The organism is Pseudohalocynthiibacter sp. F2068 (genome assembly GCF_023015645.1).
Classification (GTDB): domain Bacteria; phylum Pseudomonadota; class Alphaproteobacteria; order Rhodobacterales; family Rhodobacteraceae; genus Pseudohalocynthiibacter; species Pseudohalocynthiibacter aestuariivivens.
In genome coordinates, this window is record NZ_JALKAK010000001.1 from 282,611 (window position 1) to 397,953 (window position 115,343).

110 protein-coding genes and 3 tRNA genes (2 of these 113 running past the window's edge) are annotated in these 115,343 nt (G+C 52.2%); 51 read left to right on the forward strand and 62 right to left on the reverse strand.

Annotated features, from left to right (window positions below; all coding sequences use genetic code 11):
• The 9 genes from MWU63_RS01385 to MWU63_RS01425 all read right to left on the reverse strand — a co-directional run.
• Positions 1-345, reverse strand: partial view of a glutamate-5-semialdehyde dehydrogenase gene (locus MWU63_RS01385; protein WP_213887948.1) — the 5' portion only. The gene continues 921 nt to the left of window position 1, outside the view; only the first 345 of its 1,266 coding nucleotides appear in the window; it begins with the start codon at positions 343-345; its stop codon lies beyond the left edge, outside the window.
• The gene (gene proB / locus MWU63_RS01390; protein ID WP_247076748.1) at positions 342-1,448 is read right to left on the reverse strand and encodes a glutamate 5-kinase; all 1,107 of its coding nucleotides are present in this window, start codon (positions 1,446-1,448) and stop codon (positions 342-344) included. The genes MWU63_RS01385 and proB overlap by 4 nt, the downstream gene beginning before the upstream one ends.
• Positions 1,436-2,473, reverse strand: a complete 1,038-nt coding sequence (gene obgE / locus MWU63_RS01395) for a GTPase ObgE (RefSeq protein ID WP_213887946.1) — start codon at positions 2,471-2,473, stop codon at positions 1,436-1,438. The genes proB and obgE overlap by 13 nt, the downstream gene beginning before the upstream one ends.
• Before the next feature lies 1 nt (position 2,474).
• On the reverse strand, positions 2,475-3,008 hold the full coding sequence (locus tag MWU63_RS01400) for a GNAT family N-acetyltransferase (protein WP_247076750.1): 534 nt from the start codon (positions 3,006-3,008) through the stop codon (positions 2,475-2,477).
• 3 nt (positions 3,009-3,011) lie between these two features.
• Positions 3,012-3,551, reverse strand: a complete 540-nt coding sequence (locus MWU63_RS01405) for a GNAT family N-acetyltransferase (protein WP_213887944.1) — start codon at positions 3,549-3,551, stop codon at positions 3,012-3,014.
• Positions 3,548-4,153 (reverse strand): LysE family translocator, encoded by a 606-nt coding sequence (locus MWU63_RS01410; RefSeq protein ID WP_213887943.1) that lies wholly within the window; start codon positions 4,151-4,153, stop codon positions 3,548-3,550. The genes MWU63_RS01405 and MWU63_RS01410 overlap by 4 nt, the downstream gene beginning before the upstream one ends.
• 76 nt (positions 4,154-4,229) lie before the next feature.
• Positions 4,230-4,499: a 50S ribosomal protein L27 gene (gene rpmA, locus MWU63_RS01415; protein ID WP_213887942.1), complete on the reverse strand. Its 270-nt coding sequence runs from the start codon at positions 4,497-4,499 to the stop codon at positions 4,230-4,232.
• 11 nt (positions 4,500-4,510) lie between these two features.
• Complete coding sequence (locus tag MWU63_RS01420; protein ID WP_247076752.1) at positions 4,511-5,179, reverse strand: 50S ribosomal protein L21; 669 nt, start codon at positions 5,177-5,179, stop codon at positions 4,511-4,513.
• 182 nt (positions 5,180-5,361) lie between these two features.
• On the reverse strand, positions 5,362-6,234 hold the full coding sequence (locus tag MWU63_RS01425) for a DUF2059 domain-containing protein (protein WP_213887940.1): 873 nt from the start codon (positions 6,232-6,234) through the stop codon (positions 5,362-5,364).
• Positions 6,235-6,374: 140 nt separating this feature from the next.
• On the opposite strand from MWU63_RS01425, the gene MWU63_RS01430 reads away from it, so the two are divergent.
• The 3 genes from MWU63_RS01430 (at position 6,375) to MWU63_RS01440 (ending at position 8,027) form a co-directional block, all read left to right on the forward strand.
• Positions 6,375-6,464: transfer RNA gene (locus MWU63_RS01430), tRNA-Ser, on the forward strand.
• A gap of 380 nt (positions 6,465-6,844) precedes the next feature.
• Positions 6,845-7,351, forward strand: a complete 507-nt coding sequence (locus tag MWU63_RS01435) for a porin family protein (RefSeq protein ID WP_213887939.1) — start codon at positions 6,845-6,847, stop codon at positions 7,349-7,351.
• Positions 7,352-7,610: 259 nt separating this feature from the next.
• Positions 7,611-8,027 carry an Arc family DNA-binding protein gene (locus tag MWU63_RS01440; RefSeq protein ID WP_213887938.1) on the forward strand — a complete coding sequence of 139 codons (417 nt, stop codon included), beginning with the start codon at positions 7,611-7,613 and terminating at the stop codon, positions 8,025-8,027.
• A 10-nt stretch (positions 8,028-8,037) separates the two neighbouring features.
• Here the strand turns inward: MWU63_RS01440 and MWU63_RS01445 are convergent, their stop codons facing one another.
• Both MWU63_RS01445 and MWU63_RS01450 read right to left on the reverse strand, forming a co-directional pair.
• Positions 8,038-8,739: an RlmE family RNA methyltransferase gene (locus MWU63_RS01445; RefSeq protein WP_213887937.1), complete on the reverse strand. Its 702-nt coding sequence runs from the start codon at positions 8,737-8,739 to the stop codon at positions 8,038-8,040.
• 2 nt (positions 8,740-8,741) lie between these two features.
• The gene (locus tag MWU63_RS01450; RefSeq protein WP_213887936.1) at positions 8,742-9,854 is read right to left on the reverse strand and encodes a Ppx/GppA phosphatase family protein; all 1,113 of its coding nucleotides are present in this window, start codon (positions 9,852-9,854) and stop codon (positions 8,742-8,744) included.
• 253 nt (positions 9,855-10,107) lie between these two features.
• Between MWU63_RS01450 and MWU63_RS01455 the strand changes: the two genes are divergently transcribed.
• From MWU63_RS01455 to MWU63_RS01465, 3 genes are read left to right on the forward strand one after another with little or no spacing between them, the layout of a single operon-like run.
• Entirely contained in the window at positions 10,108-10,404 is a 297-nt protein-coding gene (locus MWU63_RS01455; RefSeq protein WP_213887935.1) for a virulence factor, read from the forward strand.
• 26 nt (positions 10,405-10,430) lie between these two features.
• Positions 10,431-11,363 (forward strand): methylenetetrahydrofolate reductase, encoded by a 933-nt coding sequence (locus MWU63_RS01460; protein WP_213887934.1) that lies wholly within the window; start codon positions 10,431-10,433, stop codon positions 11,361-11,363.
• Positions 11,364-11,400: 37 nt separating this feature from the next.
• Positions 11,401-12,465, forward strand: a complete 1,065-nt coding sequence (locus MWU63_RS01465) for a methyltetrahydrofolate cobalamin methyltransferase (protein ID WP_213887933.1) — start codon at positions 11,401-11,403, stop codon at positions 12,463-12,465.
• Between the two features lie 107 nt (positions 12,466-12,572).
• On the opposite strand, the gene MWU63_RS01470 is transcribed toward MWU63_RS01465, so the two are convergent.
• The gene (locus tag MWU63_RS01470; protein WP_213887932.1) at positions 12,573-13,130 is read right to left on the reverse strand and encodes a cytochrome P460 family protein; all 558 of its coding nucleotides are present in this window, start codon (positions 13,128-13,130) and stop codon (positions 12,573-12,575) included.
• A gap of 178 nt (positions 13,131-13,308) precedes the next feature.
• Here MWU63_RS01470 and MWU63_RS01475 point away from each other — a divergent pair, with 178 nt between their 5' ends.
• The 6 genes from MWU63_RS01475 (at position 13,309) to MWU63_RS01500 (ending at position 17,826) form a co-directional block, all read left to right on the forward strand.
• On the forward strand, positions 13,309-13,998 hold the full coding sequence (locus MWU63_RS01475; protein ID WP_247076754.1) for a cytochrome c family protein: 690 nt from the start codon (positions 13,309-13,311) through the stop codon (positions 13,996-13,998).
• Between the two features lie 149 nt (positions 13,999-14,147).
• On the forward strand, positions 14,148-16,199 hold the full coding sequence (locus tag MWU63_RS01480; RefSeq protein ID WP_213887930.1) for an ASKHA domain-containing protein: 2,052 nt from the start codon (positions 14,148-14,150) through the stop codon (positions 16,197-16,199).
• A 58-nt stretch (positions 16,200-16,257) separates the two neighbouring features.
• Positions 16,258-16,331: transfer RNA gene (locus tag MWU63_RS01485), tRNA-Gly, on the forward strand.
• A 171-nt stretch (positions 16,332-16,502) separates the two neighbouring features.
• Complete coding sequence (locus MWU63_RS01490) at positions 16,503-16,811, forward strand: DUF4389 domain-containing protein (protein WP_213887929.1); 309 nt, start codon at positions 16,503-16,505, stop codon at positions 16,809-16,811.
• A 10-nt stretch (positions 16,812-16,821) separates the two neighbouring features.
• Positions 16,822-17,223 carry an ACT domain-containing protein gene (locus MWU63_RS01495; protein ID WP_213887928.1) on the forward strand — a complete coding sequence of 134 codons (402 nt, stop codon included), beginning with the start codon at positions 16,822-16,824 and terminating at the stop codon, positions 17,221-17,223.
• 126 nt (positions 17,224-17,349) lie between these two features.
• Positions 17,350-17,826 (forward strand): acyl-CoA thioesterase, encoded by a 477-nt coding sequence (locus tag MWU63_RS01500; RefSeq protein ID WP_213887927.1) that lies wholly within the window; start codon positions 17,350-17,352, stop codon positions 17,824-17,826.
• Here the strand turns inward: MWU63_RS01500 and pgi are convergent.
• Genes pgi through zwf form a run of 3 tightly spaced genes read right to left on the reverse strand, consistent with a single transcriptional unit; the run spans position 17,823 to position 21,558 of the window.
• Complete coding sequence (gene pgi / locus MWU63_RS01505; RefSeq protein WP_213887926.1) at positions 17,823-19,436, reverse strand: glucose-6-phosphate isomerase; 1,614 nt, start codon at positions 19,434-19,436, stop codon at positions 17,823-17,825. The genes MWU63_RS01500 and pgi overlap by 4 nt on opposite strands.
• Positions 19,433-20,107 (reverse strand): 6-phosphogluconolactonase, encoded by a 675-nt coding sequence (gene pgl, locus MWU63_RS01510; protein WP_213887925.1) that lies wholly within the window; start codon positions 20,105-20,107, stop codon positions 19,433-19,435. The genes pgi and pgl overlap by 4 nt, the downstream gene beginning before the upstream one ends.
• On the reverse strand, positions 20,107-21,558 hold the full coding sequence (gene zwf, locus MWU63_RS01515; protein ID WP_247076756.1) for a glucose-6-phosphate dehydrogenase: 1,452 nt from the start codon (positions 21,556-21,558) through the stop codon (positions 20,107-20,109). Before zwf ends, pgl begins: the two co-directional genes overlap by 1 nt.
• 172 nt (positions 21,559-21,730) lie before the next feature.
• Here zwf and MWU63_RS01520 point away from each other — a divergent pair, with 172 nt between their 5' ends.
• Complete coding sequence (locus MWU63_RS01520; RefSeq protein WP_213887923.1) at positions 21,731-22,684, forward strand: radical SAM protein; 954 nt, start codon at positions 21,731-21,733, stop codon at positions 22,682-22,684.
• Positions 22,685-22,687: 3 nt separating this feature from the next.
• On the opposite strand, the gene MWU63_RS01525 is transcribed toward MWU63_RS01520, so the two are convergent.
• The 5 genes from MWU63_RS01525 to MWU63_RS01545 form a co-directional block, all read right to left on the reverse strand.
• Entirely contained in the window at positions 22,688-23,272 is a 585-nt protein-coding gene (locus MWU63_RS01525; RefSeq protein ID WP_213887922.1) for an HNH endonuclease, read from the reverse strand.
• A 192-nt stretch (positions 23,273-23,464) separates the two neighbouring features.
• A complete protein-coding gene (locus MWU63_RS01530) occupies positions 23,465-24,127 on the reverse strand; it encodes a dienelactone hydrolase family protein (RefSeq protein ID WP_213887921.1) in 663 nt (220 codons plus the stop codon).
• Positions 24,124-24,753, reverse strand: coding sequence for a DNA-3-methyladenine glycosylase 2 family protein (locus MWU63_RS01535; protein WP_213887920.1), 630 nt, complete (start codon positions 24,751-24,753; stop codon positions 24,124-24,126). The genes MWU63_RS01530 and MWU63_RS01535 overlap by 4 nt, the downstream gene beginning before the upstream one ends.
• Complete coding sequence (locus MWU63_RS01540) at positions 24,750-25,484, reverse strand: cobalt-precorrin-6A reductase (protein ID WP_213887919.1); 735 nt, start codon at positions 25,482-25,484, stop codon at positions 24,750-24,752. Before MWU63_RS01540 ends, MWU63_RS01535 begins: the two co-directional genes overlap by 4 nt.
• On the reverse strand, positions 25,481-26,557 hold the full coding sequence (locus MWU63_RS01545) for a cobalt-precorrin-5B (C(1))-methyltransferase (RefSeq protein ID WP_213887918.1): 1,077 nt from the start codon (positions 26,555-26,557) through the stop codon (positions 25,481-25,483). Before MWU63_RS01545 ends, MWU63_RS01540 begins: the two co-directional genes overlap by 4 nt.
• 97 nt (positions 26,558-26,654) lie before the next feature.
• Between MWU63_RS01545 and cobA the strand changes: the two genes are divergently transcribed.
• The 3 genes from cobA (at position 26,655) to MWU63_RS01560 (ending at position 30,099) form a co-directional block, all read left to right on the forward strand.
• Complete coding sequence (cobA, locus tag MWU63_RS01550; protein ID WP_213887917.1) at positions 26,655-27,521, forward strand: uroporphyrinogen-III C-methyltransferase; 867 nt, start codon at positions 26,655-26,657, stop codon at positions 27,519-27,521.
• The gene (locus tag MWU63_RS01555) at positions 27,518-28,795 is read left to right on the forward strand and encodes a cobyrinate a,c-diamide synthase (protein WP_213887916.1); all 1,278 of its coding nucleotides are present in this window, start codon (positions 27,518-27,520) and stop codon (positions 28,793-28,795) included. Before cobA ends, MWU63_RS01555 begins: the two co-directional genes overlap by 4 nt.
• A 71-nt stretch (positions 28,796-28,866) precedes the next feature.
• Positions 28,867-30,099, forward strand: coding sequence for an MFS transporter (locus MWU63_RS01560; RefSeq protein ID WP_213887915.1), 1,233 nt, complete (start codon positions 28,867-28,869; stop codon positions 30,097-30,099).
• 2 nt (positions 30,100-30,101) lie between these two features.
• Here MWU63_RS01560 and MWU63_RS01565 read toward each other — a convergent pair whose 3' ends face one another.
• The 4 genes from MWU63_RS01565 to cysS are packed head-to-tail and all read right to left on the reverse strand — an operon-like array spanning position 30,102 to position 34,148.
• Entirely contained in the window at positions 30,102-30,869 is a 768-nt protein-coding gene (locus tag MWU63_RS01565) for a squalene/phytoene synthase family protein (protein ID WP_247076758.1), read from the reverse strand.
• Positions 30,866-32,485 carry a citramalate synthase gene (gene cimA / locus MWU63_RS01570; RefSeq protein WP_213887913.1) on the reverse strand — a complete coding sequence of 540 codons (1,620 nt, stop codon included), beginning with the start codon at positions 32,483-32,485 and terminating at the stop codon, positions 30,866-30,868. The genes MWU63_RS01565 and cimA overlap by 4 nt, the downstream gene beginning before the upstream one ends.
• Positions 32,482-32,625, reverse strand: coding sequence for a hypothetical protein (locus MWU63_RS01575; protein ID WP_213887912.1), 144 nt, complete (start codon positions 32,623-32,625; stop codon positions 32,482-32,484). Before MWU63_RS01575 ends, cimA begins: the two co-directional genes overlap by 4 nt.
• Entirely contained in the window at positions 32,622-34,148 is a 1,527-nt protein-coding gene (gene cysS / locus MWU63_RS01580) for a cysteine--tRNA ligase (RefSeq protein WP_247076760.1), read from the reverse strand. Before cysS ends, MWU63_RS01575 begins: the two co-directional genes overlap by 4 nt.
• A 306-nt stretch (positions 34,149-34,454) precedes the next feature.
• Here cysS and MWU63_RS01585 point away from each other — a divergent pair, with 306 nt between their 5' ends.
• The 7 genes from MWU63_RS01585 (at position 34,455) to MWU63_RS01615 (ending at position 43,771) form a co-directional block, all read left to right on the forward strand.
• Positions 34,455-35,627, forward strand: a complete 1,173-nt coding sequence (locus MWU63_RS01585) for an aminotransferase class I/II-fold pyridoxal phosphate-dependent enzyme (RefSeq protein WP_247076762.1) — start codon at positions 34,455-34,457, stop codon at positions 35,625-35,627.
• Positions 35,624-36,436, forward strand: a complete 813-nt coding sequence (locus MWU63_RS01590; RefSeq protein ID WP_213887909.1) for an isocitrate lyase/phosphoenolpyruvate mutase family protein — start codon at positions 35,624-35,626, stop codon at positions 36,434-36,436. Before MWU63_RS01585 ends, MWU63_RS01590 begins: the two co-directional genes overlap by 4 nt.
• 42 nt (positions 36,437-36,478) lie before the next feature.
• Positions 36,479-37,882: a pyridoxal-dependent decarboxylase gene (locus MWU63_RS01595; RefSeq protein WP_247076764.1), complete on the forward strand. Its 1,404-nt coding sequence runs from the start codon at positions 36,479-36,481 to the stop codon at positions 37,880-37,882.
• Positions 37,879-38,718: a TPM domain-containing protein gene (locus MWU63_RS01600; protein WP_247076766.1), complete on the forward strand. Its 840-nt coding sequence runs from the start codon at positions 37,879-37,881 to the stop codon at positions 38,716-38,718. Before MWU63_RS01595 ends, MWU63_RS01600 begins: the two co-directional genes overlap by 4 nt.
• Positions 38,719-38,930: 212 nt before the next feature.
• On the forward strand, positions 38,931-40,469 hold the full coding sequence (locus MWU63_RS01605) for a trimethylamine methyltransferase family protein (protein WP_213887906.1): 1,539 nt from the start codon (positions 38,931-38,933) through the stop codon (positions 40,467-40,469).
• 222 nt (positions 40,470-40,691) lie between these two features.
• Positions 40,692-43,106 (forward strand): FAD-dependent oxidoreductase, encoded by a 2,415-nt coding sequence (locus MWU63_RS01610; protein ID WP_247076768.1) that lies wholly within the window; start codon positions 40,692-40,694, stop codon positions 43,104-43,106.
• A gap of 56 nt (positions 43,107-43,162) precedes the next feature.
• The gene (locus MWU63_RS01615; protein ID WP_213887904.1) at positions 43,163-43,771 is read left to right on the forward strand and encodes a nucleotidyltransferase family protein; all 609 of its coding nucleotides are present in this window, start codon (positions 43,163-43,165) and stop codon (positions 43,769-43,771) included.
• A 77-nt stretch (positions 43,772-43,848) separates the two neighbouring features.
• Here MWU63_RS01615 and MWU63_RS01620 read toward each other — a convergent pair whose 3' ends face one another.
• The 4 genes from MWU63_RS01620 to modA all read right to left on the reverse strand — a co-directional run bounded on the left by MWU63_RS01620 (position 43,849) and on the right by modA (position 48,828).
• Positions 43,849-45,699, reverse strand: coding sequence for a Hint domain-containing protein (locus MWU63_RS01620; RefSeq protein WP_246531612.1), 1,851 nt, complete (start codon positions 45,697-45,699; stop codon positions 43,849-43,851).
• Between the two features lie 710 nt (positions 45,700-46,409).
• A complete protein-coding gene (locus MWU63_RS01625; RefSeq protein ID WP_213887903.1) occupies positions 46,410-47,429 on the reverse strand; it encodes an ATP-binding cassette domain-containing protein in 1,020 nt (339 codons plus the stop codon).
• Positions 47,426-48,022: a molybdate ABC transporter permease subunit gene (gene modB, locus MWU63_RS01630; RefSeq protein ID WP_343229446.1), complete on the reverse strand. Its 597-nt coding sequence runs from the start codon at positions 48,020-48,022 to the stop codon at positions 47,426-47,428. The genes MWU63_RS01625 and modB overlap by 4 nt, the downstream gene beginning before the upstream one ends.
• Positions 48,023-48,084: 62 nt before the next feature.
• Positions 48,085-48,828, reverse strand: coding sequence for a molybdate ABC transporter substrate-binding protein (modA, locus tag MWU63_RS01635; RefSeq protein WP_213887901.1), 744 nt, complete (start codon positions 48,826-48,828; stop codon positions 48,085-48,087).
• A 283-nt stretch (positions 48,829-49,111) separates the two neighbouring features.
• Between modA and MWU63_RS01640 the strand changes: the two genes are divergently transcribed.
• The gene (locus MWU63_RS01640) at positions 49,112-49,525 is read left to right on the forward strand and encodes a hypothetical protein (protein ID WP_247076770.1); all 414 of its coding nucleotides are present in this window, start codon (positions 49,112-49,114) and stop codon (positions 49,523-49,525) included.
• Positions 49,526-49,642: 117 nt separating this feature from the next.
• Here MWU63_RS01640 and MWU63_RS01645 read toward each other — a convergent pair.
• The 5 genes from MWU63_RS01645 to MWU63_RS01665 all read right to left on the reverse strand — a co-directional run bounded on the left by MWU63_RS01645 (position 49,643) and on the right by MWU63_RS01665 (position 53,949).
• Positions 49,643-49,728, reverse strand: a tRNA-Leu gene (locus tag MWU63_RS01645).
• A 60-nt stretch (positions 49,729-49,788) separates the two neighbouring features.
• The gene (locus tag MWU63_RS01650; RefSeq protein WP_247076772.1) at positions 49,789-51,141 is read right to left on the reverse strand and encodes a TRAP transporter large permease; all 1,353 of its coding nucleotides are present in this window, start codon (positions 51,139-51,141) and stop codon (positions 49,789-49,791) included.
• On the reverse strand, positions 51,138-51,722 hold the full coding sequence (locus MWU63_RS01655; protein WP_213887898.1) for a TRAP transporter small permease: 585 nt from the start codon (positions 51,720-51,722) through the stop codon (positions 51,138-51,140). Before MWU63_RS01655 ends, MWU63_RS01650 begins: the two co-directional genes overlap by 4 nt.
• A 198-nt stretch (positions 51,723-51,920) precedes the next feature.
• On the reverse strand, positions 51,921-52,952 hold the full coding sequence (locus tag MWU63_RS01660; RefSeq protein ID WP_213887897.1) for a TRAP transporter substrate-binding protein: 1,032 nt from the start codon (positions 52,950-52,952) through the stop codon (positions 51,921-51,923).
• 142 nt (positions 52,953-53,094) lie between these two features.
• Complete coding sequence (locus MWU63_RS01665; protein WP_213887896.1) at positions 53,095-53,949, reverse strand: neutral zinc metallopeptidase; 855 nt, start codon at positions 53,947-53,949, stop codon at positions 53,095-53,097.
• Between the two features lie 128 nt (positions 53,950-54,077).
• Here MWU63_RS01665 and MWU63_RS01670 point away from each other — a divergent pair, with 128 nt between their 5' ends.
• Positions 54,078-54,656: a YqaA family protein gene (locus MWU63_RS01670; RefSeq protein WP_247076843.1), complete on the forward strand. Its 579-nt coding sequence runs from the start codon at positions 54,078-54,080 to the stop codon at positions 54,654-54,656.
• The gene (locus tag MWU63_RS01675; RefSeq protein WP_213887895.1) at positions 54,653-55,111 is read left to right on the forward strand and encodes a disulfide bond formation protein B; all 459 of its coding nucleotides are present in this window, start codon (positions 54,653-54,655) and stop codon (positions 55,109-55,111) included. The genes MWU63_RS01670 and MWU63_RS01675 overlap by 4 nt, the downstream gene beginning before the upstream one ends.
• Here MWU63_RS01675 and MWU63_RS01680 read toward each other — a convergent pair.
• The gene (locus MWU63_RS01680) at positions 55,108-55,542 is read right to left on the reverse strand and encodes an Lrp/AsnC family transcriptional regulator (RefSeq protein ID WP_213887894.1); all 435 of its coding nucleotides are present in this window, start codon (positions 55,540-55,542) and stop codon (positions 55,108-55,110) included. The two genes, MWU63_RS01675 and MWU63_RS01680, sit on opposite strands and share 4 nt — an antisense overlap.
• A 125-nt stretch (positions 55,543-55,667) precedes the next feature.
• Here MWU63_RS01680 and rocF point away from each other — a divergent pair, with 125 nt between their 5' ends.
• The 4 genes from rocF to MWU63_RS01700 all read left to right on the forward strand — a co-directional run bounded on the left by rocF (position 55,668) and on the right by MWU63_RS01700 (position 59,551).
• The gene (gene rocF, locus MWU63_RS01685) at positions 55,668-56,594 is read left to right on the forward strand and encodes an arginase (protein WP_213887893.1); all 927 of its coding nucleotides are present in this window, start codon (positions 55,668-55,670) and stop codon (positions 56,592-56,594) included.
• Positions 56,591-57,532, forward strand: coding sequence for an arginine deiminase-related protein (locus MWU63_RS01690; protein ID WP_213887892.1), 942 nt, complete (start codon positions 56,591-56,593; stop codon positions 57,530-57,532). The genes rocF and MWU63_RS01690 overlap by 4 nt, the downstream gene beginning before the upstream one ends.
• A gap of 15 nt (positions 57,533-57,547) precedes the next feature.
• Complete coding sequence (locus MWU63_RS01695) at positions 57,548-58,600, forward strand: ornithine cyclodeaminase (RefSeq protein ID WP_213887891.1); 1,053 nt, start codon at positions 57,548-57,550, stop codon at positions 58,598-58,600.
• Between the two features lie 93 nt (positions 58,601-58,693).
• A complete protein-coding gene (locus MWU63_RS01700) occupies positions 58,694-59,551 on the forward strand; it encodes a DMT family transporter (RefSeq protein WP_213887890.1) in 858 nt (285 codons plus the stop codon).
• Between the two features lie 26 nt (positions 59,552-59,577).
• Here the strand turns inward: MWU63_RS01700 and MWU63_RS01705 are convergent, their stop codons facing one another.
• The gene (locus MWU63_RS01705) at positions 59,578-59,847 is read right to left on the reverse strand and encodes an usg protein (protein WP_213887889.1); all 270 of its coding nucleotides are present in this window, start codon (positions 59,845-59,847) and stop codon (positions 59,578-59,580) included.
• A gap of 191 nt (positions 59,848-60,038) precedes the next feature.
• Between MWU63_RS01705 and gyrA the strand changes: the two genes are divergently transcribed.
• The 4 genes from gyrA to gluQRS all read left to right on the forward strand — a co-directional run bounded on the left by gyrA (position 60,039) and on the right by gluQRS (position 65,783).
• A complete protein-coding gene (gene gyrA / locus MWU63_RS01710) occupies positions 60,039-62,807 on the forward strand; it encodes a DNA gyrase subunit A (RefSeq protein WP_247076774.1) in 2,769 nt (922 codons plus the stop codon).
• Between the two features lie 120 nt (positions 62,808-62,927).
• Positions 62,928-64,265: a methylenetetrahydrofolate--tRNA-(uracil(54)-C(5))-methyltransferase (FADH(2)-oxidizing) TrmFO gene (trmFO, locus tag MWU63_RS01715; RefSeq protein WP_247076775.1), complete on the forward strand. Its 1,338-nt coding sequence runs from the start codon at positions 62,928-62,930 to the stop codon at positions 64,263-64,265.
• 22 nt (positions 64,266-64,287) lie between these two features.
• On the forward strand, positions 64,288-64,899 hold the full coding sequence (locus MWU63_RS01720; RefSeq protein WP_247076777.1) for a methyltransferase domain-containing protein: 612 nt from the start codon (positions 64,288-64,290) through the stop codon (positions 64,897-64,899).
• On the forward strand, positions 64,896-65,783 hold the full coding sequence (gluQRS, locus tag MWU63_RS01725; protein WP_213887885.1) for a tRNA glutamyl-Q(34) synthetase GluQRS: 888 nt from the start codon (positions 64,896-64,898) through the stop codon (positions 65,781-65,783). Before MWU63_RS01720 ends, gluQRS begins: the two co-directional genes overlap by 4 nt.
• A 46-nt stretch (positions 65,784-65,829) precedes the next feature.
• On the opposite strand, the gene hisI is transcribed toward gluQRS, so the two are convergent.
• On the reverse strand, positions 65,830-66,216 hold the full coding sequence (gene hisI / locus MWU63_RS01730; protein WP_213887884.1) for a phosphoribosyl-AMP cyclohydrolase: 387 nt from the start codon (positions 66,214-66,216) through the stop codon (positions 65,830-65,832).
• 48 nt (positions 66,217-66,264) lie between these two features.
• On the opposite strand from hisI, the gene MWU63_RS01735 reads away from it, so the two are divergent.
• Positions 66,265-66,717 (forward strand): iron-sulfur cluster assembly scaffold protein, encoded by a 453-nt coding sequence (locus MWU63_RS01735; RefSeq protein WP_213887883.1) that lies wholly within the window; start codon positions 66,265-66,267, stop codon positions 66,715-66,717.
• Positions 66,718-66,769: 52 nt separating this feature from the next.
• On the forward strand, positions 66,770-68,176 hold the full coding sequence (locus MWU63_RS01740) for a methyl-accepting chemotaxis protein (protein WP_247076779.1): 1,407 nt from the start codon (positions 66,770-66,772) through the stop codon (positions 68,174-68,176).
• Positions 68,177-68,346: 170 nt separating this feature from the next.
• On the opposite strand, the gene MWU63_RS20350 is transcribed toward MWU63_RS01740, so the two are convergent.
• The 5 genes from MWU63_RS20350 to MWU63_RS01760 form a co-directional block, all read right to left on the reverse strand.
• Positions 68,347-68,469 (reverse strand): hypothetical protein, encoded by a 123-nt coding sequence (locus MWU63_RS20350; protein ID WP_281414279.1) that lies wholly within the window; start codon positions 68,467-68,469, stop codon positions 68,347-68,349.
• 107 nt (positions 68,470-68,576) lie between these two features.
• Entirely contained in the window at positions 68,577-70,667 is a 2,091-nt protein-coding gene (gene recG, locus MWU63_RS01745) for an ATP-dependent DNA helicase RecG (RefSeq protein WP_247076781.1), read from the reverse strand.
• Positions 70,664-72,781 carry an NAD-dependent DNA ligase LigA gene (gene ligA / locus MWU63_RS01750; RefSeq protein ID WP_213887880.1) on the reverse strand — a complete coding sequence of 706 codons (2,118 nt, stop codon included), beginning with the start codon at positions 72,779-72,781 and terminating at the stop codon, positions 70,664-70,666. The genes recG and ligA overlap by 4 nt, the downstream gene beginning before the upstream one ends.
• Positions 72,782-72,897: 116 nt before the next feature.
• The gene (locus MWU63_RS01755) at positions 72,898-73,611 is read right to left on the reverse strand and encodes a response regulator transcription factor CtrA (protein ID WP_213887879.1); all 714 of its coding nucleotides are present in this window, start codon (positions 73,609-73,611) and stop codon (positions 72,898-72,900) included.
• Positions 73,612-73,704: 93 nt separating this feature from the next.
• Positions 73,705-73,983: a DUF1153 domain-containing protein gene (locus tag MWU63_RS01760; RefSeq protein WP_213887878.1), complete on the reverse strand. Its 279-nt coding sequence runs from the start codon at positions 73,981-73,983 to the stop codon at positions 73,705-73,707.
• A gap of 120 nt (positions 73,984-74,103) precedes the next feature.
• On the opposite strand from MWU63_RS01760, the gene mnmA reads away from it, so the two are divergent.
• Entirely contained in the window at positions 74,104-75,252 is a 1,149-nt protein-coding gene (mnmA, locus tag MWU63_RS01765; protein WP_247076783.1) for a tRNA 2-thiouridine(34) synthase MnmA, read from the forward strand.
• Here mnmA and lpxB read toward each other — a convergent pair.
• The 12 genes from lpxB to pyrH form a co-directional block, all read right to left on the reverse strand.
• Positions 75,249-76,421, reverse strand: coding sequence for a lipid-A-disaccharide synthase (lpxB, locus tag MWU63_RS01770; RefSeq protein ID WP_247076785.1), 1,173 nt, complete (start codon positions 76,419-76,421; stop codon positions 75,249-75,251). The two genes, mnmA and lpxB, sit on opposite strands and share 4 nt — an antisense overlap.
• On the reverse strand, positions 76,421-77,260 hold the full coding sequence (gene lpxI, locus MWU63_RS01775; RefSeq protein ID WP_213887875.1) for a UDP-2,3-diacylglucosamine diphosphatase LpxI: 840 nt from the start codon (positions 77,258-77,260) through the stop codon (positions 76,421-76,423). Before lpxI ends, lpxB begins: the two co-directional genes overlap by 1 nt.
• A 9-nt stretch (positions 77,261-77,269) precedes the next feature.
• Positions 77,270-78,067: an acyl-ACP--UDP-N-acetylglucosamine O-acyltransferase gene (lpxA, locus tag MWU63_RS01780; protein WP_213887874.1), complete on the reverse strand. Its 798-nt coding sequence runs from the start codon at positions 78,065-78,067 to the stop codon at positions 77,270-77,272.
• 2 nt (positions 78,068-78,069) lie between these two features.
• Complete coding sequence (gene fabZ, locus MWU63_RS01785; protein ID WP_213887873.1) at positions 78,070-78,528, reverse strand: 3-hydroxyacyl-ACP dehydratase FabZ; 459 nt, start codon at positions 78,526-78,528, stop codon at positions 78,070-78,072.
• A gap of 79 nt (positions 78,529-78,607) precedes the next feature.
• Positions 78,608-79,171, reverse strand: a complete 564-nt coding sequence (locus tag MWU63_RS01790) for an OmpH family outer membrane protein (RefSeq protein ID WP_213887872.1) — start codon at positions 79,169-79,171, stop codon at positions 78,608-78,610.
• A 1-nt stretch (position 79,172) separates the two neighbouring features.
• Positions 79,173-81,407, reverse strand: a complete 2,235-nt coding sequence (gene bamA / locus MWU63_RS01795) for an outer membrane protein assembly factor BamA (RefSeq protein WP_246531628.1) — start codon at positions 81,405-81,407, stop codon at positions 79,173-79,175.
• Between the two features lie 456 nt (positions 81,408-81,863).
• The gene (rseP, locus tag MWU63_RS01800) at positions 81,864-83,201 is read right to left on the reverse strand and encodes an RIP metalloprotease RseP (RefSeq protein ID WP_213887870.1); all 1,338 of its coding nucleotides are present in this window, start codon (positions 83,199-83,201) and stop codon (positions 81,864-81,866) included.
• Positions 83,202-83,212: 11 nt separating this feature from the next.
• Positions 83,213-84,385: a 1-deoxy-D-xylulose-5-phosphate reductoisomerase gene (gene dxr, locus MWU63_RS01805; RefSeq protein ID WP_213887869.1), complete on the reverse strand. Its 1,173-nt coding sequence runs from the start codon at positions 84,383-84,385 to the stop codon at positions 83,213-83,215.
• A 3-nt stretch (positions 84,386-84,388) separates the two neighbouring features.
• Positions 84,389-85,174 (reverse strand): phosphatidate cytidylyltransferase, encoded by a 786-nt coding sequence (locus MWU63_RS01810; protein WP_247076787.1) that lies wholly within the window; start codon positions 85,172-85,174, stop codon positions 84,389-84,391.
• Positions 85,171-85,896, reverse strand: coding sequence for an isoprenyl transferase (locus MWU63_RS01815; protein WP_213887867.1), 726 nt, complete (start codon positions 85,894-85,896; stop codon positions 85,171-85,173). The genes MWU63_RS01810 and MWU63_RS01815 overlap by 4 nt, the downstream gene beginning before the upstream one ends.
• Before the next feature lie 31 nt (positions 85,897-85,927).
• Positions 85,928-86,494 carry a ribosome recycling factor gene (gene frr, locus MWU63_RS01820; RefSeq protein ID WP_213887866.1) on the reverse strand — a complete coding sequence of 189 codons (567 nt, stop codon included), beginning with the start codon at positions 86,492-86,494 and terminating at the stop codon, positions 85,928-85,930.
• Positions 86,495-86,548: 54 nt separating this feature from the next.
• A complete protein-coding gene (gene pyrH / locus MWU63_RS01825; protein WP_213887865.1) occupies positions 86,549-87,286 on the reverse strand; it encodes a UMP kinase in 738 nt (245 codons plus the stop codon).
• Positions 87,287-87,436: 150 nt separating this feature from the next.
• On the opposite strand from pyrH, the gene miaA reads away from it, so the two are divergent.
• The 6 genes from miaA (at position 87,437) to MWU63_RS01855 (ending at position 95,665) form a co-directional block, all read left to right on the forward strand.
• Positions 87,437-88,315 carry a tRNA (adenosine(37)-N6)-dimethylallyltransferase MiaA gene (gene miaA / locus MWU63_RS01830; RefSeq protein ID WP_213887864.1) on the forward strand — a complete coding sequence of 293 codons (879 nt, stop codon included), beginning with the start codon at positions 87,437-87,439 and terminating at the stop codon, positions 88,313-88,315.
• Positions 88,316-88,443: 128 nt separating this feature from the next.
• Positions 88,444-89,250 (forward strand): AraC family transcriptional regulator, encoded by an 807-nt coding sequence (locus MWU63_RS01835; RefSeq protein ID WP_246531610.1) that lies wholly within the window; start codon positions 88,444-88,446, stop codon positions 89,248-89,250.
• 255 nt (positions 89,251-89,505) lie between these two features.
• A complete protein-coding gene (locus MWU63_RS01840) occupies positions 89,506-91,170 on the forward strand; it encodes an ABC transporter substrate-binding protein (RefSeq protein ID WP_213887863.1) in 1,665 nt (554 codons plus the stop codon).
• A gap of 179 nt (positions 91,171-91,349) precedes the next feature.
• On the forward strand, positions 91,350-92,396 hold the full coding sequence (locus MWU63_RS01845) for an ABC transporter permease (protein ID WP_213887862.1): 1,047 nt from the start codon (positions 91,350-91,352) through the stop codon (positions 92,394-92,396).
• Between the two features lie 12 nt (positions 92,397-92,408).
• A complete protein-coding gene (locus MWU63_RS01850) occupies positions 92,409-93,569 on the forward strand; it encodes an ABC transporter permease (protein WP_213887861.1) in 1,161 nt (386 codons plus the stop codon).
• A gap of 11 nt (positions 93,570-93,580) precedes the next feature.
• A complete protein-coding gene (locus MWU63_RS01855) occupies positions 93,581-95,665 on the forward strand; it encodes an ABC transporter ATP-binding protein (RefSeq protein ID WP_213887860.1) in 2,085 nt (694 codons plus the stop codon).
• Positions 95,666-95,740: 75 nt separating this feature from the next.
• Here MWU63_RS01855 and MWU63_RS01860 read toward each other — a convergent pair whose 3' ends face one another.
• Positions 95,741-96,274 carry a lytic transglycosylase domain-containing protein gene (locus MWU63_RS01860; RefSeq protein ID WP_246531625.1) on the reverse strand — a complete coding sequence of 178 codons (534 nt, stop codon included), beginning with the start codon at positions 96,272-96,274 and terminating at the stop codon, positions 95,741-95,743.
• A gap of 194 nt (positions 96,275-96,468) precedes the next feature.
• On the opposite strand from MWU63_RS01860, the gene ssb reads away from it, so the two are divergent.
• Positions 96,469-96,963 carry a single-stranded DNA-binding protein gene (gene ssb / locus MWU63_RS01865; protein ID WP_213887858.1) on the forward strand — a complete coding sequence of 165 codons (495 nt, stop codon included), beginning with the start codon at positions 96,469-96,471 and terminating at the stop codon, positions 96,961-96,963.
• An 84-nt stretch (positions 96,964-97,047) separates the two neighbouring features.
• On the opposite strand, the gene aroB is transcribed toward ssb, so the two are convergent.
• Positions 97,048-98,160: a 3-dehydroquinate synthase gene (aroB, locus tag MWU63_RS01870; protein ID WP_213887857.1), complete on the reverse strand. Its 1,113-nt coding sequence runs from the start codon at positions 98,158-98,160 to the stop codon at positions 97,048-97,050.
• Positions 98,153-98,707, reverse strand: coding sequence for a shikimate kinase (locus tag MWU63_RS01875; RefSeq protein ID WP_213887856.1), 555 nt, complete (start codon positions 98,705-98,707; stop codon positions 98,153-98,155). Before MWU63_RS01875 ends, aroB begins: the two co-directional genes overlap by 8 nt.
• A 132-nt stretch (positions 98,708-98,839) precedes the next feature.
• Here MWU63_RS01875 and MWU63_RS20355 point away from each other — a divergent pair, with 132 nt between their 5' ends.
• The 4 genes from MWU63_RS20355 (at position 98,840) to MWU63_RS01890 (ending at position 102,849) form a co-directional block, all read left to right on the forward strand.
• Positions 98,840-98,974 carry a hypothetical protein gene (locus tag MWU63_RS20355; RefSeq protein WP_281414278.1) on the forward strand — a complete coding sequence of 45 codons (135 nt, stop codon included), beginning with the start codon at positions 98,840-98,842 and terminating at the stop codon, positions 98,972-98,974.
• On the forward strand, positions 98,964-100,508 hold the full coding sequence (locus MWU63_RS01880) for a hypothetical protein (protein WP_213887855.1): 1,545 nt from the start codon (positions 98,964-98,966) through the stop codon (positions 100,506-100,508). Before MWU63_RS20355 ends, MWU63_RS01880 begins: the two co-directional genes overlap by 11 nt.
• Positions 100,509-101,435: a tyrosine recombinase gene (locus tag MWU63_RS01885; RefSeq protein WP_213887854.1), complete on the forward strand. Its 927-nt coding sequence runs from the start codon at positions 100,509-100,511 to the stop codon at positions 101,433-101,435.
• A 106-nt stretch (positions 101,436-101,541) separates the two neighbouring features.
• A complete protein-coding gene (locus MWU63_RS01890; protein WP_213887853.1) occupies positions 101,542-102,849 on the forward strand; it encodes an HlyC/CorC family transporter in 1,308 nt (435 codons plus the stop codon).
• A 72-nt stretch (positions 102,850-102,921) separates the two neighbouring features.
• Here MWU63_RS01890 and MWU63_RS01895 read toward each other — a convergent pair whose 3' ends face one another.
• On the reverse strand, positions 102,922-104,463 hold the full coding sequence (locus tag MWU63_RS01895; protein ID WP_213887852.1) for a helicase HerA-like domain-containing protein: 1,542 nt from the start codon (positions 104,461-104,463) through the stop codon (positions 102,922-102,924).
• Between the two features lie 411 nt (positions 104,464-104,874).
• Here MWU63_RS01895 and MWU63_RS01900 point away from each other — a divergent pair, with 411 nt between their 5' ends.
• Complete coding sequence (locus MWU63_RS01900) at positions 104,875-105,501, forward strand: invasion associated locus B family protein (RefSeq protein WP_213887851.1); 627 nt, start codon at positions 104,875-104,877, stop codon at positions 105,499-105,501.
• 477 nt (positions 105,502-105,978) lie between these two features.
• Here MWU63_RS01900 and MWU63_RS01905 read toward each other — a convergent pair whose 3' ends face one another.
• Genes MWU63_RS01905 through MWU63_RS01920 form a run of 4 tightly spaced genes read right to left on the reverse strand, consistent with a single transcriptional unit; the run spans position 105,979 to position 110,232 of the window.
• Positions 105,979-107,187 (reverse strand): beta-ketoacyl-[acyl-carrier-protein] synthase family protein, encoded by a 1,209-nt coding sequence (locus tag MWU63_RS01905; protein ID WP_213887850.1) that lies wholly within the window; start codon positions 107,185-107,187, stop codon positions 105,979-105,981.
• A complete protein-coding gene (locus MWU63_RS01910; RefSeq protein WP_213887849.1) occupies positions 107,187-107,450 on the reverse strand; it encodes an acyl carrier protein in 264 nt (87 codons plus the stop codon). The genes MWU63_RS01905 and MWU63_RS01910 overlap by 1 nt, the downstream gene beginning before the upstream one ends.
• Positions 107,451-107,476: 26 nt before the next feature.
• The gene (gene lpxD, locus MWU63_RS01915) at positions 107,477-108,568 is read right to left on the reverse strand and encodes a UDP-3-O-(3-hydroxymyristoyl)glucosamine N-acyltransferase (RefSeq protein ID WP_213887848.1); all 1,092 of its coding nucleotides are present in this window, start codon (positions 108,566-108,568) and stop codon (positions 107,477-107,479) included.
• Positions 108,569-108,615: 47 nt separating this feature from the next.
• The gene (locus MWU63_RS01920; RefSeq protein ID WP_247076789.1) at positions 108,616-110,232 is read right to left on the reverse strand and encodes a L,D-transpeptidase family protein; all 1,617 of its coding nucleotides are present in this window, start codon (positions 110,230-110,232) and stop codon (positions 108,616-108,618) included.
• Between the two features lie 317 nt (positions 110,233-110,549).
• On the opposite strand from MWU63_RS01920, the gene MWU63_RS01925 reads away from it, so the two are divergent.
• Positions 110,550-111,119, forward strand: coding sequence for a DUF882 domain-containing protein (locus tag MWU63_RS01925; protein ID WP_213887846.1), 570 nt, complete (start codon positions 110,550-110,552; stop codon positions 111,117-111,119).
• 113 nt (positions 111,120-111,232) lie between these two features.
• Here the strand turns inward: MWU63_RS01925 and MWU63_RS01930 are convergent, their stop codons facing one another.
• Positions 111,233-114,253: an aminotransferase class III-fold pyridoxal phosphate-dependent enzyme gene (locus tag MWU63_RS01930; RefSeq protein ID WP_247076791.1), complete on the reverse strand. Its 3,021-nt coding sequence runs from the start codon at positions 114,251-114,253 to the stop codon at positions 111,233-111,235.
• A 191-nt stretch (positions 114,254-114,444) separates the two neighbouring features.
• On the opposite strand from MWU63_RS01930, the gene MWU63_RS01935 reads away from it, so the two are divergent.
• Positions 114,445-115,343: the 5' portion of an FAD-dependent oxidoreductase gene (locus MWU63_RS01935; protein ID WP_247076793.1), read on the forward strand. The gene runs 274 nt beyond the window's last position; only the first 899 of its 1,173 coding nucleotides appear in the window; its start codon is at positions 114,445-114,447; the stop codon falls past the right edge of the window.

Consider the following 115,343-nt stretch of genomic DNA (forward strand, 5'->3'; position numbering starts at 1 on the left):
CTTGATGTGCAATCCGCTGGGTTGGTCCCACTCGGCAATTACTTCTCCCAACGGGTCAGCCTGCGCTGCAACCGCGCGAAGCCCTTCGACCATTCCCTTGATGCGACTTTCATCCAGCATCAACCGATCAAGCATTGCTGCGGACAAACCCTTTTCGCGGCCATAGGCCATATCTTCGTGGTTGGCTTCAATAATCTCGGCGCGCCGGTCCCAAACAGCGTCAGCTGCTTTTTCCAGCGCCAACTGGCGTTGGTTGGCTGGGCAAAAACCAAGCTCAGTTGCAGCAGCTTTGGCACGCGCGCCGATCTCGGTCATCATCTCGGGTATGTTTTCAAGATCTTTCATAACACCATATCGTCCCTATGGATCAGCGCCGCCCGTCCTGAATAGCCCAAAATCGCTTCAATGTCAGCAGATTGCCTGCCGCTGATCGCCTGCGCCTCGGCACCAGTGTAACGGCTTAATCCTTTGCCAAGTGTCTCGCCGCCCTGACCAAGAATAGCAACCGGATCGCCCCGGCCGAAATCGCCTCGAACACCGGTCACACCGGCTGGCAGAAGGGATTTGCCGCGTGACAACGCCGAAGCGGCACCTGCATCAACCGTCACTTCCCCTTTTGGCTTCATCGCCGCGATCCAGCGTTTGCGCGCCGCTTGTGGGTCCGTTTCCGCAAGGAACCACGTGCAGGGTGCACCATCAATCAATGCTTGAATGGGGCGCAACCCAAACCCTTCGGCAATCACCAAAGCGCAGCCTGCACCAACGGCTGTCTTGGCCGCCAAAAGTTTTGTCTTCATGCCGCCTTTGGAGGTTTCAGACACCGCATCACCCGCCATTACCTCAATCTCGGGTGTAATGCGTTCAACAACGTCAAACCGTGTTGCATCAGGGTCCGTCGCTGGATTGGCGGTGTAAAGCCCATCAACATCTGACAAAAGCACCAGCTGATCCGCACCCACCGTTACGGCAACCTGCGCGGCGAGCCGGTCATTGTCGCCATAGCGGATTTCATCGGTTGCAACAGTGTCGTTTTCATTCACGATTGGGACGACACCCAGCGACAAAAGCTGCTCAAACGTCGCGCGTGAATTCAGATACCGACGCCGATTTGTGCTGTCTTCAAGCGTAACCAAAACCTGTGCCGTTGTTATCCCATGTGGTTGAAGCGCCTCTTCATAGGCCCGTGCCAGACGAATTTGCCCAACGGCGGCCGCAGCTTGCGATTGCTCTAACGCTAGCGCACCTTTTTTGAGCTTCAGAACCCCGCGCCCAAGTGCGATTGAACCCGAGGATACCAGAATGACATCGGTGCCACGCGCTTTTGCAGCGGCAACATCCTTGGCTAGGGCAACAAGCCAGTCCGTCTTCAGCATGCCCGTTTCGCGATCCACAAGCAGTGCTGAGCCGATTTTGATAACCAGCCTCTTTGCGGTGCTTACGGTTGCCACGTTTCGGGCTCCTCCGTAGCTTGTTTTTCGGCAACTTTGTCCTGGACAATCTCTGCGCGAACTGCGCGCAACACTTCTTTCAAACCTTCCTGGCTGACGCCTGACATCAGCATGACGGAACCACCACTTGCAGCTTCAAGTGCCGCTTTCTTTTTAGCCCGTTCTTCATCGTCCAAGGTATCAATCTTGTTCAAGGCAGTCACGCGAGGTTTGTCAGCCAGATGGCCACCATAAGCTTCAAGTTCGTTGATGATCGTTTGGTAGTCCTCAACAACATTTTCGGAGGTGCCGTCGATCAGGTGCAACAGAACCGAGCATCGCTCGACGTGGCCAAGAAAGCGGTCCCCAATCCCCTTGCCTTCATGGGCCCCCGCGATCAGACCGGGAATATCGGCAATCACGATTTCCGCATTGTCGATTCCGACTACACCCAAATTCGGGTGCAATGTGGTGAACGGGTAATCAGCAATTTTCGGACGCGCGTTGGAACAAGCCGCAAGAAAGGTGGATTTTCCGGCGTTCGGAAGACCAAGCAATCCGGCATCAGCAATAAGTTTCAGGCGCAGCCACAGCGTGCGATCCACACACTCCTGCCCGGGGTTTGCGCGGCGCGGTGCCTGATTTGTCGCGCTTTTGAAATGCAGGTTCCCGAATCCACCGTTGCCACCTTTGGCCAGCAAGACCCGCTGGCCGTACTCGGTCAGATCAGCGATGACTGTTTCCTGATCTTCATCTAGGATTTCAGTGCCAATCGGTACACGCAGGATGATGTCATCACCGTCGGCGCCCGTACGTTGGCTTCCCATTCCGGCCTGCCCGTTTTTCGCGAAGAAATGCTGCTGATAGCGAAAATCGATCAAGGTGTTCAACCCTTCGACAACTTCGGCAATCACATCACCACCGCGTCCGCCATCGCCACCGTTCGGGCCGCCGTATTCGATATATTTTTCACGTCGAAAGCTGACACAGCCGCCGCCGCCGCTGCCAGAGCGGATATAGACCTTAGCGAGATCAAGAAATTTCATGTTATGCGGCCTTAATTTGCTGTTGGGTCAGGCGATAGAGCACATTTGGTGCGGGCTCAAGTCTTGCGGTGGACTTCGCGGCTCCCTCACCAATCTTTTCAAAGCCCTGCTTGTGCAAAACCCTACCCGATACGAGATTGTCCGCAAAATGATCTGCTTCGATAACTTTGGCTTCAAGCGTGTCAAAGGCGTGCGCAAGCAGTCCATGTACGGCCTCGGTTGCGTAGCCAAGACCCTGATAATCCGGGTCAACGGCAAAACCACATGTTATCGGGGTACCTCCTATTCGAACAAAGCCAATCAGGGTTTCGTCCGGCAGATAAATACCAGCAAGATATCCAAGCGTGCCTTGGTAAGTGTTCTGTGCCATCCAGATTTTAACATCTGCTTCAGGCCATGGTGCGTTGAGCGATAACATCATCCGTGCGACTTTGGGATTACCACCGATTTCAGAAAGCCGAGTCCAATCTTCCGGCGCAAAGGCACGCACCTCAAGACGAGGTGTTCCAAATATCAATGTACGCTTGTTTTCCATCGGTTATGCAAGTTTTTTAAGATACGTCCAGGTTGCAATATTTGCGTCGCGCGCGACAGAATGCGCCTCGGCGTCACCAAGGTATTCAAAGCCAGCGTTCGTTAGAACCCGTGCGGAAGCAGGGTTATCCTGAAAAACCTGCGCAAAAATCCCGTTGCAATCTTGCGGGTTCGCCTCAAGCAGTGCACGCACGGCTTCCGACGCGAGCCCCGTATTCCAGAAAGCAGGCACCACCCAATACCCGATTGCTGATTGGCCGCGATCCATTCGGTCGAGCGAAATGACGCCAAGGACTTCAGCATGGTTGGCTCTAGAACCATCCATGATCCAGACATCTTCGGTCCGGTCTGCTGACATAGAGCGTGTAATAAAGGCCTCTGTCGCACCGGGCGGTAACGGATGCGGAATAGAGGTCGTCGCCTCTGCCACACGTTTGTCAGCCGCATGCAAACTCAGCAATCCAAGGTCCGAGCGCCGGACAGGGCGCAACGTAAACCGCTCTGTCACGATAACCGGTTGGTTCAAAATTGTTTCTAGTCTCACGCCGTCCCTCCTCCGAAAAGCACAAAAAGGACACTTGCGACCGTTAATGCCGCTAAAGTCCTTAATAAGTATCTTTCTGCTGCGTGGCCCTTAACCGCGCTGGCGATCTTTTCCCCTCCATACGTCCAGATCGGGTGCAAAATGACCTGACATACAAACAAACAGATGGCGATCGTTGCCGTCGCCTGCAAGGTCGAAGTCCCCGGGCTCACAAAACTTGTGAAGCCACCGGTGATCATGGCCCAGGCTTTTGGGTTAAGTGGATGAACCGCCAGACCAGCAAAGAAACCCGGAGCGGCACCGATATTGTGATCTGCATGCAGGCTCATATTCGCCACACGCCAGGCGAGCCAGAAAATATAGGCCGCTGATATCCACTTAAGCGCTTCAAAAATCCACGGCGCGCTTTCAGCGAGTTGCATTAACCCAAAACCGATCGGCCAGATGATAAGCTGTTTGCCAAGCGCAACCCCGGCCACAAACGGAAGGGCCTGACGCAAACCATAGCGCGCACCTGTTGCCAGCAGGGCCATATTGGCTGGCCCCGGTGTTCCCACCTGACTTGCGGCGAACAGTAAAAAACTGCCTGTTGCGACGGCCATAAAAAGGCCTTTCCAAATCAAAATGGGGACCGGCGGTATGCCGATCCCCATAAAATTTACCTTAGAGAGGTTCGACTTACTCTGCAGCCTCCGCCATCGGAAGAACAGAAATAAAGGTGCGGCCTTTCAGGCCTTTGTGGAAAGTCACGTTACCTTCTGCAGTTGCAAAAAGCGTGTGGTCCTTGCCCTGGCCTACGTTTTCACCAGGCCACCATTTGTTGCCGCGCTGACGCACGATGATGTTTCCGGAAATAACGAACTCACCGCCGAATTTTTTGACGCCAAGGCGGCGACCAGCAGAGTCGCGACCGTTTCTGGATGAACCGCCTGCTTTTTTATGTGCCATCTTGTCTCTCCTTAGCCTTTAGTCAGTTCTTTGGCCTGTTCGATCCAGCCCTCACGCTCGATACGGCCTTTGAATGACAATTTTTCGTCCATTTCTGCGACATCTGCATCTGACCAGGAAGCGATCTGTGCGAATGTTGTAACACCAGCTTCAAGAAGTTTCTTCTCAAGTGCCGGGCCAACGCCAGAAAGTTTTTTCAGATCATCAGCTGTTGCTGGTGCTTCTGCTTTCGCGGCTTTTTTAGGCGCTTCAGCCTTTGCAGCAGCTTTCTTTGGGGCTGCTTTCTTGGCAGCAGCTTTAGGAGCAGCGGCTGCTACAGCAACGGAAGAAACAGAACCTGCTCCAATCGCGGCTCTTACACCGGACTTGTCGCCACCTTTTTCAAGAATGTCAGTGATCCGCAGCAATGTAAGTTGCTGACGGTGACCCTTGGTGCGCTTGGAACCATGCTTCCGGCGACGTTTTACAAAGTGAATAACTTTTTCGCCTTTGATCTGATCGATCACATCGGCCTGCACAGCAGCACCTTCTACGAATGGCGCGCCAACTGTGGCACCAACCATAAGAATCTCGTTAAACTGGATTTTCTCTCCAGCGTCAGCAGCAAGTTTCTCAACACGAAGCACGTCGCCTGATTGAACTTTATACTGCTTGCCGCCGGTCTTTAGGACCGCAAACATTTGCTTTTCCTTCGTTTTACCGCGTTCTGTGGCCCCCGTATCGGGTGTTTGTGCCGTTGCCGGCGCCTCGAACAGCGCGCCCCTTCGGGCGTGATTTCCTGATCTGGCAAGCGTCCTGCTTGTCCAGATGCGGGCTTATCTGTGGATATGCACTTGAAGTCAAGAGCGAAGTCCCATTGGTTTTAGATGTCTTCTCCCGACAAATAGCGTGCTGACGCGAGCCCAAGAGCGTGCGAGATTTCAGCGTACATGGTATCAAAAGCCGCAAACAATGCGTTGTTAAGGATTCGTCCTTCCGATGTTTCGGATAATTCGATGTATGCTTCAATATCTTCGTCACTGAGCGGTTGGTAGGCGAGCAGCAAAAAGGAATAGACCCATTGTTCTGTCTCAGACCGGATTTGGGGTTCCTGTCCCCAAACGTCGGCAAGCATTTGTTGTTCGCTCATTCTGCGCTCAAAGGCTCCGCCATCCTGTAAGCCCTGGTAAAACGAATAATTTGAATTCAGAGAACCTTCCACATTCGTATCAACAAGGGCGTTGATCTGGGAAAATCGTTTGATCTGGGCCAAACGTGGGTCGTTTTCTTCTTCAGCCGTGCGTAAATAGTCATGGCTTGCCTCTTCAACAGCATCGTCCAACAACGCGCGCCGCCCGGAAATTTCCAGTGCGATAATGCGCTTTCCGCGCTCTGACGTGAAAAATTCGATCAGTGGCGAAAGGTTTGTCTCGGACATTTCAACTGCAAATCGTGCATCAAACGAATCTGACATCTGAACGACATCAAAAATGTCGCTCAGGGTCGCATTCCATTCCTGTCCGCCCTTCCCCGGAAACATGTCATCGCGCAGGCTTTGCCCGTTCTCAAGGCCCTCCTCGCGCATCACCTCGAGGATTTCTGAGATCCCGAGCGCGTCGCGTAGCGCTCTCAGCTCATTCGCGCTCTGGGCGGTTAAAGCCGCGGGCAGAAAAATCAGAAAAAGCGTCGTGGCCAGTGATTTCAACATAAAAACCTCGGAGACATAAGGAATTGGCAGAACCAGTGGTAGGGGCATCCTGCTCCGATGCCAAGTGGTTAGCCGTAACTTGCCAGATTTCCGCCGATCACAATTGCTTTGAATGTCCCCACAACCAAAAACCTGAAAAAAGGTTGCACCCGCCTGCCCATCTGATTAAACCGCCGCAAGACCCCCGCGGAGAGGTGCCAGAGTGGTCGAATGGGGCGGTCTCGAAAACCGTTGTTCCTTAACGGGAACCCAGGGTTCGAATCCCTGTCTCTCCGCCATTATCATGACCTCCAATTTCAGCATTTCAGGTGTTTCACATTTAGGTTGCTTTTGCCCGGTGAAACCCGACGACTGAATGCGCAGCTCTGCCAGCCAATGTTGTTAGATGCCATAAACGTTAGATTATTTAACTTGAGGTTCCCATCTCAACTTTTTACTTATCTATGCAAAACTAAACTTCTGTAACTGATCATATCCATAAGATCGGCCTAAGGTTGTTTTAAAAATAAAAAGTAATTCACTAAAAATTTATAACACGTTTATTTGATTAACTTAAAGTTTAAAAATTTCCCTTTTAGATTGTGGTTCTAGAAAAAAGTTTTATTTCGAACTGGCACGGCAAAAAAACCTACTAATGCCAAAATCACGGGAAATCGGTATGACTAATTTATCTAAGGCGGCAATTATTGCCGCAGTAATTTCGGCCCCTACTCTTGCGCAAGCAGAAGACTGGACGGGCTTTTACATTGGTGCGCAAGTTGGGTGGTCTGACTTGTCCGTACTCAGCGCAAGTGACGATGACGTCTCTTACGGTATTCACGCAGGATACAATCATGACCTGGGTAACTTTGTTCTTGGTGGGGAAATAGACTATAGCACGTCTGAATATTCATTCGGTGGCGGTACTCTTGACGTTGATACATTGCGCGTAAAGGCAAGGGCTGGGTATGACATAGGTCCGGCGCTATTTTATGGTGTGTTGGGTTACGTTGACCTAGACACTGACTTAGTCAGTGAAGACGGGTATTCATACGGAATTGGTGCAAGTTATAAAGTGACTGACAATGTCGTTGTTGGCGCCGAATACCTGCGTGATGAAGTTGATATTCTGGGTGTCGATTTCGAGGTTGATTCATTCAACATTAGAGCGTCCTATCAGTTTTAAGAACGATCTGTTCTGCAAAAATTTCGAGCGCTCCTTTTACGAGGTGCGCTCATCTACTTCGCTTAAACAAAAAATGATCCTCCCGAAAATTTAGATTTGCTGTTCTTAGTCCCCATTGAGTGTACTTTGGAAACAGTCGTCGCGGATCGTCTTTTTTGTGCACGCAAGATGTGCACATTGTGTTACAAGTACCTGCAATATATCGTATTTTTGTGGTCTAGGCTTGCGAGATTCTTAAAAATGGCTTCCAATGGTTGTCATGAAAAACGATTCCAATGTTCCACCACGTACACCGCCTTACGGCCTGCGTATTCCGCCGGACCTCAAGGCTCGCATTAAATCTGCAGCCCAGGATAGTGGCCGTTCAATGAATGCTGAAATCGTTCACACACTTGAAACAGCGTACCCCGCACCCGTCAATTTTGAATTGCAGGAGCGTTTTTTTCAGCAGGTTCTGGATAATGCACGCGCGTTGTACAAAGAATCCAATATCGCAGGTCTTGATGCATTCAAGCACAGGCTTGTTCAGATAATTTCCGAAGTTTCCGAGGCTGAAGAAGACATGGGCGTTCCCCTGGAAACAGAGAGCCCCCCGGTTCGCGAACGCGCTGGCGGGCTTGCCAGAGCGATGCTGCAGAGAGAAACCGTAAGCCGCGAATTGAAAAACGGCAGGTAACTCTGGCGGATTACCCGCGAAATCCGGTTGCGACGACAAATTTTTCCGAACTGTCCGATCTGCTTGCAGGCGGCTTTACGTTCACCACTTTGGTGAACTTTTCCTTCAAAAGCTTTTGCAGACTCCCTTCGGCCCCGCCAGCCAATACTTTAGCGACAAAAGTGCCACCTTCGTTCAGCACGTCAAAGGCAAAATAGGCGGCAGCCTCGCAAAGCGCCATGATACGCATGTGGTCTGTTTGCTTATGCCCGGAAGACGCAGCAGCCATATCCGACATAACGACATCTGCTGGTCCGCCAAGCCAGTCTTTCACTTTTTGGTCAGCATCGTCTTCCAGAAAATCCAAAACATGTAATTCAGCCCCTGCAATTGGCTCAACTTCCTGCAGATCAACACCCAAAACATTACCAACCGCTTTGTCTTTTCGCTCGCCTAGCGCATTCACGCGTTTCACTGCTATCTGGCACCACCCTCCGGGCGCGCATCCCAGGTCCACAACACGTGCACCTGGCACAAGAAATCTGAATTTATCGTCCAGTTCCATAATCTTATAGGCGGCCCGACCACGGTAGCCATCGGTCTGCGCTCGCTTGATGTACGGATCGTTAAGCTGCCGCTCCAACCACCGCGTAGATGATAGCTTTCGGCCCCGGGCGGTTTTCACTTTCACGCGCAGCTCTCGTTGCCCGCGCCCACTGATGTTCTTAGCCATCTTCAGTATAATCCATCTTCTAGCACGCCATCGGCGCTCATCTGAGCATAAAGTAGCCCTTCTCTGAGACCGCGGTCAGCAACGGACAACCTGTCGGTTGGCCATAACCTCATCAGAGCCTGCAAAATAGCCGCACCCGACATGATAAGTGTTGCGCGGTCTTTGCCGATACGGGGGTCGCTGATGCGGCCATCTGGCCCAAGGTTCAGATATCCGCGGATCACCTTATCTATTTGATCCGACGTCATACGCAACCCGTCAACTTTGTTTCTGTCATATCTGCGAAGGCCCAAATGCGATGCAGCGACAGTTGTAACGGTGCCGCTTGTACCGATAATCTGGAAACCTTCGCGCACATGGCTTGCGTCGTATGGCGAAAACTTCTGAAGGTTTTCCTCAAAAAACCAACTCATAAGTGCAAAACGTGCAGCGTCGTCCTGTACATCGTCAAATTGCTCGCGCAACGTAGCTACGCCCAAAGGGACAGATATCCAGTCAATCACATTTGCCTTTGGAAAGGGCGAACTGTCAGATTGGAACCCTGTATGCAGCCGCATGATCGCACGGGGGCGTTCGATTTTCGGAACTTTTGATATATCGATCCAGACCAGTTCGGTTGAGCCGCCGCCGATATCAACCACCAAAAGCTGATCTGTCTTAGTACTGACAAGTGGTGCGCAACTGATGACCGCCAGACGTGCCTCTTCCTCAGGTTCGATGACTTCGATCTGCAGGCCGGTTTCGCGCTTCACAAGGCGGATAAATTCATCTGAGTTTTCCGCCCGTCGGCAGGCCTCCGTTGTGACCAGCCGCATCCGCCGAACGTTGTGTTGCGTGAGTTTGCGTTTACATATCCGAAGTGCCTGAACTGTCCGATTGATTGACGAGCGGGACAATCGACCTGTCGCCTCGAGCCCTGCTCCAAGTTGCACAGATTTTGAAAAGCTGTCCACAACATGAAACTGGTTTCCCTTTGGTTGGGCAACCAGCATTCTGCAACTATTCGTTCCCAAATCCAGCGCGGCATAAAGCTCTGCCGGATCAGGTCGTTTCGGCGCGGGACTATCGACCGCTAACGGGAATGCGCCCGCACCATCGGGACGCTTGGGCGGCATATCGCCCTCCATTTCGAGTTAACCCAAGCCTAGACCCGCGGCATCGTCCGCGCAAGCAGCACAAAGGCCTGATTGCGAATTTCATGAAAATAATGAGAATTTTTCCAGTTTCACATACTGGTCAGCCGTTGGTCGCTGGCCTATGTCTTTTGTAAGACCTCAGCGTCGCTCTATCGTCGTGGTATGTCGAAAATCGACACGGAAACCTGCAGTGATCCGCGTAAAAGCGAAACGTGATAACAAGGAATCAGAAATGCCTGACGTAACCATTGTATATTGGCGTGACATCCCTGCGCAGGTCATCGTTGGCAAAGGCCGGCGTGGTGCAAAGGCTCAACTCCCTGAGCGCTTTGAGCAGGCGATTGACCGGGCAGCGATGAAAGTGAACGCCAAGGACGCGGACGCATATCTTGCTGAATGGCGCAAAGCTGATCCTTATAGTGTGGAAGGCGAGCAAGAAGCAGTCGCCGCCGCCGAAGCCGCCCGGCTCGACAACGAATACGACCAGGACCGTATCAAGCAACTGATTGCTAACGACGGATGGGCCTGACCCCGAAACCCTTGATGGAGGCTGTTATGGCTCTCTTGCAGTTTAGAAAAAAAGTGGATGATAGCGCGCCTAAGCAGGTTACGCCTGAGGTTGAGGCCTTCCTTGAAGGGTATTCAATCGAAGTGATGCCGCGTACGGCCGAGAAGGTAGAGGATTTTCGCGATCTGCTGCCTAAAGGAACCCGTGTATATATCGCCCATATTGAAGGCACACCGGTCGACGAAATGGTCGCGACGGCAAAACGCCTGAACAACGAGGGATACCCGGTGATGCCGCATTTCCCTGCGCGCATTATCAAGGACAAGGCAACACTGGCAGACTGGATTGCCCGGTATCAGGGCGAAGCTGGCATTGATCAGGCCCTTCTGTTGGCCGGTGGCGTTGAAAAACCGCATGGTGATTTCCACAGTTCCATGCAGCTTTTGGAAACAGGCCTCTTTGACAAGGCTGGTTTCAAGCGCCTGCATGTTGCAGGCCATCCTGAAGGCAATAAAGACATTGACCCGGATGGGTCGGACAAGAATGTAATGGATGCGCTGCGCTGGAAGCAGACATTCAACAATACAACTGACGCTGAAATGGCGCTTGCAACGCAGTTCTGCTTTGAGGCGGCACCTGTCATCAAATGGGCTGACGCGCTCAAGGCTGAAGGAATTGATATTCCGATTCACATCGGTGTTGCCGGCCCTGCAAAGCTTCAGACCCTGATTAAATTCTCGATTGCCTGCGGCGTTGGCGCTTCGCTTAAAGTTCTGCAAAGGCGCGCGAAAGATGTCACAAAGCTTCTGCTGCCGTTCACGCCTGACCAGTTCATTTCCGATCTGGCCACTCACAAAGCGGCAAACCCGGATTTTAACATCACGAAAGTTCATTTTTTCCCATTAGGCGGGATCAAGACCAACGCAACCTGGGCAATTGAGAACGGCGGTTCATCCGCAGTTCCGGCAAGCCAATCTTAAGCGGTTTAAAACCGAACAAATCCTAAGGGGAGATACGATGACCCGTACTGTCGTCGAGAGCAAAACAAAAACCGCCATCATTGGCTTTGATCAACCGTTCTGCGTGATCGGAGAGCGGATCAACCCGACAGGGCGTAAAAAACTGGCTGCTGAGTTGGAAGCGGGTGATTTTTCAACCGTCGAGAAAGACGCGTTGGCACAGGTGGCGGCAGGCGCCACGATGCTCGATATCAATGCAGGTGTGGTCTACAACTCAAACCCTAATCCGAACGAGACAGAACCACCTCTGATGACAAAGATTGTCGAGCTTGTTCAAGGTCTTGTCGACGTACCTTTATGTATTGACAGCTCGGTGCCAGGTGCACTTGAAGCAGGTCTTGCCATTGCCGAGGGGCGCCCGTTGCTAAACTCGGTCACCGGCGAAGAAGACCGGCTTGAAGCGATCCTGCCGCTGGTGAAGAAATACAACGTTCCTGTTGTTGCAATCTCTAACGACGATACAGGTATTTCCGAAGATCCCGACGTTCGATTTGCTGTTGCAAAGCGGATCGTTGAACGCGCTGCTGATCACGGGATTCCGGCACATGACATTGTTGTTGATCCGTTGGTAATGCCGATTGGTGCGATGGGAACTGCGGGTCTTCAGGTTTTCGCGCTAGTACGGCGCCTGCGTGAGGAACTGGGTGTGAACACCACTTGCGGCGCATCAAATATCTCTTTTGGTTTGCCCAACCGTCACGGTATCAACAATGCATTTCTGCCAATGGCAATCACAGCAGGCATGACATCAGCAATCATGAACCCGGTCGCCTTGCCGATCGGCCCGATAAAACTCGCAGAAAAGCGTGCGGAACTCGAAGCTGCAGGTTTCATTCTTCCAGAAGATCTCGATCCCGAGGTTCTTGCGCAACTGACTGGGCTTGGATCAACACTGCCGCGCGCAAGCAAGGAAATGGAAGCCATTCGTGCCGCGAACTTCCTGACAAACAATGACCCGCACGGTGCTGAGTGGATCAGATTCAACAAACCTGTTCTTGCAGCTGGTGAAGTTGAAGCAGGCGCACGCGGTCGTCGCACAGGTGGCCGCCGCCGCAAAGGCTGATTTTTGCGCTTAATCAAACAGCTAAAACGCCCGGCAATCATACCGGGCGTTTTGTTTTTGAGACTCTTAACAGGTTGCCTGTCGAGCACACCTTCGAGGGGATTGTTCTAGTTCATGCCCATGCTGGCATTTGTGGTAAAGATGTAGTCATCTCCGTCTGCACCAGAGTGACACGCGATACAGCCTTTGTCGGCTCCTTTTGCAACGCGACCCGCCAGTTGCATTCCGGCAGGGTTTTTATCAAGCGATCCATCAGGCAGATATTTCACCCAGAACCAATCCTGATTGTCAGCATCATATCCTTCTTCGCGACGGAACATGACCGTAACGGCGCCAAGGTGTTTTTCAGGCTCTGCAAGAACCTGGTCAGCTTCAACCCCTTCAGGGCCAAAATTGCGTTTTACAATCAATGTCCCTGTGTGACCGTCAACTGTCGTTTCGGTATAGAAGGTTTCCAGCATCATTCCGTGCGGCGCGATGCCGTCATAGGGAAATGATCTGATCATTCCTTCGCCAGCTAGGTTTTGTGCAACCATCGCGTCCCAGAGTTGGGCGGCGTAGTTTATGTCTGCGTCTGTGCCAAACGGCGCATCCTGCGCGATTGCAGCGGTACCACCGAAGGCAAGTGTGAGTGACGTTGCCCCGATTGCTAAGAATTTTTTCATGTTCGTCCCTTTCAGTGTTCAGCCGAGCAAAGTTGGCTTACACAAAAGAGACTAGGCGAGATGATCTACACATGAACTCAACTTTTGATCACCATCTGGTGAACACTTGGGACTGAAGATGATTGGACAAGCCTCTTATTCCCATCAAGACTGTCCGAAATAATCACAGGAGAATTCAATGCGTGTCCTCGTAACCTGCATCGCACTCAGCGCCACACTCTTTACCACCCCTACCCTTGCTCAGGATGCCGAGGCAGGTGAAGACCTATTTCGCAGATGTGCGTCATGTCACAAAATTGGTGAAGATGCTCAGAATGCCGTTGGTCCTGTTCTAACGGGCGTTATAGGGCGTGCTGCCGGTTCTTACGAAGGTTACGGGTACTCGCGCAGCATGACTGCTGCGAACGAAGCTGGGCTTGTCTGGAGCGAAGAGACTGTTTTTGACTATCTCGAAAACCCCACCAAATATCTGCGCGCTGTTCTGGATGACCCACGCGCGCGCGCTAAAATGTCCTTCAAATTGCGGGACGAGGAAGACCGGAGAAACGTGGTTGCTTATCTTGCGACGTTTTCAACCCCGATGGACGAAGCAAGCGCTGCGGAAGGCGAAACCAGCGTTTGTGTCGTCAACGGTTCTGATGAAACCCGTCTTTTTGCGGCCGAGTCAAACGGGGAGAACCGCGTAACTGGAACATTGGCACCTGGAGAAACGTTGTGTTCTGAAGGCGCTGGTGACGGGATGGTGACCGTGTTTGAAGCGCCGGACCATCTCGAGGGGTGCACACGTCTTGTTTCTGCGGGCGGTCAGGATACGCTTCTCAAGTATGCTGATTTTGATCGGTGTGCATGGACGTCAAACACCAACTAACAAACCCAATAACCGGAATGACACAGGAAAGTGGTTTAAACTGCCGCTTATTGCCGTTGATTTACCAGAAACTGCCGCGCGTGGCCTTTCGCTTTTGCGTCAACAGTTTATCGTCAGGTCAATCGAAACGCGCGTAAAAGTATAAATTGATGACAACTGACCCCCTTGTGATCTTTACCCCCTCTGGACAGCGGGGAAATTTTCCTGTTGGAACACCTATTCTGACAGCTGCCCGCCAGCTTGGCGTTGATCTTGACAGCGTCTGTGGCGGACGTGGCATTTGCAGCAAATGCCAGATTACCCCGTCTTATGGCGAGTTTTCGAAACACGGGGTCACGGTTGCCAACAATGCATTATCCGAATGGAACTCTGTTGAGCAACGCTACAAAGACAAGCGTGGTTTGATCGAAGGCCGCCGACTTGGCTGTCAGGCGACAGTTCAGGGTGATGTCGTCATCGACGTGCCGCCCGAAAGTCAGGTTCACAAGCAAGTCGTGCGCAAACGGGTTGAAGCACGTGATATTACGATGAACCCGTCCACCAAACTGTTTTATGTCGAGGTGCAGGAACCCGACATGCACGAACCCTCGGGTGATCTGGAACGGTTGATCACAGCACTTGCTGAACAATGGGACCTGCACGGCGTTCGTGTTGATCTTCACATTTTGCAGACGATGCAACCGATCCTGCGCAAGGGCGAATGGAAAGTCACGGTCGCCGTTCATCTTGGCGATGCGGAAAATCCGCCACGCATAATGCATATCTGGCCGGGCTACTACGATGGCACGGTTTACGGGTTGGCCGTAGACCTTGGGTCCACCACCATCGCCGCGCATCTTTGCGATCTGCAAAGTGGTGAGGTCGTGGCCTCATCCGGTATTATGAACCCGCAAATCCGGTTCGGTGAAGATTTGATGAGCCGCGTCAGCTATTCGATGATGAACGAAGGTGGCGACAAGGAAATGACCCGCGCAGTGCGCGAAGGCATGAACGCCCTGTTTGTGCAAATCGCGTCTGAGGCCGAAATTGATAAAGACCTGATTGTTGATGCGGTGTTTGTCTGCAATCCGGTCATGCATCACCTGTTCCTGGGCATTAACCCCTTTGAGCTTGGACAGGCGCCATTCGCGCTTGCCACTTCAAATGCAATGCGCTTGCGTGCAGATGATCTGGGCCTGAACATCCATCCTGCGGCACGGGTTTATCTGCTGCCTTGTATCGCGGGACATGTCGGCGCGGATGCGGCGGCGGTTGCGCTATCGGAATCCCCGAATACATCCGAAGACCTTGTTTTGGTTGTTGATGTCGGTACCAATGCCGAAATCCTGCTCGGCAACAAAGAAAAAGTGTTGGCCTGTTCCTCACCAACCGGCCCTGCCTTTGAAGGCGCACAGATTTCGAGCGGCCAGCGCGCAGCACCCGGCGCGATAGAACGTGTCGAGATTGACCCAATCACGAAAGAGCCGCGTTTTCGCGTCATTGGCTCTGACATCTGGTCGAACGAAGACGGGTTCCCTGATGCAATTGCAACAACCGGTATCACCGGCATTTGCGGCTCTGGTATCATCGAAATGGTCGCTGAAATGCGCCTTGCCGGAATTGTTGACGGACCAGGGCTTATCGGCTCTCCGGCACAGACAGGTACGGACCGCTGTTTTCTGGACGGTCGGACTTATTCTTATCTCGTCTGGGACGGGTCCGCCGATGGTGGTCCGAAAATCACCGTCACAAACCGTGATATCCGTGAAATCCAGATGGCCAAAGCAGCGCTTTACTCTGGTGCCCGTCTGTTGATGGACAAATTTGGCGTCGACAAGGTTGACCGTGTTGTTCTGGCAGGGGCATTTGGTGCCCACATCAGCCCAAAGCACGCGATGGTGCTGGGTATGATCCCGGATTGTCCGCTTGATAAAGTCACCTCTGCCGGAAATGCCGCCGGAACGGGCGCGCGTATTGCGCTGCTCAACACCGATGCAAGAAACGAGATTGAGTCAATCGTCAAGGAAATCCACAAGATCGAAACGGCGATTGAGCCGCGTTTTCAGGAACATTTTGTCAACGCTTCAAACATCCCGAATTCGGTTGAACCTTTCCCTATCCTGAACAGCATCGTTTCGCTGCCTGATCTTAATTTCAATCAGGGAAGTGGTGGTGATGATGCCGAAGATGGCAGTCGCCGAAGACGCAGACGCCGCGGCTGAACGCCATACTATATCCGCTTGACGATTGGCAGACGGGATATTACCCCTCTGCCCGACTGCGGGTGTAGCTCAATGGTAGAGCAGCAGCTTCCCAAGCTGACGACGAGGGTTCGATTCCCTTCACCCGCTCCAGCGCTCTCTTTGGTAAAGTGTGAAACACCAGTTTTTGCATAAAGCTCTTCCGGTTTGAATTCGAACTAAGCTGTTTCCTAGATGCGAAAGTGACGGTCAAACCAAGTCCTTCCGTGCGATCCCGCAGCGGTATATGCTAAGCTAAACGTGACCACAGAAACGGGGACCAAGATGTCAGAGCCAGACGATTCAAAACTAATGGGCCGCCTGCATGGCGAGCAGTTCGAACCCAAGCATGAGGACAATATGCTTCAACGCCTGATCTACATGTTGCTGATCGCAATCATGATTTCCCTTGCCCAGACAGTTCTGGGTGCGGCGACATTGGTGCAGTTTGTGATTATGTTGGCCAACAAGAAACAGCCAAATGAACGGCTGGCCGATTTCGGCACCGATCTGGGTATATGGATCGCCAAAGCGGCGCGTTTCCAGACTGCGGCAAGCAACGTCAAGCCCTGGCCCTGGACCGAACTGGACTAGGATCAATCAGGTGAGCGGTGAACAGAACTTTGATGCGCTGCTAAGGACCCTTTCGGCAAAGCTGGAGGATGGGCTATTTGTTTTCGTGACCGTTTCTGATGACGCGGTGCCTGGAGACATCTCCCCTCGCATGATCTTTCGGGAGGATGAGGGAACAACCCTTATCATTCTTAAGAGTGAGGCTGAAGCCTGTGGTCTAGCTTACGAGTTTCCCTGTCGAATGATTACGCTTAATGTCCATTCCTCGCTGGAAGCGGTTGGTTTTATAGCGCGAATTGCCACCGAGCTTGCAAAACACGATATGGGCGTGAACCCGGTATCAGGTTTTTTCCACGACCATCTGTTTGTGCCTGACGGGCGGGAGCAGGACGCGTTACAGGTTCTCAAACTGATGGGCGGGCGTGGCGTTTAAACCCTACATCCGCCGTGTTCTTTTCTCTGACGGCATTGGCCAGCGATTCCGCGAAGTTTTCAAAATACACACACTTAGGCATTCTGCTGCTTGAACCCTGGTAGCATTTTCAGATAACCGCATCTTATGACTTTACCCTACCACACCCCGCTGTCACCAGAAACGCTCGCTGCGCATGGGATTCCGCCAGAATGGCGCTATGCGCTGGCAAACAAAGTTCAGTTTTTCGAGCTTGATGCGCTTAACCACGTTAACAACACCGTCTATCTGCGTTGGTTCGAAAGTTTTCGCCTGAGTTACGTGATGGATTATGGCATTTCAGACTTCGGGCCAATGTCCCCTCGTCTGGTCGTACACTCCCTCTCCGCCCGGTTTCACAAAGAGATGCACTTGGGCGATGACTATATCGTTGCCGGGAGGACAACCAGCTTTCGCAATACGAGTTTCATCATGGAATACGCGTTGTTTTCAAACGGGCTCGCGGCAACGGGCGATGCAGTGATGGTTCTGCTGAACCGCGAGGGCGACGGACGTCACCCGTTAACGGAGGCGCAAAAGAAGGCCCTTATCGAGCGGGATGGTGCTAAAGCAGACGCAGGCTAACCATTCGCCCGAATGTATGAGACAAGCATCTGTGTTGACCCGTCTTTCTTGTCAGCGGATTCTGCTCCGCTCACGATCGGTTCAAGCGCGACTGCAAGCTCTTTGCCAAGTTCAACGCCCCATTGGTCGTAAGAGTTGATGCCTAAAATCGCGCCTTCAACAAAAACGCGGTGTTCATAAAGCGCAATGATCTGCCCCAGAACAAAAGGCGTCAGGCTTGGGTAGATCAATGTTGTCGACGGGCGATTGCCGGGAAAAACCCTGTGGCGGGCCTGCCGCTCTAGCTCTGCTCCGCTCAGGCCTTTTTCAGCCATCAGGACACGCGCTTCTTCAATGCTGCGGCCACGCATCAACGCCTCTGATTGCGCGAGGCAATTTGACAGTAACAACCTGTGCTGGTGTTCTAAATGTTCCTCATGCCCCTTAGCCGCAACCAGAAATTCACAAGGTACAACACGAGTGCCCTGATGTATCAGCTGATAAAAAGCATGTTGTCCGTTCGTACCCGGCTCTCCCCAGACAATTGGACCCGAATGGCACTCAAGCGCACTGCCATCCATCGCGACGCGCTTTCCGTTGCTTTCCATTTCCAATTGTTGAAGATACGCGGGCAAGCGCGACAATCTTTGATCATAGGGCAGCACGGCACGGGTCGCATAGCCACAGACCTGATTGTGCCAAAGCCCGACCAGCGCGAGCATAACAGGCATGTTCTCAGACAATGGAGCGGTTTGGAAATGTTGGTCCATCGCCTGCCCGCCCCTCAGGAAATCAACAAAATCCTCTGGTCCGATTGCAATCATAAGGGACAGTCCGATTGGCCCCCATAGTGAGTATCGTCCGCCAACCCAATCTTCAAAGCCAAAGACATTTTCAGGCGATATTCCGTAAGCCGTTGTTCTTTCTTCCGAAGATGACAGCGCTGCGAACTGGTCGGCGGGGTTCGCAACCTTGTTAGCCATCCAGTCACGCGCTGTATTCGCATTTGTCATTGTTTCTATGGTCGTAAAAGTTTTCGACGCGACAATGACAAGCGTCGTTGTCGGATCAATGCCCTTGAGCGTATCTGCGATATGTGCGCCGTCAACGTTTGATACGAAATGTACCTTTGGCCCGTCGTGAAACGGTGCAAGGGCGAGCGTGGCCATCGCGGGGCCAAGGTCTGAACCGCCGATCCCGATATTCACCACGTCGGTGATCCTGCCGCCCTGCCCTTTGAACTTTCCGCTCCGAATGGCATTTGCAAAATCTGACATGCGTTCAAGCGTGCCGCGCACTTCCGGCATTACATCCTGCCCATCAACCAATACGGGGGCGCCTTCTAGGTTGCGTAATGCCGTATGCAGAACAGCGCGACCTTCGGTTTCATTGATCTTGGCACCTGAAAACATCGCGCTACGCTTCGTCTCGACCCCGGAAGAAGACGCAAGTTCAATCAGTAACGTCCGGGCGTCAGCGTCGATATTGGTTTTCGAATAATCAAAAAGCATCTCATCGCAGGACACAGAAAAATCCTGTGCCCGCCTAGGATTGTCGTCATGCAGAGACAAAATGCTGCGGGCTTTAATGGCTGAGTGTTTTTCGACTAAATCTTCAAAACTCATAATCATTCTGCCCAGTGAACAGTTGAGCCGGGTAAAACCGCAGAGATAGGAGATTCAAGCGGGTCGTCCAGCTTAGATGCCTTTTCGATTGCTTTTCGCTTTTCCACGCCAAGTATAATGATGTGTTTTGCCATCGCGCCGGCCAGTACCGGCGCCGTCAAAGTGACGCGCGCTTCGGTCGCTCCTTTCGGACGCATCGTCATTAACAATGGCGCATGAGTCTCAAATGCTTTCTCAAGCCCTTCAGCTCCAGGAAAAAGAGACGCAGTATGCATATCGGCCCCCATACCCAGCAACAGCACGTTGATTGGCAGCAATGGACCAACCGCAATCGAAAGGTCTGGGAGCTTTTCCTCAGGTGTGGGCGCTTCTGCATAAAGTGGGATAAGTCGCGCTTTTGCAGCACGATCAACCAATAGCCGTTCGCGCAAGAGACGTGTATTTGAACGTTCAGACGTTTCGGGAACCCAACGTTCATCGGTCAGGATTACGTCAATACGTGACCAGTCGAAATCAGCAGCACACAGACTATCAAACAGCGGTCCAGGCGTTGTGCCTCCAGGCACCGCAAAACTAACACGGTCCTCGTGCTTTAGCGCTGCTGTTAACTCTGTGACCAAAATATTTGCCAGATCAATCATCATCATGTCGCGATCTGGATACTCTACAAATTCCATTATCTAATCTCCCGCCAGCGGCGTCCGTCTCTGTGCAATAACATTAGCGAGTCTTCCGGTCCCGAACTACCGGGATCGTAAGGTTTCGGTTTGTCATGCCGGTCTTCCCAAGCCGCAATTATCGGGTCGGTCCAGGCCCAGGCTGCTTCTACTTCGTCACCCCGCATGAAAAGTGTCTGATTGCCCCGGATAACATCCATGATCAGGCGTTCATAGGCATCAGGAATATCGTCGCCATCATTGCCAAGAGCTTCTGCAAAGCTCATGTCCAGAGGGACTTCGATGAGGCGCATCCCGCCCGGGCCAGGTTCCTTGATTGTGACGCGTAGGTTCATGCCCTCGTCGGGTTGCAAGCGAATGACAAGAACGTTTCCGCGCCGCCCCTCCTGCGGGCCAAAAATGGAATGCGGCGGATCCTTGAAAACAACAGCAATTTCACTGACCCGTGCTCGCAACCTTTTGCCGGTGCGCAGATAAATAGGTGTACCGTTCCACCGCCAGTTTGAAATATGGGTCCTGAGCGCGATAAAGCTTTCTGCATGACTGTCGGGATTTTCAGCTTCGATTTGATAAGAAGCGCCGTTTTCCCCTTCCAGATATTGTCCTCGGACGATTTCATGCGACTCTACCGGGTCAAGCGCACGAATGACCTTCAGCTTTTCATCCCGTACGGCGTCTGGTTCAAAGGTGCTTGGGGGTTCCATCGCGATCAGGCACAAAAGCTGCATCATATGGTTTTGAACCATATCCCGCATTGCACCCGATTTGTCGTAGTAGCCTCCACGTCCACCAACGCCCACTGTTTCAGCCACAGTGATCTGGATATGATCTACGTATTGCGAGTTCCACAATGGCTCGAAAAGTATGTTTCCGAACCGTACAGCCATAAGGTTTTGTACGGTTTCCTTGCCCAGATAATGGTCGATCCGGTATATCTGATGTTCCTCAAAAGATTCTGCTAAAACAGCATTCAGTGCACAAGCGCTTTTAAGATCGCGGCCAAAAGGCTTTTCCACAACGATCCGGCTCTTATCATTTGCAATACCATGGGCATGAAGCCGCTCTGCAAGGGGGCCGAACAACCTTGGACCCACAGATAAATAAAACGCGCGTATGGTGTCCAGGCGCATTAGTTTCGCCAGATCTGGCCACCCGCCTTTGCCCAATGCGTCAATTGGCACATAGTGAATACACTTAAGAAATTCGGAAATTGCGGTTTTATCCTGCTTGCTCTTGGCTACAAACTCCGCAATCGATTCTGACACGAATGACCTGTAGCCATCATCATCAAACTCGCTGCGTGCTGCGCCAACAATACGCGCGTCCTCTGGGATTTGACCCGCAAGAAAGCGAACATAGAGCCCCGGCAGGATCTTGCGACGTGCAAGATCACCCGTACCGCCGAATATAACAAGGTCGAATGTATCAACCGGGATGACGCGTGAGACCATGATGTCTCCTATCTCTCAAATTAGCGCTAAGTTGTCGCTTGTTAGATGTACATTAACAACAATTCTAGCATGGGGTGTAGTCATCACAACTACGTCAGCTGCCATTCCGTGACTTTTCAGGACACCTATCTATCGTTAGCACGAAGAAGACGAACAAAGATTTGGCAGGCTTATGAAAGATAACGTGGAATTTGAGGCGAATTTTGGCAAGTTTGCCGATAAAAAAACCACCGCAAAAGGTGAAAACCGTGCGTCTGTCGCACTCAATAATCCCGAAACGCTTTGGTTTAACACGGGAACGCTTTGTAATATTGAATGCGTGAACTGCTATATTGCCTCTTCGCCAACCAATGACGCGCTTGTTTATATAACGACCGATGAAGTTTCAGACTATCTCGGGCAGATCAGAACCAGAAATTGGCCCATTCGCGAAATCGGGTTCACGGGTGGCGAACCTTACATGAACCCGGAAATGAACACGATGACGCGAGCCGCACTGGAAGCGGGGTATGAGGTTCTGGTCCTCACAAATGCGATGCGCCCGATGATGCGAAAAACTGTCCGCTCTGGTATCGAAAAACTGGTTTCTGAATTTGGCGACAAGATCACATTCCGTGTTTCACTTGATCACTGGTCTAAAAAAAACCACGATCAAATGCGCGGTCCAGGCAGCTACGCAAAAACAATTGAAGGTATGAGCTGGCTTAAAAGCATCGGTGCACGGATGGCCGTGGCAGGCCGGATGCTTTGGAACGAAACGGACAGCGAAGCACGCGCAGGATATCAGGCTTTCTATTCAGAGCATGGGTTTGAGATAGATTCTCAAAACCCTGGGATGACTGTTTTATTTCCAGAAATGGATGAAGCCGTCGAAGTTCCTGAAATCACCAGTGCCTGCTGGACAATTCTGGACAAATCACCCGCTCAGGTGATGTGTTCATCTTCGCGTATGGTTGTGAAACGCAAAGGCGCGCAGCGGCCTGCTGTTCTGGCCTGCACATTGCTTCCCTACTCTCGCGAATTCGAACTCGGTTCGACTTTGAAAGAGGCTGAATCTGACGTGTATCTCAACCATCCGCATTGCGCTAAATTTTGCGTCTTGGGTGGCGCAAGTTGTTCAGCTTAATCTTTAAGCGTCAAGTTCTGCATCCCAGTAAAGAAAATCGACCCAGCTTTCATGCAGAAAGTTTGGTGGGAATTTACGGCCTCTGTTGCGCAACTCTTCCGCACCGGGTGGGCGTGGCGCGCTTCGCAAATGCATGCGCGCTTGCGTCAGCGATTTAGATCCTTTGCGCAAATTACAGGGTGAACAGGCAGCAACAACGTTTTGCCAGCTTGTGACACCCCCTGCAGATCTTGGAACGACATGGTCAAAGGTCAATTCACCGCGTGCGCCACAATACTGACAGCTAAACCCATCGCGCAGAAAAAGATTGAACCGGGTGAAAGCCACACGTTTTTGCGGTTTCACATATTCCTTAAGAACAACCACTGATGGAATTCGAATTTCGATACTGGGGCTGTGAACCTTCTTTTCATACTCCGCAACAATATCAACCCGATCAAGAAATGCGGCTTTCACTGCTTCTTGCCAGGGCCAGAGTGACAATGGATAGTAAGATAGAGGGCGGTAATCAGCGTTCAAAACCAAGGCCGGATATTTCCGTAGCTTTTGCGGTTCTCTGGTAAATTCCGTTCTAAAGTCGCCGTCCATTACATGTTCCATTCGCTCTCGACCCGATCACCTGATCTGGCCGTTTGGAGCAGAACATGCTGCCCCGATTTGGAAACGACTATATATAGCCTTTCCCGCCTGACAACCCCCACAATATGCGATGCTTGTTCAAAGACGTACTAAAAAAGTTTAACGACAATATGACGGATCAAAGCAACCTGAACGACAGGGTTAGCTACCCAGCCTTTGCTTCATGAAAGTAAGCGCAACTCCCAGTCCGTCCGGGGCAATACCGTGACCCGTACCTTTCATAATATGCGCGTATACATCAAACCCTGCTTCGCCCAGTGCTTCCCCGGCTTCGTTCATGGACTGGGGTGGCACCACGTCATCCTGATCTCCATGTATTAACAAGACCGGCGGGCGCGTAACCACCTCTGCGGCCAACCTTTCTGGGGCCATCAATCTGCCAGAAAAACCAATAATCCCAGAAACTTCCTCCGCTCTGCGAGGAAGCACATGTAGCGCCATCATCGTTCCCTGTGAAAATCCTATAATCATTAAATTAGAGGGTGTTACACTCTCTTTTTCAAGTACTGTATCCAAATAGACGTTGAGATCATCCGCGGCGCGCTCAAGCCCCTCAAGAGCAGCTTCCTGTGACGATCCGTCAATCCAGGGGATAGGGAACCATTGAAATCCCATAGGGTTACCGATGCAATTTTCCGGAGCGTTTGGGGCAAGGAAAACCGTATCCGGCATATGCTGTGCAAGCGGATCAGCAAGCCCAAGCAAATCAGCGCCGTCCGCGCCATACCCATGTAAAAAGACAACGACATTCTTCGTCGTCCCCGAGGCGGATGCCCGCCGCCCACTTTGCAGTTCTCGTGTCATCGAATTCCTTCCCGCGCTTTTGCGATACGGTAATAGGACCAGAGCAGCCGGGCTGCAACGCTCCTCCATGGCGCCCAGGCCTCTGCCATTTGGCGAAATTGTTTCTCAGTCGGACGTGATTCCAATTCAAAAATCAGGCGCGCTGATTCCTGCAATGCCAGATCACCGGGTGCGAAAACGTCTGCGCGCCCAAGTGAAAACATTGCATATATTTCTGCGGTCCAGGGCCCGATGCCGGGAACGGCGAGCAAGGTTTTTATCACCCCGTCTGTTGGTGTCTCTCGCAGTGCAACGTAGTTGATACCAGCCTCGCTCAAGGCTTTGGCATATCTGATTTTTTGCGAAGACAGGCCACAGGCGCGCAGTTCGTCTTCACTGGCCACCCGAATCTTGCGCGGACCGGTCAGTTTCGCGTCTTTCATACGCTGCCAGATTGCATTCGCAGCCGCGACAGAGATTTGTTGACTGACAATCGCGTCTAACAGTGCCGCGAAACCATCTTTGCGCAAGCGCAGGGGCAACGGCCCGGTTTCTGACAGTGCAGCAGCAAAGCGCGGCTCGTTTCCGGCAAGATACGCAGCCCCTTCGGCAACACAGGTATCGCCCTTGATAATCCGGCCTATCATGACAGCGCCCGCAACCAGCTTAGCGCCTCTTCAGGGGTGCGCACGGTTGTGCCATCGGGTTGCGGCGGGCGGTTGATCATCAAAACAGGAATACCAAGTTCGCGCGCTGCATCCAGTTTTGTGCGGCTCCGGTCGCCGCCAGCATTTTTCACGATAAGCCAGTCTACTTTCAATTCGCGAAACAGGTTTAATTCATCGGAAACTGAGAACGGGGGCCGTCCAACCAAAAAATCGCCACCCTCAAATGGAAACGGTCGGTCCGGAGGGTCAATCTGGCGACAAATTAACCTACGCCCAACGAGCCCTGAAAATCTGTCAAGCGTTTGACGTCCGGTCGCAAGGAACACTGTCTTGGCATCTGGGATATACGCACTGGCGTCTTCTTCATGATCGATGAATATCCAGTTATCTCCGGCGCCGGGTCGCCATTCTGGGCGGAGAACCTGTAAATATGGAATGTTAAGTGACGCACAAATTTCAGCTGTTCGCTTGCTGATACGGTGCGCAAACGGGTGTGTTGCATCAATTACAGCGGTGATCCCATGTTCAACCACCCATTTTCTGAAACCTTCCGCGCCTGCAAACCCGCCGACCCGTGTTTGCAGCGGCAGTTTTCCTGGCTCGCGCGTTGCACCGGAAAGCGAGGCGATCGCCTCAGTACTCGGCTCGTTCGCTAAAAGCTCGGCCAGTTTCCTTGCCTCACCGCTCCCCGCCAGCAACAGAACTTTCATCCACTTTCCTTTTGATCTTTACCAGCCCGGGCAAGGATTTTTCCCGCACGATCAATCAAAACAATATCTGCCGTTATCGGCGCGTCTACGAGCATTTCTTCCACTCTCACGAGGGCGTGGCCTGCAACGAGTTTGGCCAGAGGTTCCCCTGCAATTTCATACGCTTCCAAAACAGAATTAACACGACTTATGTCGGGTAACCCGATATTCGACGCCATTTCATTCAACGCATTGAAATCAACTTGCGACCTTCCGGAATGCAGGTCAACCGCACCTTGCGCGAGTTTGGTCAATTTCCCGATGCCACCACCAATTGTAATATGGGACACCGGGTGTTTGCGAAGGTATTTAAGCAAACCACCTGCAAAGTCCCCCATATCCAGCATGGCATGGTCACTGAGGCCGTAGAGATCCTGAACGACGCGTTCACTGGTCGCGCCCGTACAGCCAGCCACATGGGTCAGCCCCGTCGCACAGGCAACATCAATACCGCGATGAATTGAGGCGATCCATGCAGAACAACTGAAGGGCCGCACGACACCCGTGGTACCTAAAATGGAAAGGCCACCCGCAATTCCAAGGCGCGGGTTCCAGGTTTTTTGGGCGATTTCTGCGCCGCCGGGGATAGAGACAGTAATCTCGATACCCCCGCCCGCCTCATATTGAGCGGCGACTTCCATGACGATACCTTTCATCATCTGGCGTGGCACCGGGTTGATTGCTGGTTCTCCAACCCCTATTGGCAAACCCGGCTTGGTGACAGTTCCTACCCCTTCTCCGGCCACGAATTTCACACCAGATTCGATTTTCCTGACGCGCGCTCGTACGTGGCAGCCGTGTGTCACATCCGGATCATCACCCGCATCTTTGATGATACCCGCTTCCGCCCAACCGTTTCCTTCTGCAGTATAGGTAACCTTAAACTCCGGCGTTTCGCCTCTTGGTAGTGTTAAACCGACTGTTTCTGGAAACTCACCCCCCCAAAGCCGTATCAATGCCGCTTTGGTCGCGGCGGTTGCGCAGGCTCCGGTTGTCCAGCCCCGGCGCAGCTCTGATGTGGGTTTACGGCTCATTCGCCGGACTATAGGGCGGCTTTTTGATGCCGCCAATCCATCAATCTGTGTCGCTGATGACTTTGCGCCCACTGCAAGTCTGCTGCATAAGGGGCGCATGAGTGATTCATCTGCACAGAATGCCCTGCTTCCACCGGGCAATTGGCCAGAGTTAGAGCCCGGTTGGGTGTGGCTTTGTGGTGCTGGCCCCGGTGACCCGGGGTTGCTTACGCTGCATGCACTGAACGCACTGAAGCAGGCAGATGTGATTGTCTATGACGCCCTTGTGCAAGAGGCGATCCTTGATTGGGCACATCCTCAAGCTGAGAAAATTTACGCAGGCAAACGCGGTGGAAAACCTTCGGCCAAGCAACGTGATATCTCGCTTCGGCTGGTTGACATGGCAAAAGCGGGGAAAAAAGTCTTGCGCCTCAAGGGCGGTGATCCGTTTGTTTTCGGACGTGGCGGTGAAGAGGCACAAACACTTGTGCAGCACGGTGTGCCGTTTCGCATTATTCCTGGTATTTCTGCGGGTATTGGTGGTCTGGCTTACGCCGGTGTGCCTGTGACCCATCGCGATGTGAACCAGTCAGTCACGTTTGTGACCGGCCATGATCAGTCAGGTGAAACGCCATCGTCGCTTGATTGGGGATCAATCGCACGCGGCTCACAAGTCATTGTGATCTACATGGGTATGAAACATATCGAGCGGATTGCCGGCGAACTACGGGCCGCGGGACGGCCTGCCTCGGAACCCGTGGCTGTTGTGACGGATGCAACAACAGAAACACAACAAGTCCTTGAAACAACCCTTGGAACGATTGTTGTCGATATAGATAACGCGGGCCTGACCCCGCCGGCTATCATCTGCGTTGGCCGCTCGGTTCTGATGCGACAGGCGCTTGACTGGCAATCGCAGCTTGCAGGGAACGCGCCCCGCAATACAGACCCATTAGGGCGTGGTCGCCCGGCAGAAGCATCATGAGCAATAGCACTGGGGTGATCTTATCTGCCCCGTCGTCGGGTGCTGGAAAAACAACCGTAACGCTTGGCCTGCTTCACGCGCTGTCGCGCAATGGAATCCTGGTTCGCGGTGCTAAGTCCGGCCCGGATTACATCGACCCCCGATTCCACGAGGCAGCCTGTGGTGCGCCCTGCCTAAACCTCGATGCTTGGGCCATGTCCCCAGAACGGGTGAAAGCATTGGCAGCCGGTGACGGGCTGCTACTGATCGAAGGCGCGATGGGGTTGTTTGATGGCGCCCCACCAGATGGAAAAGGTGCAACAGCCGATCTTGCCCGCCAACTGAACTTGCCTGTTGTGCTGATAGTGGATGCCGCCAAGACTGCGCAATCCATAGCGCCGCTCGTTAGTGGGTTTGTGTCACATGACCCGGATGTGAAAGTTGCCGCTGTTATACTGAACAATGTCGGCAGTGCGCGGCACGAGACAATGTTACGCAACGCCCTTGTCCCGCTTGGTCTGCCGGTCTTGGGGGCGATTCATCGACAAAACGGTCTTTCCCATCCGTCACGCCATCTGGGGTTGGTGCAGGCGCAAGAACGGGAAGACCTGTCCGAATATTTAAGCCGTGCAGCAGATACAGTCGCCACAACCGTGGATATGGAAGCGTTGATTGCGCTTGCTGCACCCGTCGCGAACGCCGTTACTAAAAACCGGTTCCCTCCACCAGCACAACGTATTGCCATTGCGCGTGATGCAGCTTTTGCATTTGCGTATCCTCATTTGCTGGATGACTGGAAGGTGGCAGGCGCCGAGATAAGTTTCTTCTCGCCGCTTGCCGATGAAGCGCCTTCAAGAACGGATATTATCTTTCTGCCAGGGGGGTATCCGGAGCTTTATGCGGGTCAGCTTGCTTCAGCGTCAACGTTTAAGTCTGGAGTGCAGAATTCCGCCCATTCCGGTACCCATGTCTATGGCGAATGCGGAGGTTACATGACGCTTGGAGATAGCTTAATCGACGCGGCCGGACATCGCCATGAAATGCTTGGGTTGTTGCGCCTTGAAACCAGTTTTGAGAAGCGAAAACTCCATCTTGGTTACCGTACACTTACAGCCAAGACTGGTCCGTTTGTGGGCCGGTTCACAGCGCATGAGTTTCACTACGCCACAACGCTAAAGGCTGAAGGAACACCCCTTTTTCACGCCAGAGATGCCGAAGGTAATGACCTTGAAAAAATTGGCCTGATGGCACCAAACGTGTCCGGTTCTTTCGCACATATGATCGATCGTCGCTAGCATTTACTGGATCGTCCCTGAGTTGTATCTTAGGGCTTTTCCTTTAGGTAAAATCGGTATACCGATTGCGAATGACTATATATGCCGACTCTCCTGATACCAATCAGTACAACCCCTTCAGAGCCAAACGAAACGTGGTTGTTCTGGTGCTTGCCCAGGCGATTCTTGGCGCGCAAATGCCGATGCTTTTCATCATTGGTGGTCTTGCAGGGCAATCGCTTGCATCAAATATCTGTTTCGCAACGTTACCAATTTCCCTGATCGTGATTGGCTCGATGCTTAACGCACAGCCGCTTTCAGCGATAATGCAAAGATTTGGGCGGCGTGTCGGTTTTTTCATCGGAAGTATGGGGGGCGCGATTGGGGCCTCGATCAGCGCATTCGCTTTATATCATCAATCTTTCGGGCTGTTTCTTGTTGGGTCATTGTTTACGGGCACATACATGTCTGCGCAGGGTTTCTACCGCTTCGCTGCGGCCGATACAGCCTCCGATGAGTTCAGACCGAAAGCGATTTCATATGTTATGGCGGGTGGGCTGGCGTCCGCAGTGATCGGACCGCAACTGGTCAAGGTTACAAGCGAAGCATTACCAGTTGTTTTCATCGGTACTTATTTTGCAGTTATTGCGCTGAATGTTGTTGGTTCATTCCTGTTCCTTTTTCTCGATATACCGACACCAGAAAAACCTGCAATCGATGCCCCCAAGGGCCGCAGCCGGTTTGAGCTTTTGAAAACGCCGCGCGTCGCGGTTTCAATCATCTGTGCCATGGTTACCTATGCACTTATGAACCTTGTCATGACATCAACACCGCTCGCGGTGGTTGGCTGTGGCTACGAGAAAGGCGTCGCCGCTGACGTCGTTTCCGGGCATGTTCTTGCAATGTTTGCACCGTCGTTTTTTACGGGTCATCTGATTGCGCGATTCGGCGTGGAAAAGATTGTTGGAATCGGTCTCGCGATTCTTGGTGCTGCTGGCATTGTTGCATTAAGCGGCGTTGAGCTTTCCAACTTTTTCATTGCGCTTATCCTGCTTGGGATTGGCTGGAACTTCGGGTTCATCGGAGCAACGGCCATGCTCGCCTCCGCACATGAACCAGAGGAACGCGGTCGGGTGCAAGGCATGAACGACATGATCGTCTTTGGTTGTGTGACCCTAGCCTCTCTCGCCTCCGGTGGCTTGATGAATTGTTCGGGTGGCGATGTTCAGCAAGGCTGGGCTTCGGTCAATCTGGCAATGGCACCACTTCTGATGCTGGCGGGTGGGTCACTGATCTGGCTGGTGATGCGCCACGAAGACGTGTGAAGTCACCAACTGTTAATCGCGGATTTCCAAAGCAAACTACCTTTGCGTCGAAACTCTGACGTTCCGAGCGTGCCTTCGCCAACCCGTTCAGGTTCTGACATTGCCTGCATCAAAATTGACCGCGTCTGCCACCCGGCGCGCAACGCTGCGCTACAGTTTTTGCCAACATCGGGGCGCGCATATTTCAGGCGTTTCAGCGCCGTCTTTGCAAGCTCGGCGACGCCCGAGGCTCGGCCGTCCAGCAGCGGAATACGCCCGCGCGCGTCAAGCTCTGGCACAGCCCTCAACCAATTCGCAACACCCGCCGCATAGGCGTAGTCCCTGATCGCTCTTTCCTGACTTGGCTCCGCGCCAAGAGACAAAGCCGACAACCACATCAGCCCGCCTGCCGTTTTATCAATGTAGCTGTCAAAATCCGCCTGATCTTTGAACGGGTCGCGGTAGATGTCCCAGCGGCGTGCCGTAATCAGCGCGTCAAAAACCTCAACTGGCAAACCAGCTTCGCGCACCACGGCTGCAAGTGGCGCGACAACTTCATGTGCGCGCGGCGGTTTGCTATCGCCAATTTCCTCAACAGCGTCTCGCCAGAACTGAAGACGCATTTCAGCAATCATCGGCTCCTCCGTAACCCACGGTGCGCGTGCCACTTCGAGGTTGAAAGCATAGAGCGGAAACAGTTTCGCCCGCGCGTCCGGCGGTGCAGTCATCGCAGAAAGAAACCTGTCGGGGTCGCCACGTCTAACCTGTTCCGCACAAGCCTGAAGGCTCATCCCTTTGCCCCGTCGCGGATCAGTTTCCAGTTTATTGCATCCAGCAAAGCCTCGAATGATGCATCGACGATGTTGGGTGACACGCCAACGGTAGACCAGCGCTGGCCTTTGCTGTCTTCGCTGTCGATAATCACGCGGGTCACAGCCTCTGTGCCGCCATCGGTTATGCGCACCTTGAAATCAACCAGACGCATATCTTCGATATAGTTTTGGTATGGTCCAAGGTCTTTCGCGAGTGCAGTTGAGAGCGCATTGACCGGGCCACGGTCATTGCCGCTTTCATCAAGGCTCTCGGAAACCGACAGCATTTTCGAGCCGCCAATTTTCACGACAACAACAGCTTCGGACAAGGAAACCATCTTGTTGTATTTGTTTTTGCGACGTTCAACCGTGACCTTGTAGCGTTTCACTTCAAAGAATTGCGGAAGCATCCCTAGCGCATCCCGCGCGACAAGCTCAAAGCTCGCCTGAGCAGTGTCATAACTATACCCCTGCCCCTCGCGTTCCTTGATCTGCTCAAGAATGCGCGGCAAGGCCGGGTTGTCCGCGGCAACCTCTAGCCCGGCATCGGTAAGGCGTTTGCGCAGGTTCGAAAGCCCGGCCTGGTTTGACATCGGGATGATACGCCGGTTTCCCACACTTGCGGGATCAATATGTTCATATGTCGTCGGGTCTTTCAGAATGGCGCTGGCGTGCAGCCCCGCCTTATGGGCAAAGGCGCTTGCCCCAACATAGGCTGCCTGTTTCAGCGGTACTCGATTGAGGATTTCGTCGAGCATACGGCTGGTGCGGGTCAGTTCGACCAGTGCCTCAGGGCTTACGCCTGTTTCAAACCTGTCCGCATAGCTTGGTTTTAGCAGCAAGGTTGGGATCAGCGCGGTGAGGTTTGCATTGCCACAACGTTCCCCAAGGCCGTTCAGCGTGCCCTGCACCTGGCGCGCGCCTGCATCAATCGCGGCAAGCGAATTCGCGACTGCGTTTTCAGTGTCGTTATGCGTGTGAATGCCAAGACGATCACCGGGAATGCCCGCGTCGATCACTGCCCTGGTGATCTCATAAATCTCTGACGGCAACGCGCCACCATTGGTGTCACACAGAACAACCCAACGTGCGCCTGCGTCATAGGCGGCTTTCACCGTTTCGAGTGCGTAGTCCGGGTTCGCCTTGTAGCCGTCAAAGAAATGTTCGGCATCAAACAACGCCTCGCGGCCTTGCGCCACGATATGCGCGATGGACTGCGCGATATTTGCGGTATTTTCGGCAAGATCTATCCCAAGGGCCGCCGTGACATGAAAGTCGTGGGTTTTACCAACAAGGCAGACGGCAGATGTTCCCGCATTCATCACCGCCGCCAGAACATCGTCGTTTTCGGCCGAACGCCCGCTGCGTTTCGTCATGCCGAAGGCTGTCAATATCGCCTTTGTTTTGGGGGCTGCGCTGAAGAACTCGCTGTCCGTCGGGTTCGCACCGGGCCAGCCGCCTTCGATATAATCAACACCAAGCGCATCAAGCATTTCGGCGATCTGTTGCTTTTCAGCGGTCGAGAACTGCACGCCTTGCGTCTGCTGCCCGTCGCGAAGGGTGGTATCGTAGAGTGAGAGGCGTTCGCGGCTCATAGCAGAACCTCGCCATAGAGTACGTCCGGGGTGAAAGCCCGGGCAGCGCCCGACCCGCCCCCACGGGCGGGCGCTCCACGCCCCCCCTCGTGCCGGGCGCCGCCCTGCGTTTCGAGGTGCTCAAACATTGCTGAACTCATTTGAGGGCCTCCAATTTTGAAGGGTCGAAGTCCGGACCCGGCACAAGCTCCACGTCATCCTTGGTCATACGAACTTCAACACCTGCGTTAAGGAGAGCCGCCTTAAGCCGATCCACCTCAGTGAAATCTTTCGTCTCCATTGCTTGAGAACGTTCATAGACCATACTCAACGTGTAATATTCCAGATCTTTAGCAGCTGGACGGTTCCGCATCTGTTTTGCCAATTCTACAAGGTCGAACCCGAGGAGGAATGCGCTCGCAACGAAAATCCGCCTTACCTCTAACTGGCGCGGCTCAGAGAGGTGCAGGAATTCTCTGCTGTTGTCGATAAATTTTGCAGTAGCTTTGAGCTTCGTTATTGCAAAAGACGTATTCAAATCATCTGCAAGTGCGGCAACAATTTGCTGGTCGCATTGGCCTAAATCAATCGGGTTATCTAAAAGTTCATGATCCACCGAAAGAGAGGTCACCCAACTGTCCAGCTCACGAGACGCTTCTCGCCTTTTCTGCTCTGTCCAATCCATCGGCTTCCGGTAATGTGTACTCAAAAACACAAACCGGATCACTTCGCCCGGAACGCCCTGATCAAGCAGGTCGCGCACGGTGAAAAAGTTGCCGAGGGATTTCGACATTTTCTTGCCCTCGACCTGCAGCATCTCGTTATGCATCCAGACCTGCGCCATTTCGTCAGTTCCATTTGCGCAGCAGCTTTGAGCGATCTCGTTTTCGTGGTGAGGAAACATCAAATCGCGACCACCACCATGAATATCGAACCGATCACCCAATAACGCTTTTGACATCGCCGAACACTCGATATGCCAGCCGGGTCGACCGCGTCCCCAAGGGCTATCCCAGCCGGGCAAATCTGGAGTGGAAGGTTTCCACAGAACGAAATCCATCGGGCTCCGCTTTCCTGGTGCTTTTTCGCCTCGGGCGCCAGCGATCATATCTTCTGTGGACTGCCCTGATAGCTGACCGTATCGTTCATATTTCTCTACTTCGAAAAGCGCGTGCTCACCGAGCAACGCTTCCCGGTCTGCCAACACATATTCTTCTGGCGGATTATTGCTCTCACTTCTTACGACATAGGCAAAACGTTTCTCGATCAACGTCTGGATCATCGCAACCATTTGCGGGATGTACTGCGTGGCGCGTGGCATGGCGTTGGGTTCTAACGCGCCAAGTGCGCCCATATCATCAAGGAACCATTGGGTAGTCATGTCTGTGATCCGGGCAATTTCAGCGTTCACATCCCCATCCTTGCCGACATTCTCAATCGCGCGGGCATTAATTTTGTCATCCACATCGGTGAAATTACGCACATAGGTCACATGATCTTCGCCATAAACATGGCGCAGTAAACGGTAGAGCACGTCAAACACCACCACCGGGCGCGCATTGCCGATATGGGCGCGGTCATAGACGGTCGGCCCACAGACATACATCCGCACGTTTTCTTCGTCGATTGGGGTAAAGACCTCTTTCTTGCGGGTCTTTGTGTTGTGAAGCGTGATCTTAGTCATTCATATGTCCTTACGCGCGGTCCCGCCGCGGGCTTATCAACTTCAGCTTTATAAGGAAACAAAGAAGACCGGCCCGCCTGACGATGTCAGCCGGTAATGCAGATAATAATGCAAAGTGCCGTGTTCATGCGCCCCTCATAACAACCCCCGTTCGCTCTGCCAAGCCCGTTGGTTGATCTGTGCATCGAAAAATCGGGGGAGTCACAGCATGGCTTAACCAAAACGCCTGATATGTCTTGATACAATTGTGCATTTGACAATCCGATCCCGGCGTGGTCGCGTGCCGCAAACAGACAAGGTACGGACATGAAATTATCTGATCGGATTACTGGGTTGAACGCTGGCGGCTCTGACGGCTGGGGCGTGTTTTACAAGGCGCGTGAAATGAAGGCCGCGGGGGAGGCCGTTCTGGAACTGACGATTGGTGAACATGACATTCGCACGTCTGATGCGATTCTGGAGGCAATGTATAGATCCGCTTTAGGTGGCCATACCGGCTATGCGATGGTTCCGGGTGTGAACAGCCTGCGCGATGTGGTTGCCGAACGGATTGCCGAACGCACAGGTGTGCCGACCACCCGCAACAATATCATGATAACACCTGGTGGCCAGTCGGCGTTGTTTTCAACGCATTGTGCGGTATGTGACACCGGTGATACTGCGCTTTTCATTGCGCCTTATTATGCAACCTACCCCGGCACACTGCGCGCAGCGGGGGCTGTACCTGTCTGCGTTGATGCCCGGGCTGAAGATGCCTTTCAACCGCGTGCAGGCGAAATTGCTGCCGTCGCACCGGGTGCAAAATCGCTGCTGATTAATTCGCCAAACAACCCCACAGGGGTGGTCTATTCGCGCGCCACGCTTGAAGGTATCGCCAGCGTCTGCATGGACAATGACCTTTGGCTGATCTCGGACGAGGTTTACGACACACAGGTCTGGAAGGGCGAACACATCAGCCCACGAGCGCTACCCGGTATGGCAGAGCGCACGCTTGTTGTTGGGTCCATGTCCAAAAGCCATGCGATGACAGGCAGCCGTGTTGGCTGGATCGCCGGGCCGGAAGAGGTTATCGCCCGTCTGATCGATCTTGCGACCACGACGACCTACGGCGTTCCCGGGTTCATTCAAGACGCTGCCGAGTTCGCTTTGTTGCAGGGCCCGGATTTGGAAGAAGAGGTCGCCGCCCCCTTCCGCCGTCGTCGTGACATTGCCCGTGCCATTCTCGCAAAACAAAACACTGTCGGGCTTATTCCAGCCGATGGCGCGATGTACCTGATGCTTGATATTCGCGCGACCGGAAAGAGTGGCGAGGAATTCGCCGAAGGGTTGCTTGCCGAAGAACGGATCGCAACAATGCCGGGTGAAAGCTTTGGCACCGCCGCAGCCGGGCATCTGCGCGTTGCAATGACGATAGATGATGACGCCTTTGCCGATGCGCTGACTCGGCTCGTTTCTTATGCAGAAAGGATCACCCCATGAGCAAGGATATAGGTGCTACTTTTCGTGACCTGCATCGCCCTGGTGATCCGTTCATTCTGGCGAACGCCTGGGACATTGGCAGCGCAAAGATGCTTGTGGCACTTGGCGCTGAGGCAATAGCCACGTCGTCCGCTGCGCATGCCTTCACGCTTGGCAGACCCGATATGGGGAATGTGACGCGGGACGAAGCCCTGAGCCACGCAGCTGATCTGGTGGCAGCGGTGAACGTACCTGTCTCTGGCGATTTCGAAAATGGTTTTGGCGAGGCCCCAGATACAGTTGCAGAAACGGTGCGCCTTGCCGCCGAGGTTGGGCTTGCCGGGATTTCCGTTGAAGATTCCCACCTTCCTTCTGTTACCCCCTACAATTTCGATCTCGCTGTTGAGCGTATTCGCGCGGCGGCTGCTGCGGCCCGCGCCCTGCCAAAAGACTTTGTTCTGGTTGCCCGTGCAGATGGAATAATGAATGGTCAGTACGATATCGAAGAAGCGTTGCGGCGCCTGAAAGCGTTTGAAGGCGCAGGGGCTGACTGCCTATATGCACCTCTTCCGGCCACAATGGACGATATGAAACGCATCTGCGCGTCTACCTCATTGCCAATCAACGCACTTGCTGCAGGGCCTTACACGAAAGTATCGAAAGCAGAATTTGCTGCGGCTGGCGTTGCCCGTATCTCGCTTGGGTCCGCGCTTGCTCGCGTAACACACCGGGCAATCAAGGACGCAGCCGACGCCATGTTCGGGGATGGTGACTTTTCTTTGTTGTCTAACGGCATATCGGGTGGTGTCATCGATAAACTGCTGCGGTAGCATCTGGACGCAACTCAAACCTCGTTCTACGGAGGAATGCGGATGGACCACAAGGATCTGCGCAAATGGAGCGGTGAGGCCGCGAAATGGGCGGAAGAGTATCACGCCTCATTGCGTGAGCGTCCCGTACGTGCACAGACGACCCCCGGTGTTACAGCAGCCAAGCTGCCCGAAATCGCACCGGAAGCCGCCGAAGATATGGCTGCCATCTTTGAAGACTTTAAAGCCATCGTACCGGACGCCATGACCCATTGGCAGCACCCTCGGTTTTTTGCATATTTTCCGGGGAATGCATCACCCGCCTCGATGCTTGCAGAACAGTTGGCCAATGCGATTTCAGCGCAGGCGATGCTCTGGCAAACAGCCCCCGCTGCAAACGAAATCGAAGAGGTGATGATCCGCTGGCTACGCGATGCGCTTGGCCTGAGCAATCATTTCACAGGTACGATTCATGACTCGGCGACAACGGCGACACTGTCGGCAATTCTGACGATGCGCGAGCGTGCGCTTGACTGGAAAGGCATTGCAGAAGGGTTATCCGGACAACCACTCTTGCGGCTTTACGCCTCTGCTGAAACACATTCTTCGGTTGATAAAGCTGCGCGTCTGGCGGGTATCGGGCAGAACAACCTGGTGAAAATCGATACCGACTTTGAGAACGGCATGGACCCCGCAGCACTTGATTCAGCGATTACAGCTGATTCAGCCGCCGGATATCTGCCAGCAGGTGTTATTCTTTGTGTTGGCGGCACCTCCATCGGGGCAACCGACCCAATCAACGCCTGTCTGGATGTTGCGAAGGCTCGTAACCTCTATACCCATATCGATGCAGCCTGGGCAGGCTCTGCCATGATTTGCCCGGAATTTCGGGCATTGTGGACGGGTGTCGACAAGGCAGACAGTATTGTCTTCAATCCGCACAAATGGCTTGGTGTTCAGTTTGACTGTGCGGTGCAGTTTCTTGCGGACCCGACACCGCAAATAAACACGATGGGATTGCGACCGGAGTACCTGAAAACACAGGGTGCCGAGGACATCGTGAACTATAACGAATGGACCGTGCCACTTGGCCGGCGTTTCCGCGCACTTAAAATCTGGTTCACGTTGCGTGCCTATGGGCTGACGGGATTGCGCGAAAGGATACGCAACCATGTGTCTTGGGCAAATAAGGTTGCAGAGGTGATTTCCACCCTGCCCGATTTTACGATTGCCACAGCCCCAGCCTTGTCCTTGTTTACCTTTCAGTATGTTCCGGAAGGACAAAACCCGAACGAAGCAACTGCGAAACTTCTGGAAAGAATAAACAATGACGGGAGAATCTACCTGACACAAACCTTGCACGAAGGTAAATTTGTTATTCGGGTTCAGGTTGGCCAGTTCGACTGTACGCGGGATGATGTTATGATGATCCCCAAAGTTTTATCTGATCTTACCAGAGGTTCATGATGTTGCGTGTTCTTGTCTTTATTTTTTGCGTTTTTCCGACCCTGTTGTTCGCCCAAAATTACCCGGCGTACACGTCTGTTTATATCAACGATTACGCGAACATTATCGACGAAGATGCTGAAGCACGGCTGCTTGCCGAACTTGAAAACCTAAAAAAAGAGACAGGGGTGGGGGCAACTGTTCTGACCCTTGGAAGCTGGAAAACATTTGGCGGGCACGACACGATCGAAAGTTTTGCAACCGGGTTGTTCAATGAATGGGGCATCGGCAGCGCGGAACGCAATGACGGAATACTAATACTCGTTGCCCAGACAGACCGGGAAATGCGCGTCGAACTTGGTACCGGATATCTACGTGGCTACGATATTATTGCCGGTGATATCATTGATCAAAGGTTCCTGCCTGAATTTCGGTCGGACAATTACAGTCAAGGCATCGAAAACGGCACCTACGAGGTGATTGATCAGGTCGCGCGGCCCCACACTGCGGGACAAGAGCCGCCTGAACAGGCCGTTCGTTCTGATCGATGGCGTTTTCTAATTCCTTTTGTTGTTGTGGCTGGCATGTTGTTTCTGGCGTTCCGGCGCAAGCTTGGCGATTTCAGGATGCGCTTTAGACACTGCCCCAACTGTGGTCGCAGAGGCCTTTCCCGCGATCACGAGGTCATCTTGGCTGCATCAAGAACGGTCGGCGGACGAAGACGACAGACAACTTACTGTCGTTACTGCGACTACTCTGACAGCAAGGAATTTGCGACATCGCGCACCTCTAGAAGCGGCGGTGGCTCTTTCGGTGGCGGCAGTTCGTCGGGTGGCGGCGCATCTGGCAGATGGTAAGCCAAAAGCGACATGTTGACGTAAACAGGCAAGATTGTAACACTTCAACTTAATACCTTCCCCGGAAAAAGGGAGAGATCATGGGGCGGTTTGACTGGCTCATATCATTGATCGTAAGAACGATCGGGGCAGAACGGGGTCGCGCGGCACGCGGGCGCCCGGTGGCGATGTAACGTCACCTTTCCCCCTTTCCCCGATCAAAAGAGACAATCATGACTACAACTTCCCCTCGCCGTTCCGGCGGACGTGCCGCCCGCACCGCATTGCGTTCGGCTCCACTTGCAGAAAACCTTCGTCCTGTCCGCGCCGGTATGGAAGGCGGCAACTATGGCCCGCTTACACAGGCAGGCATAGAGCGCATTCACCAAGCGGCACTTGATGCGCTGGAAACCATAGGTCTAGCCGATGCACCCGAAAGCGGTATCGCAGTTATGACAGCAGCGGGTGCGATACTGGGCGATGATGGCCGACTGCGGTTCCCGCGCGCGTTGGTAGAGGACATGCTCGCCAAAACAAGTAAAGAAGTTGTTTTTCACGCGCGTGACCCAAAACACGACCTTCATCTATCAGGCAATCGTGTCCACTTTGGCACCGCCGGTGCCGCAGTTCACATGGTTGACGTCGAAGGGCGCAATTACCGTGAATGCACGGTGCAGGACTTGCATGATGCCGCCCGCATCTGCGACCGGTTGGACAACATACATTTTGTGCAGCGCCCAATGGTGTGCCGGGATATTCCCGACAACTACGAGATGGACCTGAACACAATTTACGCCGTGACCTCCGGCACCACAAAACATGTTGGCACGAGTTTCACCGAACCTGACTTTGTCGACGGTGGCCTAGAGATGCTGCACATGATCGCGGGCGGAGAAGACAAATGGCGTGCGCGTCCGTTTGTATCGAACTCGAACTGTTTTGTTGTGCCCCCAATGAAATTTGCCACCGAATCCTGCCAGGTCATGGAAAAACTGATCCGAGGTGGCATGCCCATCTTGCTGTTGTCCGCAGGTCAGGCCGGGGCCACGGCCCCTGCCCCGATTGCCGGTGCAATCACGCAGGCTGTTGCGGAATGCCTGGCGGGAATTATTTACGTCAACGCCATTTCACCCGGCCATCCCTGCGTCTTTGGCACATGGCCGTTTGTTTCGGACCTACGAACAGGTGCAATGTCGGGTGGTTCTGGCGAGCAGGCCTTGCTGACCGCTGGCTGTGCCCAGATGCACAAGTTTTATGGCCTACCCGGTGGTGCGGCGGCCGGAATCGCCGATGCCAAACTACCGGATATGCAGGCCGGTTGGGAACAGGCGATGTCTAACGTCATGGCGGGTCTTTCCGGGCTCAACATGGTTTACGAGGCCGCAGGAATGCATGCCTCGCTGCTGGGTTTCTGCCTTGAAAGCCTGATCCTCGGGGATGATCTGCTTGGGCAGGCCATGCGCTGCGTGCGCGGTATTGAAGTGACTGAAGACAGCGTCAGCCTTGAGGTTATGCGGTCTGTCTGCCTTGAAGGTCCCGGCCACTACCTTGGCCACAACCAGACACTTAGCCTGATGCAGACAGAATACATTTACCCTGAGCTTGCAGACCGCAGTTCGCCCAAGGAATGGGTGGAATTGGGCAAACCAGACTTGCTAAAGAAAGCGACGGCCCGAAAAGAAGAAATCCTGGCGGATCGGTCTGCGGCTCGTTTTGACCCTGAACTGGACGCGCAGATTCGGGCGAAGTTCAAGATTCATTTACCGTCGTAGAAATCAAATATCTCGGTTCCGAGGGTTACGAGGTCGTCTGTGTTACAGGCGGCCTCTTTCGTTTCAGCTATGTGCTGGTTGTGTTCACAAAATTCAGATCGACAGCGGTCTCAGGAATTTTCCGCAATCAATTTGCGACCTTTTTTGACGCAAATTTACATGCGCTTTTTATCTCGCAGGAACACTCTTCCTCAAAACTGGAATAAATACGAAAGTGTCCCTATGAAATCTCATACCAAAGTTTGCGTAATAGGCGGTGGTGTTGTCGGATGTTCGGTGCTCTATCACCTGACCAAGCTTGGCTGGTCCGATGTTATGTTGATTGAACGGTCCGAGCTTACCTCTGGTTCAACATGGCACGCAGCAGGTGGGTTTCATACGCTGAACGGCGACACAAATATGGCCGCGTTGCAAGGGTATACGATACGCCTTTACAAAGAACTTGAAGAACTGACTGGCATGTCTTGCGGATTGCACCATGTTGGCGGCGTTACGCTTGCCGATACGCAAGAACGCTTTGACATGTTGAAGGCAGAGCGGGCAAAGCATCGCTATATGGGTTTGCACACCGAAATTCTGGGACCGGAAGAAATTAAGAAAGTTGCGCCCATTACGAATATAGATGGCATCATCGGTGGCCTATATGACCCCCTTGATGGTCACCTTGACCCATCGGGTACGACCCATGCCTATGCCAAAGCCGCAAGAATGGCCGGGGCTGAAATTGTCCTGCACAACAAAGTTGAGGAAACGAACCAGCGACCAGACGGATCATGGGAAATCGTGACAGAAAAAGGCATGGTCATCGCTGAACATCTGGTCAATGCTGGCGGTCTTTGGGCCCGTGAAGTTGGTGCCATGGCAGGCGTCTATTTGCCACTGCACCCGATGGAACACCAGTATATCGTAACAGACGATATTCCCGAGATATATGAGCGGGGAAATGAACACCCGCATGTCATGGATCCGGGCGGTGAAAGCTACCTTCGTCAGGAAGGGCGTGGGCTGTGCATCGGCTTTTACGAAAAGTCCTGCGAACCCTGGGCGGTTGACGGAACACCTTGGGGGTTTGGGCACGAACTACTGCCAGACAACCTCGACAAGATCACTGAATCTGTTGAATTTGCGTATCAGCGTTTTCCTGTACTTGCCACGGCAGGCGTCAAATCCGTGATCCACGGACCATTTACTTTCGCACCAGACGGAAACCCGCTGGTCGGCCCTGTTCCGGGGCTGCGCAATTACTGGTCAGCCTGCGGTGTTATGGCCGGTTTCAGCCAAGGCGGCGGCGTCGGCCTGACGCTTGCGCAATGGATGATCGAAGGCGAACCCGAACGAGACGTTTTCGCAATGGACGTATCGCGCTTTGGAAAGTGGATCACCCCGGGCTATACGCTTCCGAAAGTGGTGGAAAATTATCAAAACCGTTTTTCCGTCAGCTATCCGAATGAGGAACTTCCCGCCGCGCGCCCCTGCCAGACCACACCCATGTATGATATCTGGGACAGTATGGGGGCAGTTTTTGGCCAGCAGTTTGGCCTCGAAGTGCCGAACTACTTTGCCGATGACGGTGAGGAAAGATACGAAACTCCAAGTTTTCGACGCTCAAACGCCTTTGACGCAACCGCGCGCGAGGTCAAAGCGGTGCGCGAAGCCGTTGGAATCAACGAAGTGCAGAACTTCGGAAAATTCATGGTCACCGGCGCAGACGCACGTGATTGGCTTGATCGTATCATGGCGGGCCGCATTCCAAAGCCAGGTCGCCTTAGCCTAACCCCGATGCTGTCGCCCAAAGGGCGCTTGATTGGTGATTTCACCATCTCGTGCCTGTCGGACACAGAATTCCAGCTTACCGCCTCTTACGGCTCACAAGCTTATCACGAACGCTGGTTCCGTAAGCACCTTGATGGCGAGGTATCACTGGCAAACATCTCAGACAGGCGTACAGGGTTTCAGATTGCCGGTCCAAATGCCCAAGCGGTGCTTGCTTCCGTTACAAGAAGCGATGTTTCAGCCGATACTTTTAAATTTCTCGATGTAAAGCGCATGGTTGTGGGTATGGCAGACTGCATCGTGCAGCGTGTCAGCTACACCGGTGATCTGGGGTATGAAATATACACAGACGCGATGAGCCAGCGGCATCTCTGGCATGTGCTTTGGGACGCCGGGCAGAAACACGGAATGCGCCCCTTTGGAATGCGGGCAATGATGTCTCTGAGGCTCGACAAGTTTTTTGGCTCGTGGCTGAGCGAGTTCTCACCTGACTACACAGCGGCGGAAACCGGTATGGAGCGTTTCATATCGTTCAAAAAGAACACAGATTTTATCGGACGGGCCGCAGCAGAAGCGGAAAAAGCGCAGGGTGCTGCGCGGACATTGGTTGCGTTTGAAGTTGATGCGCTTGACGCAGATGTCGTGGCTTATGAACCAATCTGGATCAATGGCTCTGTGGAAGGGTTCTGTACATCTGGTGGCTACTCACACTTCGCCCACAAATCCATTGCATTAGGCCTGATACCGACCGAAATGGCCAAAGAAGGTTTGGAGGTGGAAATCGAAATTCTGGGTGAAATGCGCCCTGCCCGGTTGATCACCACAGCTTTGTTTGACGCAGACGGTGCACGGATGCGCGGTTAGACCAAAACACCATCAGGGATATTGCCCTTAGGCGTCTCTGGTGGTTAGGTCGCACTATGACAAAAGTTGCCATTGTTATGCTGGCTGCGGGTGCGTCAAACCGGATGCGCGGGCGGGATAAACTATTAGAAAACATTCAAGGCACTCCGTTGCTTCGGCAGTCTGTCAAACGCGCTGCGGCAACAGGCTCTGAGGTTTATGTGACCCTGCCCTGTGATGCGCCAGAACGTTTGGCTGCTGTCGCGCGGCTGCCCGTGACTTTGGTTTTTGTCAAAGACGCCTCTGATGGCATGGCGCATTCTTTGAGTGCGGCAATCAAAGCTGTTCCTAAAGATTCAGATGGCGTGCTGATTTCGCTCGCCGATATGCCAGAACTTACCGAAAGCGATTTCACGCGTATTATCAAAGCGTTTTCAGAGGATTCAGATCAACGCATCCATCGTGCCTACACTGAAGGCGGAAAACCCGGACACCCGGTTCTTTTCCCACGCCGTCTATTCCCTGCCCTGTCTAACCTGACCGGCGACATCGGCGCACGCCAGATTTTGAATGATCCGTCTGAAGACATTGTTCACGTCACGTTAAGCGAAAATCATGCCATCACTGATCTTGATACTCCGGAAGATTGGGACAATTGGCGCACAGGCAAAAAAACTGGTCGCTAAATACAAAACGGAGAACGGCCACGCCGCTCCCCGTTCCTGTTAGAACAAAGGGCAATCCCTTTGCTAACGGCTGCATATTAGTATCTGAGGAGCTGTGCCTCGTGTTTTTTCAATACGCGACGCGCAGTATGGTAGTTTTTAATACCTTCGGACTCTTTCAAGTCAGGAAAGAGATCAAAAATTTCCTGCCGCTGCGCATTTCCAATCCCCTTGAGCGCGTAATCACCGGGCTGAAAGCTTTCCGTCCATGACCCGTTGGCAAGAACAACTTCATGCTGATCGAACATGAAATGGATATAGGTGGTCCCAAGGGTTTCCACCCTGTGGACGCGGCGGTTGTTGATAAGGTGCTTGGCTGAAGCGAGAACTTCGCGTTCATCAAAGTAAAGCGATGTTTTATCATTTGCTACAAGCATCCGGTGATTTGGACTGACGAGCATATCACGCTCTGGCAATCCGTGCCCAAGCGCACCTGCTTTGATCAGGATTGGCTTAAGATGTTCGTTGTTGCGAAGCGTTTTCCAATCCAGCGACTTCACGCCATACCAGCGAATTTCCTGAATGCCGTTGTCGCGGGTGATAATTCTGTCGCCAACTTTCAGCTCCTCAACCAGACATTCGCCTTTCGGCGTCGCGATCAAAGTACCAGGCGTGAAACAGGGGACGATATTTTCAATATTCCGGAACCTTAATGTTCCAGTCACATCACCGTCTTCATCCAGATAATCGACAAACCCATCTTCGAAATCTTGCGAGGTGTAGCGAATATTAAAAGGCCCGCCCCCGCGAAGATCTAGTGTATCAAAATCATCGCCGCCTTCGTTTCCGTCGATAACATCTCCGGGTCCTACTTTGGTAAAGGTGTCGCGACCATCGCCACCAAACAGGACATCGCGACCGCTTCCACCTTCGAAGGTATCATTACCTTCTCCACCAAACCCGACATTATTCCCTGAACCGGTCGAAATGAAATCATCGCCGTGGTCACCACGTAGTTCATCATTGCCGTCACCGCCGAACAACCGATCTTTTCCATCACCACCATTGAGATTATCGTTGCCGGCTTCCCCAAAGATTTCGTCGTCGCCTTCGCCACCATGAAGGTTATCATTACCGTTGCCGCCGTGGATTTCGTCGTTTCCCTCGGCAGCATAAACGGTGTCATTCCCATCGCCAGCTAAAACGATATCATCGTTTGGACCCTCGCCCGGCAGGATTGCGTCTCCGTGATCTATACGGTCACCGTCTGGATCGCCCAGATAATCAAAATCGATATGATCATTTCCATTTGTGCCTTCAACAATCCCGTCCGGCGCAACTGCAGGCACTGTTCCAAAATGAACGTCTGTCAACCAGATCGCCTGATCCGTTGTAGAACCATTGTCATAATCGATTTCGATCCGTGAAACAGGGCCGGCGATATCTATCAGGACAGATCCGTCTTCTTGGTTAGGATACTCGTGATCACCGTTCCCAGTGACGGTATTGCAATCTACGATTTGCGTGCCAGCAGCTGTGATAAGTACCGGAACCTCATTACCAGCGGTGTCATACGCACGAATCGTTACAATATCGATATGCGGGTCGCAGGCAGTGCCGACATCCAGATCATTGATCCGAAACGTGACGTCCTTCACATCGTCCGAAAAGCCGCTTCCATCGGCGGCAGAAAAATCAATTACCGTTGTGGATGTGTCGTCCTTACCGCCATCCCCTCCCGTGCCATAAAGCTTCAGGCCTGAGTTGGCGTCAAACGGCTCTCCGGCTTCAGTGTATTGGCTTGTTGAGGCGGTACGGATCTGGCTGCCACCGTTCTGATCATTGAACGCAACAGAAACGCTCATTCCACCAGTATCGACAGATGCGCCACCTGCAAGATCAGTCCAGTACGACCCGAACAAGCTCCAGTCCAACACCTGATTTACCATTTCAACTCTCCCAAACACCAAACTCACACACCCGGCCGAGTTGCTACAAAGTGGCGGCTTTTCCCTCTCGGCCACCTGCCCTTATCAACGACTGTTTCGTGTAGGTCTGTGCATCTGCCGGGTGTGACGATGCATGTTGCACCGAAGTTAACCCCTTATTTGCCCAAGCAGCCGTAACGCTGGCAAATTAACCAGCCGTCTCTCCGGCATTTACATCAGTTTCTCAATCGCAGCTCAGCGGCTGCCCCCGCAGCCTTCTTTTTTGCCCCCAGCCGGGCAGGTTCAAATTAGACCTATGACGGGGTCGGACATAGCAATATTGTCTAATTCATGGCAAATTGTGCCATATTTCAGCCATATTTTTTCGTTTGTTAGCGAAACAATTTGATAGTCCAAACTGCGAACAAAGCAGTATTGTTTCCTGTTTTAGAACAATAATTTGCTGAACCTTTTTCGTGTTAATTCGGGCAAACTCCATAAAATTAACAGAGTATTAACGAAAACACATGTGAAGCTGACTGTTTAAGAGGCGGTCAACAAGACTGTTGTCGTTTCCAAAATAGAAAAAGGGAAATTCCTATATTCGAACAACTTTGGCAAAATGATGTCAAAGACCAGGGGTTTCATTATTGTCTACGATATTGGTTAAATCCCCAGAATCTCTGGTGATATTGCAGTCAGAAGAAATTATTGATGCGGGCTGGCTCGAATCACGTTCCAGATGAATGTGGGATCAAATCAATGTCGCCGACAGACAACCATAAGGTCTGTCCCACAGACAATTTGAAATCAGACCTCTGGGGCGCATGCACCTGAATTTCAACGTCCGGAGCTTCGTCGCACATATGAAAAACAAGGTGTACGTCACCGTATCTGAGGATTTTTATTTTGGCCCGAAAAAGAGCTGTTCCCTGGCCCGGGTCATTCTTTGAAATCAGCAAGGACTGTGGGGCCAGCCTGAACTTTTGTGTTTCACCAATAACAGCCCCCCCACGACACGCAAATTGTTGGCCGGCAAACCGCAAAACTGGCTCTCCGGTTTTGGTGTCACCGCAAACTTTGGCATCAAACACCGGGCCGGCCTTTACATGTTCAAGAACCTTGCCGCCTGCCATCACGATTTCGCGGTCCGCTAGCGTATTTGTTTCATGTCGGTCGTGACTGACGTAGATCGCCGGGCAACCAGAGGCGCGCAGCGCACGTGCAATAAAGGGCAAAACACGGGCTTTCCGGGTCGCGTCAAGCCCTGACATGGGTTCATCCAGCAACATCAGATCGGGACGTGTCGCAAGCGCACGCGCCAGTGCGACGCGGCGCAGCTCGCCACCGGACAGAGCCGACACATTTCGTTTCATCAATGGGCCAAGCTCCAATGCCTCGATCAGGTCATCCGCAAGGCCTTTTGGTCGGTTTTGCCAGCGCAAACCATAGTTTACATTTTCAGCGACGTTCAGATGTGCGAAAAGCCGAGCGTCCTGAAAAACGAAGCCAATGTTCCGCTTATGTGTTGGAAGAATTCTACGGCCAGTTTGCCAGACGGTATCACCAATTTGGACACGTCCTTTTGCTTCGCGTTCCAACCCGGCCAAGGCGCGCAGAAGCGTTGTTTTTCCGCTGCCACTTGCTCCGCTCAGGGCCGTGATCCCCGCAAGTGGAACTTTCTCCGCAACCGAAAGTGAGAACGCAGGAAAATCTAGCGAAAGATCGATATCGAGCACGGGTGCGTTCATTTGCGTTCATCCTTGTTCAGAAAGAACACCAATACGAGCACCAGAAAGGAAACACCCAAAAGACCCGCCGACAAAACATGTGCGGCACCATAGTCCAATGTTTCAACCCTGTTGTATATCTCGATTGAAATTACCCGTGTCTTGCCCGGTATGTTTCCGCCAACCATCAGAACCACCCCAAATTCCCCAAGCGTATGGGCAAAACTGAGAACGGCAGCCGCCAGAAAACCGCGTCGCGAAAGCGGAACAACGACGCTATGAAAACTTTGCCATTGGCTGGCACCAAGGGTTGCGGCGGCTTCGATTGGCCCATGCCCGACACTGTGAAACGCAGTTCGGAGCGGTTGAACCGCGAAGGGCAAGGAGTAAAGCACAGAGGCAAGTAACAAACCGGTAAACGAAAATGCCAGTGTCTCACCCGTCACTTTTATCCAGAGCGCGCCAAGCGCTGTGTTGGGACTGAACAGAATTAAAAGATAAAAGCCAAGTACCGTGGGTGGCAGAACAAGAGGTAGCGCTGTGAGCGCCTCTACGAATGGCCGCGCCCTGCTTCTTGTTGTCACCAGCCACCATGCGATCGGAGTCGCAATCACAATCAGCAATACAGAAGTTAAACCTGCAAGTTGCAGTGTTAACCATATGGCAGGCCAGAGGCTCAATTCTTTACCTCATATCCCGCGTCATAAAGAATACCTTGTGACGCCCTACTATTCAGAAAATCAAAAAATACATTCGCTGCTGAACTGCTGGTCAAAAGAGCGGCATCTTGAGAGATCGGGGCGTGCAATCCATCAAGCAGTATCGTGTCAAAGTCTGGCGTTCCGAAGCCATAATGAAGCTGTGAGCGCGCAATCATTGCATATCTGACATTTCCGGTCGCGAAGAAACCTGCGGTCTGCGCAATGTTTTCCCCAAAAACCAAGTCCATTTCATCCTTTTCAAGCCCGAGGTTTTCGAGAACTTCAATAGCGGCTTTTCCATAAGGGGCCAAATCGGGATCGGCAATTGCAATTCTCTGATTGCGAATTTGGCTCGCTGTTTCCGCAGTTTCATGCACACTCAGTGTCCCTTCCGGCCCCACAAGGACCAGACGGCCAACTGCATAAGTTTGCACTTTTACTGCGCGTTGCGCATTCAACAATAAGGCAGGCCTTTCCTGATCCGCAGCCAGAAAAATATCGAAAGGCGCCCCATTCAGGATTTGTGCATAAAGTTTTCCGGTTGAGCCGTTAGACAACAAAACGTGATGTCCACTCGCCATTTCGAATTCTTTTGCGATTAATTCAGCGGTACTTTGAAAGTTCGAGGCAACAGCCACTCTCACAGTATCAGCGTTTCCAGATGCGCTCTGGCCCAGAAAAACAGCCATGGCCACAATGAACCTAAAAAAGTGCCGCATGTTATCCCCTTTTGAACCCGTACAGGTAAAACCTGCCCGAGGGGATATCGCAAGTGCAAGTTGCGTGGAGTCGTGATATGACATAACTTCGTGGTCTCAATCTAGTCCGAGCTATCGATCTGGAACCACAACAGAGACCACTGTCGAACATGACCAAAATAGCGGAAAGCAAACTTAACTTTAGGTAAGCAATTCTAAGAATCTTAACGTTTCATTAATCTTCTTAAACATAAGCCTGTTTGATTTACCGACTAAACATAAAACGACTTCGAATGAGGATGTAATGAAAACAACAACGATTGCTTTTTTGGTCGCAGCAACTGCCCTCGCCGGGTGCGCAAAAAAAAGCTCGGACATTAAGGCCGCTTATATTTCACCGTTACAATATCAAAACCATTCGTGCGGTCAGATTTTCACAGAAGCGCAACACGTATCCTTTCGCCTCGCGCAAGCAGCGGGAATACAAAATCAGACAGCAAATGACGACACCGGGAATATGGTCGGTGGAATTCTCTTTTGGCTGCCCTCGTTTCTTTTCATAAAGGGCAATTCCGAAGCAGCCGCCGAAGTCGCACGCTTGAAAGGCCACATGGAAGCGTTAGAGCAAGCAAACCACCAGAAACGCTGCAACATTCCCTTTAGAAAAGTTAGGGTGAGCGGAGATCCGCACGTGCCGGATACTTCGGAAGAATTTTAGAGCTACCTATAAAGACGTACAGCAATAAGAACGCCATACGGACTGGAAACAAAGGATGGGTCCACGCTCGTCCTTTTTCCAAATAGGCGTAGTGACGACTCTTTCGTTCAATTGATGTGGTGCCCGAGGCGAGACTCGAACTCGCACAATGTTACCATCGGGGGATTTTGAATCCCCTGCGTCTACCATTCCGCCACTCGGGCCACGGCGTGGGTTTACCGTCCTTGCCGATGTTCGTCTACAGGAAAATGCATGAAATTTACTTAGAACATCACTCCGACAAGCCAAAGCGAAATCCCCGGGAAAGAGACAAGAATAACCACCCGAACGAGATCGGATAATACAAAGGGCGCGACCCCCTGATAGGTTTTGGACATTGGAACATCACGGGCCACCTGATTAATGATAAACAGGTTCATCCCTACTGGTGGTGTAATCAATCCGACTTCGACGACAATGAGCGCAAGAATACCAAACCAGATGGCAGCCTCTTCGCTTGTAAGGCCAAAATCAAGCGCTTCGATAATCGGAAAAAAGATTGGGATCGTAAGCAGGATCATCGACAAGGAATCCATCACGCATCCGAAGATTAGATACGCAAGAAGCATGACGCAGAGAACCGTTACCGGGGCGAACCCCTGCTCTGATACCCAAAGGGCAAGGTCCTGAGGTGCCTGGGTGAACGCCAGGAAAGAATTGAACAGCTGCGCTCCAAAGACGATGAAAAATATCATCGCAGAAGCGGAGGCTGTGTTTAGAACTGAATCCAGGAATCCCCGCCATGTGAGCCCGCCTGTCGCCATGCCGTAGATGCCCGTTGCGACTGCCCCGACTGCGGCACCCTCCGTCGGGGTGAACAGGGCCTGCACGCCGTCTTGTGCCCAGTTCCAATCGGCTGCAATGCCCCCCATGACAAGGCCAAAAATTAAAACAACCGGCCAGATCTTGAAGAGCGTTTTAAAGCGATGCCCGTAGGGGACGCGATCAGCCTGCGTGGCGGAGTCTGGCCTTACGCGCACATAGATCGCGACTGTCAGGATGTATCCAAGGGCTGCCAAAACCCCCGGAATCAAAGCCGCAATGAACATCTTGACGATGTTTTGCTCTGTTAAAATGGCATAGATCACAAGGATCACCGAAGGGGGGATTAAAATACCAAGAGTGCCGCCCGCAGCTAACACACCTGTCGACAGCGCGTCTGAATACCCACGCTTACGCATTTCCGGCAAAGCGACCTGCCCCATGGTCGATGCTGTTGCAAGTGAGGAACCACAGACCGCGCCGAAACCAGCACATGCCCCCACCGCGGCCATTGCGACCCCGCCTTTTCTGTGACCAAGCCAGTCAGAGGCAGCATGAAACAACGCAGCAGACATTCCGGATTTTGTCGCAAACTGCCCCATCAACAAGAACAAGGGGACGATGGACAAGGAGTAACTTGAAAACGTATCATAGGTCAGTGTTTTCATCTGACTAAGCGTGGCACTCGGCCGACCAAGAACTATCCAGGTTCCGACAAAACCCGTTATGCCCATCGCAACACCAATTGGCACCCTCAGGAAAATCGCAAACAGCATCAGCGCAAAAGCGATCAGCGCGAGTTCAAGGCCCGTCATACCGACCCCTCTTGACCGTTCAGCGTCCAGTTCAGGCTACGCCACATCGTGTAAACGCATACGATCAGAAAGAAAATCGCACCAATCAGCGAGAGCCCATAAGGAATCCAGACTGGCAGTTCGAGTTCATAAGTTGTTTCAGGAAAAAACGGTTTGCTCCCCATTCCAAGAACTGTCCGGAACGTATCTGTTCCGTAAGGAAACTTTTCGCCAAACCCCAACCAAAAACGCCATAGGATAATTGCACTTACGAGCGTTAAAAGTGTATCACCCAGAAATCCGAGTGCGGCCTGAATACGTAATGGCAATCTGGCTATGAATATATCAACCGTCACGTGTCCGCGCTTGATCTGGCACCAAGGCAGGAATGAAAAAACGGCAATCGCGCAACCTGCTTCGACCAGTTCGAAATCACCCTTGATTGGCCCAAAACCAAATCCAGACAACTTGCGCCCGGTTATTGAGACAACGGTCAAAACGGCAATCGAGACAAGCGTGAGCCCGCCAAAATAGGCCAGCCACCGCGCGATCGCCTCTAGTTTTCGACCCGCTTTGTGCTGCATTTCCGGTGCGATTGCCATAGACCCCTCCCTCGCGGTCTGCCCATCGCCGCGGGAAATTTTTTTGAACTGAAACTTAGGCTATCGCCCTATCCCAAGTGCTTTCTCTTTACGCTTCAAGCCGTCGAGGAACCTTGATGAATGCGCAAAACCCAATCAATTCCAAAACGAAAACACCGCGTGCCCCTGCTACGAAACGTGTGCAGGGGCGACAAGACGTCAGTCGTAAGACGCAACAAACGCACGCGCGTTATCAACCATAGCAGTTCCGTCAAGACCAAGCGCGTTCATTTCGTCGATCCACTGTTGTGTGACCGTGTCACCGGTTGAACGCAGTTGGGCAACCGTGGCTTCATCCAAGGTATGAATGACATTGTCGGTTCCTTCGACAACGGCACGGCCCAGACCGTCACCCTTGTCCATGGCGGCTCCGGCCCATGCAGATGCGTCAATGCCAGAGTTGGTATCAATGATGGCCTTTAGGTCATCAGGCAAGTTGTTGTAGCTGTCGTTGTTCATCGCCCAAATGAAGTACGTGTTATAGAGCGACCGGTCACCGCCAACTTCGGTGTGGCTGTCTGCAAGCTCATGAACCTTCAGGGGTGGCACGATCTCCCACGGGATAACCCCGCCATCCACAATCCCCTTTGACAAAGCTTCGGGGAAAGCAGGCACAGGCATACCAACGGGTGTCGCCCCAAGAGATTCGAGCAGTTTATTTGCCTGCCGCGAAGGGCCGCGCAATTTCAGGCCGTCAAAATCTGCCACGGACATTACCGGATCACCCTGTTTATGGATCACTCCAGCGCCGTGCACGTGAACAGCAACAAGGTGTACGTCTGAAAAACGTTCATCCATGTACTGTTCAGTAAATTGCCATGCGGCGCGCGAAGAGTTTTCAGCCGACATAGATGTCATAAATGGCAATTCCATTGTCTCAGCTTCTGGAAAACGACCTGGTGTATAGGAAGGAATAGCCCAGCCACCATCAATGACACCATCACGGATCTGATCGTAAAGAGCAGGAGGTTTCCCGCCAAGCTGCATAGACGGATAAATTTCAATTTTGATGCGTCCGCCAGATTCTTCCATAACTTTTTCTGCCCAGGGAACCATGAAGTACGCAGGTACGGACGCGCGGTTTGGCAGAAAGTGTTGAAATCGAAGTGTCACTTCCTGTGCCAGGGCTGCACTGGCTGAAAGGCCCAATACCACCGCCCCCGCAAGAATTGATTTAAGCGTAACTTTCATTAAATTTTCCTCCCATTTTTTGCGGCTTTTGCCGGTCAATTCATGCAGAGATATCAAACCACTTCAAGTGCAATGATTTCCCTCTGTGCACGTTGCAACTATCAATCCAAACCTCTCATAGAAAAGCAACTCTTTACGCTGGCTAAAGGCTGCTTGCTCCAAAGGTATCACAAGCGGCCATCCTGCCGCTTTCATACCCCGTGATAAACCAGCGCTGTCTTTGCTCGGATGTGCCGTGAGTAAAGGTGTGTGGATTCGGTCGGCGCCCGGCGTTTCTTTGCAATGTGTCATCACCAATCTGCTTGGCCGCATTCATTGCTTCCTCGATGTCGCCGCGTTCGACACTGCCAAACTGCGCTTGTGCGTGACGCGCCCAAATACCTGAAAAGCAATCCGCCTGTAGTTCGATCCTGACGGAAATGGCGTTGCTTTGAGCTTCGGAAGACTGCTGCCGAGCCTGATTTGCTTGCCCAAGAATCCCAAGTTCGTTTTGAACATGGTGCGATATTTCATGAGCGACGACATAGGCCGCCGCAAAATCACCTGACGCGCCAAGCCTGCGCGACAGTGTCGTAAAAAACTCTGTATCCAGATAGGCCTTTTTATCTGCTGGGCAGTAGAACGGTCCGGACGCGCCACTTGCACCGCCACATGGGGACTGGGTTGCGCTTTTGAACAACACCAATGTTGCTGGCGTGTAGGCCTGCCCCACCTGTTCCTGAAAAAGCTCTGCCCAAACCTCTTCGGTATCGGCCAAGGTCACGGAGACAAATTCACCAGCCTGCCTGTCGGCGGCTGTCAGTTCAACCGTAGAACTTTGGCTACCACCGCCACCTAGACTAGGGTCGTTTAAAAGCGGGGTAACATCGACCCCCAGAAAGTACCCAATTACCAAAATCGCAACTAAACCGACACCGCCAATACCGCCAACGGCGCCCGGGCCCCTTCTGCGCCTGTCCTCGATGTTCTGACTGCGACGACGACCTTGCCATTTCATTGCACACGCTCCCTAACACTACCCATATCACCTGACATAGTATTACGCCCGGCGACGTAACCGACAACAGCTAAACGCTTGACGACAAGCTTTGGTCGTGCTCGATGGGTAAAAACAAGGCAGAGCAGATGATAAGGCGACTTTACAACTGGACAATCAGCCTCGCGCAGACGCCCTATGCGCTTTGGGCGCTTGCTGTTGTGTCCTTTGTTGAAAGCTCTGTTTTTCCAATACCGCCAGACGTTTTGATGATTCCGATGATAATCGCGCGCCCGTCGCGCGCCTGGGTTATCGCGGGTGTCGCGCTCGTGGCGTCGGTTCTGGGTGGCCTGTTTGGTTACTTTATCGGCGCCATTCTTTATGATGCCGTGGGTCTGCCAATTTTGGAATTCTACGGCAAGACCGAAGCTGCCGAAGCTTTCAAAGGCCGCTTCAACGAATGGGGTGCCTGGGCCGTGTTAATCGCCGGGATGACACCGTTTCCCTATAAGGTGATTACAATTTTGTCAGGCACGACAGGGCTTTCATTGCCGGTCTTCATTCTTTCGTCGATCATTGCACGCGGATTGCGATTCTTCATTGTAGCAGCCTTGCTATGGAAATTCGGCGCGCCAATTCGTACCTTTATCGAGAAACGGCTGGGCCTTCTCTTTGCGGTCTTTTTAGTCCTTCTTATTGGTGGCTTCTATCTGGTGAAATACTTATGACCCGAAACTTTCTAATTCTTCTTGCGGCAGGCGGATCGCTCGCGCTTTTGCTTGGCGCCTTTGGGTTTCAATACATCGGCGATATGGCGCCCTGCAAACTTTGCCTCTGGCAGCGTTACCCGCATGGGGCGGCAATTTTCCTTGGTATTCTGGCACTTGCGTTGGGCCAGCGGCTTTGGATTGCGCTTGGCGCAGTTGCCGCCGCGGCCACCGGCGCAATCGGTATCTACCATACAGGTGTTGAGCGTAAATGGTGGGAAGGCCCGGATTCTTGCACATCTTCCGGTGTCGATGGTGTATCTGCCGAAGATTTGATGCAACAAATCCTGAATGCACCATTTGTTCGCTGTGACGAGGTACCCTGGGAAATGTTTACACTGTCCATGGCCACCTGGAACGCGATTATCGCCTTTGGTTTAATGGCACTCTGGCTGCTTGCACTTCGTAAACCCTAGCGCACACCAGACGCACGTCGGGTTGCAAGCAACAAGTTTGTTTCACTGGTCGCTATTCCGTCTATGCGGCGGATTTCAGCAAGCACTTTGTCAAGTTGTTCAAGCGTTTCTGTGCCAAGCTCGGCGATCAAGTCCCATTTTCCGTTGGTGGAATGAACAGCCTCTACTGCGGGAATGCCGTTTAGCCGATGCACGATCCGGTCAGTGCCGCGCCCCTCGATCCCAAGCAGCATCAAACCGCGCACGGGGTACTGCTGCGTGTCTTCTTTCAGAACAATTGTGAAACCAAGGATAACACCCTGAGTTTGCAGCCGTTCCATCCTTGTTCGAACCGTCGTGCGCGATAGCCCAAGTTCGGCGGATAATTCAGAAAGTGATTTTCTGGAATCACGACGCAATTCAGCAATGAGTTTCTTGTCAGAATCGTCCATTTTGGCAGCTAAAGCCTTCGCTTTGTCTAATCGATAGACAGAATATTCAATTATCAGGGTTAAATCCACCACAAAATGGAGAATATATGATCTGAGCTTTCAGTACTTTGGCAGGATTCCTTCAAATGACACCAAGAAATTGCATTTTGATCGGCGCACCGGTTGATAGCGGAAAACGCCGTCGCGGTTGTCAGATGGGGCCAGATGCGTACCGCACTGCGGGGCTTTCGGAAACGTTGAAAGAGCTTGGGCATAACATTCGTGAACTGGGAAATATCCAGCACGCACCACTTCGCGAAGCAAGTTGTGAGAACGAAATGGTTTACGCCTTAAGTGAAACTATTGGATGGACAGAAAGCCTTGCTGAAAGTGCCGCCAAGGCTTGTGGCGAAGGGTTTCCGATCTTTTTGGGCGGGGATCATTCCCTGTCGCTGGGTTCCGTTGCAGGTGCTGCGGCATATGCTGCAAGCGTTGATCGCCCGCTGTTTGTCTTATGGCTCGATGCGCACACTGATTATCATACCCCGCTAACCACGGGTTCCGGTCATTTGCATGGAACCCCGCTGGGATATGTGACCGGGCGCGAAGGCTTTGAAGCATTCCCGCCCCTGCCCGCTGTGGTTCCAACAGAAAATGTTTGCCTTCTGGGTCTGCGCTCTGTGGATGCCGCTGAATCTGCTGCCCTTCAGACCAGTGAAATGCAGGCCCATGACATGCGCGACATTGACGAAAACGGCATTGCGCGCCCGCTGAAAGCATTTCTTGATCGCGTTGAAAATGCGAACGGATTGCTTCATGTCTCGCTTGACGTTGATTTTCTTGATCCGTCCATTGCCCCTGCGGTTGGAACAACCGTACCCGGTGGCGCCACTTATCGCGAAGCTCATCTTGTGATGGAACTGCTTCATGACAGTGAACGCGTAACCTCGCTTGATCTGGTAGAGTTGAACCCGTTTCTTGATGAACGCGGCCGTACAGCGAACCTTATGGTCGAGCTTACAGCCTCACTTTTGGGTCGTCGCGTCTTTGACAGACCTACACGGAGCTATTGATGTCACTGCAGGCCCCTTCTTCTGTTGTGATGATCCGGCCCCATGCGTTTCAGTCAAACCCGGAAACCCGCAGCGATAACGCGTTTCAAACCGCAACAAATCACTCTGCTGAAAAAGTTTCCGAGATGGCGCGTGCAGAGTTTGACGAAGCGGTTTCAAGGCTACTGGAATGCGGTGTATGCGTGCATGACTTTGATGATCACGGCGACGCGAACACGCCCGATTCCGTGTTCCCAAACAACTGGTTCTCAACCCATACGGGGGGCCACATCGCTGTTTACCCGATGTTTGCAGAGAACCGTCGCAGGGAAAGACGCTGGGATGTCATCGACCTTCTAAAGCGCGACTATCGTGTACAGGACGTGATAGATTATTCCGGACTTGAACAAGATGGGCTGGCCCTTGAAGGAACGGGTGCCATGGTGCTTGATCACATTGGTCGTGTCGCCTATGTCGCAAAATCGAACCGCGCAGATCCTGTTTTGCTTGAACGGTTTTGTACCCATTTTAACTTTGAACCAATCGCATTTGATGCGACTGACGCGTCTGGGTGTGCGGTGTACCACACCAACGTCTTGATGGGGATCGCAACCGATTTTGCGATGGTTGGGCTTGAAATGATCACATCTGAAGAGCGTCGGCACACTGTCGAGAGCCGCCTGCGCGAAACTGACCGCGAAGTGATTGCGCTAAGCACAAGGCAAATATCTGAGTTTGCAGGCAACGCTATAGAACTGACAGGAAATGCAGGTCGCGTTCTTGCTTTGTCAGAACGCGCACTCAAGGCACTGCATGAAGATCAGCTTGCCGTGATTGAACGCTCTGCCAGTCTTCTTCCGCTTTGCATTCCAACCATTGAAACCGCCGGGGGATCTGTACGCTGCATGATCGCTGGCGTTCACCTTGCACGCCGCACCTTTGAAGCCAAAGCTGCCTAAAATACGGATAAACCAATGACCGCTCCAAAACCCTCCAGTCTTGCCTTTGTTCCTTTCGTCAGCGTTGCGAATATGATGGAAATCGTGCATCGAATAGGCCTCGAAAATATGCTTCGTGATCTGGCAGAATACATAGAAGATGATTTTCGCCGGTGGGAACTTTTTGACAAAACCCCTCGCGTCGCCTCGCATTCCGCTGAAGGCGTAATTGAGCTGATGCCAACGTCTGACGGCGAAGTTTATGGGTTCAAATACGTAAACGGTCACCCGAAAAATATGAAAGAGGGCCTGCAAACGGTGACTGCATTTGGATTGCTGGCAGACGTCGGAACGGGCTATCCGGTGCTGCTTTCTGAAATGACTGTCTTGACGGCCCTTCGCACCGCCGCAACATCCGCAATGGTCGCTAAGCATCTGGCACCAAAGGGATCAAAGACAATGGCGATGATCGGAAATGGCGCGCAGTCAGAATTTCAGGCGCTGGCGTTCAAGGCGATTTGCGGCATCTCGTCTGTTCGCCTGTATGACATTGACCCCGCAGCGACAAAAAAAGCGATGCAAAACCTGGAAGGCTGGGGTTTGTCGGTTACGGCCTGCCGCACGCCAGAAGACGCGATCGAAGGTGCCGCAATCATCACGACCTGCACTGCAGACAAACAATATGCTACAATTCTGACTGACAACATGGTTGGTGCGGGTGTCCATATCAACGCAATCGGTGGGGATTGCCCCGGCAAGACAGAACTGCATAAAGATATCCTGTTACGCTCTGATATCTTTGTGGAATTTCCACCACAAACTCGCATCGAAGGTGAAATCCAGCAATTGGATGAGGATTATCCGGTCACGGAAATGTGGCAGGTCATCAATGGTGAAGTTCAGGGGCGTCGCGACAACAGGCAAATTACCCTGTTTGACGGTGTTGGTTTTGCGATCGAAGATTTTTCTGCGCTTCGCTACATTCGGTCCAAACTGGAAGAAACCGGTCTTTATCAAAAACTGGATATGGTCGCTGATCCGGATGATCCGCGTGATCTGTTTGGCATGGTGCAGCGCGCAAAGTCGTAGAAGCGGCTTGATACCGGTCATCTGACACCCTACGAGCGATATGTATTGCCGCTGTAAACAAAGGCAGTCGTTGCCTCTAAGGTGCAGAACTAAATGACCGACCAGACCAAAGGGCTGCTGATTACATGCTTGGGCGTGCTGTTTGTGGTGCCTGACGCACTATTTGTACGGCTGATCGATGCAGAACCCTTGGTCATTGCCTTCTGGCGTGGAATGATTTCCGGGTGCGTAATTCTGCTTGGTGTTCTGTTCTTTCAAGGAATACAGCCAATCAAGGCATTGCTTGGCACTGGCCGCTACGGTCTGATCTATATCCTGGCGCTAGGTTGTAGCGGGACGATGTTCGTGCTTGCTATCAGTATGACGAGCATTGCAAACGTTGTGTTCATCATCGCGTCCTTGCCTGTATTTGCAGCGATTTATAGCCGCGTCTTCCTTGGAGAGCCAATCAGGCAGCGCATGATTGTGACCATGGCAGCCGTCGCGGTTGGACTTGCAATCATCGGCTATGGCTCGGGCGAAACCGAAGGGGCCCACTGGAGCGGTGACTTAATGGCTCTTGGGGTATCTGCAGTGTTCGCAGCGGGTCTGACTGCCGCGAGGCGTGTGAAACAGGTATCAATGGTTCCAGCCGTGCCTCTGGCCTATATCGGGGCTTCGTTAATCTTGTTGCTGATTGTTAACCCGTTGTCCGTACCTGATGCGCAATGGGGGCTGGTCGCGTTTCATGGCTGTTTTATTGTCGTCAGCGCCAGCCTTCTCGCGCTTGGCCCGCGTTACATCACCTCGGCAGAGGTTGGGTTACTGATCCTGCTGGAATCCGTTCTGGCACCCCTGCTGGCCTGGGCCATACTGGGTGAAAATCCGGGAATCTGGGCGCTTTCAGGCGGTGCGGTTGTTATCGCGGCGCTTGCAATTTCGAACACAGTCGTTCTGCTGCGTCAGCGGTAAGAAGACGTGGATCATACTCTGACCACCTAGTGTAGTTTGAACTCTCCCACGACATTTTGCCATTCGCCTGATGCAATCAATTTGCGATGGGTAAACCTGACGGAGTGAAGTGGCCCTTCTATCTCATCCTGCCAGAATTCGATAAACTCAAACAGCTTTGGATGGTCTGGCGCAAGGTCATATTCCTGCCAGATATAGCTGTTCAAAACGTTCTGAAAGTCGGGCATTCGGTAGAATAATTCTGCCGTGGTCAACCCATAGCCCTTCAGCATTAATTCAGCTTCTGAATGTTCCATATTCTGCCTCTTACGTTTTTATTATTTTTATATTGGCACAGTTGAATTACTTTTCAATAAAAACAAGCTGTTAGCAGTCTTCCGCTAGTGCTGACAAATGCAACACGTATGGACCATTGCACACCATATCGACCCTCCTGTATAGTCGCTGCAACAAAATACAGAACACCCAGAAAAGAGCGGTTATCCACGTGAACGATACTCCGGAAACTCCTGAAAACGAAGAAGAAACTCCGACACCACGCGCTGTACATGACGGCCCTGTGATTTCGATCTCTGACGAGATGCGGAAATCATACCTCGACTATGCGATGAGTGTGATCGTTTCCCGCGCTATTCCTGACTTACGGGACGGTCTGAAACCGGTTCACCGGCGCATTCTTTATGCGATGTATGAAACGGGCAACACTCACGACAAGTCCTATCGCAAATCAGCCCGCCCCGTGGGTGATGTCATGGGTAAATACCACCCACATGGTGACTCTGCGATTTATGACGCGTTGGTCCGGATGGCGCAGGATTTTTCGATGTCGCTGCCGTTGCTTGACGGGCAAGGAAACTTTGGATCGATGGACGGCGATAACGCCGCCGCGATGCGGTACACCGAAGTTCGAATGGATAAACCCGCTGCCTTTGTTCTGGCGGATATCGATAAAGACACCGTCGATTTTCAGGACAACTACGATGGCAAAGACCGCGAACCTACAGTTCTGCCATCCCGCTTCCCGAACATGCTCGTCAACGGGGCTGGCGGGATTGCGGTTGGTATGGCCACCAACATCCCTCCGCATAATTTAGGCGAAGTCATTGATGCAACCCTGGCGTTGATCGAAGACCCCGATCTGACATCTGAGCAACTGATCAACTATGTTCCGGGGCCGGATTTTCCGACCGGCGGTATCATGCTCGGGCGGGCTGGCGCGCGCAAAGCCTATCTTGAAGGCCGCGGATCAGTGATTATCCGGGCGAAAACACGCTTCGAAGAGATCAGAAAAGATCGATACGCCATAATTCTGGACGAGATCCCCTATCAGGTAAACAAAGCTTCGATGATCGAAAAGATCGCCGAAATGGTGCGCGACAAAAAGATCGAAGGTGTCAGCCACGTTCAGGATGAATCGGACCGGAATGGTGTCAGGGTTGTTGTCGAACTAAAGCGTGATGCGACGGCTGAGGTTGTCTTGAATCAACTGTTCCGTTTTACGCCGATGCAAACCTATTTCGGCTGCAATATGCTTGCCCTTAACGGTGGTCGGCCCGAACAACTGACCCTACGGAAATTTCTTACATCTTTCATAGATTTCCGGGAAGAAGTTGTCGCACGCCGCACCGCATTTGAGCTGCGCAAAGCACGCGAACGCAGCCATGTTCTTTGTGGCCTTGCAGTTGCCGTTACCAATGTTGATGAGATTGTCGCGGCCATCAGGACATCTGCTGATCCGGCGGAGGCGCGGCTAAAGTTGATGACACGTCGCTGGCCTGCGAAAGACATTCTGGAATACATCGCCCTCATTGATGACCCGACCCATACTGCGAATGATGACGGCACTTACAACCTGAGCGAAATTCAGGCACGCGCCATTCTTGAACTACGTCTGCAAAGGCTGACCGCTCTGGGTGTCAAGGAAGTAACCGGCGAACTTCAGACACTTGCAGCTAACATCAGGGAATATCTTGATATTCTGCGGTCTCGCGAACGCATCATGGCAATCATCAGTGATGAATTGCAAGAAGTGCGCGATCAATTTGCCGTGCCCCGCAGGACACAAATTGTCGACTGGTCCGGCGATATGGAAGACGAAGACCTGATCGAAAAGGAAGACATGGTCGTCACCATTACTTCGGGCGGATATATCAAGCGTACACCTTTGGTCGATTTCCGCGCGCAGCGTCGTGGTGGCAAGGGGCTTGCCGGGATGGCCACCAAGCAGGACGACGTTGTTACAAACCTCTTTGTCGCCAATACCCATACGCAACTGCTGTTCTTCACCACAGACGGTATGGTCTACAAGCTCAAGACCTGGCGCCTGCCCCAAGGTGGGCGGAACACCAAAGGCAAGGCGATTGTGAACATCCTGCCAATTCCTCCTAAGGTATCGATCGCAGCAATCATGCCCGTCGACGTGCCAGAGGACGATTGGGAAAACCTGCAGGTTGTATTCGCGACCACTGCAGGAAACGTTCGTCGCAACGCACTCAGCGATTTCACCAATGTTCGCTCGAACGGCAAAATCGCGATGGATTTACCTGAAGGCGTTGAAATGGTAAATGCCCGGATCTGTAGCGAAGATGACGATGTTATGCTGATGACAAGTTCTGGCAGGGCGATCCGGTTCAGCACAACGGCGGTACGTGTGTTCAAAGGCCGTAAATCGACAGGGGTTCGTGGTGTTAGGCTGACGGGCACGGACAAGGTCGTGTCTATGTCTGTCGTTCGTCATTTCGAAGCAACTTCTGAAGAACGTGTTGCTTACCTTAAAAAGCGCCGTGCTGCGGCAGGTGTAACCGAGGAAATGGAAGCTGACGACGAAGAAACCGTTGAAAATGCTGCAATTACCCAGGAACGCTATGAGGAAATGGCAGCCGCTGAAGACCTGATTTTGACGATAACCGCAAAAGGCGCTGGCAAGATTTCGTCGTCCCATGATTACCCCGTGCGTGGCCGTGGCGGCATGGGTGTAGCGGCGATGGACAAAGCAATGCGCGGCGGCGCACTGGTTGCTTCCTTCCCTGTTGATATGGAAGACCAGATCATGCTCGCCACCTCCACCGGCCAGTCAATTCGCTGCCCGGTTGATGGAATTTCTTTCCGTTCACGCAGTGCTGGTGGCGTCAAGGTGTTTGATACGGCAAAGGGCGAACACGTGGTGTCGGTCGCTTGGATTGCCGAGCAGAACGCAGATGAATCTGATGACGATGACGCAGAAATTGAAGACGCAGAAATCGTCGAAGAAAGCTAAAGGAAAAGGGGAGTTCTGCTCCCCTTGCCGCCTCAACTTACTTCAGGTTTTTGATATCAGCTTTATCTTGCAGGCCTTCAGGGCTTTTCCTTTTACTCAATCGTGGCTACATCCCATTTCATGACAGAGACACTCCATATTGTTGGCGGCGGCATGGCCGGTTCCGAAGCTGCCTGGCAGGCCGCAAACGCGGGCATTCAGGTTGTGATTCACGAGATGAGGCCAAAGGTGAAAACCTTTGCGCATCAGACCGGTAATCTCGCGGAGATGGTGTGTAGCAATTCCTTCCGTTCTGATGATGACGAAGCAAATGCTGTTGGGCTTTTGCATTGGGAAATGCGCGCAGCCAACGGATTGATCATCAACACTGCCGACAAACACGCCCTGCCGGCTGGCAGCGCGCTTGCCGTGGACCGCGACCCGTTCGCTGAAACGGTAACCGCGACGCTGCTCGCTCATCCAAACATCAGTGTTAACTATGAAGAGATAACCGAATTGCCGGACGACGGGCACTGGATCATCGCGACAGGCCCGCTTACCTCTTCGGCCCTCGGAGAAGCGATAGCAATGGAAACAGGCGCGGATGCGCTCGCGTTTTTTGATGCAATTGCACCAATCGTTTATGCCGACTCGATTAACACAGACATCACGTGGCTCCAGTCCCGTTATGACAAGGGTGACACAGAGGAAAATCGCAAAGCCTACCTCAACTGTCCTATGACTAAAGACCAGTACGAGGCATTCATAGACGCGCTGCTTGACGCAGAGAAAACAGAATTCCACGAGGGTGAAACCGCAGGCTATTTCGATGGTTGCCTACCGATAGAGGTTATGGCTGAACGTGGCCGTGAAACACTTCGGTTTGGCCCGATGAAACCCGTCGGTCTGACCAATGCACATAAACCGGATGATAAACCCTATGCGGTTGTCCAGCTCCGCCGCGATAATGTGCTTGGAACATTGCTGAACATCGTGGGGTTTCAGACAAAAATGAAATATGGCGCACAGACAAAGGTGTTCAAAATGATCCCCGGTCTGGAAGACGCCAATTTTGCGCGTCTTGGTGGTATCCATCGCAACACATTCTTGAACTCACCAACGTTGCTTGACGGTCAGATGCGTTTGAAATCACGTCCAAACATCAGGTTTTCTGGCCAGATCACTGGCGTCGAGGGGTATGTCGAAAGTGCCGCGATGGGCCTTTTGGCTGGTCGCTATGCTGCAGCCGAAATCTCTGGAACAGCTTTGAACGTTCCACCACCGGAAACTGCTGTAGGGTCTCTGGTCCATCACATAACCGGCGGGGCCGAAGCAAAGACGTTTCAACCGATGAACGTAAATTTTGGACTTTTTCCACCTGCTGACGCCAAGGCAGGACGGAAAAACCGGAAAACACGCTACAAGGCCTACACCGACCGCGCAAAGGTTGCATGGCAGGCCTGGCTGGACGGAGAGTGATTTTTCGGCTTATGCTTAGGCTATGGGTGAAAAATTCTTAAACAAAGCTTATGAGCTTCAGTCCGTCGAAGAGACACGCGCGCTCTATGACAATTGGTCTGACAGTTATGATTCCGAACTTCTGGAAAACGGATACGCAACACCCAGGCGTGTTGCTGAAGCGCTTGCAAAATACGCTGACAAAAACAAACCTGTACTGGATTACGGCTGTGGTACGGGTCTCTGTGGCTTGACTTTAAAGGAAGCAGGTTTCGAGACCTTGGACGGGGCGGACCTGTCACAAGAGATGCTCGAAATTGCAAAAAAAAAGAATGTCTACCGGAAGCTGACGCATATCGATCCTAACATTCCCCTTGCGATCTCTCCGGGTGATTACAGTGCCATCACTGCCTGTGGCGTGATCGGCATTGGTGGGGCCCCGCTCAGCGTGTTCGATACAATTGTCAGTTTTCTGGATAAAAAGGGCCTGTTCGCATTTTCTTTCAACGACACGTCGCTTTCTGATCCGTGTTATGAGGCAAAAGTGATGGAGTACACCGACTGTGGGTTCGCAAGGCTTCTGTTTCGGGAACATGGTGAACACCTTCCAGGTATTAACTTGAAATCCATGGTTTATGTGATTCAGAAAAATTGACTTTCAGAACGCGCTTCGCGCCGTCACCAACAGGCCCACTTCACCTTGGACACGCCTATTCCGCGATGCTTGCCTATGACATTGCAATGGCCGCCGGTGGAGAGTTCCTGCTGCGCATCGAAGATATTGATCAGACTCGCGCTCGCGCACATTGGTGCGAACGGATTTTTGATGACCTTCGCTGGCTTGGGCTTAAGTGGCCAGAACCTGTCATGCTTCAGTCTGAACGCATCGGTCACTATCAAAGGGCCCTGCAAAACCTCTGGAACAAGGGGCTGCTCTATGTTTGCACCTGCGATCGCCGGGACATCGAAACCGCACTATCGGCTCCGCAAGAGGGTGTGCGAACCTATGGGCCCGACGGTTTGATCTATCCCGGGACCTGCTCCGGGAACACCGGTGATCCTATCGGCTGCGCGATGCCAGAAGAGTCCGTGTTGCGCTTATCTATGGAAAAGGCCTTCGTTGCGGTTTCTGAAAGTTCGGAACCATGCAACAATTTTACATTTGTCGAAATCGGTTCTGGCCCAATTGGCGAAACTGGTGAAATCAGCTTTAGCCGACAAGACGTTCTTCAAAACATAGGCGATATTGTTCTGTCTCGTAAAAATATGGGGACATCTTACCACCTGTCCGTTGTCCTCGATGATGCAGCGCAAGGTATTACCCATGTGGTGCGCGGGCAGGATCTTTTCGCGGCAACAAAAATTCATGTCGTCCTGCAAAAACTAATGGGTCTGCCGACACCCCACTATCATCACCATCGCCTGATCCGTGATGAAAAGCATAAACGACTCGCCAAGCGTGATGACGCACGTGCGATCTCTAAATACAGACAAGACGGTGCAACCCCGCAAGATATTCGTGAAATGGTTGGGCTTTAACCTTTCCCACCTTTTTCCGAAAATATCCCCGCCGGAGGCAAAAAAGTTAATTCTTCGTCACCAATGGCGACAGAATCTCGACTTCTTCACCCCGTTTCAACGCAGTGTAGAAACAGCTCTTCCGGTTCGTGTGACACGCTGGCCCCGCCTGTTGAACAACAACCAGCAGACAATCCCGGTCACAATCTATGCGAAGCTCGACCAGATTTTGTACATGTCCGGACGTTTCGCCTTTCACCCAAAATTGCTTCCGTGAACGCGACCAATAGGTAACGCGCCCGGTCTCGATCGTGCGTTGAACTGCCTCGGCATTCATCCAGGCCATCATAAGCACGTCACCCGTGCTTTCTTCCTGTGCAATTGCAGGGATCAACCCTTTTTCATTGTATTTCAGTGTCAAAGGATCGAAAGACATGCCAAAAACCTTTTGCATCGACGCGTTGCAATACTATTTATGTGAGAGCAGACAAAAGGGAAAGCCATGACGGCCGACAATGACCTGATCAACCTCTATTCGACACGCATTCTAGCGCTGGCGTCGGATATCCCGCATACAGAACGGCTCGCTACGCCTGACGCAACAGTGAAACGCCGCGCTCCACTTTGCGGATCGACCGTAACGGTCGACTTATGCGTAAACGACGGCGAAATTACCGATTACGGGCAAGACGTCAAAGCCTGCGCGCTTGGACAAGCAGCCGCATCTGTTGTTGGTGCAAACATCATTGGCCGCAACCGGCAGGAAATTGAACGCGCACGTGATCAGTTGCGAGATATGCTTAAAAATGATGGCCCGACTCCATCTGCGCCCTTTGAAGGGTTGGAAGTATTGCGCCCCGCTCAGAGTTTCAGAAACAGGCACGCCTCTATCCTCTTGGCAATAGAAGCATCACTCGAAGCTATGACACAGGCTGAAAACGCCAGTTGCGCTTAAGTATTCCATAAGACATCGACGCTACTCCTGATTAATAGGGACAGGAGCGCGCATGAATCCAATCATTGATCTTAGCAAAACCAAGCCGGAAAATGTCCGATTGAAGTCGCTTGCAAAAGTCGCGTCCGGACTTGGCTTCGAACTCGTAGATCTTGCTGCTGTGCTCGATAAAATCGATGATCAGGCAAAGACCCAGTTACGTTCCTTTGCCGGGTTGCACGAACAAGTCGAGCATATGGCAAATTCCAATGCGGACGTTCGACAAGCCGTCAGCACGGTTGCGCAAACCACCCAGAAAACATTTGACGTTATCGACACATCGGTAAATGACCTGCGGCGTGCGAGTGATCGGGCAAAACAGGTGGCAAAATGGGTCCAGTCTGTTGACCGGCAAATGCGGGAACTTTCAGGAACACTTAAGGCCGTCCAGTCCAAAAACAATGAAATCACAGCAATTGCGCGGCAAGTGAACATTCTGGCAATTAATGCAAAAATCGAAGCTGTCCGCGCAGGTGATGCCGGACGGGGGTTTGCTGTTGTCGCAGAAGCGATCAACGAACTGTCTCAGGAAACAGCTTCTGCCGCTGATAAAATTACACAAAATATTAACGGTCTGTCCAAGCTCGTTACGCAAATCGGAGAGGAATCGTCCAATGCCTCATCGGATGCAAATTCTGTTCTTAAAGACGCAGAGGGAACAGACAAAGCTCTGATTTCTATTAGTGCTGGCGTCAAGTCGGTGCAGGAAGATTCGAAATTGATTTCCACCGGCGCGAACAGAGTGTATCGCGCAATTCATTCTTTTGAGCCTGAATTCACGACCGTCGCGACTGCAATTAAACTTAATGCAACCAACATAAATCTGGCACGAAATCGCGCAAATGCGCTGATCGATCAATCGGAAATGATTTTACAGAAAAGCGTTTCTTTAGGTGGTGCAACAGATGACACGCATTTCATTGAATTTGTGAAAAAAATGTCGCGTCGCGTCAGTACCGTTTTCGAAGAGGCGATCAAACACCGCCAATTAATCGAGAGTGATTTGTTCTCCAATTCCTATGAGCCGATACTTGGAACTGATCCTGTGCAATACAAAACTCTTTTTACACAGTTTTGCGACTTGGCATTATACGACCTCTTTGAAAACGCTCTTAGTTATAGTCCGAAAATCATATACTGCACTGCAATTGATCGGAACGGATATACGCCGACACACAACAAGAAGTTTTCGCAGCCGCAAGGAAATGACCCGGTCTGGAACATGGCAAACAGCCGAAACCGACAGATTCTCAATGATCGGGCAGGTCTGAAAGCCGGGAACAATCGTGAAGATTTTCTTCTTCAGGTTTATCGGCGTGACATGGGTGGCGGCGTCTTCAAACTGATGAAGGATCTATCCGCACCCATATCAGTAAATGGTAAACACTGGGGCGGGGTTCGCATGGCGTATACCGCATAAAAAAACCGCCGCGCTTCTTTATGAAGGCGGCGGCAGTCGGCGTATCTGAAAGGTCGGCCTCTCGTGGAGAGATGAGGTTTCTCCGGTGTGGAACAGGCAATGTCCATAGTAACGCATCGGATTTGGGGACAGGATGCGCGAGAAGCCGACAGCAGAACGCAGGCAGAAACTTAAATAAACCCAGGCAGGTAAAGCCCGACAAAAAGCATGACAACTAACGAAGCGGCCCCTGCTGCATCTTGCAGCAGTGTTGCAGAAGACCGATCAATCACCGTTTTTATGTCGTCTAACATGATTTACTCCTGCAATATTGATATGTGTTGCCACTTTGTTCTCAAATTTTAACCTGTTTGTAAAGAACTTTTAAAGAACATTTGTGAACAACGTGGCATTGAACAGGCTAACCAACTGAAATTAAACGAATTGATTTATCTTGTTCCATCAACCACAAAAGCACCCTTGCAGCCGTACCTCTTTCACTGTTCAGCGCAGGGTCGTCATTAAGCAGTTTTCGTGCGTCGGATTGCGCAAGCACCATTAGCCCGGTTTGTCGCTCAAGATCTGCAATCCGAAACTTCGGCAGACCTGACTGAGCAGTCCCGATGACATCTCCGGCACCGCGAATTGCAAGGTCTTCTTCAGCAATTTTGAACCCATCCTCCGTGTCGCGAAGGGTGGTCAAACGTCGCTCTGCCCCTTCTGACAGCGGCGCGTGATACATCAGTAGGCAGGTTGATTCAGCCGCCCCCCGGCCTACACGCCCACGCAACTGGTGCAATTGTGCGAGGCCGAAAATTTCTGCGCGCTCAATGACCATGATAGATGCGTTGGGAACATCGACTCCCACCTCGATCACAGTTGTCGCAACAAGAACCTGCGTTTGTCCGGCTGCAAACCGTGCCATCGCTTCATCTTTTTCAGCCGGCGGCATTTGCCCATGCACCAACCCGACTTTTCCTTCACCAAGTTGCGTGCGAAGCCTTTCAAACCGATCAGTGGCCGCCGTAAGATCAACAACCTCGCTCTCGGCGACCAAAGGACAAACCCAATAGGCCTGGCGTCCCGCCTCAATTGCGCCTCTCAGATGTTCCACGACCTCATCCAGGCGTGATGTGGAGACCATCGCGGTTTTGACCGGCGTTCGCCCCGGGGGTTTTTCGTCGAGAACCGAAACATCCATATCGCCGTATTGTGCCAACGCCAGGCTGCGCGGAATTGGCGTTGCCGTCATAACCAGAACATCAACGGCCTTGCCTTTTCCGCCCAACTCATAGCGCTGCCGTACGCCAAACCGGTGTTGCTCATCAATAACCGCAAGGCGAAGATCCTTAAATTCCACATCTTTCTGAAACACTGCGTGGGTTCCGACAAGAATATGTATCGCGCCCTTCGCCAAGGCTTCGAGTTTGGCGCGTCGTTCAGCCCCTTTGTCCCGACCGGTTAGAATTTCCAGCACGACACCAGCGTTTTCAGCCAAAGGCTGCAGCCCTTGCAGATGCTGGCGTGCAAGAATTTCTGTCGGGGCCATTAAAACGCCCTGCCCGCCCGCTTCAACCGCAACCAGCAACGCCATAAAAGCGACCAGCGTTTTGCCAGACCCAACATCACCCTGAAGAAGGCGATTCATTCGAAAGGGTGACGCCATGTTTTCCGAAATTTCCCGGATCGAACGGTCCTGTGCGTCCGTGGGTCTGTAAGGCAAAACGTTCAGCACCTTCGATTGCAGCGCCCCTGTCGCAACAGAGCATTTGCCTTTTAATTTCCGGGTCGCCGCGCGCGCCAAAGCAAGCGTAAGCTGATGCGCAAACAGCTCGTCATACGCCAACCTTTGGCGCGCTGGCGATTCAGAGGACAATTCTGCGGTAGATCGTGGATTATGTGCGGCATGGATTGCGCCGCCCCAATCCGGCCAGCCCTCGCGTGATTTCAACGCAGGATCGACCCACTCAGCAAGCACGGGCACCCGCTCCAAAGCAGACGCAACCGCCTTAAATATCAATTTTTGACTGATACCAGCAGTAAGCGGATAAACCGGTTCAAACTCAGGGATTTCATCAGCGTCGTTCAGGGGTAAAACGTGATCCGGGTGTACCATCTGCGCGATCGAGTCAAAAAGTTCTAACTTGCCTGAAACCAAACGGCGCTGGCCTGTTGGCAATAGCTTTTGCAAATAATTTTCATGTGCATGGAAAAAAACCAATTGGAATGAGGCTTCCTCATCTTCAACGGTGATGCGATAGGGCCGGCCCTTGGACGAAGGCGGGTGGTGCAACCCGACCTCGACTTCAACAGTGACCACTGAAGGCGTGACTGCGCCGCGAATGGTTGCGCGCCTTCGTCTGTCAACAACGCTGTAAGGCAATGTCAGCAAAAGATCGCGGGGCTTTTCTATGTCCATCTGTTCAAAGTGAGCGGCGGTTTTAGGGCCAACGCCAGCCAGGGTTTCAAGCCCTGCAAACAGCGGGAAAAGTATTTCAGGCCGGCCCCTCATGAGATCGTGATCAGCGCGAGCCAGGCATCTTCATCAATTGTCTCCACACCAAGGTCCGCAGCTTTTTTTGCCTTTGATCCAGCACCGGGGCCCGCAATGACAAGGTCTGTCTTGGCCGAAACAGAACCGGAAACCTTTGCGCCGAGCATTTCAGCGCGGGCCTTTGCCTCGGCACGTGACATTTTTTCAAGAGTTCCGGTAAAAACAACGGTTTTACCAGCAACCGGACTGTCAGATGCTTCCCTCGCAACGACATCTTCGACCTCAAGTTCTGCCACCAGACGGTCAATCGATGCGCGTTCCGCATCCTGTTGCAGGGTCGTAGTTAATGAGGTCGCAAGAACAGCGCCAACACCGTCAATTGCAATAAGGTCATCCCAGATCGCCCCATCCCCGATCTGTGCCTGCGAAAGTGTGGTGATGAAATTCACCCAACTGGTATAGTGATTTGCCAAAAGCTTTGACACCTGCTCACCCACGTGGCGAATACCTAGCGCAAAGATCAGGCGGTTCAAAGATATTTTACGCTTTTCATCAATCGCATCAAACAGCTTTAAGGCAGATTTTTGGCCCCACCCCTCGCGATTTTTCAGTTGCTGCAATCCTGAACTGAACCGCTCTTCCAACTTAAAGATGTCAGCGGGTTCTTTGATCCATCCGTCAGCGTAAAATTGTTCCACCTGCTTCGCACCAAGCCCTTCGATGTCAAATGCGGCCCGGCTGACAAAATGCTTTAGTTTCTCAACTGCCTGTGCGGGACAAATCACACCACCCGTGCAACGGCTGACAGCATCACCTTCTTCACGAATAGCGTCTGAGCCGCACTCTGGGCACACCTTTGGAAAGGCGAAAGGAACCGCACCTTTGGGCCGCTTGTTCAAATCCACGTCTGCCAGTTTGGGAATAACGTCGCCAGCCCTGTAGACCTGCACCCAATCTCCAATCCGGAAATCCCGACCTTCGCGAATTGGGTTTCCCTTGGCGTCGCGGCCTGCAATGTAGTCTTCGTTGTGAAGGGTCGCGTTCGAGACGACAACGCCGCCGACTGTCACAGGTTGTAACCGGGCTACCGGCGACAAGGCACCGGTTCTGCCGACCTGAATGTCAATTGCCTCGAGCCGCGTCCAGGCCAGTTCTGCAGGAAATTTATGCGCAATTGCCCACCGGGGTGTGGTAGAGCGAAAACCAAGACGCCCCTGCAGTGCAAGATCATTCACTTTGTAAACGACCCCGTCGATATCATACCCAAGCGTGGCGCGCTGTTCTTCGATCACGCGATACTGCGCGATTAACGCATCAGGGCTATCGCAAACGGTGGTGAGCGGGTTTGTTGACAACCCAAAATCGTTCAACTGCTGAACGGCCCCGATTTGCGTATCGGAAAGAGGGGCGGAAATTTCACCCCAGGCGTAAGCAAAAAACCGGAGCGGGCGTGACTTTGTGATCGATGCATCAAGCTGGCGCAAAGAGCCTGCCGCAGCGTTGCGCGGATTTGCAAAGGTTTTACCCCCGGCAGCAAGTTGACGTTGGTTCAGGTCCGCAAAGTCGTTGTGCGACATGTAAACTTCACCCCGAACTTCCAAAATATCCGGCGCATCGGCAATCTTTTGCGGGATATCCGCTATTGTTCGGGCATTCGCCGTGACGTTTTCGCCCGTTGTGCCATCACCCCGGGTCGCTGCCTGAACAAGTGCACCATTTTCATAGCGCAGCGATAGCGAAAGACCATCAATTTTCGGCTCTGCGGTGTAGGAAAGTGTATCGCTCTTGCTTAGGCCTAGATACTTTCTGACACGTTCATCAAATTGAAAAATATCGTTTTCATCAAAGGCATTGCCCAGAGAAAGCATAGCAACCGCATGCTCAACCTTGGCAAACCCATCTGCAACTTCAGCACCAATTTGTACGCTCGGACTGTCGGCGCGTTTCAGATGCGGGAACCTGGCTTCGATTTTTGCATTTCGAAGCTTTAACGCGTCATACTCCGCATCACTGATGCGCGGCGCATCCTTGGTGTGATAGTCCGTGTTTGCCTGAGCAAGAAGATCGGCCAGATGAGCGAGTTCTGTTTTAGCCTCAGCTTCGCTCAAATTTTCTACGGCTGTGTTTGCCATCTGCCCCTCTCTGCGATGTCTCCTTGCTTTGATAGGAGTGCGTTTAAGAGAGGTCCAGAGGGAGGTGGCGATTAGGTGATCTTTTTCGGCCTACCCAAATCCAGTGTCGCTAAAAATTAAGCGCTTAGCGCGACAGGCGTTTCAAGCTCAGCCGGATCCGGATCACGCAAAACATATCCCCTGCCCCAGACCGTTTGAATGTGGTTGTAGCCGCCTGTTGCTTCATTTAACTTTTTGCGAAGTTTACAGATGAATACATCAATGATCTTGAGTTCAGGCTCGTCCATGCCACCATAAAGATGATTGAGGAACATTTCTTTCGTGAGCGTCGTTCCCTTACGCAAAGACAGCAGTTCCAGCATCTGATATTCCTTGCCCGTCAGATGTACGGTTTTACCATCAACATCCACCATTTTCTCATCAAGGTTTACCGAAAAATACCCTGTTTTTATGATGGATTGTGAATGACCTTTTGACCGCCTGATGATCGCGTGAATCCGCGCGACGAGTTCTTCACGATGGAATGGTTTGGTCAGATAGTCATCAGCACCAAAGCCAAACCCTTTGATTTTGCTTTCTGTGTCGTCCGTTCCGGACAAAATGAGAATGGGTGTTTCAACCCGCGCCAAACGCATCTGGCGCAAGACTTCGTGCCCGTTCATGTCTGGTAGGTTTAGATCAAGCAAAATAAGATCGTAGTCATAGAGCTTTGCCAGATCGATCCCTTCTTCGCCCAAATCGGTGCAATAGACATTCAGATTGGCGTGCGTCAGCATCAGTTCAATGCTTTTTGACGTTGTTGGATCATCTTCTACGAGTAAAACGCGCATTTATTCTCTCCGCTACAAATTCCTATTTCGCCGTATGATTGATCACTAATGGTTAATCACCCGTTATTGGTGTATTTTATTTACACACTCTACCTATGGTTGTCTATACTTTTGCACAGCTGTCGCCTTGAGCGCCTCTTCGCCATGCGAGAGAGATGCTTTTTCCCAGGCCTCATATTCTTCCGAAGAGAGGCCATACCGCTTTTTCGCTTCGGTGACGGTCATCAAACCGGACATCACCCCCTTCACCACGGCGGCTTTCCGGCTTGCGACCCACCTTCTCGTGTTTTCCGGCGGCAGGTCTGCGCGTGAGAAAATGGTTCCGTCGGGCAGTGTGACAGCGCGTGGCCCGTCGACTTTTTTAAGAAACATATTGAACCCCTCAGTCAGTAAGGGCTGCAGATTGAGCAATCAGGCTTAAAGAGAAATGAAGCAGCCCCTTGTTAGTCGTTCGCATTTTCATATATTCCGCTGCATAATCAGGAGCGCGTCATGCCACTCGACAACAAGAGCCAAGCATTGAATTCACTGGGGTTTGCAAAAACGCCCAGCGAAACACGTGTTGTTGTTGCAATGTCTGGCGGTGTCGACAGTTCTGTTGTGGCAGCACAGCTCGCGGAAGAAGGCTATGATGTTGTCGGGATTACGCTTCAGCTTTACGACCACGGCGCAGCGCTTGCCAAAAAAGGCGCGTGCTGTGCGGGCCGCGATATTCACGACGCAAGGCGTGTGGCAGAAGAGATGGGGTTTCCGCATTATGTGCTCGACTATGAAAATGTATTTCGCGATGCGGTGATTGATGAGTTCGCAGAAAGCTACCTTGGTGGCGCAACACCGGTGCCTTGCATTCGTTGTAATGAACGCGTGAAATTCAAAGATCTGCTGGAAACCGCCAAAGACCTTGAAGCTGATTGCATGGCCACCGGCCACTACATTCAGCGCATGGTCGGGGACACCGGGCCAGAGCTTCATTCTGCGGTGGACGCTGGCCGTGACCAAAGCTATTTTCTGTTCTCCACGACGGCTGAACAATTGTCTTATCTACGCTTCCCGCTTGGGCATCTTTCGTCCAAGGCGGAAACCCGTGCGCTCGCATCTAAATACGGGCTGAGCGTTGCTGACAAACCAGACAGTCAGGATATTTGCTTTGTGCCTGATGGCAACTACGCTGCAGTTATTGAAAAGCTGAGACCAGAGGCGGCAAGCCCCGGCGATATTGTCGATATGGACGGAAATGTTCTGGGCGGGCACAACGGGGTCATCCATTATACGATCGGGCAACGTCGTGGCCTTGGCATCGGAGGGCTTGAAGACCCGCTTTATGTCATCAAACTTGACGCCGATAGCCACCAAGTTGTGGTTGGACCAAAAGAAGCGCTTTCAACCCGCATCATTCCGGTCCGTGAAATCAACTGGCTTGGCGACACCCCATTCGAAAGCAAGCCTGAATGGCATGTTGCTGTAAAAGTTCGATCAACCCGCCCACCACGCGACGCCATTATTCGGCCAATCTCTGCAACCGAAGCCGAAGTTGAACTTCTGGTGCCCGAAGAAGGTGTTTCGCCCGGACAAGCCTGCGTATTTTACGACACAGACAGCAGCCGCATTTTTGGCGGCGGCTGGATCTGGCGCGGTTGTTAGGCAGTGGGTCGGCTGCGAAGGCCATCAAGAACGGCTTTTGCAGCGCGCAGTCCCGGTGGTTCCGAGCCCTGCCCCAAGCGTTTCATCGTGAGCGCCATTGCCGCCTTTTGACTTTGGGGATTTTCAAGAACAGATAAGATACCTTTGGCAATATCCGCCGGTATGCATTCTGCGCCAATGAACTCCGGAATGTGGCGGGTTTCCGAGACAATATTAACCAGCGTGACCGTATCGATCATCAGCATTCTGTTCACAATCTGCCGGGTGATCCAGTTCATGTCATAGGCTATTACCATCGGCGTTTGTGACGCTGCAAGTTCCAGAGACACTGTTCCGGACGCGGCAAGCGCGATATCAGCGGCCCTGAAAGCCGCGCGCTTTTCATGTGCAGCCAATTCTTTGCTCTGATCACGAGGGTCCAGCAAAATTGGTTCGCCTGGCCAGCTACTGATCTGTTGCTTGACCAAAGCCACGACAGACCCGGCAGCAGGGACCACAATGCGAATGTCGGGGCGCGCTTTGAGAACGTTCTGTATCGCCTGACCGAACGGCTCCATTAAACGAGAAACCTCTCCCTGCCGCGAACCCGGCAAAGCAAGCAGCACGGTTTCATCCGCGCCAATCCCATATTTTTCACGAAACGCTTCTACGTCGGACGCATCGGCTTGCGGTTCGGCGACAACCGGATGCCCGACAAAATCGCACCGCATACCGTCAACTTCCATAAGCGGTTTTTCAAAAGGGAAAAGCGCAAGCACGTGATCAATTGTTCTTGCCATTTTTACCGCCCGCCCCGGCCGCCACGCCCAGACAGTCGGCGCAACGTAGTGAACTGTGCGAATGTCCCCTCCGGCCTTCACCAGTTTTGCCACCCTAAGACAAAAATCCGGACTATCGATTGTGATCAGCGCGTCGGGCGGGTCTGCCAGTACCGCATCCGCAGTTTGCCTGATCCGGCGTTTAAGTTGGAAATATCTCGGGGCGACTTCGGCAATTCCCATCACGCTTAGCTCTGCCATGGGAAACAGGCTGTCCAGACCTTCTGCCTGCATAAGCGGGCCACCAACTCCATGAAACTGCACCTCGGGAACAAGCATCTTCAATCCGGCCATAAGCGCCGCACCAAGCCTGTCGCCCGACGGCTCTCCTGCGACCAGAAAGAACCGCATCAGGCCGTTTCCGTTGTATTGTCGCGCACCCAAATGAACAAACCCGCTGCATTGGCTTTTTCAATGGCGACATCGGCTTCCATTATCATGACGCCGCCCGCCTCGAGGACCAACCCTCCCAAGCCCGCAGCTGAAACCGCGTCAATTGTTACCGGTCCAACTATCGGCAGATCAACACGCCTGTCCTGATCAGGCTTCGGCGCCTTAAAAAACACACCTGCCCCTTTTGAACGGTCGGGGCGTGCTAAAAACGGGGCGTTGGCCAACTGTGCCAGCATCCAGTCCGTTCCGGGGAGCGTCTCGCAAGCCAGAACCAGACCTTGCTGCACGACACAGCCCTGCCCAACATCGGCTGCCCCAAGTGCCGCCGTTACTTCTGCGGCGCGGGCTGCATCTGCTGTGTCTTTTTCATCAGGAACAACATTTGTGAGCACGCCGGTCGCAGGCAAAAGATCCGGCGAGACTTCATGCGCAGCTCTGATCGTAAAACCAGCATCTTCAAAGAGGCTCAGGACGACTCTCAAAATCGTGTCATCTCCACCCTGCATTGCAGCCAAGAACTTTGGCGCCAGCTTTAGTGTTTCCGGATCAAACGCTGTTGGATCGATTCTGGGTCGGTGTATTGCGCCAGCAAAAACGACCTCCTGAACTTTTTTGTCCTTCAGGGTAGCAAAGAAGCGCGCAAGTTGCTCGACACGGAACCGAATGACAGGCGCGCCGCAGGGGTTCTCAATTTCAAACCCTTCGATTTCGCAAAGGATATAATCCTTCCCGGCGAGCGTCAGTTTTTCAGATAAAGCGCCGGGCAAGCGACCAGTGCCCGCAATAATAGCCAGCATTTCTGCCCCCTAGCCTGGTGTCAGAAAAGAACGACCACTGTTGCCCAGAACAAACTTTACGATGTCCTGAACGTATTCACTATCGCTTTCATTCCCAAGGCGCTGCGCACGGTCCTGAAATGCGCCATCTCCCTGCGCGAGCATCTGGTAAGCAGCCCGCAATGCGGTGATATCTGCCCTGCTTACCCCTTTACGTTTCAAACCAACAAGGTTCAGCCCATCTAGTGCACCACGAGGACCCTGAACAAGACCATATGGGATGACGTCATTTGTTACCATGGTCACAGCGCCGATGATGGCACCCTTGCCGATCCTGACAAACTGATGAATTCCGGATAATCCTCCGATAATGACATCATCCTCGATGATGCAATGGCCGGCTAGTGCTGCCTGATTGGCCATGACGACCCGGTTTCCCACGATCGCGTCATGTCCGACATGTGCGCCTGTCATGAATAGGCAATCGTCGCCAACACGCGTAATACCCCCCCCGCCTTTGGTTCCGGTATTGAGCGTGGCCCCTTCACGGATACGGTTGCGCTTGCCCACGACGAGACGTGTTTCTTCACCGTCAAACTTTAGATCCTGAGGAACCTCTCCAACACAGGCAAAAGGGAAAATTTCTGTTTCATCACCAATTTCTGTTAAGCCGGTAAGCACGGCGTGGCTTTTAACGTGCACACGCGCCTTCAGGGTGACATTCGCACCGATCACGGAAAATGGCCCGACAACACAGCCCTCGCCAACGACTGCGCCGTCGTCGACAATTGCGCTGGAGTGAACCTCAGCGCTGGGATGTATTGCCATGTTTATTCCTCCAGCAAGTGAATCATTGCGGCAAATTCTGCGGTTGCGGCGACTTCATCACCGACTTTTGCAACGCCATTGAATTTCCAGATTTTAGTTCCAGCACGCTTAACCGTCACGTGAAGTTCCAGAACGTCCCCCGGAACGACCTTACGCCGAAATTTACAGGCGTCGACTGACATGAAATAGACCAACAAATCCTTGTCGATCAGATCAAGCGTGATTCCCACCAAAACCGCCGAGGTCTGCGCCATCGCCTCGATAATCATCACACCGGGCATAATTGGTGCACCCGGGAAATGCCCCTGAAAATGCGGCTCATTAAATGTGATGTTTTTGACACCGACTGCCGACTGACTGACTTCGATATCACGTACTTTGTCGATCAGCAAAAATGGATAACGATGCGGAATAATTCGCTGAATAATATCAAGATCAGCTTCTTTTAACTGCTCGGTCATTTATGAGGCCCCTTTCTTTGCGGGTAGATTATCGCCCATATCCTGACTAACAAGTCGGGCAGTTTCAGACAAGACAGAGCTATTCCTCAGGATTACTCTGCAAAGATGTTCCATCTCCGATTTCTGCATCGACGCGTTCGATTGCATCGTTTGTAATGTCTATACTTTCCGCAGCCAGAAATACCGCGCGCCGATCCAGAATCGCGACCGCACCCTTTTCACTGGTGATTTGGGCGAGTACGGGGATAACAGTACTGTAGAAGGTCTGACGCTCTTCGTCGCGACGGCGCGTCAAGGATCTCAATTTATCATCTTGTGCCCTGCGAATGCCCTGCACCTTCACGTCAAATTCATCTGCAAGCAGACGAAATTCGTCCGCAGGCATTGTCGCACGACGTTCGGTCAGATCTTTTTCTTCAGCAGTCAGATCCCGGTCAATTGTTTGGTTCTCTGCTGCAAGTTCTGCTCCGTCGCGTTCAAACTCTGACTGAACGCGACCGCCATACCGCGATTCCAAATACAATCGTTCCGCGTCGATGGTCAGGAGAGCGCTTGAACTTCCACCGCTCTCTTGTGCGTTCGCCAATCCTGAACAAAGGAATAAAGCTATGGCACATGAAAAAATTGCGCGGACTAACACCATATTAGAAAGACGTTGAAACCGTCAGGTCAAAGCTTCGCTCTTCGTCATATGTTTCGCTTTTAAGCGCATTTGAAAAGTTGAAGCGAAGCGGCCCAAGTACTGTGTCCCAAAAGACTGAGAAGCCTACAACTGCGCGCAAATTGGCACTGTCATCTACAGGACCCAACGTTCCGGCGGTGTTATCCAACCCCCAGAGGCTGCCGACATCAAAGAAAACGCCACCGGTGATGCCGTATTCTTCGGGAATACCAAGCGGGAACTCCGCCTCAAAGCGTGCAACCGCGAAAAAATTACCTCCGAGTGCGTCTTGGTTCGTGGCGGTCAGATCGCGTGGGCCAACGCCATTCGCATCAAATCCGCGCATCCTGCGACTGGACAGAAAAAACCTGTCCGTAATTCGACTGTTTCCTGAGATCATGTTCAGCGCACCGCCTTCAAGCGTCGCGCGCAATGTGACTTCTTCTCGCAGAACATCTGCCTCAGCCCCCAGCAGCGCTGTAGTCTGGATATATTTTGCATCGCCGCCCAATCCGGCAAAGTTTTGTCCAAACTGGAAAATAATACCCGCATTGGGGTTTAGCCCTGTGCGCCTTGTGTCGTAGCTGTAGGAATAGCCTACAAAACTTGTAACTTCTGTACCCGCTTCTGCTAGCAGGATGGCAGAGGATGCAGCAGGATCCAACCCGAACAGCTCTTCGCTTGAAATACCATATCGAAGGGTTACACGACCGTTTTCGCTGACCGGAAAATTGAGCGACGGACTAAAGGAAATCGTTTTGGTATTGTATCGAGCATTTTCATTGTCAGTTGTTGAGTAACCAAGATTGAGACCAAATCTAAGGTCGCGCCCTAAAAGTGCTGGCTCAACAAAACCAATGTTGGCTTGGGCGCTGTCAGACGCCGTATTCACGTTGAAACTAAGTCTCTGCCCGCGCCCCAGAAAGTTTCGTTCCGAGAAACCAACCGCTACCGCGACACCAATATCACTCGAAAAGCTGGCTCCGAATGAAAGTGTTCCCGTTGGGGCTTCTTCCACATTTACATCAACGATGACCTGATCTTCAGAGGTCCCTTCACGTGCTTCAACTTCTGAGTTCTTGAAAAAACCAAGCGCGCGGATTCGAGAGGCCGATTCACGGATTTCCCGCGGGTTGAACGGATCACCCTCAACAATCCTGAACTGATTTCGAATAACCCTGTCCAAGGTCGTTGAATTGCCCTCAATATCGATCCGTTCCACAAAAATGCGCGGACCGCGCGAAAGATTAAACTCGACGTCAAGCGTCAGTTCACGATCATTGCGCGTTATCCGGGGTTCAACGCGAACGAAGTTCAGGCTGTTTCGCAGTGCCAGTCTCTCAAGACGTGCAATTGTGTTTTCAACAAGCGTCGGCGAATAGGTAACACCAGGGCGAATGCGAATTGCCTCAAAATACTCATCAGGATCGACCTCTTCCAGATCCGACGTCACGGTGATTTCGCCGAATTCAAAAGGCTGACCCTCGCGAACCGTGAAGGTCACGAAGAAAGCGTCACGACCACGGGCCAGTTCTGAGTTCACAGATAATGTTTCAAAATCGATATATCCACGAGACAGGTAAAAATCGCGCAAGACCTGCTTATCAAACTCGATCCGGTCAGCGATAAAAGTATCGCTTTTTACCAGCCCACGCAGCAAGCCTGCTTGTTTCGTTTCCAGAACCCGGCGCAAACGCCGGTCAGAATAGGCGCGGTTCCCCACGAAGCTGAGCCTGTCAATTTCGATAACCCGGCTTTCAGAAACCTCAAAAATCAGATCAACACGATTGTCGTCGCGGCGAATGATTCTAGGATCTACTGTTGTTGCGTAGCGCCCTAGCTGCCCATAAGCGGCGGTGATCGAGTCTGCGTCCAGTTCTGCGATAGTGGGGCTGTAAACACGACGAGGCTGCGACTGGATGATCGGCAGAAGATTTTCGTCTTTCAAGCGGCGGTTACCCTCGATACTGATTTGGTTGATCGTTGGGTATTCTCTGACGGTAATAACCAGACTACTGCCTTGCGGCGTTAAATCCACCGTTTCAAACAAGCCTGACCCCAGAATCCGCTGATAAGCGGCATTCAATTCGCCTTCTGAAACGCTTTCGCCCCGTTCGATTCCGGCATATGTGCGGATTGTAGCAGCTTCAATGCGCTGGTTTCCAATGACTTCAATCGTCGAAAAACGCTGTTGTGCCTGAGCTGACAACGGCGCCATCACTGAGGCCACTGAAAAGACACAAAACAAAACAAGCAAAGCGGCTCGTGTTAGAAGAAACACTCTTAAAACTGCAGTGCCGCGATCAACCAAAAAAGTCGTCATAAAACCCAACCCGAATAGACATCCCAAGTAGGTTCTGACTAACCCTTCTACCCCCCCTTGTCAAAAGGCATAAGCGCGCTTTTCGCCAGTTTGGCGAATGCGCGCAAATAACAAGTCTTGGCTTAAAAGGTTATGTTTTACAGAGAACCGATAAAAGCGCCTGCCATAAGCGCCCCGACAATGGTTGCTATGTATAAAATTCTATCCCAATTAAGGTCTACTAACAGGGACAGACCGCGGTATCCGCTTTGAATCGATTCCATCGCTTGATCCTCGTCAAACTTTCTGCTCTCTCAGTTACCTAGCAACTAAATATGGCATCATTTTGACAGGCGGCTCTTCGCGTTCAATTCATTGACAAAAAACGTCATTTGAAATTGCGAATACCATGAGGGTTAGCAGCAAACTCAATCCGATCGCCATCAGGATACGCAACGCTTTTTCGTTCGGCGGTTTACCTGTAACGGCTTCGTACGCATAGAAAACAAGATGGCCCCCATCCAAAACCGGAATTGGAAACAGGTTTAACATTCCAATTGCCGTCGAAAGCACCGCAACAAACCAGACGAAGCTTTGTAGTCCCTGGCTTGCCATTGCGCCGGACGCCTGTGCGATTCCGATCGGACCTGAAATGTTGCACGAACTTATGGCGCCAATCGCCATATGATAAAGCCCCGAAAGGCTGGAACGAACGATGTAGTAGGTTTGTGTGACGCCACCCCATAGCGATGTGAAAACCCCGGCACGTTCGGTCTGGGGTTCAAAAAGCAATCCACCGGTTATTCCAATCAGCCAACGCGTTTCAAAACCGCCATCAGCCAAGGGTAAGTCGCGCCTGCGTGGGGTTAAAGTCAGATCAAACACATCCCCTTCCCGCCATATGTTCAATACGAGCGGCTTGCCGTCCGAAGCCCCGACAATTTCCTTTAGCTCCTCAAATGTCGCAATGCGCGCGCTATCGACCGATAGAATAACATCCCCGACTTCAAGACCTGCATCCATTGCTGCGGATTGCGGCTGAAGGGTCACAACAGCAGGCGGGTATGGATATGGCGCAATCACCGTTACCCTCTCTCCATCTCGCAGAACTTCGTATTCAAGCTCTGGCTCGTTGGGCAACGCTTCGACCAACGTGTCAAATTCTTCGAGAGGCGGTGTTTCAATTCCCGCGATCGACAAAATCTGGTCGCCAACCTTCAGGGCTTCTGTCTGCACCGGATGCGCCCGAAGCTGCCCGATTGTCAGCGGTTCAATCGCTACACCCTGATAAGCAAAAACAGACGCAAATATAAGAAAAGACAATATAAAATTAAAAACCGGACCTGCTGCAACCGTTGCGGACCGTGCCCAGAGCGGCGCGCCGTGCATCGTATGTCTGCGCTCTTCGTCAGACATAGCCTCTATAGCGTCACCATCCTTGCCGGACGCGGCACCAGAATCACCCAAAAACTTGACATACCCGCCAAAAGGCAAAGCCGCGATCTGCCAGCGGGTGCCGTCTTTGTCGTGCCGGGACCAAAGAACAGGTCCAAACCCCAGCGAAAAAACTTCTGCATGAATCCCGCACCAACGGCCAACGATGTAATGACCATATTCGTGAATCGCGACGATGACTGACAGAGCGACAACAAATGCAATAACCGTAAAAACAAAGCCACCAAATGATGGCAAAAGCCCAATAATATCCACGTATCTACCTTCTATGCCTGCAGTCTGCGAATGGCTTCACTGGCCCGCTTACGTGCGAGATGGTCCACTTGGCGCACGTTATCAAGTGAAATCTCGGCTTTTATAAGGCTTTGGTCGGAACAAAGCTGTGATAAAACGTCTTCCACAATCGTAGCCATTTGCAAAAACCCGAGTGCGCCTGCGATGAAACCGTCAAGTGCTTCTTCCTTCGCGGCAGTAAAAATTGCGCCAGACAATCCGCCAATTTTCATGACTTCACTGGCGAGTCTCAGCGCGGGATAACGCACTGGTTCAGGTTCTTTGAACCGCAACATACCAATTTGTGCAAGATCAAGCCGCTCAACCGGCAGATGGGCCCGCTCAGGCCAATGGAGCGCGTAACCAATAGCGTGGCGCATGTCTGCGGGCCCGACATGAGCCATGATTGCGCCGTCACAAAATCCGACCAAGGCGTGAATAAGTGATTCCGGATGTATAATTACTTCAATTTTTTCAGGATCAAACCCAAAATATTCTTTAGTTTCTATTACTTCCATAGCTTTATTAAACATCGTCGCACTGTCAATGGTGATCCGCTGACCCATCGCCCAATTTGGGTGGGTCGATGCCTGTTCCAGCGTGGCACCCGCAAGCTGCTCTACCGGCCAATCTCTGAAAGCACCGCCTGAAGCAGTTATTATAACACGCTCAACGTTTGAAATTTCTTCCCCGACAAGCGCCTGAAACACAGCAGAATGCTCGCTGTCCACCGGCAGAACCGTTGCGCCATGTTTCTTTGCTTCGCTCATTAACAACGGCCCGGCTGTGACCAGGCTTTCCTTGTTTGCAAGCGCCAGTGTTGCCCCCTGTTTCAGGGCTTGTAGCCCGGGCGGCAAACCCGCCGCTCCAACAATAGCAGACATTACCCAATCAGCCGGTCGGTCTGCGGCCTCTACAATTGCGGCTTCTCCCGCGGCAACATCCACGCCACTGCCGTAAAGTGCATCACGAAGATCACCCAGCAGTTCGGTATAGGCTGTGACTGCAATATCGGCGTTAAGGGCACGCGCGTCTTGCGCAAGTTGAGCGATATTGCGGCCACCCGTTAAGGCGACCACGTTATAGCGTTCCGGTGCACGCCGTATCAGGTCTATCGTGTTTTGCCCGATTGAGCCTGTCGCGCCAAGAATGGATACTTTTCTCATGAATCACTGTATCGCAGGTGTAAGTTCGATAAAAAGACGCAGAACAATCAGACACAGCGATGCGCCGATCATTCCATCAAACCGGTCAAACACACCACCATGACCTGGAATAATTGCCGAGCTGTCTTTGACACCGGTTCTTCGTTTCAAAGCGCTTTGCGCGATATCACCAATTTGCGAGCTAAAAGACAGCAAGATGCTCATGATGATAATGCCGGACCACATATTTGTGTAGAAAACAAAGACCGCGCTTACCAAAGCAGCGGCAACCCATCCTGCCACTGCGCCTGACCATGTTTTCTTTGGGCTATATCTGGGCCAAAATTTCGGACCACCGATGATACGGCCTGCGAAATACCCCGCGACGTCCGTTGCAACGACCAAAAGAACAAGCCACAACATCCAAATAGCACCAAGGTCTTCTCTAAGTGCAATAAACCCGTATCCAGCAAACAAAATCGAGGCGCAGTAGATTACAAAGCGCACATTATCCTTTTTTAGCAAACTTACCCCAACGAGACATGCCGCCAACAAGACAGGTAATGCATAGAAAACAGGTGCCATCGCAGCAAGGACTGTCGATACAAAACCAAGCATTCCGGTTTGGAATAGCGCCGCACCTGCGTTTGGTGCAATCATACGCGCCAATTCCCAAAGCATCAGCCCACAAGCGACAGCTATAAGCGCGATGAACCACCAGCCGCCTGCCCAAACAGCCGAAAAGCCGACCACTGCCATCACCACACCAGAGGCAACCCGCGGTGCAAGATCGCTCCACTTCCCACTCATCCGGGAACGGCCCCGAACCGCCGTTGGCGGCCCCCATAGCTTATCAGGACTTTCGCAAAAACGTCCGGTGTGAAATCGGGCCAGAGCGTATCAATAAACTCGTACTCGGAATATGCAGATTGCCAGAGAAGGAAGTTCGATATACGGGCTTCGCCGCTGGTTCGTATTACAAGATCAGGATCAGGTAAAACATAAGTATCCAAATACTTTGGAAGCGTTTCTTCATTTACTTCTTCGGGCTTCAACCGGCCTGACGCCACATCATAAGCAAGACGTTTTGTGGCGCGCGCGACCTCGTCACGACCACCATAGTTCAACGCAATCGTCAGATGCACCCTGTCGTTGTCAGATGTCAGAAGTTCCAGTTCGTCCATCATCGCCGTCAGTTTTGCGTCAAGCCGCACCCTGTCACCAATAAAGCGCACGCGAACACCACGTTTCAACAGCGCCTGCGCTTCTTTTGTTATGTAGCGCCGGAACAGCGACATAAGTCCCGAGACCTCGGACTGCGTTCTTTTCCAGTTTTCCGTCGAGAAGGCAAAAATCGTAAGATATTTCACGCCGAGATCGGGACAGGATTCCACGATTTCACGAACACGTCTTGCCCCGGCCTGATGACCAAAAAGCCTGGGGCGGCCCCGTTTGGACGCCCATCGTCCGTTTCCGTCCATGATTATCGCAACATGGCGCGGACGATTTTCTTCGCTTTCATTTGTGGCCACCGAGCGCCCCCTTTTAGTGAAAATCGCAAGTTCAGACCTGCATGATTTCCTCTTGTTTCAGTTCGAGAGCGTTGTCCACATTGACGATGGCCGCGTCGGTCAGTGACTGCACCTCATCAGACCAGATTTTGTTGTCATCTTCGCTCATGCCTGCCGCTTTAGCTTTTTTAAGCTGATCCATGCCGTCACGGCGAACATTGCGAACAGAAATGCGCGCCTGTTCAGCGTATTGCGCCGCAACTTTGGTCAATTCGCGGCGCCGTTCTTCGTTAAGTTCTGGGATCGGCAGCATGATGATCGTCCCGTTGAGCTGTGGATTAATGCCCAGACCGCTTTCGCGAATGGCTTTTTCCACCGCACCCACCATGGACTTGTCCCAAACGTTGATCGTCACCATACGCGATTCAGGCACGTTAACCGTTCCAACCTGATTGATGGGTGTTCTCTGCCCGTAAGCTTCTACCATAATCGGCTCCAGCATTGAGGCCGATGCCCGCCCTGTCCGAAGCGACGCAAACTCTGTTTTCAAAGATGCCAACGCACCGTTCATACGGCGTTCAAGGTCATCCAGGTCAATCTCAAGATCTTCATCCGACATGTTTTACTCTTCTTTATTCCAAGGAATTTTGGTCAGAATATTACTTATATATCGTCAATCGTGAACCGTTGTATAGGTCCCTTGCCCGGCAAGAATTCCTTTGAAACCACCAGGCTCGTCGAGCGAAAACACGATTATCGGCAGATTGTTATCCCTTGCGAGCGCGATCGCCGAAGCATCCATTACGCCCAGATGTTTTTGCAGAACCTCGTCATAGGTCACACGATCATAGCGTTTGGCATCGCTAAACTTAACCGGGTCCTTGTCGTAGACCCCATCAACTTTCGTACCTTTGAAAATTGCCTCGCAACGCATTTCGCTGGCCCGCAATGTCGCTGCGGTATCCGTGGTAAAATAGGGGTTACCGGTACCTGCCGCAAAAATGCAGACACGTTTCTTTTCTAGGTGACGTACAGCACGGCGACGGATGTAAGGCTCACAAACCTGATCCATTGGGATGGCGCTGACAACCCGCGTAAAGACACCAAGCCCTTCCAGTGCAGATTGCATCGCAAGCGCGTTCATCACCGTTGCAAGCATACCCATGTAGTCTGCTGTGGTGCGTTCCATCCCCTGTGCGGACCCTTGCAAACCACGGAAAATATTGCCGCCTCCGATAACCATGCAGATCTCAACGCCAAGGTTGTGAACCGACTGCACTTCACGCGCGATTCGTTCAACCGTCGGCGGATGAAGCCCATATCCAAGGTCCCCCATCAGCGCCTCGCCGGATATTTTGAGCATAACCCGCTTAAACGCAACTTCCGGTTGGTTTGTATCCTCGTCGGCCATCGTGTATCCCCTACCGGCTGTTTACTTTATCTGGCGCGCAAACTGTAGCAAAACCGCGTTAGGTTCAACGGGGAAGAGACAAGGAATTTGCTCAATGCACATTGTAAACTCTTTTCGTTCCGCTGAAACGTCGATGTGCAATACGCTACGATGAACAAACTGCCTGATATCTCACCCGAGCTTCCGGTTCTCATCGCCGGTCCAACAGCAGCAGGCAAATCTGCGCTGGCCTTGAAGATCGCGGAAAAAAGCAGCGGCATGATTGTCAATGCTGACGCGCTTCAGGTTTATGATGGCTGGCGGATTCTAACTGCGCGCCCTTCTGCGAAAGAAGAGGCACAAGCACAGCATCATCTTTACGGTCACGTATCTTATAAGCACGATTATTCCGTTGGGCATTGGTTGCGTGACGTAGCCGCTTTGTTAATAGCATCCGATCAGCGCCCGATCATCGTTGGTGGGACCGGCCTTTATTTTCGCGCGATGACCGAAGGGCTGGCTGAAATTCCAAACATTTCACAATCTGTCCGCAAGGAAGCTGACGCACTGCTGGAAACTCTTGGTCTGCCTTCGTTGTTAAACACGCTCGATGAAAAAACACGCCAGCGTATCGACACAAGAAATCCGGCACGAGTTCAGCGCGCGTGGGAAGTTTTGCGCGAAACGGGGAAAGGCCTGGCGGACTGGCAGGATGAGACGCCTCCGCCGATTCTACCTCTTAGAAAAACGTTCCCGATCATTATTGACGCCGAGCGTGAATGGCTGAATGACCGCATTGCACAGAGATTTGACGCGATGATTGAAGCGGGCGCTTTGGAAGAGGCCCGATCGATGCTGGCAGACTGGGACCCCGCGCGCCTTTCATCAAAGGCAATCGGCGCACCGGAATTAATAGCCCATCTTAGTCGCAAGCTTGATCTGGACGTGGCAATCGAAAATGCGAAAACCGCATCACGCCAATATGCAAAACGTCAGCGCACGTGGTTTCGCGCCCGTATGACCAACTGGCACCCTTATCCGTTGCCGTAATTTAGCGACACTTAAACGCAATGATTCGCTCAATTCGGTGAATTCTGTGTTTTTTCTTTAGTTTGCCTTAATTTGGGTCATTATCGACGCTAATTAGAAAAAATATGCAACGCGACCCGGGCAGTCTCATGATTATGAATCCTATTCCAACACAGTCATCCGAAATCAGGGTGACCCCAATCCCGCGCATGACGCAGGGAGGACGCTGGCGTGTCGAGGCGATGCGCAGTTACACGTCCGATTTACTTTTGTGGTTCACTCGCGGACAGGGCCGCATAACTGTTTCGGGCCGAACGCGAGGATTTGGGGCACATAACGCCGTGTTTATTCCTGCCGGCACAATGCATGGGTTTGAGATAACTTCTCAAGTATTCGGAACGGCAGCATTTTTTCCAAGAAGTTTAAATTTGGCTTTTCCACAAGAACCTCTGCACCTTCGCATACGCGATGCTGCACCACAGGGTGATCTGACATTAATCCTTGAAAACCTTCAGCGTGAACTTGACGGAGACCGCCCTAAAAAAGAACGCGCGGCCGAGAATTACGCTGGCCTGTTCTCAGTTTGGCTTGATCGCGCAAAGCTGCAGTACCCACAAAACGAACGTAAATCAGAAAAAGCAGATCAACTGGTTGCACGATATTCGACCATGATCGAAGAACAATTCAGGTCTGGACGAACCGTTTCTGAATATGCGCAGGCGCTCGGCATTACGCCAACCCATCTGTCCAGAATTTGCAACAAAAGCTGTGGGCGTTCCGCTTCCGCTTTGCTTGCAGACAGAATTCTATACGAGGCGCGGCGCCTGCTCCGTGAAACCAAATTACCGGTTCAGCAAGTCGCAGCCCAGCTTGGTTTTACATCTGCGGCCTATTTTTCCCGGGCCTTTCAGAATCATACTGGTAAAACACCATCCGATTTTCGGCGAGGCGCCTAGAATAAAAACAAATTTCCAGCGATTGTATACATTTGCACTCTGAAAGATGCATGAATACGACCCGTGTCTGTCGTTTTTTTCCCTTAAAGTGACGATAGTAGCCGTTGACCTGTGGCCGATTGTAGTGCCGAATGGGTCCGTGAATTATTTGCGCCACGTGATGTCTGCTCTTGCCGACCTAAAATCAGAAAGCCGCCGTCTCACAACGGCGGACTGGCGCGTTATAAAAAATCCATGTGTCACAGGGAGAAAAAGATGACGCACTCTACCATTAACGGTAAACCCATGCACCCGGCCGTCCGGATGTACGCAGAAGAATGTAAGGCCGGTAAACTAAGTCGCCGCGAATTCCTTGCTCAGGCATGTTCGCTTGGCGTGGCCTCGGCCGCAGCTTACGGTTTGATCGGCGTTGCTGCGCCGACCGAAGCAAATGCAACCCCAGCAATGGGTGGTACTTTACGAATGCAACAGGAGGTGCGTGCGCTGAAAGACACTCGCACCGCGGACTGGTCGCAGATAGCCAACGCGACACGTGGTCATTTGGAATACCTAGTGGAATACAACCGCGATGGTACGATCCGTGGAATGCTGTTGGAAAGCTGGGCAGTCAACGACGACGCTACCGAGTATACTCTGAACGTTCGTCAAGGCGTCAAGTGGAACAATGGCGATGATTTCACCGCCGAAGACGTTGCACGCAATATCACACGCTGGTGCGAAAGAGATGCCGAAGGCAACTCTATGGCGGGCCGTATGGCAACACTGATTGACGAAGCAACTGGCCTAGCCCTTGAAGGCGCTATTGAGGTCGTGGATACCCATACCGTCAAACTGAACCTGCCTGCACCGGATGTGACTATCATTGCCGGTATGTCCGATTATCCAGGCGCCATCGTTCACAGTAGCTACACACCTGAAGAAACCCAAAATGCGGTTGGTACAGGTCCATATCTGCTTACTGAACTAGAAGTTGGCGTGAAATGGGTGATGGAGCGAAATACCAACCACACATGGTGGGGCACGGACGTTTACGGTGGTCCATACCTAGACCGGATTGAAAGTATCGACTACGGCACAGACCCATCGGCATGGATTGCAGCCGCTGAATCTGAAGAAGTCGACATGTTCTATGAAACTGTCGGTGACTATGTCGATATTATGGACGGAGTTGGCTGGACACAATCCAATGCAGTTACTGCTGCGACGATTGTTATTCGCCCAAATCAGCTTGCGGAAGTCGATGGCGTTAAACCATACGCTGATGCGCGCGTACGTCGTGCACTGGCGATGGCTGTTGACAACTCTGTCTGCCTCGAACTTGGGTATGCAGGCCGCGGTGTTACTGCTGAAAACCACCATGTTTGCCCGATTCATCCGGAATACGCGGATATCGGCAAGCCAGTTCATGATCCCGCCGGTGCGCTTGCGCTGATGGAAGAGGCCGGAATGGCCGACTATGAGCATGAATTGCTGTCAATCGACGATGACTGGCGCAAAAACACCACCGACGCCGTTGCAGCGCAGTTGCGCGATGCTGGTATCAAGGTCAGGCGGACAATTCTGCCAGGTTCAACGTTCTGGAACGACTGGGTAAAATATCCGTTCAGCTCTACAAACTGGAACCAGCGTCCGCTGGGCATTCAGATTCTCGCGCTCGCGTATCGCTCGGGAATGGCTTGGAATGAGTGGGGCTTTGCGAATGCCGAATTCGACGAACTGGTCACCAATGCGCTTGCAGTTGCGGACGCTGACAAGCGCCGCGAACTGATGGTTCGGATTGAAGAGATCATGTGGGAACAAGGCGTTACCATTCAACCTTACTGGCGGTCGCTATATCGCCACCACGCCGAGAACGTCATTGGCGCAGAAATGCACCCCTTGTTTGAAATCCACGTCTACAAACTGGGACTTGCAGCCTGATATTACGACTAGGGGGGGGCCGGCTCAGGCCCCCTTTTTCCACCGGAAACAGCATCCGGGGCGAATAAGTTTGGGAAACTCAACATAAGCCAAATGAATTTGCGAACCGTGATGCGCTTAACACGGCAAACGCAGAGAAAAAAATAATAAAATTCTGCTGAATAACGACGGGGAAACGAATGGGACTGTTCATCTTACGCCGATTAGGGGTCATGCTCCTTACGGCACTCTGCCTCACATTTATCGTCTTCTTTCTGACGAACCTTTATCCAAACCTTGAAAAGCTCGCCAAGACGCAGGGAAACATGCGTATGAGCGATGAACAAGTCACGTCCTGGCTTGCCAGCCGCGGTTACTTACAGCCGACTGTTGTGAAATATGGCCAATGGCTTGGTGTCTTGCCTGGCTTCACATTTGTGAACAAAGACGGTGTTGAAACGGGCCGGTGCTTCAAGTCTGGTGTGCCAGCCGAAGAAACACCGAGTTTTTGCGGCGTGATACAGGGCGACTGGGGAGAATCCACAGTTTTCAAAGATGGCGTTGCTGGAATCGTGGGCAAAAGGCTTGGGCTTACCGGTAAGCTGATGTTCTGGGTTATGGTCCTGATGGTTCCCGCAGCTTTGACGGTAGGCGTTTTAGCCGGGATGCGCGAAGGGTCCAAGATGGACCGCACCCTATCCACCTTCTCAATCGCGAGCACTGCGACACCTGAATATGTGTCAGGTGTCATATTTATCGCGATCTTTGCCTCCTCGGCCGTTGGACTAAAGTGGTTCAAGGGTACGGCAACCTCTGCAATGGATGATATTACTTTCGCAAACTTCACGCTTCCGGTTCTTACAATCGCGCTCTACGGTATGGGCTATATCGCACGGATGACACGCGCCAGTATGACCGAAGTTATGACGGCGCAGTATATCCGAACGGCGCGCCTGAAGGGCGTTACCTTTAAGAACATTGTTCTGAAGCACGCTCTGAGAAACGCGCTGATCGCGCCGTTTACGGTGATAATGCTGCAATTCCCATGGCTGCTGAACGGCGTGGTGATCGTTGAGACCCTGTTTAACTACAAGGGCTTTGGTTGGACGCTGGTACAGGCGGCCGGCAACAATGACATTGAGCTGCTGCTTGGATGTTCTGTCGTCGCTGTCGCCGTGGTTCTGGTAACGCAGCTGATAAGTGACATCGGCTACGTCTATCTTAACCCACGCATCCGTATCTCTTGAGGGGACTGAACAATGGAACCACTATCCTGGGGCCTGATTATTGCCCAGATCTTCATTCAGTTCATTCCTGTATGGATTGCACTGTTTCTAACCTTTGCCCTTTCAATCAGCTACAAACGTCGACTGGGGCTTTACGGAAAACTCTTTGACAGCCCGATCGGGATGATAGGCTTCGCCATCGTCATGTTCTGGGTCTTCACGGCTGTGTTCGCCGATTTGATCATTACACATGATCCTATTGGCCAGATTTCAGGCATGAAAAATAAAGTTCCGGGCACACCTGTACCTGAAGGTGCTGCTGGGTATCTTCATTATCTCTTGGGTGGTGACAACCTCGCACGTGATGTCTTTAGCCGGGTTGTGATGGGTGCGCGGCGCGTTCTGCAAATTGCACCAGCAGCAACCTTGTTTGCCTTTATGGTCGGTATAACGCTTGGCCTGCCTGCCGGATACTTCGGCGGACGGCTAGACACGATCTTGTCGTTTCTTGCGAACCTCGTTCTCGCTTTTCCGGTCATCCTGTTGTTCTACCTTCTCGTGACACGCGAGATCGTCGAAACGGGCATTCCAATGTATCTGGCTGCGGTTCTGTTTGCCTTCCCGATCATCTTCATGCTGATCCTCTGGCAAAGTCGTTACTTCACGCAGCCCGCTACACGAAACTGGCTGGTCTCGATAACACTTGTCATTGGTGTCTGGGCCTATCTTGGTCTGGCATTTAATGCCGATCCTTTCGGGGTCTGGGGAATGGACCCGAACCTGCTGAACGTTTTTGTTTCAGTGGTCTTCGTCAACTCGCCCACAGTGTTCCGGATCGTGCGTGGTCTCGTGCTTGATATCCAGACTCGCGACTACGTGGCTGCAGCCCAGACACGGGGTGAAGGCCCATGGTACATCATGCTTTGGGAAATCCTGCCAAATGCCCGGGGTCCGCTGATCGTCGATTTCTGTCTGCGCATTGGCTACACCACGATCCTTCTGGGGACATTGGGTTTCTTCGGACTTGGTGTAAGCCCGGAAAGCCCGGACTGGGGGTCAACGATCAACGATGGGCGCAAGCTGTTGTCGGTCTATCTGCACCCTGCCCTGCCTCCGGCTCTGGCTTTGATGAGCCTGGTGCTGGGTTTGAACCTGCTGGCCGATGGCCTGCGTGAAGAATCGCTGAAAGACTAGGGAGAGAAATCATGACAAAATCGGATTATGACGGCCCTGTTCTGGAGATAGACAAACTCTCGATCAGCTTTTTCACACGGCTTCATGAAATTCCCGCGGTGATGGATTTCTCTGTCTCCGTGCAACCCGGCGAAGCCGTCGGGTTGGTCGGGGAATCGGGTTGCGGCAAATCAACAGTGGCGCTTGGGGTCATGCAGGACCTTGGCGTTAACGGAAGCGTTGTCGGCGGCACGATCAAGTTCAAAGGCCGCGATCTGGCCGAAATGAGCCCGGACGAATTACGCGACATCCGGGGCAATGAAATCGCGATGATCTATCAGGAGCCGATGGCCAGCCTGAACCCTGCAATGCGGATCGGTAACCAACTTATGGAAGTGCCGATGATCCACGAAGGGGCGTCGGCCGAAGACGCTTATCAACTGGCGCTTGAGGTGGTGACAGATGTTAAGCTGCCGGATCCAAAGCGAATACTTAACAGTTATCCACACCAGCTTTCCGGGGGGCAGCAGCAACGTATCGTCATCGCGATGGCGCTGATGTCCAAACCCGCATTGTTGATCCTGGACGAGCCCACAACAGCGCTTGATGTGACCGTTGAGGCCGGGATTGTCGCTCTGGTCAGAGACCTTGGTAAAAAATACGGCACGTCTATGCTGTTCATCAGCCACAACCTTGGCTTGATTTTGGAAACCTGTGATCGGTTATGCGTGATGTATTCCGGCGAAGCTGTCGAACGTGGCTCTATAAAAGATGTGTTCGACGAAATGCAGCATCCTTATACACAGGCGCTTTTCCGGTCCATTCCACTACCGGGCGCGGACAAGAACGCACGGCCATTGGTGGCCATTCCCGGCAACTTTCCTTTACCGCACGAACGCCCAGATGGATGCAACTTCGGACCGCGGTGCGACTACTTCGAACCCGGTCGCTGCAACGAAGGCTACATAAAAATGGAGCCGGTCAAAGGGAATGATCGTCACGAGTCGCGGTGTTTGAAGTTCAAGGAAATCGACTGGAACGCACCTATCACCTTGGCTGACAAAAAGGAAAAAGCACCAATAGGTGATGTTGTTCTTAAGATCGACAACCTCAAAAAATATTATGAGGTTGCCGCAAACGCGCTGTTTGGTGGTGGAAACAAAAAAGTTGTTAAAGCAAACGAAACCTTAAGCTTTGAGGCACGCGAATCTGAGACACTTGCAATCGTCGGTGAATCTGGCTGTGGCAAATCTACCCTGGCTAAAGTTCTGATGGGGTTGGAAACCGCGACGGATGGCAAGATTTCGTTGAACAACATTGAAATTCAGAGCACGCCAATAGAAGAGCGCGACACTAAGACGATCTCTTCTGTTCAGATGGTTTTTCAAAACCCATTTGATACGCTGAATCCGTCGATGACCGTCGGACGGCAAATAATAAGAGCTCTGGAAATCTTCGGAATCGGTGCAAACGAGGCCGAGCGGCGCGAACGCATGCTACATTTGCTCGACCTTGTGAAATTGCCACGCGCCTTTGGTGAACGCATGCCAAGGCAGCTATCCGGCGGGCAGAAGCAACGTGTTGGTATTGCCCGCGCCTTCGCTGGCGATGCCCAGATTGTTGTAGCGGATGAACCTGTATCAGCGCTTGACGTGTCGGTGCAGGCGGCAGTCACCGATCTGTTGATGGATATTCAGCGAGAGAACAAAACTACGCTGCTTTTCATCAGCCATGACTTGTCGATTGTTCGCTATCTGTCAGACCGCGTCCTTGTGATGTATCTGGGTCATGTGGTCGAAATGGGCACGACGGATCAGGTGTTCTCACCACCCTACCACCCCTATACAGAAGCGCTTTTGTCAGCGGTTCCAATTGCCGATACCTCGATCATTAAGAAACATATCGTTCTCGATGGGGATATCCCGTCAGCAATGGACCCGCCTTCGGGGTGCCCGTTCCAGACACGTTGCCGCTGGAAAGATCAGGTGCCGGGCGGTCTGTGCGACAAAGACGTGCCAAAAGTTAAATATCTGGAAAGTGGACACCAGGTTAAATGCCACTTATCAGATGATGTTCTTGCGACGATGGAACCGGTTATCAAAATCGCCGCCGAATAATCTAGACTATTAAACCGAAAGGCTGGGGAAATTCCCCGGCCTTTTTCTATTCAATATCAAAATCTGAAGCTGGTATTAACTTCCCAAAATACGGCGCACATAGTTTCGTGTTTCGCGATACGGGGGAACACCGCCGTGGCGCGTAACGGCTTGTGGCCCAGCGTTGTATGCTGCCAGGGCAAGCCGCCATGAACGAAATGTTTCGTATTGCGCACGCAGATACCTAGCACCGCCTTCAAGGTTTTCCGACGGAATACGTGGGTTGACCCCCAAAGTTCGCGCTGTGGCTGGCATCAACTGAGCAAGCCCAATTGCACCCTTGTGCGATCTCGCATTCGCGTTCCAGCCGGATTCTTGCTGTACAAGTCTCAGAAACAGGTTCTCAGGTATCCCGTGGCGCCGCGCCGCTGCACGTGCCAATGCGATGTAAGGCCCGCTGTAATTCCCACTATAGTTTGGAACGTTGTAGCGCGACGGAGTATTGACCGATCGCGGCTGCAACCTGACTGAATTCGCGTATTGCGACCGAGAGCGGTTATCAAGCACTCTTGTCTGAGAGCTAAAAAGCGCGGTTCTTGAAGACGACGAAAAAGTCAGCCCCTCAGTCATCCCGACTGATGGTGCGCTGATCGACAAAGAAAACAACACAACAAATAGACGTTTCATTACGGACCCCCATCCACGGATCGGTAATATAACGATTTTTATCTATTCTGCCAGCTTTTCAATAATTCCGGTTTTCTTTCGTGTGGCAGGGTGGTGTAAGTTCTTTTGAGTTCAAACCAGATTCGAAGGAGCGACCAATGGCAGGTTCGGTAAATAAAGTGATCCTAATAGGTAATCTTGGCCAGGATCCGGAAGTGCGGACCTTTCAGAATGGCGGCAAGGTTTGCAACTTGCGCATCGCAACTTCGGAAAATTGGAAAGACAAAAACACTGGCGAGCGTCGTGAGCGTACGGAGTGGCATACTGTTGCGATTTTCAACGAAGGGCTGGTGCGCGTAGCAGAGCAATATCTGCGCAAGGGCAGCAAGATCTATATTGAAGGTCAGTTGCAAACGCGCAAGTGGCAAGACCAATCCGGTAATGACCGTTATTCAACCGAAGTTGTGCTTCAGGGCTTTGGTTCCACGCTCGTTATGTTGGACGGTCGCAGTGACAACCAAGGTGGCAGTGGTCAGTCCGGCGGCTATGGTGGCGGTCAATCTGGCGGTAACCAGTCCGGTGGTGGAAGCTTTGGCAGCGGGCCAACAGGTGGCGGCGCAGCAGGCGATATAGACGACGAAATTCCGTTCTAAACAACACCGTATTAGGCGATTTAAAACCACCCCTTTGGATAAAACGGGGTGGTTTTTCGTTCTTGTTAAAAGGAATGAAGAAAATTAGCGCATTGCCAATGCTTCACTCAGAACTGTTTTAACAATATCCAGATCGACGTCAGACGTTACAAAGGCATCGCCAATAGCGCGCGCCATCACAAATTTTATTTGCCCATCGACCACTTTCTTGTCCTGCCTCATCAACGCGATCAGCGCTTCCGCATCCGGCAGAGCGCCCTTAATATCTGCAAGATCTGTCTTCATTCCCATCGTTTTCAGATGCGCGCGGACGCGACTTGGGCTTTCCTGTGAACAAAACCCCATTCGAGCGGAAACCTCAAAAGCCAAAGCACAGCCAACGGCAACGCCTTCGCCATGGAAAAGCCGGTCGGAATACCCCGTTGCCGCCTCCAGCGCATGACAAAACGTATGCCCCAGATTCAGCAAAGCGCGATCACCCAATTCTGTTTCATCCCGCTCGACGATATCTGCTTTCATTTCACAAGAGCGTTTCACCGCATAGGCGCGCGCTTCCATGTCACCGGATGCAAGAGCCGGGCCATTCTTCTCAAGCCATTCAAAGAACGCCTCGTCCCCTAACATCCCATATTTGGCAACTTCGCCGTAACCTGCCAGAAAATCACGTGGCGTAAGCGTGCCGAGAACTTCAATATCAGCCAAAACCAGTGTTGGTTGATGGAATGCCCCAATCAGGTTTTTCCCTTGTGGCGCGTTGATCCCGGTTTTACCCCCAACCGAACTGTCGACCTGTGCCAGCAGCGATGTAGGGATTTGAACAAACCGGACTCCCCGGCGCAGAACCGCCGCAGCAAATCCAGCAAGGTCACCAATGACGCCACCACCAAAAGCAACGACGACATCACGCCGTTCGATCTTTTGTTCAAGCAACCATTCAACAGATCTCTCAAAATGTGGCCAGGACTTAGTCGCTTCGCCCGCAGGAAGCGTCAGTGCAACCATGTCAACACCACTGGCTGTAAGTCCTGTGCGCAAGGCCTCAAGATGTTTCGCCGCAACGTTTTCATCCGTCAGCACAGCGACCCTTGGTCGATCCAGATAGGCCGAAATCTCGGCTCCGGCATTTACGATCAAACCTGTACCGATCTTAATGTCATATGACCGCTCGGCCAGATTAACGCGCAACGTTTCATGCATTTCTATTGATCTCCAAAACATCGGGTCGCGCGTGTAGCGCTTTGATAACAGTCTCTGCCATCTCTTCGATTGAAAAATTCGGGTTGGCATCGACAATAATATCCGCTCGTCCATAAAGCGGCACACGGGCCTCATAAATCTCGGAAAGTGTTTTAAATGGGTCAGACGTTTTTAAAAGCGGACGGGTCGTCTTGTGACGCACGCGGTTCCACAACAAATCCAGATCCGCCCGAAGCCAGACCGACACCCCATGTTCGCGAATGATCACACGGTTGCGTTGCGCTAGAAACGCGCCTCCTCCGGTCGAGAGAATGCAGCTTTCTTCAAGCAGCAGCCGGTTGATAACTTGCGTTTCTTTTTCACGAAAAAATTCTTCGCCGTCACGTTCAAAAATCTCGGCGATGGTCATATTGGCCGCAATTTCGATTTGCTCGTCTGAATCCAGAAACGGCACACCCAGTTTTACGGCCACCGATTTACCGACCGCAGTCTTGCCTGCCCCCATCATGCCAACCAGCACAACGGACTTTAATAATCGGTCACCCATACCGGCACAGTCCCGCCTACTTAAAAAATCAACTCCTGAATGGCGTGATCTTGCTCAAAAGGCTATATATATAATTCATGAGGCCGCCGAAAGCGTGGTCCATTGAAAAAATGTGGGCAGAGGACAAAAACCATGGGGCGATTTTTCAAAGCCGTTGTTTTTTTAGGTGTAGCAGGAATTGTTGCGCTGGTGAGTTTTGCCTATCTGGGTGATTTGTCGCCTATTCAAAGAGATGTAAGCGACACGGTGACGCTGGATGAGGAATAAAAATGCCTTCGCTTTGGCGGGGGTTTTGCTGTTTATTAACGGTCAGGCAATGGCCGAGGCGCCGCTTTCGGTCATCGATTGGCTGTCAGAATCAGTTGCGCTGCCATCTCACTTGGACGCTGATGGGGTGCCCTTTGGTGAAGAAGCTGCGACAGAAAGCGCGTCAATCGAAGTCATCACCAGTCAGCCATTGGATGCGCCCAACCCGGATGCTGTTGGGCTATTGCCCTCCTCGGTGACAGGTCTTCCAAATAACTTGTGGGAATCCAGCAGCAGCGCAGCCCTTGTTCGTCTGATAAGACAGGGATCTACCGAGACTTTACCAGCGATCGCTGAACTTAACCGCAGTCTCTTGCTTGCGGAAGCTTCAGCACCAAATGATGCAGACGGGTCCGGAGCTTTACTGCTGGCGCGTGTTGACCAGTTGTTGGAACTCGGCGCTCTTGATGACGCGCAAGCCTTGCTTGAACGCGCCGGACCGACAACACCGGAACTGTTTCGCCGTTGGTTTGACGTTGCATTGTTGACGGGTACAGAAAATCTGGCCTGTGATGCGTTGCGCAGCAACGGCGATATCGCACCGACCTACCAGGCACGCATTTTCTGTCTGGCGCGGAACGGCGATTGGAATGCAGCCGCCCTGACGCTGAATTCTGCCGAGGCCTTGGGATATGTCGCGCCTGATGAATATGACCTGATTGCCAGGTTCCTCGACCCTGAACTGTTTGAAGGCGAGCCCCCCCTTTCAACGCCATCACGTCCAAGCCCGCTTGTTTTTCGGATGCTGGAAGCGATCGGAGAACCAATTTCCAGCAGTACATTACCGCGTGCCTTTGCGCAGGCAGATCTACGGCCAAGTTCTGGCTGGAAAGCCCGGCTCGAGGCTGCAGAACGATTGGCACGCGTCGGCGCGATACCCGCCAATCAATTACTCGGAATATATACCGAGCGATCACCAGCTGCGTCGGGCGGAGTTTGGAACAGGGTTGATGCCCTGCAACGGTTCGATCTAGCCGTCAGAAACCGTGATGCTGAGGCGATTGATCAGATACTGCCAGTGATCTGGCGTGAAATGCAGCGCGTTGGATTGGAACGGCCATTTGCAAAATTATATGCAAATGAGTTGGACGGTATTTCGCTGGCTGGGCGTTCCGCAGGTCTCGCCTTTCATCTGGGCTTGCTGTCTGACAGCTATGAAACGCTCTCGCGTGCATATTCCCCGATCAACGATGAAGACAAGTTCCTGAGTGCCCTAGCAACAGGTGCGCCAGCGTCAGCCCCTGCGCCTTCTGCAATGGCAGAAGCGATACGCGATGGGTTTGACAGCGGAGAGCTGTCTGATGATTTGTCCCGCAAGCTGGCCGATAACCGATTGGGAGAGGCCATCCTAATTGCCAACCAAATGTTCAATGAAGGGGCAGCAGGCGATCTTGAAAAAGTAAGCCGTGCGCTAAGGTTCTACCGCGCAGTCGGGCTTGAGGATATTGCCCGCAAAGCAGCCCTGCAGCTTATGCTGATGGAACGGCACGGATAAATGGAGCGTTGGATATCCACTTTTCTAGAGGCGCAAGCCGCCGAACTGAATTCAGCGCGCAACACGCAAGAAGCGTATGGCCGTGACCTATTGAATTTCGCCGACTGGCTCAGAAACCGTAAGCTTGATTTTGCATCTGCGGAACGTGCTGATATAGAAGCCTACCTCATATCCTGCGATGCAGAAGGTTTGGCACGCGCCACAAGGGCACGGCGTTTGTCTTCGATTAAACAAATTTACCGCTTCGCTTTTGAAGAAGCCTGGCGCACTGACAATCCCGCGTTACAAATCAAGGGGCCAGGCAAAGACAAACGCCTGCCTAAAACCCTGTCTGAGGCGGAAGTTGATGGGATGCTTTTGGCCGCAGGCGAAGTCGGTCAGAGCAACGACGAAAAGCTTCGCAACACATGCCTCATGCAGATTTTATACGCGACAGGCCTGCGTGTCAGCGAACTTGTCTCATTGCCGGTCAGTGCAGTGCGCGGAGACCCAAAACTGATCCTGGTTCGTGGGAAAGGTGACAAAGAGCGGATGGTCCCGCTTTCCCCGCCTGCACGGCAGGCAACACAGGACTGGGTTTTTGTACGGGACGAGGCCGAAAAACTCGCCCAAAAAAACGGAAAACCGGTGTCACGGTTTCTCTTTCCGGCGCGCGGCAAAGACGGCCATATGACGCGTCAGCGGTTTTTCGTTCTGATTAAGGAAATCGCGGCCCATTCGGGACTTTCGCCAGAAAAAGTAACGCCTCACACATTGCGTCACGCCTTTGCAACGCATCTTCTGGCCAGAGGCGCAGACCTGCGTTCGATCCAGACACTGTTGGGCCACGCTGACCTCGCAACTACTGAGATCTATACGCATGTTCTTGATGAACGCCTGAAAGCTTTGGTTCTGGAAAATCATCCTTTGGCCACCGACGACGAATGAACCCGGTTCCAATTGACGCCTGTCTGAACCCGTCAACCCGCTTGAATAGAAACGCCTGAGTCCCCATAACAAACGAAACCATCTGACGCGGAAAAATCGGAATAAAATGCCCAGTACTGAAACATTTATGGATACGACTTTCTGGACGACAGCAGGCGCAATTGTTGCCCTGCTTCTTTTGTCTGGTTTTTTCTCGGGTTCGGAAACCGCGCTGACGGCTGCGTCACGCGGAAAGCTTCGCGCACAGGCTGATAAGGGGTCAAAGGGTGCTGAATGTGCGCTGAACGTGACCGAAGATAATGAGCGCCTGATCGGGGCGGTTCTGCTTGGGAACAACCTTGTAAATATTCTGGCGACGTCACTTGCGACCGCCTTGTTCACCCGTTCTTTCGGTGAAAGCGGCGTTGCGCTTGCAACACTGGTCATGACGGTTCTGGTTCTGGTTTTCGCAGAAGTGCTGCCCAAAACCTACGCAATCACAAACCCGGAAGTCGCGGCTGCGCGGGTATCTCCTGTGATCAGAATTGTAATTTTGGTTCTATCGCCAATTGTGTCGTCCGTGCGTGCAGTCGTGCGTATCATTCTGAGTATGTTTGGGGTCAAAACAGATCCTGACAGCCATATTCTGGCATTACGTGAAGAAATTGCAGGTGCAATTTCACTTGGCCATTCCGAAGGATCTGTTCAGAAAGAAGACCGTGACCGTCTGCTCGGTGCGCTGGACCTTGGGGACCGAACGGTCGAAGAGATCATGTTGCATCGCTCTGAGATTGAAATGATCAATGTCGAAGAAGAGGCCGAGCAAATACTTTCGCAATGCCTGCAATCGCCCCATACGCGTTTGCCGATCTACAAGGGTGATCCGGATAATATAGTTGGAGTTGTACATTCGAAAAACCTTTTGCGCGCAATGGACCGTTTGATCCGTGGGCCTGAAGCATCTGAAGAAGCGCTCAAAGATTTCAAAGTGCTTGATGTTGCGATGAAACCCTATTTCATACCGGAAACAGCGACACTCGATGACCAGATGCGCCAGTTCCTACGCCGTCATACGCATTTTGCGCTGGTCGTAGATGAATATGGTGCGCTTCAGGGGTTGATTACGCTTGAGGACATCCTTGAAGAAATCGTCGGTGAAATTACTGACGAATTCGACAGTGAGGATGGCCCTCCTATGAAGCGCCTGGAGGATGGACAAATTCTTGTTGACGGTGCGACAACAATTCGCGATCTCAAAAGGGCTACAGACTGGCAATTGCCTGATGAAGAGGCAAACACGATCGCAGGACTTGTGATACACGAAGCACAGATGATCCCGTCACAGGGCCAGGTATTCAGCTTTCATGGTTTTCGTTTCGAAATTGTGACGCGCAAAGCAAACCGGATCACAAAACTGAAAATCCGGCCGCTCTAGGTTTTTTGCAAGTTTCAAGTTCCCCGCTAAACACCTCAGGCAGGGATATTCAGAGGTTTCGAAGGAAACGGGTTAGCGCCCTTTGAACAATGTGCCAAAGATACCGCGCACGATACGACGGCCCGTGGTCCCTTTGAGTTCCTTTATCACGACTTTACTCAGTGATTCCACAAAGCCATCTGGCTCTCTTCTGCGGCTCGAAGTCGAACGTTCGACGCGCGTTCCGGAATAACGCCGCCCTGCCTTATGTTCGCGCTCCGCTTCTTCGGCTTCTTCTTCTAGTCGTTCTGCCTCTTCCGCTTCTTTTGCGGCGCGCGCAGCACGCTCTTTCAGCATTTCGTAGGCTGACTCTCGGTCTTTGGCCGTGTCGTATTTCCCGGCAACCGGAGACTCAGCCATGACAAGACGGCGCAACTCGGCGCTTATGGGTCCCAGTTGAGAAGATGGTGGGCGTACCAGCGTACGTTCCACGACCCCTGGTGCGCCTTTCTTTTCAAGTGTTGAGGTTACGGCCTCGCCAACACCTACCTCGCGGATTGCCTGTTCCGTATCGAACCTTGAGTTGTCGCGGTATGTCTCCGCAGCGTGGCGCAATGCCTTTCGATCTTTCGCGGTAAAGGCGCGAAGCGCATGCTGGATACGATTGCCCAACTGGCCGAGGATATTCTCTGGCACATCCTGCGGATTTTGCGTGACGAAATAAACACCAACGCCTTTTGAACGGATCAGGCGTGCCACCTGTTCGACTTTCGTCACCAGAGCCTTGGGCGCGTCATCAAACAAAAGATGCGCCTCATCAAAGAAAAACACGAGCTTTGGTTTGTCGGGGTCACCAACTTCCGGGAGTTCTTCAAACAACTCAGACAGCAACCAAAGCAGGAAGGTTGCATAAAGGCGCGGAGCCCCCATTAGGGCAGCGGAAGTCAGAATATTAATGCGCCCGCGGCCTGCGTCGTCCACCGTCATCATGTCATTCAGGTCCAGCGCTGGTTCGCCGAAAATTAGGGCGCCACCCTGGTTTTCGAGAACCAGCAAACGACGCTGAATAGCCCCGATCGAGGCGACAGAAACGTTCCCGTATTGCAATGACAGGGATTTGTTGTTTTCGCCAACCCAGATAAGCAGCGCTTGTAGGTCTTTGAGGTCTAGAAGAGGTAAACCCTGCTCATCCGAAACACGAAACGCAATGTTGAGCACACCTTCCTGCGCCTCTGTCAGTTCAAGCAATCGACCGATCAACAGCGGCCCCATTTCAGCGACCGTCGTTCGAATGGGATGACCTTCCTCGCCGAAAAGATCCCAGAACGTCGTTGGGAAAGATTTGTAACTGTAATCGTCAAAGCCGATGGTCTTAGCACGGCTCATGAAAGCATCGTGCAATTTGAACTCGGCAGAGCCGGGGGCTGCGAGACCGGAAAGATCGCCTTTCACATCCGAAAGGAACACAGGAACCCCGGCATCAGAAAACCCTTCGGCAAGGATTTGCAGTGTCACCGTTTTACCAGTGCCGGTCGCGCCAGCAATAAGCCCGTGCCGATTGGCGTATTTCAACAATACGCCCTGGTCGATTGCGTAATCTTCGCCACCGCCGCCTAAATATACCCTGTTGTCCACCCGCACGATTCCCCGTTTTTAAAAGCACATACAATAGAAACACAATGTTAACCTTTTACTGCCAGTCTATCCACTGTCCGACAAGTGCTGCATTTAGCACGGATATTCCTTCATCCCGAATGACTGGTCGCACCATCGTGTGCGACCCTTTTTTTCAGTTCAGGCAACATGGTGTAGTTTGAATTTTTACTGTTGACCGAAAACAGCAAAGAACATACGGTTTGGCCAATAATAAGTCGGCCAGTCCGACGGGGAGAAGTCTTTGGAAAAAGGGTCGTTCGCGACCCTTTTTTTCCGGGCGGACGAAGTGGCGGGTTTTTGCAAACTTTAAGGCAAACCTTTAGAATTAAGCCTGACTCTCGCAAATTCACATGATAAACGCTTTGCAGAAATTGGAATGATGGAAACCAAATGACTGATTTGATGAAAACGCTTGCGTTGTTCGGCCTGATGGCCGTTGCAAGCCCAGCCTTTGCTCAGGAAACCACAACTGAAACGGAAGCGGCCACTGAAGAAGTAACTGAACAAGCAACCTCAGAAACCGTACCGGCGCTTGATTTGGGTGAAGAAGTCACTGAAGAAAATCAGGTTGGACAGCTTTACGTAAAAGAAACCTTTGGGGATTGGACCGTTCGTTGTGTGCGTGCGGAAGAAGGGCCAGAGCCTTGCCAGATTAACCAAACGCTGGTGAGCGCGGAAGATTTGCCAGTTGCAGAGATCAGCCTCTATCCATTGCCAGAAGGTCAGCAAGCGGCAGCGGGTGCAACAATTGTGACACCACTTCTGACGCTGCTTACAGAACAGATCACGATCAAAGTGGATAATGGAACAGCTAAAAAATATTCTTTCAGCTGGTGTGAGAGCAACGGGTGCTATGCACGTGTTGGCTTTACTGCCGAAGACATTGCCGCATTCAAACGCGGCGCAAGTGCCACGATGAGCATCGTGCCAGTTGCCGCACCTGACCAGCGTGTAACGGTTCAGATTTCTTTGACCGGGTTTACAGCAGGTTACGACTCTTTAACAGTCGCCAACTAAAAGCAATTCCAGAAAAATTTAAAAAGCCGCCCCTTTAGGGGCGGCTTTTCTTTTGCGCCTATCCCATTTCGTGTTGCACAGTCATGCGAACCGGGCGTGGGGTGTTTCAGAATAGACCAATGTCATTCTTGGACTCGCCTGAAATGGCCTGAAGCACATCCCAGTGTTCAACAATTTTTCCCACGTCTTCAAATCGGAAAATATCGATATCGGCATTGTCGTCGCTGCCGGGCTAAAGCTGATGACTATGAAGAACAACGAAATCCCTCTCTACGATTGTCCTTTTAAAGTGCGTTAGGTTTGTTCATTTCAGAATTTTCGCTCATTTCATTTCCCTCATGCCAAGCATCTAGTTTATCAAGCTTTGATCAATTAACTGTTCAGATTGAACGCAATTTTTCTACGATTAATTATTGCAACTGGGATCGTCTAAGAAAGAACGGTACGATTTCACGCTACGCTTTACTTATAATGCTATTAAGATTTTCGCAGTGCGATCACAGCATTTAGCCCGCCGAAAGCAAATGCATTGGAGATGGCCACATCTACAACTGCCTCACGCGCCTCATTTGGTACGACATCAAGCGCGCATTCCGGGTCAGGTTCCTCGTAGCCAATGGTTGGTGCTACGACGCCTTCTCGCAATGCCATAATGCATGCCAAAAGTTCGACCGCTCCAGTTCCGCCAATCAAATGACCGTGCATGGATTTTGTGGATGAAATCATCAGTTTGTCGGCGTGGTGCCCAAAGACATCTGCAACAGCCGCGCATTCGGTCTTGTCATTTGCTGCGGTTCCCGTGCCATGGGCGTTGATATAAGCAACATCTTCGGGGTTAAGCCCTGCGTCCTTTATTGCGCCAGCGATTGCACGGGCAGCACCTTGTTTGGAGGGCATAACAATATCTGCAGCGTCCGATGACATGGCAAAGCCAACCACTTCTGCTAAAATTTCGGCCCCTCTGGCTTTCGCGTGTTCATATTCCTCGAACACGAAAACCGCCGCACCTTCGCCCTGCACCATGCCATTGCGGTTGGCACTGAAAGGGCGGCAGGCATCGCGCGACATAACCCTTAACCCTTCCCAGGCTTTCACCCCGCCAAAACACAGCATCGACTCTGAACCACCGGTGACCATGACTTTGCACATTCCGGAACGAATAAACAGAAAGGCCTGCCCCATGGCGTGGTTTGACGAGGCACAGGCCGTGGCAACCGTAAAGCTTGGCCCTTTAAGATTATGCTCGATTGAAACATGGCTGGCAGCTGCGTTGTTCATCAGCTTTGGGACGACAAAGGGATGAACCCTGTTCTTACCCTCTTCGTACACGGCACGGTAGTTATCATCCCAGGTATTTACACCGCCGCCAGCTGTTCCAAGAACAACACCGGACGACTGGGCAAGTTCGCCATCAAAACTAAGCCCCGATTGCGTGATCGCCTCATTCGCGGCCAGCAAAGTAAACTGAGTAAATCTGTCGTACAGTGCTATTTTCTGGCGGTTGAAGTGGCTTTCTGGTGCGTAATCGTGGACCTGCCCGCCAATGCGGATCGACAAACGTTCAACATCGCGAAACTCGAGCGGGCCGATCCCGCATTTCCCTTCGCGCATGGACTGCAAGGTATCCTCAACATTCGTTCCAAGTGCATTGATTGTGCCCTGCCCGGTTATGACAACTCGGTGCATCAGGCCTGCTCTGAAACCAGACCTTCGACTGCTTTTACAATCGAGGCCACAGACGAAATATCAAATTCGCTTTCCGTCGGATTGTTGGCGTTAAAGGGGACTTGAATGTCAAAAGCCTCTTCAATCGCAAATATGCTTTCAACCAGACCCAGGCTGTCTATTCCGAGATCTTCAAGCGTTGAGTCTAGACCAACATCAGACACGTCCAGAACAGCCTGTTCAGCTATGATTTTAAAGATTTTTTCTTTAACACTATCGGACATGAGGCCTCGCAATCAACTAGGGTTGTCTAGTCCTTCTCACCGTTTTTTGAAACAGATTTTTGAAGTTCCGAAAATTGGCGCATGAGCCGTGGCAAACGTCGCAGTGCTTTTTGAATTTCGATCTGACTTTCCATTTTCATGGCTGGCGATCCAAGCAGAACACGTCCGGCAGGGGCATTGCTGAAAATTTTCGTCGCGCCGCCTGCAACAACATCGTCGCCGACGAAAATATTGTCACTGACACCAACCTGCCCACCCAGAATTACGCGGTTGCCGATGCGGGCAGACCCCGCAACGCCAACCAGACCGCACAAAAGACAATCTTCGCCGATCTGGACGTTGTGACCGACCTGTACCAGATTATCGATCTTGGTGCCGCGCCCGATACGTGTGGCCCGAATTGTTCCGCGATCCAATGTAGAGTTAGAGCCAACCTCCACGTCATCGCCGATCTCTACATTTCCCAGCGAATAGATCCGAGTCCAGCTTTGTTGGTTGATGTCGCCCTGATCACCAAGATTCTCGCGCACCTTTTCAACGCTGGATTTTTCCGGCGTTACGAAGGAAAAACCGTCTCCTCCGATCGTTGCATTGGCTTGCGCGATAAAACGATCACCAATCGAAACGAATGGCCCGATCCGGACACCCGCGTGAAGCAGGATGTCGGAGCCAAGTGACGACCCTTTCGCTATCGAGACGTGGCTTGCGATACGCGCGTTATCGCCAATTTTCACGAGATGCCCGATAACAACAAAGGCGCCGATAGTCGCGTTTTTACCAATCTCAGCGGTCGGATCAATGACAGCCGTCGAATGAATGCCCGGCTCAATATCTGGGCCTTGATCCATCAATTTTGTCAGGCTCGACATTGCATAACGGGGTCTAGCAACGATAATTGCGGCCTTCAGCCCAAGTGCTTGCCAGTCCGCACCGTCCCACAATACTGCAACCTGTGCGGAACCATTTATCAACGTGTCCCCGTAATCCGGGTTCATGGCTAAAGCCAGAGCTGTCGGGCTGGCATCTGCAGGTTCGGCCGCATGTGTGACAGAGAGATCAACATCACCAACGGCCTTTGCCCCCAGCGCTGCTGCAATTTCTTTTACAGTGAAACCCATCTCATTCCCCTTCGGTGCGAACGGTCAATTCGCTGTTGGGGTAAGATTTAACTACGAACGGCGCGGAGTGCCACCCCAGCCTGTGACAAGGCGTTCCAGATTCGACGATCCCGCCCATAAATGTCACGACGAAACTGAGTTCTGCCCCGCGCCTGGGTAAATGCGGTTCTGTAAATCAGATGCACTTGTATCGGCACCTCAAGCGGGACAACGGTTTCGCGACCAGTCGCGAGGCGCTCTTGAAAAAAGGCTTCCGGGTTTGAAACCTGACGCGCAAGAAGCGCATAAGCAAAATCAAAGGGGTCGTTCAGACGAATGCAACCGTGGCTGAAATCACGAACTTCACGCGCAAACAGATTTTTCGCTGGTGTATCGTGCAAGTAAATATTGTGCGGGTTCGGAAACATAAATTTCACCAACCCAAGCGCATTCCGACGGCTTGGCGGTTGTTTAATATCAAATGGAAAATTGTGTGTGTCGAACTGAGTGAAATCAATACTCGCGCGATCCACAAGTTGCCCACGAACATCTGTAATACGCATATGCCCTGCTGCATTCGGATCACGCTGCAGCAAAGGAAGATATTCCTCTGTCGCAATTGAGCGAGGCACATTCCAAGTCGGATTAATAACCATGTGCTCCATCACATCGGAAAATTCTGGCGAGCGGCGGTCTGACTGGTTTTTGCCAACCACGGACCGTGTGCTGAATGTAACCCTACCGTTATCAACGATCTTTGCCGTGAAATCGGTCAGGTTTACCAGAACGTGACGGTCCCCTCTGTCGCGGTTCAGCCACCGTTCACGCTCCATGGCGACGATGACGGATTGCAGGCGGTTCTCAACGCCCACATTCAGTTGCTGAATTGTAGCCTGTCCCGCAACACCGTCCGGTGTCAGACCATGTGCAAGCTGAAACTGCTGAACTGCTTGCTGGATCGCGGCGTCGTATGTTTGGGTCGCACTGCGACGCATGTACCCCATTGCAATCAAACGATTGCGTAATATGACGACCAGATTGCCACTATCGCCCGGCTCCAGTTTGCGCGCAGCTACGTCGGGACCCCAACCACCCCGGCCAAGCAGACGCTCAAACCGGAGCTTTTCAGCCATCAATCGGTTGTATTCTGGCGTTTTAGGTGTCAAAGCCCGAAAAACACCGTTAGGCGATCTGCTTGCCAAAGTTCGCAGCAGGGTCAATCTGTTAACACGCGGAACGACACGAACAATGCCTTCGTCAACGCGGGACGGCACAAGAATACCTGTTTGAATATCGCGTGCATATTGCAGGAACTTGCGGCTGAGATCCACTTCAAGCTGCCCACGCGCACGCGGCGTATTTGCAGCCCTTAGCGCCGCACGTATTTCAGTGGGGTCGTACCTGCGAACAGGCAACGCATGGTCGCCGGCGTTTTCCAAAGCAGATAGAAAAGCACGACGACGCTGGGCATCCCGCCCTGCCCGACCTGTCCAGATCGGATCATAACTTCTTGTTCTGTAAAACTCTGCAATTTCAATGTCACCTGACGCAGCTTCTGCAACTGCTTGCTTAAAAGCAGTCACCTGTGCGTGCGCAGGTACAGTCAACCCCAGACTGACAATAATCAGTGCAAACAGGGCGCTCCACACGTTTAAAAATGCTTGGCGTGGTACAAACGATGTCATAAAATTTCCTATGGTCGGCGCAAAATCATGCATACATGCATATAAGCGTGAATTTTCGGGGAACTAGGTATCAGAGTCCATTCACTTTTGCGAGTAAGCCCCCGTATTTCCACAGGGTGTGCACGAAAAGCAACTCTTTCCAATTAAGTGGGAAACAGTGAGTTTCAGCGAATTCTTGCCGATTTTACTTGATTCGGTCGCTCTTTGGTAAAGAGCACTTGGTCACCGATTCGACTTATGCCATAACGCACGGGATAGCGCGCGACGGGAAGCCGTAACTTAAGCGGCGTAAAGCACGGTGGGACAGGCTAAAATAAATGACTAGTAAGACGGATTCACAGTTCACACGACGTGGAATTTTAGGGGCGTTCGCAGCAACAGCCCTTGTAGCAGCGCCAACATATTCAAAAGCAGCTGGGTTTCTCAGAGGTGGTGGCGATATTCGCCGCATCAGAATGTACTCTGGCCGAACCGGCGAAAACATAGACATGATCTATTGGGTTGACGGCGAATACGTTCGCGAAGCCCTGACCGAAATCAACTATTTCATGCGCGACTGGCGGCAGGATCAGGCCACAACAATCGACCCACGTACCATCGACATCATGGCAGCCTCTCACAGTCTGCTTGACGCGAATGAGCCTTATATGATGCTCTCCGGCTACCGCACGCCGCAAACCAATGCATTGTTGCGCTCGCGGTCACGTGGTGTTGCGCGTAACTCGCTTCACATGCAGGGTAAAGCTGCTGACTTGCGGCTATCTTCGCGCAGCGTTGGCCAGATATTCAGTGCAGCGAAATCTTGCAACGCAGGTGGCGTTGGTCGCTACTCAAGATCTAATTTTGTTCATATGGATTGCGGGGATATCCGTAATTGGGGAAGCTGACCGAACGCGTCTTTTCCTAGGACAAAAAGATAAAGCGCCTGCTTTTTGCGGCGCTTTTTTATTTGAAATATTTCTCTTGCTCCGAGCGGAGACGAAGACACCAACAAACTACATCAGCAAGGTGAGAAACACTCAAGCTCGCTCAGACATCCACTCAATTTTTCCAAAATCATATCGACATCCCCTTCCTCAATTGTCAGAGGCGGTCTGATCTTTAGAATGTTATCGTGGGGACCTTCTGTACCAATCAGAACGCGGTGCTCGCGCATTCTGTTCAGAACGTAATCCGCAGCATCCGTCGCAGGCGCAAGGCTTTCGCGATCCTGAACAAGTTCGACACCGACAAACAAACCAAACCCACGTACATCGCCTATTAAGTTGTGCTTTTTCTGAAGGCTGCGAAGGCCGTCCAAAAGCCGACCTCCCATTAGGCGCGCATTTTCCTGAAGCCCTTCATCGTCAACGATATCAAGAACCTCTTTTCCAGTGCGGCAAGATAACGTTGAGCCGCCGAAGGTCGAAAAATATTCTATGCCATTTGAAAAGCTCCTGGCGATCTCTGCCGTTGTCACAACCACGCCAATCGGATGACCGTTTCCAATGGGCTTACCCAAAACAATGATGTCTGGTTTCGCGCATTGTTGCTCAATTGCATAGTAATAATCCCCAAGTCGCCCAAGTCCGGTCTGCACCTCGTCGGCGATGCAGACACCGCCCGCTGCACGAATTTTCGAGTAAACTTTTGCCAGATACCCTTTGGGTGGGATGATCTGGCCGCCAACACTTGGAAAGGTTTCTGCGATAAATCCGGCGAGCTTGCCACCCCGCGCCGCGATTTCATCAAGAGCGTCATCAACCAAAGCAGCATATTTCCCGGCCCGGTCCGGATCATCCCGACGAAAACGGCCACGGTAGTCATCGGCAACTTCAACCAGATGTACCCAGTCCTGCTGCCCTACCCCGCCCGGTTTGTTGAATTTGTAAGCAGACAGGTCAATCGCACCGGTCGTATTGCCGTGATAGCCGTGATCGGGCGTTATCATATCCTTGCCACCCGAATGCGCACGCGCAAGGCGCAATGCAAGCTCGTTTGCTTCAGACCCTGAATTGACGAAAAAGCAGATGCTCAGGTGATCCGGCATCTTAGAGAGCACTTTGTCAGCAAATTCTGTCTGCGCGGGATGCAGGTAACGTGTGTTCGAATTCATCCTCTTTAGCTGGTCAGCAGCAACGGCCTGTATCCTTGGGTGCGCATGGCCGACATGAGGGACGTTATTATAGGCATCAAGATACGGACGACCCATTTCGTCAAACAGATGATGACGCCAACCACGTAGAAACATCACCGGGTTTTCGTAGCTCAGCTTCAAATTCCCGCCAAAATGTACCCGCCGCTTTTCAAGGACAGTTTCCATTTCAACCGGTTGATAGGCTGTTTTCGCATCTGGAATATTCAGCAAAGCAGCCGGGTTTGGGCACAGTTCTTGCCACAGATAAAGTTCATCCGGGTCTGCGACCCCGGGCCAGTCGTCGCCCATTCCGTCAGTCGTCAGCGCCAGTTGAAAATGAACATGTGGCGACCAGCCACCGTTTTGCGCCGGCGTACCAAGTTTGCAAAAGGCTTCTCCCTTTTTCAGGGTCTGACCGATTTTAAGCGTGGTCGTGACTTCCGGATCCAGATGGCCATAAAGCGTATAGAATATATCGCCGTCCGGTGTTTTGTGGCTCAGTATGACAACACCGCCGTAGTCAAGATGCATGTTCCTGTTCTCAACAACGGCAACGGTTGCCTCCATCGGCGCGTGAAGGGATCTGCCAGCAGGTGCAAAGGCATCCACGGCGATGTGAACCGTTCGTCTGTTTGACGCCTTCCAAGGTCCTTTCCGGAACACGTCGGCCGTGTAGATCAATCTGGGCTCTGCATAGTAACCCAACCATATCCGTCCCTGATCTTCAAACTCCTGCCCGACAAGTGCCGCTTCTTGTGGTGACAGATCAAACGGGTTTCGCGGTGTGGTCGAAGCAGCAACAGAAAGCGAGCCCATCGGTGCATCTGCAAGGTCCTCACCCATGATGGGCGCAAAATTTCCGCGCTCTGCGTTCAGGAACGCATGGATACGAGGTGCGGCATCTGTCACCGGGAACCCGCAGGCACAACGTAACCTCGCCCTCATTAACCCAGCGTCGATCTTCTGCCCTTCCAGAAACCGCCACGCCGGGGCCTGCGAGATTGTGACATATGGGTCATCCGGTGTCTGCTCAGCCATAAGGGTCGAATTTACAACGCTCACAGCCAGGCGCATTCTGAGCAGTGGGTAAATCATGTCTATTTCAGCAGCGCTGATCGGATGAACGCTGTGGTATCCGGCGACAAGCGCTGCAAGCGCATTTTCAGGTTCCTCGTGGTCCAGCACAACATAGGCACCTGCAATTGCAATCTCGCAAACACGAGGTGCCGTGACCATATCGCCGAGATCTATCAATCCCGATACTTCGTGCATGCCGGTCAAAGAGCCGCGCACCAGAATATTGTAGTCGTTAATGTCATTGTGAATCGCATGCTTTGGTAAGGCTGCCAGTTCAGGTTCCAGCGCCTCAAAATCAGAAATGACTTCAGATACCATTGCTTTACGGCCTGGATTTGTAAGCACCGTAATCTTTGGCCTGATCCAGCCAGCCTTTGTCAGGTTCCATTTGAAATCCCGTTCAAGATAGGGGTGTGCGAACTGTTCAAGCGCCTTATCCAGCAGCCCGATTTGTCTGCCCAGGAACTCTATCAATGAAAGCGAGTGCGGCTTGAAATCCGCATAACTGACACCATCAAGCGCAGTCATCACCCAGATATGACGCATTACCCCTGCCGCGTCCGGCATCGATGCGTAGCCCCGCCCATCAGGTATCGGAACAAGAAAGGGAGCCGGAAAACCCGGTGCAAATTTTTTGATCTGGTGCAGCGCCTTGCACTGCATATCGACCAGTTGTACGTCACAGCCCACATGCATGACTTTTAGAATGTGGTTTTTCCCATCGTCACCTTTTGCGAAAAAGTTCAGATCATATTCACCATTCAGGCGTGTAAGCTCAGCTGAAATTCCATAGATAGACTTCAAAACATCTTGCCAGTATGCGCGCATCTTTTCTGATCCAAATGATGTAAGATACCCTACGACTATGCTTAATTGAGTGAACCTTCCAGTGAATACAATGAAAACATTCATGACTGTTTCGAATGTCTGAAGGACTGAAACGGCACCAAGTAAAAATCAGCCTCCTTCCAAACACCATGTCGGCAATCCTTGACAAAGGATGCAAATAAAAGAGTTAAATGTCTGATAGATTTGATGCGTCAACCCGCATCGCCGAGTCGGCAACAACATCCTTACCGGACCTGGGGGCCATGGAAGCAGACTACGCAATAATCGGCGGCAGCATTGTCGGCCTTTCAATCGCTTGGGGGCTGCTGAAACGGGGGCGGCGCGTTCTTGTGCTGGACGGGGATGACGGTAGCTTTCGCGCGTCACGCGGAAACTTTGGCCTTGTCTGGGTTCAGGGAAAAGGCCTGAAGCAACCCGCATATGCACGTTGGACGCAAAAATCCGCAGCTGCTTGGGCGGATTTTTCAGCGGAGTTGGGCGAGTCAACAGGCTACAGCCTCGCGCTTCAGCAGGCTGGAGGCTATGACTTCTATTTTGATGAGGAAAGCCTTGAGCAAAGGGTAGCTGAATTTGAAACCCTTAAAAAAGAGCTTGGCGGTGACTACCCCTTTGAGGTTCTGCGCCACAACGAACTCAAACGCGAAGAGCCCAACATCGGCCCGCGCGTTGCGGGCGCGATTCTTCATCATCAGGATGGGCATTTGAATCCGCTTCGGCTTTTGAAGTCTCTGGCTGACGATGTGCGCCGTATGGGCGGAACCGTAAAATGCGGGGTCCCGGTGAAACGCATATCAAAGCGGGATCTTTTTGAGATCGAAGCCGAAGACGGCACGATTTACGCAGCTCCGAAAGTTGTCCTTTCTGCCGGGCTTGGTGCTATGGATCTTGGACCCCAGCTTGGTTTCTCTGCTCCGATCCGTCCGCAAAGGGGCCAGGTGCTGATCACGGAAAAACTGCCGAAAATGATGAACCGCCCGTCCGGAATAATCCGCCAGGTGGACGAAGGCAGTGTGCAGATCGGCGACAGCAAGGAAGAAGTCGGTCTCGATGATCGGGTGACGCTGGAAAC

Coding starts and splice junctions, on each gene's coding strand:
- MWU63_RS01615 (WP_213887904.1), top strand. CDS start 43,163: ATGACAAAAGTTGCCATTGTTATGCTGGCTGCGGGTGCGTCAAACCGG.
- lpxA (WP_213887874.1), bottom strand. CDS start 78,067: ATGGCAATACATCCCAGCGCTGAGGTTCACTCCAGCGCAATTGTCGAC.
- MWU63_RS01655 (WP_213887898.1), bottom strand. CDS start 51,722: ATGGCAATCGCACCGGAAATGCAGCACAAAGCGGGTCGAAAACTAGAG.
- aroB (WP_213887857.1), bottom strand. CDS start 98,160: ATGCATGAAACGTTGCGCGTTAATCTGGCCGAGCGGTCATATGACATT.
- MWU63_RS01755 (WP_213887879.1), bottom strand. CDS start 73,611: ATGCGCGTTTTACTCGTAGAAGATGATCCAACAACGTCAAAAAGCATT.
- MWU63_RS01840 (WP_213887863.1), top strand. CDS start 89,506: ATGACGCACTCTACCATTAACGGTAAACCCATGCACCCGGCCGTCCGG.
- MWU63_RS01735 (WP_213887883.1), top strand. CDS start 66,265: ATGACGGCCGACAATGACCTGATCAACCTCTATTCGACACGCATTCTA.
- MWU63_RS01625 (WP_213887903.1), bottom strand. CDS start 47,429: ATGAACGCACCCGTGCTCGATATCGATCTTTCGCTAGATTTTCCTGCG.
- MWU63_RS01620 (WP_246531612.1), bottom strand. CDS start 45,699: ATGGTAAATCAGGTGTTGGACTGGAGCTTGTTCGGGTCGTACTGGACT.
- MWU63_RS20350 (WP_281414279.1), bottom strand. CDS start 68,469: ATGTTAGACGACATAAAAACGGTGATTGATCGGTCTTCTGCAACACTG.
- MWU63_RS01845 (WP_213887862.1), top strand. CDS start 91,350: ATGGGACTGTTCATCTTACGCCGATTAGGGGTCATGCTCCTTACGGCA.
- MWU63_RS01600 (WP_247076766.1), top strand. CDS start 37,879: ATGATGTTGCGTGTTCTTGTCTTTATTTTTTGCGTTTTTCCGACCCTG.
- pgl (WP_213887925.1), bottom strand. CDS start 20,107: ATGGAATTTGTAGAGTATCCAGATCGCGACATGATGATGATTGATCTG.
- MWU63_RS01900 (WP_213887851.1), top strand. CDS start 104,875: ATGACTGATTTGATGAAAACGCTTGCGTTGTTCGGCCTGATGGCCGTT.
- lpxD (WP_213887848.1), bottom strand. CDS start 108,568: ATGGGTTTCACTGTAAAAGAAATTGCAGCAGCGCTGGGGGCAAAGGCC.
- zwf (WP_247076756.1), bottom strand. CDS start 21,558: ATGGTCTCACGCGTCATCCCGGTTGATACATTCGACCTTGTTATATTC.
- MWU63_RS01660 (WP_213887897.1), bottom strand. CDS start 52,952: ATGAAAGTTACGCTTAAATCAATTCTTGCGGGGGCGGTGGTATTGGGC.
- MWU63_RS01650 (WP_247076772.1), bottom strand. CDS start 51,141: ATGACGGGCCTTGAACTCGCGCTGATCGCTTTTGCGCTGATGCTGTTT.
- MWU63_RS01425 (WP_213887940.1), bottom strand. CDS start 6,234: ATGCCCCTACCACTGGTTCTGCCAATTCCTTATGTCTCCGAGGTTTTT.
- miaA (WP_213887864.1), top strand. CDS start 87,437: ATGAACAAACTGCCTGATATCTCACCCGAGCTTCCGGTTCTCATCGCC.
- MWU63_RS01695 (WP_213887891.1), top strand. CDS start 57,548: ATGACCGCTCCAAAACCCTCCAGTCTTGCCTTTGTTCCTTTCGTCAGC.
- MWU63_RS01465 (WP_213887933.1), top strand. CDS start 11,401: ATGACCCGTACTGTCGTCGAGAGCAAAACAAAAACCGCCATCATTGGC.
- MWU63_RS01880 (WP_213887855.1), top strand. CDS start 98,964: ATGAGGAATAAAAATGCCTTCGCTTTGGCGGGGGTTTTGCTGTTTATT.
- cysS (WP_247076760.1), bottom strand. CDS start 34,148: ATGACTAAGATCACGCTTCACAACACAAAGACCCGCAAGAAAGAGGTC.
- MWU63_RS01905 (WP_213887850.1), bottom strand. CDS start 107,187: ATGCACCGAGTTGTCATAACCGGGCAGGGCACAATCAATGCACTTGGA.
- MWU63_RS01760 (WP_213887878.1), bottom strand. CDS start 73,983: ATGTTTCTTAAAAAAGTCGACGGGCCACGCGCTGTCACACTGCCCGAC.
- MWU63_RS20355 (WP_281414278.1), top strand. CDS start 98,840: ATGGGGCGATTTTTCAAAGCCGTTGTTTTTTTAGGTGTAGCAGGAATT.
- MWU63_RS01555 (WP_213887916.1), top strand. CDS start 27,518: ATGAGCAATAGCACTGGGGTGATCTTATCTGCCCCGTCGTCGGGTGCT.
- MWU63_RS01675 (WP_213887895.1), top strand. CDS start 54,653: ATGACCCGAAACTTTCTAATTCTTCTTGCGGCAGGCGGATCGCTCGCG.
- MWU63_RS01520 (WP_213887923.1), top strand. CDS start 21,731: ATGAAAGATAACGTGGAATTTGAGGCGAATTTTGGCAAGTTTGCCGAT.
- MWU63_RS01860 (WP_246531625.1), bottom strand. CDS start 96,274: ATGACTGAGGGGCTGACTTTTTCGTCGTCTTCAAGAACCGCGCTTTTT.
- MWU63_RS01640 (WP_247076770.1), top strand. CDS start 49,112: ATGAAAACAACAACGATTGCTTTTTTGGTCGCAGCAACTGCCCTCGCC.
- frr (WP_213887866.1), bottom strand. CDS start 86,494: ATGTCGGATGAAGATCTTGAGATTGACCTGGATGACCTTGAACGCCGT.
- MWU63_RS01440 (WP_213887938.1), top strand. CDS start 7,611: ATGAAAAACGATTCCAATGTTCCACCACGTACACCGCCTTACGGCCTG.
- MWU63_RS01700 (WP_213887890.1), top strand. CDS start 58,694: ATGACCGACCAGACCAAAGGGCTGCTGATTACATGCTTGGGCGTGCTG.
- MWU63_RS01920 (WP_247076789.1), bottom strand. CDS start 110,232: ATGACATCGTTTGTACCACGCCAAGCATTTTTAAACGTGTGGAGCGCC.
- MWU63_RS01435 (WP_213887939.1), top strand. CDS start 6,845: ATGACTAATTTATCTAAGGCGGCAATTATTGCCGCAGTAATTTCGGCC.
- modA (WP_213887901.1), bottom strand. CDS start 48,828: ATGCGGCACTTTTTTAGGTTCATTGTGGCCATGGCTGTTTTTCTGGGC.
- MWU63_RS01480 (WP_213887930.1), top strand. CDS start 14,148: ATGACAACTGACCCCCTTGTGATCTTTACCCCCTCTGGACAGCGGGGA.
- pgi (WP_213887926.1), bottom strand. CDS start 19,436: ATGATTATGAGTTTTGAAGATTTAGTCGAAAAACACTCAGCCATTAAA.
- MWU63_RS01455 (WP_213887935.1), top strand. CDS start 10,108: ATGCCTGACGTAACCATTGTATATTGGCGTGACATCCCTGCGCAGGTC.
- MWU63_RS01545 (WP_213887918.1), bottom strand. CDS start 26,557: ATGAGCCGTAAACCCACATCAGAGCTGCGCCGGGGCTGGACAACCGGA.
- MWU63_RS01500 (WP_213887927.1), top strand. CDS start 17,350: ATGACTTTACCCTACCACACCCCGCTGTCACCAGAAACGCTCGCTGCG.
- MWU63_RS01420 (WP_247076752.1), bottom strand. CDS start 5,179: ATGTTTGCGGTCCTAAAGACCGGCGGCAAGCAGTATAAAGTTCAATCA.
- MWU63_RS01890 (WP_213887853.1), top strand. CDS start 101,542: ATGCCCAGTACTGAAACATTTATGGATACGACTTTCTGGACGACAGCA.
- MWU63_RS01605 (WP_213887906.1), top strand. CDS start 38,931: ATGACTACAACTTCCCCTCGCCGTTCCGGCGGACGTGCCGCCCGCACC.
- MWU63_RS01670 (WP_247076843.1), top strand. CDS start 54,078: ATGATAAGGCGACTTTACAACTGGACAATCAGCCTCGCGCAGACGCCC.
- ligA (WP_213887880.1), bottom strand. CDS start 72,781: ATGGCAAACACAGCCGTAGAAAATTTGAGCGAAGCTGAGGCTAAAACA.
- MWU63_RS01855 (WP_213887860.1), top strand. CDS start 93,581: ATGACAAAATCGGATTATGACGGCCCTGTTCTGGAGATAGACAAACTC.
- MWU63_RS01535 (WP_213887920.1), bottom strand. CDS start 24,753: ATGATAGGCCGGATTATCAAGGGCGATACCTGTGTTGCCGAAGGGGCT.
- MWU63_RS01610 (WP_247076768.1), top strand. CDS start 40,692: ATGAAATCTCATACCAAAGTTTGCGTAATAGGCGGTGGTGTTGTCGGA.
- MWU63_RS01930 (WP_247076791.1), bottom strand. CDS start 114,253: ATGCGCGCATACTGGCAAGATGTTTTGAAGTCTATCTATGGAATTTCA.
- lpxI (WP_213887875.1), bottom strand. CDS start 77,260: ATGCTGGCTATTATTGCGGGCACTGGTCGCTTGCCCGGCGCTTTATCT.
- MWU63_RS01525 (WP_213887922.1), bottom strand. CDS start 23,272: ATGGACGGCGACTTTAGAACGGAATTTACCAGAGAACCGCAAAAGCTA.
- MWU63_RS01450 (WP_213887936.1), bottom strand. CDS start 9,854: ATGCCGCCCAAGCGTCCCGATGGTGCGGGCGCATTCCCGTTAGCGGTC.
- MWU63_RS01875 (WP_213887856.1), bottom strand. CDS start 98,707: ATGGGTGACCGATTATTAAAGTCCGTTGTGCTGGTTGGCATGATGGGG.
- MWU63_RS01810 (WP_247076787.1), bottom strand. CDS start 85,174: ATGAGTGGGAAGTGGAGCGATCTTGCACCGCGGGTTGCCTCTGGTGTG.
- MWU63_RS01790 (WP_213887872.1), bottom strand. CDS start 79,171: ATGGTGTTAGTCCGCGCAATTTTTTCATGTGCCATAGCTTTATTCCTT.
- cobA (WP_213887917.1), top strand. CDS start 26,655: ATGAGTGATTCATCTGCACAGAATGCCCTGCTTCCACCGGGCAATTGG.
- obgE (WP_213887946.1), bottom strand. CDS start 2,473: ATGAAATTTCTTGATCTCGCTAAGGTCTATATCCGCTCTGGCAGCGGC.
- MWU63_RS01590 (WP_213887909.1), top strand. CDS start 35,624: ATGAGCAAGGATATAGGTGCTACTTTTCGTGACCTGCATCGCCCTGGT.
- cimA (WP_213887913.1), bottom strand. CDS start 32,485: ATGAGCCGCGAACGCCTCTCACTCTACGATACCACCCTTCGCGACGGG.
- MWU63_RS01460 (WP_213887934.1), top strand. CDS start 10,431: ATGGCTCTCTTGCAGTTTAGAAAAAAAGTGGATGATAGCGCGCCTAAG.
- MWU63_RS01835 (WP_246531610.1), top strand. CDS start 88,444: ATGATTATGAATCCTATTCCAACACAGTCATCCGAAATCAGGGTGACC.
- bamA (WP_246531628.1), bottom strand. CDS start 81,407: ATGGCGCCGTTGTCAGCTCAGGCACAACAGCGTTTTTCGACGATTGAA.
- MWU63_RS01595 (WP_247076764.1), top strand. CDS start 36,479: ATGGACCACAAGGATCTGCGCAAATGGAGCGGTGAGGCCGCGAAATGG.
- MWU63_RS01910 (WP_213887849.1), bottom strand. CDS start 107,450: ATGTCCGATAGTGTTAAAGAAAAAATCTTTAAAATCATAGCTGAACAG.
- fabZ (WP_213887873.1), bottom strand. CDS start 78,528: ATGACCGAGCAGTTAAAAGAAGCTGATCTTGATATTATTCAGCGAATT.
- lpxB (WP_247076785.1), bottom strand. CDS start 76,421: ATGCGGTTCTTTCTGGTCGCAGGAGAGCCGTCGGGCGACAGGCTTGGT.
- rpmA (WP_213887942.1), bottom strand. CDS start 4,499: ATGGCACATAAAAAAGCAGGCGGTTCATCCAGAAACGGTCGCGACTCT.
- MWU63_RS01470 (WP_213887932.1), bottom strand. CDS start 13,130: ATGAAAAAATTCTTAGCAATCGGGGCAACGTCACTCACACTTGCCTTC.
- MWU63_RS01530 (WP_213887921.1), bottom strand. CDS start 24,127: ATGACACGAGAACTGCAAAGTGGGCGGCGGGCATCCGCCTCGGGGACG.
- MWU63_RS01850 (WP_213887861.1), top strand. CDS start 92,409: ATGGAACCACTATCCTGGGGCCTGATTATTGCCCAGATCTTCATTCAG.
- MWU63_RS01740 (WP_247076779.1), top strand. CDS start 66,770: ATGAATCCAATCATTGATCTTAGCAAAACCAAGCCGGAAAATGTCCGA.
- MWU63_RS01410 (WP_213887943.1), bottom strand. CDS start 4,153: ATGGCCGTCGCAACAGGCAGTTTTTTACTGTTCGCCGCAAGTCAGGTG.
- MWU63_RS01720 (WP_247076777.1), top strand. CDS start 64,288: ATGGGTGAAAAATTCTTAAACAAAGCTTATGAGCTTCAGTCCGTCGAA.
- MWU63_RS01680 (WP_213887894.1), bottom strand. CDS start 55,542: ATGGACGATTCTGACAAGAAACTCATTGCTGAATTGCGTCGTGATTCC.
- MWU63_RS01585 (WP_247076762.1), top strand. CDS start 34,455: ATGAAATTATCTGATCGGATTACTGGGTTGAACGCTGGCGGCTCTGAC.
- pyrH (WP_213887865.1), bottom strand. CDS start 87,286: ATGGCCGACGAGGATACAAACCAACCGGAAGTTGCGTTTAAGCGGGTT.
- mnmA (WP_247076783.1), top strand. CDS start 74,104: ATGCCACTCGACAACAAGAGCCAAGCATTGAATTCACTGGGGTTTGCA.
- recG (WP_247076781.1), bottom strand. CDS start 70,667: ATGAGGGGCCGGCCTGAAATACTTTTCCCGCTGTTTGCAGGGCTTGAA.
- MWU63_RS01925 (WP_213887846.1), top strand. CDS start 110,550: ATGACTAGTAAGACGGATTCACAGTTCACACGACGTGGAATTTTAGGG.
- MWU63_RS01560 (WP_213887915.1), top strand. CDS start 28,867: ATGACTATATATGCCGACTCTCCTGATACCAATCAGTACAACCCCTTC.
- MWU63_RS01475 (WP_247076754.1), top strand. CDS start 13,309: ATGCGTGTCCTCGTAACCTGCATCGCACTCAGCGCCACACTCTTTACC.
- trmFO (WP_247076775.1), top strand. CDS start 62,928: ATGACAGAGACACTCCATATTGTTGGCGGCGGCATGGCCGGTTCCGAA.
- MWU63_RS01540 (WP_213887919.1), bottom strand. CDS start 25,484: ATGAAAGTTCTGTTGCTGGCGGGGAGCGGTGAGGCAAGGAAACTGGCC.
- MWU63_RS01885 (WP_213887854.1), top strand. CDS start 100,509: ATGGAGCGTTGGATATCCACTTTTCTAGAGGCGCAAGCCGCCGAACTG.
- MWU63_RS01445 (WP_213887937.1), bottom strand. CDS start 8,739: ATGGCTAAGAACATCAGTGGGCGCGGGCAACGAGAGCTGCGCGTGAAA.
- MWU63_RS01705 (WP_213887889.1), bottom strand. CDS start 59,847: ATGGAACATTCAGAAGCTGAATTAATGCTGAAGGGCTATGGGTTGACC.
- hisI (WP_213887884.1), bottom strand. CDS start 66,216: ATGCAAAAGGTTTTTGGCATGTCTTTCGATCCTTTGACACTGAAATAC.
- MWU63_RS01575 (WP_213887912.1), bottom strand. CDS start 32,625: ATGAGTTCAGCAATGTTTGAGCACCTCGAAACGCAGGGCGGCGCCCGG.
- rocF (WP_213887893.1), top strand. CDS start 55,668: ATGACACCAAGAAATTGCATTTTGATCGGCGCACCGGTTGATAGCGGA.
- dxr (WP_213887869.1), bottom strand. CDS start 84,385: ATGAGAAAAGTATCCATTCTTGGCGCGACAGGCTCAATCGGGCAAAAC.
- MWU63_RS01565 (WP_247076758.1), bottom strand. CDS start 30,869: ATGAGCCTTCAGGCTTGTGCGGAACAGGTTAGACGTGGCGACCCCGAC.
- MWU63_RS01400 (WP_247076750.1), bottom strand. CDS start 3,008: ATGGAAAACAAGCGTACATTGATATTTGGAACACCTCGTCTTGAGGTG.
- MWU63_RS01490 (WP_213887929.1), top strand. CDS start 16,503: ATGTCAGAGCCAGACGATTCAAAACTAATGGGCCGCCTGCATGGCGAG.
- ssb (WP_213887858.1), top strand. CDS start 96,469: ATGGCAGGTTCGGTAAATAAAGTGATCCTAATAGGTAATCTTGGCCAG.
- MWU63_RS01665 (WP_213887896.1), bottom strand. CDS start 53,949: ATGAAATGGCAAGGTCGTCGTCGCAGTCAGAACATCGAGGACAGGCGC.